Annotated in this window: 99 protein-coding genes, 3 pseudogenes and 1 riboswitch; of the genes and pseudogenes, 46 read left to right on the top strand and 56 right to left on the bottom strand. The window is 58.5% G+C overall.

Annotated features, from left to right (window positions below; translation table 11 throughout):
• Positions 1-218: 218 nt before the first annotated feature.
• The 6 genes from ADB02_RS00580 to ADB02_RS00555 form a co-directional block, all read right to left on the bottom strand.
• Positions 219-1,403, bottom strand: coding sequence for an acyl-CoA dehydrogenase family protein (locus tag ADB02_RS00580; protein WP_016422383.1), 1,185 nt, complete (start codon positions 1,401-1,403; stop codon positions 219-221).
• A gap of 97 nt (positions 1,404-1,500) precedes the next feature.
• On the bottom strand, positions 1,501-2,346 hold the full coding sequence (locus ADB02_RS00575) for a YdcF family protein (RefSeq protein ID WP_049189349.1): 846 nt from the start codon (positions 2,344-2,346) through the stop codon (positions 1,501-1,503).
• Positions 2,346-2,861 carry a para-aminobenzoate synthase gene (locus tag ADB02_RS00570; protein WP_049189348.1) on the bottom strand — a complete coding sequence of 172 codons (516 nt, stop codon included), beginning with the start codon at positions 2,859-2,861 and terminating at the stop codon, positions 2,346-2,348. The genes ADB02_RS00575 and ADB02_RS00570 overlap by 1 nt, the downstream gene beginning before the upstream one ends.
• Before the next feature lie 19 nt (positions 2,862-2,880).
• Entirely contained in the window at positions 2,881-3,651 is a 771-nt protein-coding gene (locus ADB02_RS00565; RefSeq protein WP_049189357.1) for an energy-coupling factor transporter transmembrane component T family protein, read from the bottom strand.
• Between the two features lie 44 nt (positions 3,652-3,695).
• Positions 3,696-5,312, bottom strand: coding sequence for an ABC transporter ATP-binding protein (locus tag ADB02_RS00560; protein WP_049189347.1), 1,617 nt, complete (start codon positions 5,310-5,312; stop codon positions 3,696-3,698).
• 8 nt (positions 5,313-5,320) lie between these two features.
• Complete coding sequence (locus ADB02_RS00555) at positions 5,321-5,929, bottom strand: ECF transporter S component (protein ID WP_049189346.1); 609 nt, start codon at positions 5,927-5,929, stop codon at positions 5,321-5,323.
• A gap of 157 nt (positions 5,930-6,086) precedes the next feature.
• On the opposite strand from ADB02_RS00555, the gene ADB02_RS00550 reads away from it, so the two are divergent.
• Both ADB02_RS00550 and ADB02_RS00545 read left to right on the top strand, forming a co-directional pair.
• Entirely contained in the window at positions 6,087-8,138 is a 2,052-nt protein-coding gene (locus tag ADB02_RS00550) for a hypothetical protein (protein WP_049189345.1), read from the top strand.
• Positions 8,139-8,227: 89 nt separating this feature from the next.
• On the top strand, positions 8,228-8,425 hold the full coding sequence (locus tag ADB02_RS00545) for a hypothetical protein (RefSeq protein ID WP_049172707.1): 198 nt from the start codon (positions 8,228-8,230) through the stop codon (positions 8,423-8,425).
• A 156-nt stretch (positions 8,426-8,581) separates the two neighbouring features.
• On the opposite strand, the gene ADB02_RS00540 is transcribed toward ADB02_RS00545, so the two are convergent.
• From ADB02_RS00540 to ADB02_RS00530, 3 genes are all read right to left on the bottom strand, one after another.
• Complete coding sequence (locus ADB02_RS00540; protein ID WP_049189344.1) at positions 8,582-9,922, bottom strand: alpha-amylase family protein; 1,341 nt, start codon at positions 9,920-9,922, stop codon at positions 8,582-8,584.
• Positions 9,923-9,926: 4 nt separating this feature from the next.
• The gene (locus tag ADB02_RS00535; protein WP_048732929.1) at positions 9,927-11,339 is read right to left on the bottom strand and encodes a M20 metallopeptidase family protein; all 1,413 of its coding nucleotides are present in this window, start codon (positions 11,337-11,339) and stop codon (positions 9,927-9,929) included.
• Positions 11,340-11,474: 135 nt separating this feature from the next.
• Complete coding sequence (locus ADB02_RS00530; protein WP_049189343.1) at positions 11,475-12,857, bottom strand: M18 family aminopeptidase; 1,383 nt, start codon at positions 12,855-12,857, stop codon at positions 11,475-11,477.
• A gap of 264 nt (positions 12,858-13,121) precedes the next feature.
• Here ADB02_RS00530 and ADB02_RS00525 point away from each other — a divergent pair, with 264 nt between their 5' ends.
• Positions 13,122-13,319: a hypothetical protein gene (locus tag ADB02_RS00525; protein WP_048732933.1), complete on the top strand. Its 198-nt coding sequence runs from the start codon at positions 13,122-13,124 to the stop codon at positions 13,317-13,319.
• A gap of 2 nt (positions 13,320-13,321) precedes the next feature.
• On the opposite strand, the gene ADB02_RS00520 is transcribed toward ADB02_RS00525, so the two are convergent.
• From ADB02_RS00520 to thiC, 3 genes are all read right to left on the bottom strand, one after another.
• Positions 13,322-14,665 (bottom strand): glycosyltransferase family 87 protein, encoded by a 1,344-nt coding sequence (locus ADB02_RS00520; RefSeq protein WP_241482350.1) that lies wholly within the window; start codon positions 14,663-14,665, stop codon positions 13,322-13,324.
• A 314-nt stretch (positions 14,666-14,979) separates the two neighbouring features.
• On the bottom strand, positions 14,980-16,164 hold the full coding sequence (locus ADB02_RS00515; protein WP_241482349.1) for an HtaA domain-containing protein: 1,185 nt from the start codon (positions 16,162-16,164) through the stop codon (positions 14,980-14,982).
• Positions 16,165-16,344: 180 nt separating this feature from the next.
• Complete coding sequence (thiC, locus tag ADB02_RS00510; protein ID WP_048732939.1) at positions 16,345-18,051, bottom strand: phosphomethylpyrimidine synthase ThiC; 1,707 nt, start codon at positions 18,049-18,051, stop codon at positions 16,345-16,347.
• Positions 18,050-18,171, bottom strand: a riboswitch (TPP riboswitch). Its footprint overlaps the gene before it by 2 nt.
• Before the next feature lie 384 nt (positions 18,172-18,555).
• Here thiC and ADB02_RS00505 point away from each other — a divergent pair.
• Positions 18,556-19,086 carry a hypothetical protein gene (locus ADB02_RS00505; RefSeq protein WP_241482348.1) on the top strand — a complete coding sequence of 177 codons (531 nt, stop codon included), beginning with the start codon at positions 18,556-18,558 and terminating at the stop codon, positions 19,084-19,086.
• A 490-nt stretch (positions 19,087-19,576) separates the two neighbouring features.
• Here ADB02_RS00505 and ADB02_RS11685 read toward each other — a convergent pair whose 3' ends face one another.
• Positions 19,577-19,744 carry a hypothetical protein gene (locus ADB02_RS11685; protein WP_232250618.1) on the bottom strand — a complete coding sequence of 56 codons (168 nt, stop codon included), beginning with the start codon at positions 19,742-19,744 and terminating at the stop codon, positions 19,577-19,579.
• An 886-nt stretch (positions 19,745-20,630) separates the two neighbouring features.
• On the opposite strand from ADB02_RS11685, the gene ADB02_RS11680 reads away from it, so the two are divergent.
• The 3 genes from ADB02_RS11680 to ADB02_RS00490 all read left to right on the top strand — a co-directional run bounded on the left by ADB02_RS11680 (position 20,631) and on the right by ADB02_RS00490 (position 23,198).
• Entirely contained in the window at positions 20,631-20,930 is a 300-nt protein-coding gene (locus tag ADB02_RS11680; RefSeq protein WP_224784042.1) for a hypothetical protein, read from the top strand.
• 239 nt (positions 20,931-21,169) lie between these two features.
• Positions 21,170-22,666 (top strand): MFS transporter, encoded by a 1,497-nt coding sequence (locus ADB02_RS00495; RefSeq protein WP_049189338.1) that lies wholly within the window; start codon positions 21,170-21,172, stop codon positions 22,664-22,666.
• Positions 22,653-23,198, top strand: coding sequence for a TetR/AcrR family transcriptional regulator (locus ADB02_RS00490; protein WP_049189337.1), 546 nt, complete (start codon positions 22,653-22,655; stop codon positions 23,196-23,198). Before ADB02_RS00495 ends, ADB02_RS00490 begins: the two co-directional genes overlap by 14 nt.
• A gap of 6 nt (positions 23,199-23,204) precedes the next feature.
• On the opposite strand, the gene ADB02_RS00485 is transcribed toward ADB02_RS00490, so the two are convergent.
• On the bottom strand, positions 23,205-24,407 hold the full coding sequence (locus ADB02_RS00485; protein WP_049189336.1) for an alpha/beta hydrolase: 1,203 nt from the start codon (positions 24,405-24,407) through the stop codon (positions 23,205-23,207).
• A 387-nt stretch (positions 24,408-24,794) separates the two neighbouring features.
• On the opposite strand from ADB02_RS00485, the gene ADB02_RS11435 reads away from it, so the two are divergent.
• Positions 24,795-26,384 (top strand): Re/Si-specific NAD(P)(+) transhydrogenase subunit alpha, encoded by a 1,590-nt coding sequence (locus ADB02_RS11435; protein ID WP_049172684.1) that lies wholly within the window; start codon positions 24,795-24,797, stop codon positions 26,382-26,384.
• A gap of 6 nt (positions 26,385-26,390) precedes the next feature.
• Positions 26,391-27,866: an NAD(P)(+) transhydrogenase (Re/Si-specific) subunit beta gene (locus ADB02_RS11430; protein WP_049189335.1), complete on the top strand. Its 1,476-nt coding sequence runs from the start codon at positions 26,391-26,393 to the stop codon at positions 27,864-27,866.
• A gap of 49 nt (positions 27,867-27,915) precedes the next feature.
• On the opposite strand, the gene ADB02_RS00470 is transcribed toward ADB02_RS11430, so the two are convergent.
• The 5 genes from ADB02_RS00470 to ADB02_RS00450 all read right to left on the bottom strand — a co-directional run bounded on the left by ADB02_RS00470 (position 27,916) and on the right by ADB02_RS00450 (position 32,174).
• Positions 27,916-28,383, bottom strand: coding sequence for a GNAT family N-acetyltransferase (locus ADB02_RS00470; RefSeq protein WP_049189334.1), 468 nt, complete (start codon positions 28,381-28,383; stop codon positions 27,916-27,918).
• An 87-nt stretch (positions 28,384-28,470) separates the two neighbouring features.
• Positions 28,471-29,355 carry a biotin-dependent carboxyltransferase family protein gene (locus tag ADB02_RS00465; RefSeq protein ID WP_049172680.1) on the bottom strand — a complete coding sequence of 295 codons (885 nt, stop codon included), beginning with the start codon at positions 29,353-29,355 and terminating at the stop codon, positions 28,471-28,473.
• Positions 29,356-29,373: 18 nt separating this feature from the next.
• On the bottom strand, positions 29,374-30,027 hold the full coding sequence (locus ADB02_RS00460; protein WP_049189333.1) for a 5-oxoprolinase subunit B family protein: 654 nt from the start codon (positions 30,025-30,027) through the stop codon (positions 29,374-29,376).
• A 71-nt stretch (positions 30,028-30,098) separates the two neighbouring features.
• Positions 30,099-30,872: a LamB/YcsF family protein gene (locus ADB02_RS00455; protein ID WP_049172677.1), complete on the bottom strand. Its 774-nt coding sequence runs from the start codon at positions 30,870-30,872 to the stop codon at positions 30,099-30,101.
• 90 nt (positions 30,873-30,962) lie between these two features.
• Positions 30,963-32,174, bottom strand: a complete 1,212-nt coding sequence (locus ADB02_RS00450; RefSeq protein ID WP_049189332.1) for an NRAMP family divalent metal transporter — start codon at positions 32,172-32,174, stop codon at positions 30,963-30,965.
• A gap of 148 nt (positions 32,175-32,322) precedes the next feature.
• On the opposite strand from ADB02_RS00450, the gene ADB02_RS00445 reads away from it, so the two are divergent.
• Both ADB02_RS00445 and ADB02_RS00440 read left to right on the top strand, forming a co-directional pair.
• A complete protein-coding gene (locus ADB02_RS00445) occupies positions 32,323-33,009 on the top strand; it encodes a GntR family transcriptional regulator (RefSeq protein WP_049189356.1) in 687 nt (228 codons plus the stop codon).
• Between the two features lie 30 nt (positions 33,010-33,039).
• Entirely contained in the window at positions 33,040-34,005 is a 966-nt protein-coding gene (locus tag ADB02_RS00440) for a quinone oxidoreductase family protein (protein ID WP_241482347.1), read from the top strand.
• Positions 34,006-34,018: 13 nt separating this feature from the next.
• On the opposite strand, the gene ADB02_RS00435 is transcribed toward ADB02_RS00440, so the two are convergent.
• The 7 genes from ADB02_RS00435 to ADB02_RS00405 form a co-directional block, all read right to left on the bottom strand.
• On the bottom strand, positions 34,019-34,540 hold the full coding sequence (locus ADB02_RS00435) for a hypothetical protein (protein ID WP_049189330.1): 522 nt from the start codon (positions 34,538-34,540) through the stop codon (positions 34,019-34,021).
• On the bottom strand, positions 34,537-34,854 hold the full coding sequence (locus tag ADB02_RS00430; RefSeq protein WP_049189329.1) for a hypothetical protein: 318 nt from the start codon (positions 34,852-34,854) through the stop codon (positions 34,537-34,539). The genes ADB02_RS00435 and ADB02_RS00430 overlap by 4 nt, the downstream gene beginning before the upstream one ends.
• Before the next feature lie 92 nt (positions 34,855-34,946).
• On the bottom strand, positions 34,947-35,639 hold the full coding sequence (locus ADB02_RS00425; protein WP_038628213.1) for a metal-dependent transcriptional regulator: 693 nt from the start codon (positions 35,637-35,639) through the stop codon (positions 34,947-34,949).
• Between the two features lie 3 nt (positions 35,640-35,642).
• Complete coding sequence (locus ADB02_RS00420) at positions 35,643-36,461, bottom strand: metal ABC transporter permease (RefSeq protein ID WP_049189328.1); 819 nt, start codon at positions 36,459-36,461, stop codon at positions 35,643-35,645.
• On the bottom strand, positions 36,454-37,284 hold the full coding sequence (locus ADB02_RS00415; RefSeq protein ID WP_049189327.1) for a metal ABC transporter permease: 831 nt from the start codon (positions 37,282-37,284) through the stop codon (positions 36,454-36,456). The genes ADB02_RS00420 and ADB02_RS00415 overlap by 8 nt, the downstream gene beginning before the upstream one ends.
• A complete protein-coding gene (locus ADB02_RS00410) occupies positions 37,274-37,942 on the bottom strand; it encodes a metal ABC transporter ATP-binding protein (RefSeq protein ID WP_414630083.1) in 669 nt (222 codons plus the stop codon). Before ADB02_RS00410 ends, ADB02_RS00415 begins: the two co-directional genes overlap by 11 nt.
• A gap of 23 nt (positions 37,943-37,965) precedes the next feature.
• The gene (locus ADB02_RS00405; RefSeq protein WP_049189325.1) at positions 37,966-39,096 is read right to left on the bottom strand and encodes a metal ABC transporter substrate-binding protein; all 1,131 of its coding nucleotides are present in this window, start codon (positions 39,094-39,096) and stop codon (positions 37,966-37,968) included.
• Between the two features lie 275 nt (positions 39,097-39,371).
• Between ADB02_RS00405 and arsC the strand changes: the two genes are divergently transcribed.
• The 8 genes from arsC to ADB02_RS00365 all read left to right on the top strand — a co-directional run bounded on the left by arsC (position 39,372) and on the right by ADB02_RS00365 (position 48,537).
• Entirely contained in the window at positions 39,372-39,716 is a 345-nt protein-coding gene (arsC, locus tag ADB02_RS00400; protein ID WP_049189324.1) for an arsenate reductase (glutaredoxin), read from the top strand.
• A gap of 197 nt (positions 39,717-39,913) precedes the next feature.
• Complete coding sequence (locus ADB02_RS00395; protein WP_049189323.1) at positions 39,914-41,311, top strand: MFS transporter; 1,398 nt, start codon at positions 39,914-39,916, stop codon at positions 41,309-41,311.
• A 142-nt stretch (positions 41,312-41,453) separates the two neighbouring features.
• The gene (locus tag ADB02_RS00390; protein ID WP_080969535.1) at positions 41,454-41,621 is read left to right on the top strand and encodes an antitoxin; all 168 of its coding nucleotides are present in this window, start codon (positions 41,454-41,456) and stop codon (positions 41,619-41,621) included.
• Positions 41,622-41,762: 141 nt separating this feature from the next.
• Complete coding sequence (locus ADB02_RS00385; RefSeq protein ID WP_241482345.1) at positions 41,763-42,860, top strand: FecCD family ABC transporter permease; 1,098 nt, start codon at positions 41,763-41,765, stop codon at positions 42,858-42,860.
• The gene (locus ADB02_RS00380; RefSeq protein ID WP_049189321.1) at positions 42,857-43,717 is read left to right on the top strand and encodes an ABC transporter ATP-binding protein; all 861 of its coding nucleotides are present in this window, start codon (positions 42,857-42,859) and stop codon (positions 43,715-43,717) included. The genes ADB02_RS00385 and ADB02_RS00380 overlap by 4 nt, the downstream gene beginning before the upstream one ends.
• Before the next feature lie 112 nt (positions 43,718-43,829).
• Positions 43,830-44,855: an ABC transporter substrate-binding protein gene (locus ADB02_RS00375; protein WP_049189320.1), complete on the top strand. Its 1,026-nt coding sequence runs from the start codon at positions 43,830-43,832 to the stop codon at positions 44,853-44,855.
• Between the two features lie 117 nt (positions 44,856-44,972).
• Positions 44,973-46,709 carry an ABC transporter ATP-binding protein gene (locus ADB02_RS00370; RefSeq protein ID WP_241482344.1) on the top strand — a complete coding sequence of 579 codons (1,737 nt, stop codon included), beginning with the start codon at positions 44,973-44,975 and terminating at the stop codon, positions 46,707-46,709.
• Position 46,710: 1 nt separating this feature from the next.
• A complete protein-coding gene (locus tag ADB02_RS00365) occupies positions 46,711-48,537 on the top strand; it encodes an amino acid ABC transporter ATP-binding/permease protein (RefSeq protein ID WP_049189318.1) in 1,827 nt (608 codons plus the stop codon).
• A gap of 7 nt (positions 48,538-48,544) precedes the next feature.
• Here the strand turns inward: ADB02_RS00365 and ADB02_RS00360 are convergent, their stop codons facing one another.
• The 3 genes from ADB02_RS00360 to ADB02_RS00350 form a co-directional block, all read right to left on the bottom strand.
• Positions 48,545-49,189: a class I SAM-dependent methyltransferase gene (locus tag ADB02_RS00360; RefSeq protein WP_049189317.1), complete on the bottom strand. Its 645-nt coding sequence runs from the start codon at positions 49,187-49,189 to the stop codon at positions 48,545-48,547.
• A 104-nt stretch (positions 49,190-49,293) separates the two neighbouring features.
• Entirely contained in the window at positions 49,294-50,589 is a 1,296-nt protein-coding gene (locus ADB02_RS00355) for an alpha/beta fold hydrolase (protein WP_049189316.1), read from the bottom strand.
• 15 nt (positions 50,590-50,604) lie between these two features.
• The gene (locus ADB02_RS00350; RefSeq protein WP_049189315.1) at positions 50,605-51,699 is read right to left on the bottom strand and encodes a trimeric intracellular cation channel family protein; all 1,095 of its coding nucleotides are present in this window, start codon (positions 51,697-51,699) and stop codon (positions 50,605-50,607) included.
• 57 nt (positions 51,700-51,756) lie between these two features.
• On the opposite strand from ADB02_RS00350, the gene ADB02_RS00345 reads away from it, so the two are divergent.
• On the top strand, positions 51,757-52,353 hold the full coding sequence (locus tag ADB02_RS00345) for an HD domain-containing protein (protein ID WP_049189314.1): 597 nt from the start codon (positions 51,757-51,759) through the stop codon (positions 52,351-52,353).
• 59 nt (positions 52,354-52,412) lie between these two features.
• Positions 52,413-53,447, top strand: coding sequence for an NADP-dependent oxidoreductase (locus ADB02_RS00340; RefSeq protein WP_187400067.1), 1,035 nt, complete (start codon positions 52,413-52,415; stop codon positions 53,445-53,447).
• Positions 53,448-53,451: 4 nt separating this feature from the next.
• On the opposite strand, the gene ADB02_RS00335 is transcribed toward ADB02_RS00340, so the two are convergent.
• Positions 53,452-54,771: an MFS transporter gene (locus tag ADB02_RS00335; protein ID WP_241482342.1), complete on the bottom strand. Its 1,320-nt coding sequence runs from the start codon at positions 54,769-54,771 to the stop codon at positions 53,452-53,454.
• 142 nt (positions 54,772-54,913) lie between these two features.
• Here ADB02_RS00335 and ADB02_RS00330 point away from each other — a divergent pair, with 142 nt between their 5' ends.
• The 4 genes from ADB02_RS00330 to nagB all read left to right on the top strand — a co-directional run bounded on the left by ADB02_RS00330 (position 54,914) and on the right by nagB (position 58,990).
• Positions 54,914-56,707 (top strand): ABC-ATPase domain-containing protein, encoded by a 1,794-nt coding sequence (locus tag ADB02_RS00330; protein WP_049189313.1) that lies wholly within the window; start codon positions 54,914-54,916, stop codon positions 56,705-56,707.
• Between the two features lie 96 nt (positions 56,708-56,803).
• Complete coding sequence (locus ADB02_RS00325; protein ID WP_049189312.1) at positions 56,804-57,592, top strand: MerR family transcriptional regulator; 789 nt, start codon at positions 56,804-56,806, stop codon at positions 57,590-57,592.
• A 201-nt stretch (positions 57,593-57,793) separates the two neighbouring features.
• Positions 57,794-58,105, top strand: coding sequence for a hypothetical protein (locus tag ADB02_RS00320; protein WP_048734989.1), 312 nt, complete (start codon positions 57,794-57,796; stop codon positions 58,103-58,105).
• 99 nt (positions 58,106-58,204) lie between these two features.
• Positions 58,205-58,990, top strand: a complete 786-nt coding sequence (gene nagB / locus ADB02_RS00315; RefSeq protein ID WP_049189311.1) for a glucosamine-6-phosphate deaminase — start codon at positions 58,205-58,207, stop codon at positions 58,988-58,990.
• 64 nt (positions 58,991-59,054) lie between these two features.
• Here the strand turns inward: nagB and ADB02_RS00310 are convergent, their stop codons facing one another.
• Positions 59,055-59,567, bottom strand: coding sequence for a cation transporter (locus ADB02_RS00310; RefSeq protein ID WP_080969532.1), 513 nt, complete (start codon positions 59,565-59,567; stop codon positions 59,055-59,057).
• Here ADB02_RS00310 and ADB02_RS00305 point away from each other — a divergent pair.
• From ADB02_RS00305 to ADB02_RS00295, 3 genes are all read left to right on the top strand, one after another.
• Positions 59,566-60,651, top strand: a complete 1,086-nt coding sequence (locus ADB02_RS00305; protein WP_049189310.1) for a lipoate--protein ligase family protein — start codon at positions 59,566-59,568, stop codon at positions 60,649-60,651. The genes ADB02_RS00310 and ADB02_RS00305 overlap by 2 nt on opposite strands.
• 158 nt (positions 60,652-60,809) lie before the next feature.
• Positions 60,810-62,645, top strand: coding sequence for a BCCT family transporter (locus ADB02_RS00300; protein WP_049189353.1), 1,836 nt, complete (start codon positions 60,810-60,812; stop codon positions 62,643-62,645).
• 187 nt (positions 62,646-62,832) lie between these two features.
• Complete coding sequence (locus ADB02_RS00295; protein WP_241482117.1) at positions 62,833-63,465, top strand: type I restriction-modification system subunit M N-terminal domain-containing protein; 633 nt, start codon at positions 62,833-62,835, stop codon at positions 63,463-63,465.
• 26 nt (positions 63,466-63,491) lie between these two features.
• Here ADB02_RS00295 and ADB02_RS00290 read toward each other — a convergent pair whose 3' ends face one another.
• Complete coding sequence (locus ADB02_RS00290; protein ID WP_049189309.1) at positions 63,492-64,346, bottom strand: hypothetical protein; 855 nt, start codon at positions 64,344-64,346, stop codon at positions 63,492-63,494.
• On the opposite strand from ADB02_RS00290, the gene ADB02_RS00285 reads away from it, so the two are divergent.
• Entirely contained in the window at positions 64,345-64,650 is a 306-nt protein-coding gene (locus tag ADB02_RS00285) for a hypothetical protein (RefSeq protein ID WP_049189308.1), read from the top strand. The two genes, ADB02_RS00290 and ADB02_RS00285, sit on opposite strands and share 2 nt — an antisense overlap.
• Here ADB02_RS00285 and ADB02_RS11640 read toward each other — a convergent pair.
• Both ADB02_RS11640 and ADB02_RS11635 read right to left on the bottom strand, forming a co-directional pair.
• Positions 64,647-65,072: a hypothetical protein gene (locus ADB02_RS11640; protein ID WP_206539820.1), complete on the bottom strand. Its 426-nt coding sequence runs from the start codon at positions 65,070-65,072 to the stop codon at positions 64,647-64,649. The genes ADB02_RS00285 and ADB02_RS11640 overlap by 4 nt on opposite strands.
• A gap of 111 nt (positions 65,073-65,183) precedes the next feature.
• Positions 65,184-65,420: a hypothetical protein gene (locus ADB02_RS11635; RefSeq protein WP_048735000.1), complete on the bottom strand. Its 237-nt coding sequence runs from the start codon at positions 65,418-65,420 to the stop codon at positions 65,184-65,186.
• Positions 65,421-65,476: 56 nt separating this feature from the next.
• Here ADB02_RS11635 and ADB02_RS00275 point away from each other — a divergent pair.
• The 4 genes and pseudogenes from ADB02_RS00275 to ADB02_RS00260 all read left to right on the top strand — a co-directional run bounded on the left by ADB02_RS00275 (position 65,477) and on the right by ADB02_RS00260 (position 71,122).
• A pseudogene (locus tag ADB02_RS00275) lies at positions 65,477-65,874 on the top strand (arsenate reductase ArsC).
• Positions 65,875-65,957: 83 nt separating this feature from the next.
• A complete protein-coding gene (locus tag ADB02_RS00270; RefSeq protein ID WP_049189307.1) occupies positions 65,958-68,504 on the top strand; it encodes an ABC transporter ATP-binding protein/permease in 2,547 nt (848 codons plus the stop codon).
• Positions 68,501-70,234 carry an ABC transporter ATP-binding protein gene (locus ADB02_RS00265; protein ID WP_049189306.1) on the top strand — a complete coding sequence of 578 codons (1,734 nt, stop codon included), beginning with the start codon at positions 68,501-68,503 and terminating at the stop codon, positions 70,232-70,234. The genes ADB02_RS00270 and ADB02_RS00265 overlap by 4 nt, the downstream gene beginning before the upstream one ends.
• Positions 70,235-70,522: 288 nt before the next feature.
• Positions 70,523-71,122, top strand: a complete 600-nt coding sequence (locus tag ADB02_RS00260; RefSeq protein WP_048735009.1) for a hypothetical protein — start codon at positions 70,523-70,525, stop codon at positions 71,120-71,122.
• A 55-nt stretch (positions 71,123-71,177) separates the two neighbouring features.
• Here ADB02_RS00260 and ADB02_RS11630 read toward each other — a convergent pair whose 3' ends face one another.
• Positions 71,178-71,855: a TetR/AcrR family transcriptional regulator gene (locus ADB02_RS11630; RefSeq protein WP_042406082.1), complete on the bottom strand. Its 678-nt coding sequence runs from the start codon at positions 71,853-71,855 to the stop codon at positions 71,178-71,180.
• Between the two features lie 92 nt (positions 71,856-71,947).
• On the opposite strand from ADB02_RS11630, the gene ADB02_RS00250 reads away from it, so the two are divergent.
• Positions 71,948-73,177 carry an MFS transporter gene (locus ADB02_RS00250; RefSeq protein WP_053084351.1) on the top strand — a complete coding sequence of 410 codons (1,230 nt, stop codon included), beginning with the start codon at positions 71,948-71,950 and terminating at the stop codon, positions 73,175-73,177.
• Here ADB02_RS00250 and ADB02_RS00245 read toward each other — a convergent pair whose 3' ends face one another.
• The 8 genes from ADB02_RS00245 to ADB02_RS00210 all read right to left on the bottom strand — a co-directional run bounded on the left by ADB02_RS00245 (position 73,178) and on the right by ADB02_RS00210 (position 80,202).
• Positions 73,178-73,735: a terminase gene (locus tag ADB02_RS00245; protein WP_048735011.1), complete on the bottom strand. Its 558-nt coding sequence runs from the start codon at positions 73,733-73,735 to the stop codon at positions 73,178-73,180.
• A gap of 246 nt (positions 73,736-73,981) precedes the next feature.
• Positions 73,982-74,359: an HNH endonuclease gene (locus tag ADB02_RS00240; protein WP_014320314.1), complete on the bottom strand. Its 378-nt coding sequence runs from the start codon at positions 74,357-74,359 to the stop codon at positions 73,982-73,984.
• A gap of 156 nt (positions 74,360-74,515) precedes the next feature.
• Positions 74,516-74,980: a hypothetical protein gene (locus ADB02_RS00235; RefSeq protein WP_005295537.1), complete on the bottom strand. Its 465-nt coding sequence runs from the start codon at positions 74,978-74,980 to the stop codon at positions 74,516-74,518.
• Positions 74,977-76,338 carry a DEAD/DEAH box helicase gene (locus tag ADB02_RS00230; RefSeq protein ID WP_049189304.1) on the bottom strand — a complete coding sequence of 454 codons (1,362 nt, stop codon included), beginning with the start codon at positions 76,336-76,338 and terminating at the stop codon, positions 74,977-74,979. The genes ADB02_RS00235 and ADB02_RS00230 overlap by 4 nt, the downstream gene beginning before the upstream one ends.
• Entirely contained in the window at positions 76,319-76,597 is a 279-nt protein-coding gene (locus ADB02_RS00225) for a VRR-NUC domain-containing protein (protein WP_048735025.1), read from the bottom strand. Before ADB02_RS00225 ends, ADB02_RS00230 begins: the two co-directional genes overlap by 20 nt.
• 136 nt (positions 76,598-76,733) lie before the next feature.
• Positions 76,734-78,998 (bottom strand): phage/plasmid primase, P4 family, encoded by a 2,265-nt coding sequence (locus ADB02_RS00220; protein ID WP_049189303.1) that lies wholly within the window; start codon positions 78,996-78,998, stop codon positions 76,734-76,736.
• Positions 78,995-79,438 carry a DUF4406 domain-containing protein gene (locus ADB02_RS00215; protein WP_049189302.1) on the bottom strand — a complete coding sequence of 148 codons (444 nt, stop codon included), beginning with the start codon at positions 79,436-79,438 and terminating at the stop codon, positions 78,995-78,997. Before ADB02_RS00215 ends, ADB02_RS00220 begins: the two co-directional genes overlap by 4 nt.
• On the bottom strand, positions 79,435-80,202 hold the full coding sequence (locus tag ADB02_RS00210; protein ID WP_049189301.1) for a phage antirepressor: 768 nt from the start codon (positions 80,200-80,202) through the stop codon (positions 79,435-79,437). The genes ADB02_RS00215 and ADB02_RS00210 overlap by 4 nt, the downstream gene beginning before the upstream one ends.
• Positions 80,203-80,365: 163 nt before the next feature.
• Between ADB02_RS00210 and ADB02_RS00205 the strand changes: the two genes are divergently transcribed.
• The gene (locus ADB02_RS00205) at positions 80,366-81,187 is read left to right on the top strand and encodes a TIGR02391 family protein (RefSeq protein ID WP_049189300.1); all 822 of its coding nucleotides are present in this window, start codon (positions 80,366-80,368) and stop codon (positions 81,185-81,187) included.
• Here the strand turns inward: ADB02_RS00205 and ADB02_RS00200 are convergent.
• The 8 genes from ADB02_RS00200 to ADB02_RS11570 form a co-directional block, all read right to left on the bottom strand.
• Positions 81,172-83,133, bottom strand: coding sequence for a DNA polymerase (locus ADB02_RS00200; RefSeq protein WP_049189299.1), 1,962 nt, complete (start codon positions 83,131-83,133; stop codon positions 81,172-81,174). The two genes, ADB02_RS00205 and ADB02_RS00200, sit on opposite strands and share 16 nt — an antisense overlap.
• A 78-nt stretch (positions 83,134-83,211) precedes the next feature.
• Positions 83,212-83,421 (bottom strand): hypothetical protein, encoded by a 210-nt coding sequence (locus ADB02_RS00195; RefSeq protein WP_049189298.1) that lies wholly within the window; start codon positions 83,419-83,421, stop codon positions 83,212-83,214.
• 17 nt (positions 83,422-83,438) lie between these two features.
• Positions 83,439-83,996, bottom strand: a complete 558-nt coding sequence (locus tag ADB02_RS00190) for a DUF2815 family protein (protein WP_049189297.1) — start codon at positions 83,994-83,996, stop codon at positions 83,439-83,441.
• 25 nt (positions 83,997-84,021) lie between these two features.
• Entirely contained in the window at positions 84,022-85,155 is a 1,134-nt protein-coding gene (locus ADB02_RS00185) for a DUF2800 domain-containing protein (protein ID WP_048735040.1), read from the bottom strand.
• Complete coding sequence (locus ADB02_RS00180) at positions 85,148-85,558, bottom strand: hypothetical protein (protein ID WP_049189296.1); 411 nt, start codon at positions 85,556-85,558, stop codon at positions 85,148-85,150. The genes ADB02_RS00185 and ADB02_RS00180 overlap by 8 nt, the downstream gene beginning before the upstream one ends.
• Complete coding sequence (locus tag ADB02_RS00175; protein ID WP_049189295.1) at positions 85,555-85,797, bottom strand: hypothetical protein; 243 nt, start codon at positions 85,795-85,797, stop codon at positions 85,555-85,557. Before ADB02_RS00175 ends, ADB02_RS00180 begins: the two co-directional genes overlap by 4 nt.
• A 62-nt stretch (positions 85,798-85,859) precedes the next feature.
• Entirely contained in the window at positions 85,860-86,444 is a 585-nt protein-coding gene (locus ADB02_RS00170) for a sigma-70 family RNA polymerase sigma factor (protein ID WP_049189352.1), read from the bottom strand.
• 265 nt (positions 86,445-86,709) lie between these two features.
• Entirely contained in the window at positions 86,710-86,856 is a 147-nt protein-coding gene (locus ADB02_RS11570) for a hypothetical protein (protein WP_165994867.1), read from the bottom strand.
• 254 nt (positions 86,857-87,110) lie between these two features.
• On the opposite strand from ADB02_RS11570, the gene ADB02_RS00165 reads away from it, so the two are divergent.
• The 9 genes and pseudogenes from ADB02_RS00165 to ADB02_RS00130 all read left to right on the top strand — a co-directional run bounded on the left by ADB02_RS00165 (position 87,111) and on the right by ADB02_RS00130 (position 101,607).
• Positions 87,111-88,142: an ABC-three component system protein gene (locus tag ADB02_RS00165; protein ID WP_049189294.1), complete on the top strand. Its 1,032-nt coding sequence runs from the start codon at positions 87,111-87,113 to the stop codon at positions 88,140-88,142.
• 11 nt (positions 88,143-88,153) lie between these two features.
• Positions 88,154-88,561 (top strand): ABC-three component system middle component 2, encoded by a 408-nt coding sequence (locus tag ADB02_RS11090; protein ID WP_152682022.1) that lies wholly within the window; start codon positions 88,154-88,156, stop codon positions 88,559-88,561.
• On the top strand, positions 88,558-90,405 hold the full coding sequence (locus ADB02_RS00155; RefSeq protein WP_049189293.1) for an AAA family ATPase: 1,848 nt from the start codon (positions 88,558-88,560) through the stop codon (positions 90,403-90,405). The genes ADB02_RS11090 and ADB02_RS00155 overlap by 4 nt, the downstream gene beginning before the upstream one ends.
• Positions 90,402-90,641, top strand: a complete 240-nt coding sequence (locus tag ADB02_RS00150) for a helix-turn-helix domain-containing protein (protein WP_049189292.1) — start codon at positions 90,402-90,404, stop codon at positions 90,639-90,641. Before ADB02_RS00155 ends, ADB02_RS00150 begins: the two co-directional genes overlap by 4 nt.
• A 199-nt stretch (positions 90,642-90,840) precedes the next feature.
• A pseudogene (locus ADB02_RS11830) lies at positions 90,841-92,789 on the top strand (DNA methyltransferase).
• Positions 92,789-95,428, top strand: a complete 2,640-nt coding sequence (locus ADB02_RS00140) for a DEAD/DEAH box helicase family protein (RefSeq protein WP_049189291.1) — start codon at positions 92,789-92,791, stop codon at positions 95,426-95,428. The pseudogene ADB02_RS11830 and the gene ADB02_RS00140 overlap by 1 nt, the downstream one beginning before the upstream one ends.
• A 322-nt stretch (positions 95,429-95,750) precedes the next feature.
• Positions 95,751-96,782: pseudogene (locus ADB02_RS00135) on the top strand (HsdM family class I SAM-dependent methyltransferase); the annotation flags it as partial.
• Positions 96,779-97,930: a restriction endonuclease subunit S gene (locus ADB02_RS11175; protein WP_048735070.1), complete on the top strand. Its 1,152-nt coding sequence runs from the start codon at positions 96,779-96,781 to the stop codon at positions 97,928-97,930. The pseudogene ADB02_RS00135 and the gene ADB02_RS11175, both read left to right, overlap by 4 nt.
• Positions 97,931-98,109: 179 nt before the next feature.
• Positions 98,110-101,607 carry a DEAD/DEAH box helicase family protein gene (locus ADB02_RS00130; protein WP_049189290.1) on the top strand — a complete coding sequence of 1,166 codons (3,498 nt, stop codon included), beginning with the start codon at positions 98,110-98,112 and terminating at the stop codon, positions 101,605-101,607.
• Positions 101,608-101,712: 105 nt separating this feature from the next.
• Here ADB02_RS00130 and ADB02_RS00125 read toward each other — a convergent pair whose 3' ends face one another.
• The 5 genes from ADB02_RS00125 to lepA form a co-directional block, all read right to left on the bottom strand.
• Positions 101,713-102,678, bottom strand: a complete 966-nt coding sequence (locus ADB02_RS00125; protein ID WP_049189289.1) for an ADP-ribosylglycohydrolase family protein — start codon at positions 102,676-102,678, stop codon at positions 101,713-101,715.
• Between the two features lie 79 nt (positions 102,679-102,757).
• The gene (locus ADB02_RS00120) at positions 102,758-103,330 is read right to left on the bottom strand and encodes a histidine phosphatase family protein (protein WP_049189288.1); all 573 of its coding nucleotides are present in this window, start codon (positions 103,328-103,330) and stop codon (positions 102,758-102,760) included.
• Between the two features lie 77 nt (positions 103,331-103,407).
• On the bottom strand, positions 103,408-104,991 hold the full coding sequence (locus ADB02_RS00115) for a cation:proton antiporter family protein (RefSeq protein WP_049189287.1): 1,584 nt from the start codon (positions 104,989-104,991) through the stop codon (positions 103,408-103,410).
• A gap of 91 nt (positions 104,992-105,082) precedes the next feature.
• The gene (locus ADB02_RS00110) at positions 105,083-106,099 is read right to left on the bottom strand and encodes an ankyrin repeat domain-containing protein (RefSeq protein ID WP_049189286.1); all 1,017 of its coding nucleotides are present in this window, start codon (positions 106,097-106,099) and stop codon (positions 105,083-105,085) included.
• Positions 106,100-106,111: 12 nt separating this feature from the next.
• Positions 106,112-107,959 carry a translation elongation factor 4 gene (gene lepA / locus ADB02_RS00105; RefSeq protein WP_049189285.1) on the bottom strand — a complete coding sequence of 616 codons (1,848 nt, stop codon included), beginning with the start codon at positions 107,957-107,959 and terminating at the stop codon, positions 106,112-106,114.
• 162 nt (positions 107,960-108,121) lie between these two features.
• Here lepA and ADB02_RS00100 point away from each other — a divergent pair, with 162 nt between their 5' ends.
• Together ADB02_RS00100 and rpsT are read left to right on the top strand one after the other, a co-directional pair.
• Positions 108,122-108,736, top strand: a complete 615-nt coding sequence (locus ADB02_RS00100) for a type II toxin-antitoxin system PemK/MazF family toxin (protein WP_049189284.1) — start codon at positions 108,122-108,124, stop codon at positions 108,734-108,736.
• Between the two features lie 271 nt (positions 108,737-109,007).
• Positions 109,008-109,274, top strand: a complete 267-nt coding sequence (rpsT, locus tag ADB02_RS00095; RefSeq protein WP_016422323.1) for a 30S ribosomal protein S20 — start codon at positions 109,008-109,010, stop codon at positions 109,272-109,274.
• The last annotated feature ends 243 nt before the right edge of the window (positions 109,275-109,517 follow it).

Below are 109,517 nucleotides of genomic sequence, written 5' to 3'. Positions count from 1 at the left end.
TCTGGTGTTATCCATGATGCAATGACCGCCTGACCCTACCAGCCGTTTTTCGGGCCATTTCTGTCATAAACGCAGTCAGTAACTCGCATCGCCCCACCGCCGCCGACCATAAACGCAGTCACTAGCGCGCGTTGGGGTTAAGAGACAAATTCTGAGTGATGTGGCAGCATGAAAAAGCCCCCGCCATTTCAGCGAGGGCTTAGAGTTTGCGCTGGTGATTAGCGCTTCTGTGCGTCTGCGAGGATCTGGCGACCTGCGACCATGCGGCAAATCTGGTTGGTGCCCTCGTAGATCTGGGTGATCTTGGCGTCACGCATCATGCGCTCAACCGGGAAGTCACGGGTGAAGCCGTAACCACCGAGCAGCTGCACGGCATCAGTGGTGACCTGCATAGCAACGTCAGAGGCGAAGGTCTTGGCGTTTGCGGCCATCAGACCCAGGCGAGCGCCGCCCTCAGCAGTGCCACGCTCAGCGTTAGCGGCTGCGGTGTAGACCATGAGACGAGCAGCGTCAATCTTCATACGCATGTCAGCCAGCATGAACTGGGTGTTCTGGAAAGCAGCGATCGGCTTGCCGAACTGCTGACGCTCCTGCACGTAACCAACGGCGTAGTCGTACGCACCCTGCGCGATGCCCAGTGCCTGTGCACCAATAGTCGGGCGAGTGTGGTCCAGGGTCTCCAGGGCAGTCTTGAAACCGGTGCCCTCTTCGCCGATGATGCGGTCAGCCGGGATGCGGCAGTTTTCGAAGTACAGCTCCGCGGTCGGGGAACCCTTGATACCCAGCTTGTGCTCCAGGCCACCGACGCGGAACCCCTCGTCGTCCTTGTGGACCATGAATGCAGAGATGCCGTTGGCACCCTTCTCCGGGTCGGTGACAGCCATGACGGTGTACCAGGTGGAGCGGCCACCGTTAGTGATGAAGCACTTGGAACCGTTGAGGACCCACTCATCGCCCTCTCGGACCGCGCGGGTCTTCATGGAACCGGCATCCGAACCAGCCTCACGCTCAGTCAGTGCGTAGGAAGCCATTTCACCGTTGGCGATGTCCGGCAGAACCTTGCTCTTCAGCTCGTCGGAGCCCTTGAGGATCAAGCCCATGGTGCCCAGCTTGTTCACAGCCGGGATAAGAGAAGCCGAGCCACAGACACGAGCAACTTCCTCAATGACGATGCAGGCCGCAACCGAGTCCGCACCCTGGCCACCGAACTGCTCCGGCACGTGGACGGCGTTGAAGCCAGCCTCGTTGAGAGCCTTCAGGGCCTCCTCCGGGAAACGCTCGTTCTCATCGACGTCCGCTGCGTACGGAGCAATCTGCTTCTCCGCCAGATCACGGATAACGGCGCGGAGCTCCTGGTGCTCCTCTGGCAGCTGGAACAGGTCGAATCCTGGGGTCAAAGCCATGTGGGTGTTCCTCCCGATTTAATGATTCCGATGTCGTGTTCGATATCGCGCTCTACGCAGCACTATCACCGCACGACGTATTTATCTTCGTTCGATACTAGTGGCTAACGCTTCGCTCTACCCGCGAAATTCGTAAAATTCTCGCGTTGCCGCTCGGCGCCCACAGAATAAACTGCGCGAGGAATTCCCGCAGCAGCGATGTCGCCCAGTACCTCAACGGCGTATAGGCGCCGACGACACACCAGGGTTCCAGCCCCCGTTCGCGCATGAGCTTCGCTACCCGTGGCGCATGAAAATCACTGGTCACAACAACCGTTCCAGCGCTCAACGCACCGTCCATGCCGCGCATCAATTCGCACGCATAGTCAATGTTTTCCGACGTATTCGTCGATTGGTCCTCGGGGATCAACTCGATGTCGCCGCGCTTTACGACGTCCCCAGCGTTCGCCTCCAACCACTCCACCATGGCGTCCGCTTCAGAGCAGGTGGCATCTGTCACCGCTTCACTGCCGACCCCACCGGAGCAGATGATTCGCTCGGTACGCTCATCACACGCTGAGACTGCTCGCTGTAATCTTCTGGCCAGCAGGGCCGAGGGCCGATTGTTCTTCAATCCGCATCCCAGTACAACCACGGTGTGTGGCGGCAGAGTTGGTTTTTGGGCTGCACATCGAAGGCGAACGGCCTCGAAAACGATCGCTGCGGCTCCTGGTACTGCGAGGCCGGCGAGCAGGGGCGTCGTCAAGCGATGCGATGCGCGAGCGTAGTAGGCGCGGCAGCTGGCCAGTATCCACGCGGCACCTACTGTGGGAAGAACCCACCTCGGAGGTCTGCGATTGGGCAGGCGTGGTGGTCGTAGCTCCGAATTAGCGGCGACGCCTAGTCCGCCGACGAGGAGCATGGAACCGAAGCCTGCACCGAGGCACGCGAGTGTTTTTCTCATCAGAGCTTCCACGTTAACTGTTCTGGGACGTTGATGGTCCAGTCGACGAGCTGTTGCGGATTGTGCTTGGCCATATGCTGGGATTCCTGCTCGGCCCACATGTCCCAGTGTTCCTCGAAGTGGTCGTCGCGAGCCATGGCGCGGGCAAATCGAGTCTGCGTGTCCAGCTCTACCCAGACTCCCCAGGCGTTGCCGTCGCCGATGGCGCGGGCAGCGGCAAGGTTAGCTTCAGTGACAGCGCCACAGCCTTCGACGATGAGCGAGGAGTCCGGTGGCGTGGGGACCCACTCGGCGAATTCACTGGCGTACCAGTCCCAACGGCGATACCCGCGCTCATCGGCCGGTAGCGCGGGGTTCAAAATGGTCTCCGCGACTTCGGCCGATGCTTTCTGCAGGCCGGACCAGCCCGGATAGACATCCTCCAAGTGGATAACTGGCCAACCGAGGATACTGTGCAACTTTGCCGAAAAGGTGGTTTTGCCACTGCCGGAGCGGCCGTCGATAAGCAGAATCATCGTGATTGAAACGCCTTTGCTACGCCACGCCCAGGAAGCGGAACTCCCCGGCCCACACGGAAATACCGATTGCTGCGACGGCGATGGCAAGGCAGGCGGCCATGGTGGCATAGTCACGCGTGGCCAATGTCGAGGTGTGCCACCACGTACGCTTAATCGGTGCGCCAAAGCCGCGGGCTTCCATGGCCGTAGCCAGTTTGGTTCCGCGGCGCAGCGCAAACACCAGCAGAGCGAACACCTGGGAAATAGTGCGGCGGATTGCGCCGTGGTCACCCAAACCGCGTGCTCGACGGGCTCGGGTCAGCGCCTGCCAATCGCTGATGAATAGGCCGACGAGCCGCAGACTCGCCACCGTTGCCAGCACAAAGCGGCTGGGCAGCTTGAGAATCTGCGCCAGCCCATTGCCCAGATCGGTGGGATCGATATTGGCTGTCAGCACGATAACTGGAGTACCGATAGCCAGCACACGCAACATGATCGCGATGGCCAGAGAAATGGAATTATCCGTCACATGCGCAAGCAGAAAGGAGAAATACTCTTTGCCCTCCGGGTTGCCGTAGAGCGCCATTGAGATTCCTGAGATGGGCGCGGCGATAAGAAGTGGCAGGCTGCGTCCTAGAAAACGACGAAAACCCAAACCCGACAGCGGCACCAAGAAAAGCGTGCAGACAAGCGCAACCACTGCGGAGACCCAGTCGATGGAAATCAGCAGCGGTGTGGTGAGCAAGAATAGGCCCAGTACTCTCGCCACCGGGTTGACCGTCGCGAGGAAAGGCTGCTTACTCGAAATGGCGCTCTGCGTACCTTCAGCCGTACCGGCGGAACCGACTTCAGTCACAATTTCCCTCCTGCTTCGCCCTGGCCGCGCGCACCGCTAGTGCGGCTCGGACCGGCCTGCTCCCCTGAACCACGCTGTCCCGGCGCCGCACGGCCTGACCGCTCCGGATGAAACGAATCCATGTCGATGACGTAGTCCCCCATCGCTTGTACCACCAATGGATCGTGGGTAATCGAGATAACAGTTCGGCCGTCGTCAGCAAGTTGGCGAAGCAAAGTGAGCAGCTCGGTGAATGTCCGGCGGTCTTGGCCGAACGTCGGTTCGTCGAGAAGCACAATATCCGGCGCTGTCGCCAGAATGGTCGCCACCGACAGACGTCGCTTCTCACCGCCCGAGAGTGAGAACGGATTCGCCTTGGTCAGGGCCGTTAGCCGCAGCCGCTCAAGTAATTCCTCGATGCGCTTATCAGCGTTGACACCGACAAGCTTCGGGCCAAGCTGCAACTCTTCCAGCACTGTGCCGGTGACGAATTGGTGCTCGGGGTCTTGGAAGACCGTGCCAATCCGAGTAGCCAACTTCTTCGACGGCCATTTCCACGGCGCACTACCGCTGCCGGCCACTTGGACCGTGCCCGCCATCGGCTCAAGCAGGCCGCCGAGCGTCAGCGCTAACGTGGACTTCCCGCTGCCGTTGTGACCAACGATGCAGGTGGAAGCTTCGGATGGGATAGAAACGGATACTCCGCGAGCAATAGGCTCAACAGTTTCGCTACCCCTGAACCACGACTTCTTCGCGCCATAGCCGATGTCCAGCTCGCGGGTTTCGATCGCGATGTCACCGCTAGGGTGCCCGTCCTGGTCGCAGGTAACTGAACGCGCATCCGGCAGGGCGGGCGGAGCACCCGGAATCCACACCCCAGCATCCGTCAGAGCCTGCCCGTAGTCTTCCAAGACCCGATGCGGTGCACCATCGGCAATCACACCTCCGCGGCCCAGCACGATGATGCGGTCGACCACATCGACCCACGCATCCACTCGATGCTCGACCACAATCAGTGCCGCACCGGTCCTCTCCGCCGCGGTAATCGCAGCATCGCGTAGTACCGGCACACCGGCCGGGTCGATGTTGGCCGTCGGCTCGTCCAAACAAATAACCCGTGCGCCCATTGCCAGCACACCTGCCAATGCGAGGCGCTGCTTCTGCCCACCCGAAAGTCTGTGCGTGGGATGATCCAGCGGCAAATCCAGCCCCACCAAATCCAGGCTGGCGCGCACTCGGTTGCCAATCTCAGCTGGGGCAACGCCCAGGTTTTCCGCACCAAAGGCAACATCGTCGCCAACGCGAGCACTAATCGTCTGCGAGTCAGGGTCTTGCAGCACCAAGCCCACCGAACCCCGTGCGGAAGCAGGAGTACGACCTTCAATCAGGAGCTTTCCGGTGGCTTCGCCATCGGAGTCGTCGCCAAGCACGCCAGCAATAGCGGCGAGCAGCGTCGACTTCCCCATCCCCGACGCGCCGAGCAACAGCACCTTTTCACCGCGCTCGATGTCCAGCGTGATGTCGTTCAGTACCGCAGCTTTGCGCCCCGCGTGCCGATATCCGAACCCCCGCGCGCTCACCGCAGGGACATTTCCGCTTGACGACGGCCCCCGCGTCAACGCCTCATCTGTCATCGATTTTCCTAGACGTCGTCGTGCCGCTCTCGCCCGATGGCAAAACGATCCAGCGCTCCAGTTGCCGCCAGTGCCTTAGCCAGGAAGTAAGCCAGCAGACCGGCGAGGACGGCACCCGACAGCGCCGTGGAGATCAGGTAGATGACGTTGAATTCGAAAGTCTTGGCCAGGTTGCCAGTGAAAAGCTCGAAAGTCCATGCGCCAACACCTGCCATGAGACCGGAGATAACCACGGTGGCCAGGTTGTAGCTCTTATACGCCAGAATGAGGAACACCAGCTCCGCGCCGAGCCCCTGCGCCAAACCTGAGTACAGGGTGGAGATACCCCACTGGTTACCGATCAGTGCTGAAACCGTCGCCGCGATTACCTCGACGAAGATAGCTGCACCCGGCTTGCGAATGATGTACGCGCCGAGCGGACCACCGAGGAACCACATACCAGCGACCAAACCGCCAAGACCAGGAGTAAGCGCGTTGACTGCTTCATAGCCCGCACCGCCGATGATGTTCCAGATAACAAAAATCAGGCCAACGGCCACGCCGATAACAGCTGCAATGATGATGTCAATATTGCGCCACGAGAAGTTAGCGCGCGCTGCACTCGCCGATTGCGTCATCCCACTTGCTCCTATTTTTCTTTAACTCGAGCGGTATTGCTCAAACATTATTGATGTATTCATTAGCGGCGTATGAAGCCTGTGTCGACACGCCCTAAGCACTAACTTTTGCCTACCCTACCGCGCCCAGCAGATGGCCTAGATAACATAAGGAACCATGACTAAAGCCGAGCGGTCATCTACAGGAGATACCCCAACTGCCCAAACCCCTCATACGCCGCCAGTCGGCGATGAGGGGACAGCCGCGGATTCCGCAGTGAAAACTGCCGAGGACCCTGGTGCTGACAACACCGCTGAGCAGGAAAGTTCTCGCCCATACTACATGCCCACATTGACGTGGGGCGAGAGACTTGACCTGTCTGCGAAGCAATGGTGGCCACTCATCGGAGTTGTTATTGCGATACAGCTTGTCGCTCGCATTCTGGTGCTGACTAGCCATGGTTTTTACTGGGATGACTTCATCATTGTTGGCCATCTTTACGACACCCCACTGCTGAGCAAGGACTACCTGCTTCAGGATCACGACGGGCACCTTGCGCCACTGGCTTTCTTGGTGCAAGGCCTCTATCACCTCATCGCGCCGTGGAACTGGTGGCTACCGGCTATCACCATGGCCGTGATGTCGGTAGTGCTGACATATGCCACAGCGAAACTCTTTGAGCTTCTCACCGGCCGTACGCTGGTATCGCTCTTCCTCATCACGGTCGTCGCCTGGACTCCGCTGATGCTTCCGGGAGACACCTGGTGGTCGGCCGCGGCCAATTCCCAGCCGTTCCACCTGGCATTCGTGATCTTCATGATTGTCGCCATTCGCACCACTATGCGTCGTTCCTTCGGCCCCCGCCCGTGGGAAGCCGTAGGCCTGTTCGTGCTGCTGGCAGTGGCGCTGGGATTCTTTGAGAAGTCCCTGGCTATCGCACCGATCTCCATGCTGGTTGTCGTCACTTTGGCTTACATGGAGCGCAGAAATATCCTGCAGGTTCTCCGCCGTGGCCTCGTCATCTGGATCCCATCGATGCTGCTGACCGGCGCCTGGGCACTGTGGTACTACTTCGGCCCCGCCGAAACCACCGGCTTCATTTCCGACAAGCTGCAGCCCGAACTGTTCTTCAACGGCCTCGGCCAGATTTTTGCCGGCATCATCGGCGGTCCAACAAGCTGGGAACGCTGGGCTCCGGGACAGCCGTTTGCCTCCGCTTCGTCTCAGCTGATTACTCTCGGCGGCATTATTCTGTTGATTCTGTCTGCCACCCTCATTGGCCGCGACTACCGTGGCTGGGCTCCGTGGACGCTATCGGTGGCGTACATGTTCACCACCTTGTTCGCCATCACCCTGTTCCGCTCGGGAGAGAACACCTCTGGCGTGCTGGCGCACACTTTGCACTATTACTCTGATGTCGCGCTTGTGATCGCTATCTGTGTCGCGATCTCCCTGGCGGGACTCCCGCCAAAGGACGAGGCGCCGGCTCTGCTACCGGCTCGTACGCACATTCTGATTTGGTCGCTGGGTGTCGCTCTGGCTGTCACCTCCTCGATTTCCGTGGTTACTTACCGCAATGCCTGGTCTGATGACATCGCAATGGAGTGGATTGGCAACACCAAGGCGTCGCTGTCCGCGCTGCGCGAGGAGGCCGACGCCGCTGGCCCCGACAAGGCAATCGACTACAACCTCATTGACCAGCCCGTCCCCTTCGAAGTTCTCGTGCCCGTCGCCGCTCCGATGAACATGTACTCGCAGGTGTTTGATGCGGTCTCCGATCGCCCGCCGTTTGAGCGCGTCACCGGTCACCCGCGCATGTTCAATACAGACGGTTCGCTTATCGACGCCAAGGTCTCCGAGATCACCCGTGTCACTGATGGCCCTGTCGAGCAGTGTGGCCATCGCATCACAGTTGGCGAGGACGGCACTGCGTCGGAGGACATCAAGTTGGAGAACATCATCAAGCTCGGTGACTGGGTGCTTGAGTTCCCGGCCACCGCCTCCGAGAACATGGATGTGCGCCTGTCGCTCCCCAATCCTTTCGAGACTGAAGAGCAAACCCGCGGTGGTTCCACAGTCGTGAAGATGAACAACGATCTGCGACCGCGCTATGTGTACCTCAACGGTGGCGGAAATACTCTCCATGTCGATGTGGAAAAGGCGACTCCGGGGGCAACCCTATGCATCGGCGCGGGGGCGATTGGCCCCTTGGTTCCCGCAAGCCGTTAAGAATCCTCTAAGATATTGCTTTAAGATAATGTGAGAAAAGTTTATTAGCCCCTTGTAGCTATTGTTTTTCCGACAGAGGAGCCACATCCATGCGTAACCGCATCGCCGGCGCTATCGCCGCATCCGCCATTGCCGCAGCAGCCCTGGTCGCTTGCTCTCCCCCGAATCAGGTTGACTCGGACGTGAAGGTCGGCGACCAGGCCAACCCGTCGGAGACCTTCGAGCAGAAGGCCACCACTCCGGCATCCTCCGACGAGATGACCCCTGCTGAGACCGCAGAGATGTAATCACTGCATCTGCGAAAACAGGGGTAGCCAGCAAACATAAACGCAGTCACTACCCCTTGTGCCCACTCATCGATGGGGCACGAAAGAATTACCGCCTGGACATTGTGTCCGGGCGGTTTTGGTTCTCCGAGGGCAGCCTAGAGCCGCCAAGAGAGCCTAGGAAAACTCAAATTCCACGTGGTCACCATCACGGATCACGGCGCTGGTTGCGCCGTTTTCCAGGTTCAGCTCGACAACGAGCGAGGGCATCTCGCCGGAAGCTCCAGTCTCGCCCAAGGCCTCGGCAGCATCGTCCACGAGCGCCGCGTCGGTTGCGGTCACGCGGTAGCGAAGAAAACCATTGCGCAATTCATCAGTCTCCACGCGAGCGGAGTGCAACCATGGGAACCGGCGTCGCACCGCAACGAGCTGCTGGTAAGCGCGGTAGAGGTCCTCACCAAGCGCAGAGAGTTCCTCCGGGCTATCCGGGAACACTGGACGGATCTGGTCGTCACCGCCGATGCGTTCCTCTTTGAGGCCGGTGTAGCCCTGTTCGTCGCCGTAGTAGACCAGCGGCACACCGGCCACGGTAAACAGCACCGTCGCCGCCAGCACGGCCTTGTCGGCCCCTACCTGCGTCGCAATGCGTGAAACATCGTGGTTGCCCACAAACGTCACCGGCACAAAAGACTCCGCGAAGGTGTTATGGCGCTTCAGAGTCCAGTCCAGCTCGAAGAAGTTTTTCTCCTTCAGCGCAGACCAGGTCGCTTTCCACAGCTCGTATTCCGTCACCGAGTCCATGCCGGACACCGACACAATCTCCGTATAGTCACCGTGGATGACCTCGCCGTAGATAAAGGCGTGCGGGTGCTCAGCACGCACTCGCGGCAAAACCTTGTGCCAAAACTGTGGGTCCACTGCGTAGGCCGCATCCAGTCGCCAGCCATCAATCCCCCGCGCCAGCCAGTAATTCATCACGTTGACGACAAAATTAACAGTCGCGTCACTGGTGTGATCGAATTCGACCAAACTCTCATGGCCCTCAAACACCGGCGCGGTCATGTCGCCATCTGAGTGAGTAAACGCAAAGAGCTGTGCTTCTTCAGAGTCAGGGTTTTCCTTCGCGGTCTTCAACGCGGGTGCCTCTGCCCCGATGTGGTTGAAGACGCCGTCGAAAAGCACTTTGATGCCGCGCTCATGGGCAGCTTCGATGACGGCCTTCATGTCCTCTTCGGTGCCCAGGCGCGAGTCGATGCGGTAGTAGTCCTCGGTATCGTAGCCGTGGCTAGTCGACTCGAATACTGGCGCCAGCTGCAGGACGTTGAGCCCGAGCTCCTGGACGTACGGAAGCCAGTCAATCAGTTTGCGAATTCGATTGACCGGCGCGGCGCCTCGATCCTTCTCACGGATGGGCGCTCCCACAAACCCCAGTGGATAGACGTGCCATCCAATCGCCCACTTCGACCACTCAGGTGCGGCAACGAGCGTCTTATCAGGGGCTTTGGGGGTCGTGGACATTGTCCTATGCATCCTCTCTAGGTGCCTGAGGCTGATTGGAATTATCTGATGCCGCCGCCTCAGGACTCGGTGAGGTCTCCCCCGCCGATTCGCTTGACGACGCCCGCGCCTGGCCCGCATGCGACTGCGGCGTGCCAAGGCCTGCCTTCCGCGGCCGTGGAGGCACGGAACCTGCTGCGGGCATGGTCGGAGATGTGGCAGGGCGCTCCGGCGGATGATTCTTCGACGGGTTCAGTGCGTCGAGCGCGATTTGGATTTCCGTGCGCATGCCATTGACCATGGCTCTCTCCACAATTTTAAACTTGGAATTGTGGAGAAAGAAGGGATTACCCGCTTCCGGGCCACCGGTGCCGAGGAACATGTAACAGCCCGGCGCTTCACGAGAAAAATAGGAGAAGTCATCCGAAGGAGCCCACGGATCGGCAGCGAACACCTTGGAGTTGCCAACCGCCTTCGTCGCCGCATGCCAGGCACGATTGACTGCAATGTCGGCGTTGACCACCATCGGGTACGGAATCTGCCAGTCGAAAGTCGCCTGTGCGCCGTGAGCTTGGCAGACGCCGTTGACGACGGCCTCGATACGCTGGCAGACAATCTCCCAGTCGGCCTCATCCACCGAGCGGATGGACACTTCCAGGTTGGCCGTATCCGGGATCACGTTGCCAGCCTCACCTGAATGCAGTGAGCCGACGTTGACGATGTTCATGTGCTTTGGATCCACATCGCGGGAGACAATCGTGTTCAGCATGAGAGTCACCTCGCTGGCGATGAGCACCGGGTCAATCGACAACTGCGGGTTCGAGGAGTGTCCGCCACGGCCACGAATCGCGATGGAGACAATGCCCGACATGGTTGTCACTCGCCCAGCGCAAATCCCTACGTGCCCCACCGGATGCGGCGCGACGTGGAAAGCATAGACCTCATCCAAGTCATCGGCGGCACCCTTGTCGACCAACTCACGCGCGCCGCCCGGCAGCATTTCTTCGGCGTGCTGGAAGATGCACAGCACCTTGCCGTGCAGCTGATCGCGCATTCCAGAGAGCACCTTCGCCGTGCCCAGCAGCATCGCCGTGTGCACATCATGACCACAGGCGTGCATCACACCCGGCGTGCGCGAGGCGTACGGCAGTCCCGTTTCCTCCTGAATCGGCAGGGCGTCAATATCCGCGCGGTAGCCGATCACACGGCCAGTGCTGGGGTCGCCCGCTGTGCCCTCGATGACGCCAATTACGGACGTCGGGGTTAACCGGTACGTCGGGATGTCCCATTGATTGAGCAGATCCTCAATCATGTCCGAGGTCCTGTACTCCCGGAAGCTCAGCTCCGGATTCTGGTGCAGTTGGCGACGCCATGCCACCGCCTCTTCGATAGGTACTTCAAGGCGGTGCGACGGCAGGGTGTCGTTAGCATCAGTCATGGTTCATAGCATGACAGAAAATAGGCTCCACGACGAGCAGCTACGGAAATTCCCTCACCCATTTTCGCTTCACGACGGCCACAGCGCCCCAACATCTCCACTGCTAGAGACGACTTCAGCGCTGCCAGCGAGCTGCTAGTGTCTGGCACCCCAGAAATCCACGGTGAGTTCGGCCAACCACCATGGATCAATCGTGCCGCACATCTCACGCGCCGAGTGCATGGAGACCATCGCAGCTCCGATATCGATGGTGTCGATACCCAGTCGCGTTGCAGTGATCGGGCCGATAGTGGAGCCGCATGGCTTGTGGTTCGCAGAGACAAAATACTGCACCGGCACTTCCTGGCCAATGCGCTTGGAGGTTTCCGCTGCGATTCGGACAACCTCGGCCTGACCAACCGCCGTGGTGGCGTAGCGCTGGTTGGCATTGATCTTTACCACTGGGCCAGCATTGAGTTCCGGCTGGTGCCCCGGCTCGTGTTCGCCTGCATAGTTCGGGTGCACACCGTGTGCGCCGTCGGCCGAGAGACAGATGGAACCGCGGTAGAGCTGCTGGGTGCGTTCCAGGTCAGCGCCTGTGGCCGCTGCGATGCGGGACAGAACGTCGGCAAGCAGTGGCCCTGCAGCGCCCGTAGTGGAGGCGGACCCGACTTCCTCATGATCGAAAGCGACCATGACGGGGATGGTGGTTGACGTGCTCCAGTTTTGGCGGAGCAAGGTCTCGAAGGCGACCAGGGAGGAGTGGACGCTGAGCAGGTTGTCGAGTCGACCTGAAGCCAGGAACTCATCGTGAGCACCGAAGGTGCGCGGCTGCTGGGTGTCGAAGGAAATGAGGTCCCAGGCGACGATGTCGTCGATAGACAGGCTCGCAGCATCGGCGATGACCTGGTGCACATCGGTGCCGAAGGTATCCAGTCCGATGATTGGTGCAGTGTGATTCTGCTTGTGGAGCTTCAATCCCTCTTCATTAACTGCACGATTGAGGTGGATAGCCAACTGCGGGATACGCGCAACCGGGCCAGTGCGAGCAAGGTGCTCATTGCCGCTTTTATCAATTACCCGACCGGCGAACTCAATTTCGCGGTCGGTCCAGCTTCCCAACAACGCGCCGCCGTAGACTTCAACGGCGACCTGCGCATAGCCTGCGGCGGAGGTGCGCGCGTTGGGCTTCACACGAAAACCGGGCGAATCCGTGTGGGAACCCACAATACGGAAACCGGTGAAATCGGCAGCCGGCGTCTCCGGGACGATCCAAGCAACGGCAGCGCCATCGCGACGCAGGACGTAGGCACCGGGTTTACTTGGCCACTGTTCGTGCTCATCGATGACTGTGGCACCGGCTGCACTCAGACGGTCAACGACCTGTTGTGCCGCATGAAATGAGCTTGGCGACGCAGCCACAAAATCAATTAAATCCTCAACGTGACTGAGCGCTGCCGCCGGAACGCTGCGCGATGCCGCTTCCGAGGTATCCGCCGAATCCGGGGACTCAGGGGTGGGTGCCGAAGAAATAGCCATAACCAAACTCCTACTTCACATTTGATTCCGGATTTCATTGTATTGGAGCCCACAACTGACCGTGACCGAGCATTGAGCCGGTCCACAGTGTGATGCAGCTTTCATGTTGGGAACGGTATCCACTTAGTCACTTTTGCCCGTTTTAACTCGATATCGGGCATATTCAGACATATAGTGGCAACCGCATCAAAGAAAACCATTTGAATACAGAACCTCTCAAACCGGAGTCCCGACCGGATTCCGACCACAGAAAGGGTTTATACCGTGAGCCTTGAAAACCTGTTCCCCCGCTCTTTCACTACCAAGCGCGCCTTTTTCTCTCAGCCGCTGCGCGAGGCTCTTACCCGCGACACCAGCAGTGACGCTAACGCAGTCCACTTCGGACACCAGGTTAAGAGCGCCCGAAACGAGATCTACAGCGACATGTCCGCCCGTGACATCGTCTCTATGCTGAGCCGCTAAATCTAGCGCTTCCTCAAGTCGAATAAGACCATTGGCTCTGGCTGAGGAAAATTCAACGTCTCCGCGGCAGCTAATTCACTGCCAAAACCAGCTCCAACCTCGCCTGCATCACCATCGCCGTACCGATGTACCGCAAATGCGTGGCAGCCACCAACAACTAGCATCAATGCCAGCGTCAAGAGCATCGCAGTAATCCCCGAGTACACAAATCCGCCGGTATACGGCGTAGCAGCAATCGGGTTTGTCACAGGGAACGTCAGCAGGACCACTAGCAACGCAATACCGATATACGGCCACTGTCTGGTCAATCGGGTCCGCGCCATGGCGGCCAAACCGAACACAGACGTGACCAGCATCAACATGTAGTGGGTCCAAAGAATCGATGAGAATGTGGCTGCAATAAGCCACGCGCCGGTGATTAGAAACTCAAACCGGTAGACCGGGTTCAACCACGCAACTGCGGTGACCATCAACACCACGCCAAGCGCAATACACAGTGGAATCGTTTTCACGTGACTCGGATAATCACGCACCACTGTTACTAATAAATCAGGATTGCCCAGGTCTGTGGCTAAAGTCGACGCCAACGACTGATTCGCACCACCGACCAAGACCGACGCACCAATGTCGTCGATTCGGTCAATCCAGTCCGAAATAACCGGCATGTCAATGCGGATAAGCATCCAGATCGCCAGTACCGCCGTGGTGGCCAGCGACCAGAGGGCTGCGCGCCGTCGATAAGCGAAAAAGAGCATCACGGCGATAAGCGCATACGGAGTCAATTTAATGGATGCGACGATGCCGAGGACGATGCCCGCGAGCCAAGGACGAGTGCGCGAGGCGGCAAGCCCATAGGCGACGCCCGCGACAATCAGCGGTGTCGTCTGACCAATCCAGAACGAATTAAGAGTGGTCGGCAGGGCGAATACGCATGCGGTAACCAGCGCTGCGATACCCCAGGGCATGGTCGACCGAAACCACAGGTGGTAGGAAGCTGCGACCAGGACCACGACGGCCATTCCGGAAAGAAACAGCAACCAAGCAACCGAGGTTTCAAAGCTCATGACGTGGGATATCGCTCCCAGAGCCTTTGCAAACAAAGGGTTTTGCACAAAGGGATGCGTAAATGGCGCAGACACTTCCTGCGCCAGGCGTGGCCAGACCTCTCCACTCATGGCGGTGAAATCGATTGGATCGGCATCATAGAGATGGGACTCAAGTCCCCTGTCCATCAGTAGCCCGCCCACCCAGAGCGACGCCCAATCGTCCGGCTGGGTGCGGCCATTCCAGGCCAGCAGCGAGGCAAGACCACCGAGCAGCGAGACCAGCATAAGAGGCCAGCTCATCACAGGCGATTGCGTCAGCGCAGGGACCTGATTGGGTTTGCGAACCCATATTTTTCGCGAGGCCCGCGACGGAGACTCCGCAACAGCACGTTGCGACTCCGCAACCTGTGACGATGCCCCATCCTGTGACACCGGTCCTTCTGCCCGACTATGCCGTCCCACGTTCCTCCTCATCGCTGGTAAGCGCCTCTATCTAATGTAGTGATTCCAATACGGCAGTGGTTACAACCCCACAAGAACCCGCAAGGTATGACGGCTTACTTTGAACGAAGTGCCAGGTGGACAACAATTGGCGGCCATGATGACCGGAGGGACTACCGGAACTGCGAGATAGTGCCGATGGTCGTGATCAGCTGATCGCCATCACTGTTGACAACAGCGGCTATGGGCATACGCTCCATCTCATCCGGACCGACATCGTAGCCCTGCGAGACCTCTGCCGTAATAATCTTTCCGGTCGGGCCGTCCTCAATGCGCGGATTACGAACGACCACATGAACCAGACTGAACTTCGCGGTGAAGTGAACTTCTCCGCGGTAGCTCTCCCCTTCGGCATCGCTGTTGTCATTGTCGCGGGTGAATGAGACAACACCGTCCTCAGGCTCTAGAGCACCGTTCTTAGCAGTGACTCCGCCACCCAGTGCGCCGAATACCTTCTCCAGCGCAGATACAGAAATTACTAAATCCTCGCTGGAGGGAGCCGGGGCATTCTTGCCCGGAGCATCCGAATAATTCAACGGAATATAGATTTCCTCGGCCTCATTAATAGAGCCGGCTGCCGGGTAGACGTAAATACCCCAGTTTTCACCAGCTGGGGTCTCTGGCGGGTCAACAACAATGCGGGCTTCAAAACTGCCGTCATCTGTCATCGGGGTAGCCTGACGAGCGATAGAACGCCGCATATCGACGCCCTGGTTCGGTATGGCCTCGAGAGTTCCGGCCGGCGTGACCCAGGCAATGTTGTCGTGTGGATGTTTCCGCGCCGAAGACGGAGCACCTTCACTTGGCTTCCACGAGTCTGGGAACGCACTGTAGAGAACGTAAACACCATTGGGCACACCCGGAGGAATTGGAAGCGGGTAACCACCACGGTTGGCCGACGGATTGAAACCACTGCCGCGAACAATAAGAACATCGCCGCGATGAACCGTGGCACCTTCAGCTGGTGTGCCGTCCTCAAAAGTGACAGTAACTTCCGGGGATTCGACATACTGTGAATCCTGCGGCTGGAAGTTCTCCGCTGGATTAATCACATTGGGAAAATTGTCCGGCACGATTGGCTTCGCAGTTTCAGCCATTGCCGGGGACACAAACGCCGAAAGAACCATGGCGCCGGACAGCGAAACCGCAGTCGCAGCTCTGCGCGCACCCCGCCCCACCGGTCGACGCACGTCTTCTCCAACCGTGGATGATTCAGAGCTGAATGAACGGCGAGTTTCGTGGGCACCCGCAAGATGGCGGTGGGAATGATCGAAAGTCAGGAACTTCAGACTGTGCATACAAGCAATGTACACCCCGCGCATTAGGCTCACCTAACCTAGTTATTAAGGCGCACCTTACCCACCCCCGTTTGAGTCTCAACGCTGGGATTGGAAGAAATAGCTGAGAGCAAAAGAAAGCCGCGGCCAAGCCCAATAGAGCTCGACCGCGGCTTGCTTCAGCAGCTTTGAGGCAACCAATTACTCCGCGGTAATCGGCAGGTAGACGCGACCACCCTGATCAGCGAACTCCTGGGACTTCTCAGCCATGCCGGCCTCGATAGCTTCAACGGAGTCCAGGCCGTGTTCCTTCGCGTAGTCCTGCACATCCTTGGAAATACGCATGGAGCAGAACTTCGGACCGCACATGGAACAGAAATGCGCGGTCTTTGCCGGCTCTGCAGGCAGAGTCTCGTCGTGGTAGTCCAGCGCAGTGTCCGGATCCAAGGCCAGTGCGAACTGGTCATGCCAACGGAACTCGAAGCGGGCCTTCGACAGCGCGTCGTCACGCTCCTGAGCGCGCGGCAGCCCCTTTGCCAGGTCAGCGGCGTGCGCGGAAATCTTGTAAGTAATCACGCCGACCTTGACGTCGTCGCGGTTCGGCAGACCCAGGTGCTCCTTCGGCGTGACGTAGCAAAGCATGGCGGTGCCAGCCTGCGCAATGATTGCCGCGCCGATAGCCGACGTGATGTGGTCATAGCCCGGCGCGATGTCGGTTGCCAGCGGGCCGAGGGTGTAGAACGGAGCTTCCTCACACCACTCCTCTTCCCACTTCACGTTGTCAGCGATCTTGTGCATCGGAACGTGGCCTGGGCCTTCGATCATCACCTGGCAGCCGCGGGACTTGGCGATCCTGGTCAGCTCGCCGAGGGTCCGCAGCTCAGCCAGCTGGGCCTCATCGTTAGCGTCGGCAATGGAGCCCGGACGTAGGCCGTCACCGAGGGAGAACGTGACATCGTACTGTGCCAGAATGTCGCACAGCTCAGCGAAGCGCGTGTAGAGGAAGCTCTCCTGGTGATGCGCGAGGCACCATGCGGCCATAATCGAACCACCGCGGGAGACAATGCCGGTAACGCGGTTGGCGGCCAGTGGCACGTAGCGCAGCAGCACACCCGCGTGAACGGTCATGTAGTCCACGCCCTGTTCACACTGCTCAATAATGGTTTCGCGGTAGATTTCCCAGGTCAGCTTGGCCGGGTCACCCTTGACCTTCTCCAGCGCCTGGTAAATCGGCACCGTACCAACCGGCACCGGGGAGTTACGCAGAATCCACTCGCGGGTTTCGTGAATGTCCTTACCAGTGGACAAATCCATGATGGTGTCCGCGCCCCAACGGGTCGCCCACACCATCTTCTCCACCTCTTCGGAGATGGACGAAGTCACAGCCGAGTTACCAATGTTGGCGTTGATTTTGGTGGCAAAGCGCTTGCCAATAATCATCGGCTCGGTCTCCGGGTGCTTGTGGTTGGCCGGAATCACGGCGCGCCCCGCAGCAACCTCTTCGCGCACAACTTCCGGATCCACATTTTCACGAGCGGCAATGAATGCCATCTCTGGGGTGACAATTCCCGCACGAGCCCATGCCAGCTGCGTCTTGACCTTCGGGGCGTCCTCAGACCCCGCAACCGCCGGCACCGCCGGAGCCTTCGGCCAAGAGTCACGAGTCTTAGCCAACCCCTCCTTCAGATTCAGTTCCGGGTTTTCCTCAGTGTAAATACCCGAGGTGTCGTATGCATCGAAGTGAGTGCCGTCCGTCAGATTGATTCGACGGACTGGAATGCGCAGGTTCGCCTCACCGAAATCGTTGCTAAACGCAACCTCGTCGTAATGCTTGTTGCTGCGGTAAATCGGGCCAGTTGTAACCTCGCCCTCTTTCGGTGGAGCGGATACAGATACACGTGCGGCCATGAAGCAACACATCCCTTTCCTACGCTGGTATTACCCAGATTCAGGTTCGTCCGGTCGACGCTCGATCCCTAGCGTCCTCTCAGTGCCGGAATTTCGGTTGGCACTCCCGTGGTTTTGTAATGCGCCTCATAGTCTAACCAATCGTTCGGATTACTTCGGTCATTACACCCGCGCTGTCCACCAACGCTTAACGACGCCCCGGAGAACGCACCCCAAAGGTGCAGGTGGTGGCTACGCAGAGGCGTCGTTTTGCACGGCGACCGCGTTGTCCACACCCCCTAAAAGTTATCCACAGCCGGTCTATTTTTTCGGCTTCTCAGCAAGCGCAATTGCGACCGCGGTGTTATATCTTTCTCACACAAATTCTTTGGGGAGGGAAAATTGAAAAAGGCGACTACTGCCGCCCTACTGTCAGCACTTCTATGGGGAATAACGGGGACTAGTTGCGCATCGACCGAGGCATCCGGCGAGGACGTTCAACCTGTCGGCGACAATGCGACAACCATGACTACTGACTCGGGCGTGACGTTACCTGCGGGTGTGCTTCCACCCAACAATCCGCCGGAGCCCGGTGATGCTCCACTTGGTCCCGATGGGCACTACAACTACGACGCACCCGAATTCGTCCTGACCAATCCGTGTGACGACCCTGCGATTATGGGGCGTTTAGACAGGCTGGGGTTCCAGGAGCAGACGTACATGGAGGGCCGAATCGAAGGTAATAAACAGATTGGCTGCGTTATCGAATCCGACGCTTCCGGCCTGTTGAGCATCTGGCATGCCGCGGTCGCTCACTCGCAACTCGAGCGCTACAGTGCCGAGCCTTTGGCTCATCACGAAGGAATTTTCAATTGGGTGACATTCACTCAAACAGAACCGCTCGGAAGCTCTGCCTGTATTGCTTCTGTCGAAACAGAACAAGGGGCTCTCGGATTCGTTATCGACACAACCGGACAAGATAGCCCTGACCCACAGCACCGACGATGCGCTCCTGTAAATGAGCTGTTAATTGATTACTTGGGGGAAGAATCATGATGCATGCCGTAATTCCAACAATCGACTCTGCAATTCAGAAGTTCAGTATTACGAATGTTCTAGCAAGCGGTTCCAGATTTATGCAGCCCAACTTGGCCGGCTACTCACAGGTTCCGTCACTCCAGCTGGTGGCGACAGAACACAGTCTCGCAATTTCCGGCAGTTCAGGAAGCTCTGCCGCCGTCGGCTTGTCTCTGGGCAAACAACTCACCTGGGCGCAAACGAATCTCGCTGACTTCCGTCGCGTGATTACTGAACACGAATCCACCATGAATCGGATTCTTCGAAGCATTAACCCGTTCAATGGTGACGGCGCTTCCCTTGCTGAAGTAGCGCGAACAAGCGGTGTATTTCAGCGTCGGCCGATGTTTGAAGCTGGAAGTCTCACTTTCGCGCCAGTCACTCTTTCTGCGGAACTTGGTCTCGATGCGAAGTCCCTACTATCCATGTTTTCCTCGACAAATGACGGTGCCGTAGCCGAGGCAATCGCCTACTGGAACAACTTCGCCGACACTATGACCACGTTGGCCAGCAATCTAACCTCCATCTCATCCGGCTTGGTGTCGAGCAACAGCGGTGCTGTTTTCTCTGCTGCGGATACGACAATGAAAGGTCTGGCCGCACGCGCTACCAGCATCGCCACCGCATCGGAGGTCATGGCCGGGCACCTTGCCGTATTGCCATCTGTGAAAGCGATGGCCGTCAATGCACTATCAGCGATCGAAGCCGAATCCAAGGCACTCCCAAACCCTGGCGCGCAAAAGGCTTTTGAACAGGCCGAGGTAGCAGCCTTTCTCTCTGGTCCGTATACCGCACAGCTACAGACAGCTATTCCCCGAATTCCTAACCTGGTTTCTGCCGATGCGGGAAGTGGTGTGACTGCCGAGGTGTCCGTTGGGGCCACAGTCGCCGGGCGTTCTGGAACTAGCCAGTTCAGCCTTTCGCCTGCGGGGATGACTGGAAGCATGCAGGCCGCCAGCACACCAGTTGGTGCCACCTCAACTGTTCCGGATTCTCCAACACCACAATCCACATCCGCGAGCCCTTCCGCTCCTTCGCACGTGCAACCGAGCACTTCGACTTTGTCGAACCCCACAAATCCGTCTGCTGCCCCTGTGCACCCAGCATCACTTAGCAGCCCAACGAGCTCCACAATCTCGCCAACATCCCCGACCGGTACATCAACCATGGCTCAACCGAGCACGGCGAATCCAGCCATGGTCACCCCTTCGGGAGCGAGCGCCCCACTTCAACGCACATCACCGCAAGGAGTCTCGCCTTACGGAGTTCACGGCAACCGGCCGGCTGGCCCTCTCGGCGCAGGACGCACTGCGGGGCTCACACCAGCGGGCAATATCCCGGCACTGCCGCCTTCTGGAAACGCAAGCCCCCGTCCACCGGCCTCGGGACTTCCGACTTCGAGTCCTGGTCGTATGCCAGCGCCAACAGCGTGGCGCGGGATGGGAACCGGCTTGGGTCCCGGGGTTGCTGGTTCTGCCTTGCCAAACGCCTCGAATAGCCCTTCACAGCGCGGAAGTGGATTGATGAATTCCCTAATCAGCGCACGCAACAGTACTGCTACCGGAGCTACGGGTGCTGCTGGCGGAACCGCGGGCGCCGCTGCTGGAAACCGTGGCGCAGGGTCTTTCGCGGCCACCACTGCGGGCAGCCGTGGCGGACTGCTCCAAAAGGGCTCCGCACCGTCGGCACGCAAACTGACAAACGTGGCCACCATCAGGGATAACGATGCCGGCGCTTTCGAGCAGAACGAATACCAGAAGGAGCTTTTCGGGGATGCGCCAATTACTATCCCGGCGGTGATTGGTCACAACGTCCGATCGTAAAGCTCCGACCGTAAGCCTCCGAGCATAAAGTCAGCGCGCAAAAGCTGATCTTTACCCGCTCGGGCACCACGGGGGGATCGAACGGCGTCCGTGAATTCGTAACTCAACAACGCCTTCAACTTAGACACTTTTTCACCGGCACTTTGGGCGGATTAGCTTACTTTTGTTGAAGTTTTAGACCCAAATCGGCGCGCCTCCAGAAGTTGTAACTAAACCGAACGTTCGTTACAGTTACTGGAATGACAAGTACCGACCACGCCGCTTCCACGGGGGCTAATCCGCCCACTCCAGTCACCCACAGGTGGGTCTTCCTCGCTATCATCAGCGCCGGCCTACTACTCATCGGCATAGATAACTCGGTGCTCTACACTGCCCTGCCAGTTCTGCGCGAGCAGCTCCACACAACCGAACTCGAGGGCCTGTGGATCATCAACGCCTACCCACTGGTGATCTCCGCGCTCCTCCTCGGCACAGGCACTCTGGGCGACCGCATCGGTCACCGCAAGATGTTTCTTGTGGGCCTGACAATCTTTGGCTTCTCTTCCCTGGCCGCGGCCTTTGCGCCGCACGCCTGGGCGCTGGTCATCGCCCGCGGCTGTCTAGGACTGGGCGCCGCGACCATGATGCCAGCAACCCTCGCACTGCTACGTGAGACCTTCCACCACCCTCGTGAACTTGCCACGGCTATTGGCATTTGGTCAGCCACAGCAACACTGGGTGCCGCCGCTGGCCCCGTCGTCGGCGGTTTCCTGTTGGAGCACTTTTGGTGGGGCTCAATCTTCCTTATCAACATCCCTGTCGTAGTTTTCGCAATCATTGGCACGCTGATTTTCGCTCCACCAAATCAGCCCAACCCAGCCAAGCGCTGGGATTTTCTCACCAGCCTCTACGCGATGCTGGCCATGCTGGGCCTGGTTTCGCTTATCAAGGAACTCGCTGGTCATCGCTCCTCCACCGTCATCGTCGCAGCTATCGCCTGTGGGCTAGTGGGCGCGGTACTGTTTCAGCGTCGTCAGGCACGTCTTACCGAACCCCTCATCGACTTTTCGGTCTTCCGTTCGCCGATGTTTTCCGGTGGCGTGCTGGCAGCAGCGCTTGCCATGTTTGTCCTGGCAGGCGCCGAATTGATGACGACGCAGCGCTTCCAGATTTCCGTCGGATACACACCACTCGACGCGGGCTTGCTAGTTGCCACCGCGGCACTGGCATCCTTGCCAGTTGGTGTCATCGGCGGCATGGTGCTCCATCGAGTGGGTTTCCGCACACTCATCACCGGCGGCTTCCTCCTCAACGCCGTCGGACTGACAGGCATGTACTACGGCGTTTCCTCGGGCAATTTCTCAATCATGATCGCGGGATTGATACTGCTCGGCGCGGGCGCAGGTTCTGTGATGTCGGTGTCGTCGACCGCGATTATCGGCTCAGCCCCGAGGCCAAAGGCAGGTATGGCGGCGGCGATGGAATCCGTGTCGTACGAATTCGGCACACTGATCACCGTCGCAATCACAGGCAGTCTCCTGCCTATGTTCTACGCCCTGTTTACGCCTGTCGACGCCAGCATCTCACTCACCGATGCACTTCACACGCCAGCGCTTAACGACGGCGCCCGCGCCGGCCTCGACAGTTCCTACCTGGCCATTTTGATTATCCTGGCTGTCGTTGCTGTCATTGCAGCGATTGCGACTGCGGTGACATTCCGCGGCAACCCGAAGGAGACTGAATATGCGCACGAGTAAGCGCACTGCCATCCTCGACACAATCGTTGAGATTATCGAGACAAGCGGTTTTTCCGAGGTCACCTACGAAAATGTCGCAACTCAATGCGGAATGAGTAAATCAGGGTTGATTTACCACTTCCCCTCCCGTGAAGACATGATCCGCAGCGTCCATGAGCACATGGCGCAGTTATGGGAGGAGGAGCTTATCGAAGCCGCAGGTGGGCCAGCAGAGGAGGTATCCCCCGCCAACCGCCTACGCGCAAACCTCCAGGTCTCGCTGGATACGGCAACGAGGGCCGAGCTACTCATGTCCATCGACTCTGCCGCCGACCCGGAGCTACGCGAGATTTGGACGCGCCTTTTGCGCCGGTGGAATCCGCCGGTAGAACGGATTGCCACCGACCAGGATGCCTGCATGGCCTACGTTGTCCAAATGATTTCCGATGGACTCTGGGCTAACGACTACCTCAACGGCAATCAGCTCACGAAAGCGCAGCGCAAGGCAATCGCCGAGGCCGCGGCAAAGCTAATTCCAGAGTCGATGGAGTAGCCAGCTCTAGACGCCCTTGCGCTGAACGTCCTTGAGCTCGGAGTCAGTGGCCAGGCCATAGTTGGCACCCTCATAGACAGCCTTTGCTCGACTCGTTCCGGCGAGCACATACTCGCTAAAGGACAGCACCATCGAGCCGAGCACATTCTTGGACGGATCATCCAGGTAGGTGCCGTGGTAGGAACCGGTGACTACCGCTTCCCAGGCGGGCCCTGCAGCATCGCGGTAACCACGTCGATCGGCATCAAAAGGAACGATGTCCTCGTGCTCAGCAATGGCCACCAGGCTTGGAATCTCCGGCGGGGTGGAGATCAGCCCAGCGTCGGAAGGCCCTGGGGTGATGGCAACCAGACCACGGGTGACCATATCGATGCCCGCAGCCTGGAAGGCCTTATCCATCCTGTTGTTCAGGAAGATTGCGGAGCCACCACCTGCAGAGTGCCCGACCAGCATCGTCCGGGAGAAATCGATCTTGCCTGCAAGTGGCGTGGACTCGTCCTCATTGGCCGCTGCGGCAACTGAAGCTGCCAGCACCATCTGTGGCGCGAACCAGTTGGTGAAGTTGTAGCCGAGAGCCACGACATATCCGTGGCTTGCATAGAGTCGCGCTTGCGCGTCGTACATACCTGGCTCAGTACCAATGCCAGGGCTCAGAACCATCAGCGGCGCGGACTCCATGGAGTCGATATCCGCCGGGTAAATGAGCTGCGCGCCAACTGGGGAGGCGTTGGCCGATTCCGGCAATACGTCATAGCAGCCGGTGGTGCCGTGGAGACCGTGGAGGTCCCGCAGCACGCGGTTGTAGATGGTGTAGACGACACCATCACATGGCATTGCTTCACGGGTTGCGGCAACTGGGTGGGAGCCCATCGCTCCGAACTCCTTGCGCAGGTGCCCCGCCTCTGGGGCGAACGGCTCGGTGATATGGCCACTTTCACCACCGGAGATGGCGCGGTTCACACCACCCATGACATCCACTAGACCACCGCCAATTTTGTCCACGGTTTCCGAGTTCTGGTAGTCAACAGTGCTTTCACGTGCAGTGATGTCCGGCAGCTGACCAATGCGCGGTGCCGCCTGCGCTGGCACCTGTCCGCCGAGAACCACTCCAGCTGCGAGCGAGAGAGCAACCACCTTCGAGAACGTACGCCCCTGCCCTTGACGGGATACCGACACGGGCTTTCCGGCCGCCCTTAGTGAACCAATCATCGTTTTCCTTAACTCTTGCCAAGAACCTAGGAATACGAATTTACCTAATACGTAAATACATACGTAAAGACAGAAATAGCCTCCCCCATCTTTCACCCCTCAAACAATCATTCAGAGCGCTGAAAATGTTCACTCTCGCCCAAAATTAACACCACCACCCCCATTTCCTACCCCCTTTCCACGAGTGCACAAATTCAGAAAACCCACCTCACCACCGTTACCCACATATTTTTATTACCTTTTTCCACAAACGCCTCCGCTGCCTCCCCACCAGCGCATACCTTATTGACACCAAGGACAAAGTGGCCACGCCCACACTCACTGTTAACCGACAACCGAGTGCGCATGGCCCTTAATAAAACCCCCGAACAGAAAAGAACTCCCACAATGAGAATCGGCATCCCTTTAGAACCCGATCCCCAGCAAACAATTGTGGCTGCGACCCCGGAGACCGTCGGCAAACTCGTCAAGCTTGGCTACGAGGTCGCCGTGCAGGCTGACGCCGGCCTGGCTGCTAAGTTCACCGACGCGGACTACGAATCCGCCGGTGCCACCATTGTCGACGAGTCTGTCTGGCACAGCGATATCGTCGTAACGCTCGACACTCCGCCGGAGCAGTTCCGTGCACTGCTTAACGACGGTGCCATGCTGATTAGCCGACTTGCGCCAGGCCGAAACGAAGAACTGGTCGAAGAGCTCGCGCAACGCAACATCACTGCCCTTGCTATGGATGCAGTTCCCCGCATTTCCAGGGCACAGTCGATGGACGTGCTGTCGTCGATGGCAAACATCGGCGGCTACCGCGCAGTAGTCGAAGCGGCTTCTGCATATGGTCGCCTCTTCACTGGTCAGGTGACTGCTGCAGGCAAGATGCCACCAGCTACCGTTTACGTCATCGGCGCTGGTGTCGGCGGACTTGCGGCGATCGGTACGGCCAACTCGATGGGCGCGATTGTCAAGGCAACAGACCTGCGCCCTGAAGCCGGTGAGCAGGTCGAATCGATGGGTGCAGAGTTCATCCCGATTCCGGCCGCCGCCGAGAAGTCCGAGGATGGCTACGCCAAGGAAATGACCAATGATCAGGCTGCCGCTGCCGCGAAGCTCTACTCCGAGCAGTCCGCGCAGGCTGACATTGTCATTACCACCGCGAATATCCCTGGCCGTCGCTCTCCACTGCTGCTGACTGCTGCCGATGTTGCAGCTATGAAACCAGGCAGCGTCATCGTCGACATGGCTGCCGCCGGTGGCGGCAACTGCGAGATGACCGTTCCAGGCAAGACCATTGTCACTGACAACGGTGTGACCATCATCGGTTACACCGACCTTGCAGGACGTCTGCCCGCGCAGGCATCGTCGCTGTACGGACAGAACATTTTCAACCTGTTCAAGCTGATTACGCCGGAAAAGGATGGCTCTCCGGTTCTCAATCTCGAGGATGAGATTATCCGTGGCATCACGGTAACAAAGGCTCGCCCACAGAATGGCGCCGGCGCTACCGGAGCTGAGATTCTCTGGCCACCACCACCAATCAAGGTCGCTGTCACCCCTGCTGCCCCACTGCAGGAGCAGCAGGCCCACCAGGCCGCATTAGAAGAGAATGCACCGGAGAAGGTTTCCTTCATGGGATCGGGCCTGGGCTCGAAGATTGCTCTGGGCCTGATGGCACTGCTGGCAATTGTGGTTATGCTCAGCGCACCGCACAGCGTGAGCGCCAACTTCATGGTTCTCACCTTGGCTATCGTGCTTGGCTTCTACGTAATCTCCGCGGTCACGCCGCGCCTACACACACCGCTGATGTCTGAGACCAACGCGATTTCCGGCATTGTTCTGGTGGGTGCGATTCTCCAGGTGGGAAGCTCCAACCTGCTGGTTTCAGGTCTCGCGTTCGCGGCCATCGTGGTTAGCTCCATCAATATCTTCGGCGGTTTCGCCGTCACCGACCGCATGCTTGGCATGTTTGTGAAAGAGGAGGCATAAAGTCTAATGGCTAGCATTGATACTGCTTCGCTTCTGGACTGGACCTACCGCCTGTCCAACGTCGGCTACATTGTCGCCGCCGTCCTGTTCCTCGCTGCCCTCTCGGGCCTGTCCAAGCCGGAGACCGCTCGCCGCGGTAACTCCTTCGGTATCGCCGGTATGGCTGTAGCCGTCGTCATTGCCATCTTCCAGGCACTCGTGACCGCAGACACCAAGCCGGATACTCACTTCTCGCCGCTGATTACCCTGATTCTCATCGCTGTCGCTATCGGCATCGGTGGTGTCATCGGTATCAGTCGCGCACGCCGCGTTGCCATGACTGGCATGCCGCAGCTGATTGCACTGTTCAATGGTCTGGTCGGACTCGGCGCTATCTTCATCGGCTTCAACTCCTACATTTTCGCCGAAGATGTAGCCCCCGATGCCCTGAAGTTCCACTTCGGCGAGGTCTACATTGGCGTCTTCATCGGCGCTGTGACCTTCACTGGCTCCATCGTCGCAGGCCTGAAGCTGTCTGAGAAGATCAAGGGCTCGCCACTACTGCTGCCGGGCCGCAACGCTCTGAACATTGCCATTCTGGTAGTCACTCTGGTTCTCCTGGCTGTCTTCATCGCAACCGGCACCGAGGGCGGCGCCATCGCATGGGCATGCATGATTGCAGTCACTGCTTTGGGCCTGTTCTTGGGCTGGCACCTGGTCATCGCCATCGGTGGCGGCGACATGCCGGTTGTCGTGTCCATCATGAACTCGTACTCCGGTTGGGCCGCCGCTTTCACCGGTCTCATGCTTGGCAACCCGCTGCTCATCATCACTGGTGCGCTGGTTGGTTCCTCCGGCGCCTACCTGTCGTACATCATGTGTGAGGCCATGAACCGCTCCTTTGCCAACGTTATTCTGGGTGGCTTTGGCTCCGAGGCTTCGTCGGGAAGCGCCGTGGAAGGCTCCCACACCGAGGTCAGCCACGAGGACACCTCCGAGATTCTGCGTGATGCAGACAAGATCCTCATCGCTCCGGGTTACGGTATGGCTGTGGCACAGGCTCAGTACGCTGTTGCTGACCTAGTCCGTAACCTGCGTGAGGCCGGCAAGGAAGTGGTCTTCGGTATCCACCCAGTCGCTGGCCGCCTGCCGGGTCACATGAACGTGCTGCTGGCTGAGGCCAAGGTTCCCTACGACATCGTGCTGGAGCTGGACGAGGTCAACGATGACTTCGCTGATGTGGATGTCACCCTGGTCATCGGTGCAAATGACACCGTCAACCCGATGGCAGAGCAGCCGGGCTCCCCGATTGCGGGTATGCCGGTGCTGAAGGTGTGGGAATCTGAGCGCGTGATTGTTCTCAAGCGTTCGATGGGTTCGGGTTACTCGGGCGTGCAGAACCCGTTGTTCTTCAACGAAAACACCGACATGCTTATCGGCGATGCGAAGGCCAGCGTCGACTCTCTGAACCGCATCCTGGCGAGTTCGAAGGTCAACGCTTAAAACTTCAGGCAAGCAACGCCGTACTAATCGGAGCCTAGGCGATTAATTCCTAGGCTTCGCCACAGGCTGCATCACGAACCATCGTGATGTGCTCAATGCCGGCTTCCATGAAGGTCTCCCCGATCTCATGGAAGCCGGCTTTTGCGTACACAGCCTTCGCCTGCGTCTGGGCATGCAGAATCAGCCCCTTATCCGGGTGGTCAGCGATGACCTGCTGCAGCAGTTTCGAGGACAACCCCCTACCCCGGCTCGCAGCATCGACGACAACTCGGCCGATGGTGCGCGGGTAGCTCGACGAGTACTCATCGAGCGTGTCAATCACACGCAAGTACGCAATAATCTTGCGGGAGTCATTGTCGTCGCGGATGAAATAGTGCTCTGCGGTATCTTCCAGGTCGCGCCAATCCATTTCCGGCTCTGTACAGGACTGCTCAAGATAAAACACGTCGGTACGCAACGCCGAGATGGCATACGCATCGGTCGCACTGAGTTGAGAAAAGGAGGCGTGTTCAATCATGGTGGCTGATTTTACTGCGAAGAACGGTGTGACGCTCATAGCTGGCAAACGTAGTGGCGCACCATCGCGCAGAATGAAGCCGCAGACCTATACCGCCCGCACCCGGCGGAATTGTACCTTCGCGCCGGGCACCAATTGCCCGGCCCTCGACAATGACGGCTCCGTCAACACACCAATGACCGGATATCCACCCGTCGCCGGATGATCAGGACCGAAAATAATCGGCTGCCCCGATGCGGGCACTTGTATCGCACCGGGGACCATTCCCTCGCTTGCCAACTCATGGGTGACCTGGCGCTCAAGAGTAGTCCCATTCAGCCGAAGTCCGACGCGGTTGGCCTCTTGCGTCACGGTCCATGTCTCGTGAAAGAAATCACTGACGCTTTCCCGCGTAAACCAGTCCGCCCGAGGGCCAGGAACAACATCTAAGCGCGCAGCCTCGCTCGACCAATGAGGCGCGGGATAAATTGCGATTGACGACCCCGTCGAATACTCCGGGTCGCCGACCTGCAAGACCTGACCGGCCTGCAAAGGCGCTGGGCCGAGCTTGCCGAGCGTATCGTATGACCGCGAGCCCAGCACTTCCGCGACATCGATGCCCCCTCGAATCGCGACGTACCCGCGAAGACCTGCATCGAAGGTACCAAGCCGCACAATTGCCTTCGCCCCGACCACAATTCGACTATTCATCGAGGTCTTGATGACCTTGCCATCCTGCTCGACAGTCACCTCACCGTGGGCTCCTGCGAAGGATATGATTGCTCCCTCCGCTACTTGGAACTCCAACCCGCCGACGACGCACTCAAGCACCGCCAGGCTTTCTTCGTTGACAACCATCCGGTTAGCAGCTGCCGCGGACTCGTGGTCGAACGCACCGGAAGTACTCACGCCCAGGCTGCCTTGCCCTGCACGGCCCAAATCCTGAATCGTCGTCAATATGCCGGGTCGAATAATCTCGATAGAATTCTTCATCTCTTCCGCCCCCTTTTTCTACGCCGCACTCACCGTAGAAGTCGCTTCAAATTGCACCTCAACCCCGGGCTCAAGCAGCGCCGGATTAGGCCGATTCAAGTCCCACATCTCCACATCTGTATGTCCCAAGAGCTGCCAGCCACCGGGCGAATCGATGGGATATACACCTGCGAATTGGCCCGCGAGTCCGACGGAGCCCTTGGGAACTCGAGTGCGCGGCGTCGTAAGGCGGGGAATATCAAGCGGCTCTGGCCACCCCTGACCGCTCCCGCGCACCATGTAATAAAAGCCCGGCGCGAATCCACCGAACGCGGCCTTCCAAGGGCGTTCGCAGTGCCAATCGATCAACGCTTGAGGGCTCATCCCAAGGCTTTGTGCCAAGGACTCAAGGTCCGCGCCGTCATAGTGAACGGGAATCGTCATTGTTTTTCGCTTGTCGACGGTCTGCTTCTGCGCATTGTTGCCCCGCAGCGCGGTTTCTACTGCGCCGAGGTAACGACGAGCCGGTCCGCGAAAGCGAAGAAGGAGCGTTTGGGCTGCAGGTACCCTGTCAACGAGTCCCTCAATCTCAGCCGCAGCAGAGTGTGCACGAAGTACCTTCGCCAACGGATTGGCCGATGATGAATAGTCGATAAGCAGCGCATTTGTTCCCATAGGGCGAATCTCGGCCATGGCGGTGCTGATCCTTTCTTTCTTGCGGGGTTGAAAAACTGCGGTTGATAAGACCGGTGTGCGAGTCCGCGCTATACGTGGGCAGCGACGGTGACTCCGGCGTCGACGAGCCCTTGGCGAATCATACGGGAGAGTTCGACCGCACCAGGGGTGTCTCCGTGCAAACAAATAGAGTCAGCCTGCACGGTCAACGGTGAACCGTCGTAGGCGACGATTGGTTCCCCGCTAGCCATTGCAATGACGCGTTTGACGACGGCATCGGGTTCTACAATGACCGACCCCTCGAGTACTCGGGACACCAGAGTTCCATCGGAGTTATAAGCGCGATCTGCAAAAGCTTCCCTAATCACAGGGAGGTCCGCGTCGAGGCTGAGCCGTTCGATGACCGACCCCGGCTGCGCCATAATGGCAAGCTCATCTCCGCAGGTGGAGCGAGCGAGCAGGAGCGCCTCCACCACTGCAGCGGCCTGATTTTCATCCACTGCGATGCGGTTGTAGAGGGCACCGTGGGGCTTGACGTAGGAAACTTCGGTACCCACCGCCCGTGCACATGCCGAAAGTGCACCGATCTGGTAGACGGTTTCGGCCCGCAATTCTCGATGTGCGTAATCCATGCGACGTCGTCCGAACCCGGGGAGATCGCGATAGGCGACGTGCGCGCCGATGCGAATTCCGCGCGCAGCAGCTGCCTCACAGGTCTCCATCATGACGCTAGCGTCACCCGCGTGATACCCGCAGGCAATATTGGCACTGGTCACAATGTTCAGCAGAGCGATATCATCACCCATCTTCCACGAGCCGAACGCTTCCCCAAGGTCAGAGTTGAGATCGATAGTGGCGCCCATAAACGTCACCGCTCCTTCCAAGTAATAATGCTGGTCTTTGTACCGTTGTTATGTTGGTTCTCATCTGAGCTGTGCGAGAAACCGGGGGGATTAGCCGAGCATTTCAAACACACCGCCGAATGAGCGCCACGCCAAGAACCAGGCGACTGCGACACCCAAGATTCCGATAGCCGCCAACCACTTCGGGTACTTGTAACCATTCATGAGGTCCGCGCGGAACAGCGCGATGTAAATCAGCACAGTAACGCCAATTGGAAGAACCAAACCATTGAAGGCTCCGGCGAAAACCAACAGCGTCGCTGGAGCCGTACCGATGGCACCGAAGAGCAGCGTGGAGATTGCAATTAGGACAATGGTGATCGTGTTTTGAGTCTTGGCTCCAGCACCCGAGGAACGAGTCAGAAATGTTGCTGAGGTGTAGCTGGCACCCACAATCGACGAGATTCCCGCAGCCCACAGGACAACGCCAAAGAAGCGCATACCCCAATCTCCTGCCGCAGCTTGGAATGCCTCTGCAGCGGGGTTTCCATCCGTATTGAGGACCACGCCACCCGCAACCACTCCCAAGACAGCTAGGAAAAGGAGGAAACGCATGATGGCTGTGACGATGATGCTCGTAACAGATGAGCGAGTGGTCTGTGCGAGGTTCTCTACACCGCCGGCGCCAGCATCAAGCATGCGGTGAGCGCCAGCGTAAGTAATGTACCCGCCAACAGTGCCACCGACGAGCGTGATGATTGCCAACAAGTCAATCGTGTCGGGCATGACCGTGTTCTTCAGTGCTTCCCCTACTGGCGGGTTAGAACTGAACGCCACAATTCCAGTGACCAGAATCATCACGACACCGAGCACAACGAGTGCCTTGTCCAGCGCCATACCCGCCCGCCGGGAGAGGAAGAAGCCAATGGCGAGGATTGCAGTAACAATGCCGCCAATTTTTGCGTCCACGCCCAACATCGCGTTCGCACCAAGTCCAGCACCGCCGACGTTGCCAATATTGAAGACCACACCACCGATGACAATGAGAATTGACATTAACCAGCCCAGCCCCGGAAGCACGGCGTTGCCGAGCTCCTGCGCGCGGCGTCCAGAGACAGCAATCACTCGCCACACGTTGAGCTGAATCGCGATATCAAGAAGCACCGAGATCACAATGGCAAAGGCGAAAGCCGCGCCAAGCTTGGCCGTAAAGGTTGCGGTCTGGGTGAGGAAGCCCGGCCCGATAGCACTGGTCGCCATCAGGAATACGGCGCCGAGGAGTGCCGTTCGCCGCGCCTTATGGGCAGATGTTGAAGCGTCCATAGCGTAAGGCCTTTCCCTACAAGTCTGACGATTTCCACGTTGAAGGATTCCTACGTTGAAGATCGCCTGCACAGAGATTGTTGAACAATGTCTCGTATGTTAATTGGTGATGGCCGCCACACAAAAGTGCTTTAGTAGTCTGTATTACATGACTACCCCCGGAAGCATCCTCGACGATCAGCCCCACACGTCCTCTGGGGAAAAACAACAAGACGTTTCAGTAGCGGATGTCACCGCAACTGTCCTGCGCCGAGAGATTCTCGCCGGAAAGCACTACAGTGGCGAGCAGCTCCGTGAAACCCAACTTGCTGCGCGACTGCAGGTCAGTCGCAACACCATCCGACAGGTCTACCGCAAGCTGGAATCTGAGGGGCTACTTACTCACATCCCTCATCACGGCGTGTTTATCGCTTCCTTCGACAAACAACGCATCCGCGAACTGTATGCCTTTCGCCATGTCGTCGAATGCGGAACACTGCGATCGCTAAGCAAGAGCCAGGCAAAGCTCCTCGGCGAAGAGATTCTTTCTATTTGTGGTTCACAGTCATCATTGAACCTTCCCGAACGGAATAATGCCTTTCACCTCGCCATCGTCAGAGCTTCCGGGTCCCCCGACCTGTTAGCCACCGCCGAATCAATTCAGGCCCAACTCCGTCTTTGCTTCCTCTCCTACCCCCAAAGCATCGAACTCCATGCCCGATACGCCGATCGCCACATCAGTATCGCCAAAGTTCTCATCGAGGACACCCCAAACCACGCCGCCGACCTCCTCAGCGCCTACCTCAATGAGTCGTTCAGTGCCGTCACCGCTGCCCTCCCGCTTGCCGACCGTTGATAATTAGCTGCTAGGACTACAGTGATGGACATGGCAGCAAATTCAGGCAACGCATACGCAATGATCATCAATCGCTTTGGCGACCCCGATGAGTTCACGCAGGTTTCCCGCACCCCTGCGGAGCCCGGTCCCGGCGAAATCCTGGTCAAAACCACAGCCATCGGCGCGAATCCGCTGGATTACAAGATGCGCGATGGCTCTTCCGGTCTGTGCGCAAAGTTCACCCCTCCGGCCGTCCTCGGACGCGAAGCCGCGGGCGAAGTCGTTGCCGTCGGCGAAGGTGTGGACAACTTCCACCCCGGCGACCGAGTCTTCGGCATGCGCGGCTTCGATGACTTCCGCGGCACCTACGCAACACACAACGTCTTCCCCGCCGACGGTGTGGTTCGAACACCCGATTCGCTTGACGACGTAACCGCTGCGGGCCTTGCCCTAGTGGGAATCACGGCGACCGTGGCTGTCGATCAGCTAGCAAAGGTGAAAGGCGGTGACACTGTACTCATTCATGGTGCCGGTGGTGGCGTGGGCCAGCTGATGACGCAGCTGGCGGTTGCCCGTGGCGCAACTGTGTTGGCGAGTGCGTCGTCACGCCATCATGAAAAACTAGTGGGCTTTGGCGCGCAGCATATTGATTACACAGCGGAAGATGTATTCGAGGCTGTGCGCCGGCGGTTCCCCGAGGGCGTAGATGTTGTGCTCGATGGCGTGTATTTCGACACTTTCCTGCCCTCACTGGATGTGTTGGCATCGGATGGCCGGATTGTGGCGCTGCCTTCGCTGGCCGACCTGACACCGGCGAGGGAACGTGGCATTGAAGCACACATTCCGGCTATTTCGAATGACACGACTATTTATGCCGACCTGGCCGACCGCGTGGTTGCCGGTGAGATTTCACTTCCTATCGGCCTGACTAAAAACCTCACCGAGGTCGCGGAGGTCCACCGAGTATTGGAAGACGGACACGCTGACGGCAAGATTGTGATAACCGTCGACTAATTCAAGTGCGTTACTACAGCTCGCGACGAGCGTTCTGATATGTCCTCGTCAGCGAGCACCAGAGCTCGTCGGCATCAGAGATGGCTTCCACTAGCTCCCGGTTAGTCATAGTTTCGCGCTGCTCGCGCAGTCGGTTGTTTAGCTTTCGAGCACGAGAGAGCTCACCGCGTAGTTCGATGAGCTCCGGCGTAGCCTCTCCGGAGGCAAATACATCTTTGTAGATGGTGCCGACACCCATTGTGGTGTTCACGTTGTCCCAGGCAGAGAGGATTGCGGTGAGCTGGTACTCGGTGTCCATGGCAATCTGTTGCAGCTCAGCGTGATTACGCTCGGCGAGCTCGTGCGCCTCAGCGCTGCGGCGCACACCGACCCACGCCTGGTATGCAATGAGAATCGCAAGCACCAAGCCCGCAACTGGCAATGCATATTGCAGAATCCACAGCGTGACACCGAAGAGCTGAACAATCAGGCCGAAGAAGAAAAATACGACAATGACCGTCGCGCACCCGTTGTCGGAGCCTGAGCGTTTACTCATCGCGGCGTCACCTCCGCCGCAGCATTCAAAATCGCATCGGCCCCCAGGTGGCTGGCGTAGCCAAGTCCGATGGCTGCTGCCAAAAGGAGTATTGCCAGCAACGTATAGACGATTGCCTCTTTGACGGTGCTAGTGACCGCAATGCGCTGCTCTTCGTAGTCCAGCAGTGCCCGCATATCTTTGGTCGAGGCATTCAAGCGGCGTTCGAGATTAGCCATGTGTTCCTGCTGCTCAGCAGGCGAGATAGCGATGGCATTGAGTGGCACATCAACGGTCTCGACACTGGCATATGCCTGCCGACGAGCACTCTTCACGCTGTCGAACGAAACTGACGGTGCGGGTGGCACTTTAGTTGGCCCAGTGAGATTCCGCGACACCTTATAGTAAGAGCGCGCTGCGGCCCTCGTCAGTTCGTTGTTGGAGTCGCCTTGATTGCCCATAGTGCCGAGTCTGCCACATGAATTTTCTTTGGCTCGGTATCGTCCACCTCATCGAGGATGGCAAAGACATGCATGCCTGCATATGGTGCGGCTTCGGCTCGGAGCACGGTTCCCGGGCCTACCCCTGATGTCGCCAAATAGCGCAGTAGTTCAGGGTCGGAGTCGTTAATGCGATCGACTACCACCATCGCGCCGGCTTCGATATCCGTCAGGTCGGTGCGCACTGCGCTGGCGATGGTACCGCTTGCGCTGGGAATTGGATCACCATGCGGATCGCGCTCAGGGAATCCCAGCATTGCATCAATGCGACTAATGAAATCATCCGAGACCGCATGTTCAAGCTTTTCGGCTTCCTCGTGAACCTCATCCCAGGTGTATCCCAGAGTCGAGACCAAGAAGCTTTCAATCAGCCGGTGGCGCCGCACCATGATTAGCGCAATATCCCGCCCACGGTCCGACAGGCTAATGCCCCGATACGGCTCGTGGTTGACAAGGCCACGTGCAGCTAGCTTCTTCACGGCCTCGCTGGCGGTGGGCTTCTTTTCACCCATCCGCTCAGCGACATCGCCAAGTGCCACTTTTTCACCGGTGCGCTCGTGCAAATCCCAAATGACCTTGAGGTAGTCCTGGGTCTTTGCTGGTAAATCCTCCACGTGCATTCTTTAGACTTTAGCGTTATTGCGTGTTGCCGCAATCTTGAGGGGGACATAGAAACAGCCGGCGCACACGCCAATGCAGCCGCCAACTGACAGATTCGCCGCCACCGCAATGAATAGCCCCACCAGGCCAATCGCGATACCCATCAATGGCGCCAACACGAATAGCAAACGGGTATCGTTCACTACCCCAACGAGCGCAGCTGCCGGGGCAGCTAGCAGCGCGATGGATAGAATCGTGCCGACAGCCGGAATCAGCGCCACCAGAGTCAGAACGATTAGCCCGCTGATGACCAGCTGTGCTTTTCTCCTCGAATGCGCGACTCCGAAAGACTCCGGGTCGAAGGTGAAGTAAATCAGCTGACGCCACCGAGCAAGCAGCACCAACGCCACCAGCAGCAAGAGGCCACCCGACAGCGCAATATCAATCTTGTTCACGTTGAGTACGCTGCCGACCAGGAAACTCTCAACCTTCACCGGCAACGGGGCGAACCACTTGTTCAGGAAGTAGCCCAGTGCGAACCCAAATGTCAGCACAATTCCCGCCGCCGAGGACGTTGTTCCCACCTTTGACAGACCAAACAGTGCCCCAATCGGAATACACATCAGAAATGCTCCGATAAAGAGGAACACCGAAATCCACGAGTGGCTCAGGCCGAGCGCTGCCGCAATAACAACGCCCACAACCGCGCCGGGAAAAGTCGCATGTGTAATCGCTTCTGCGAAGAACACTTGTTTTCCCAGCACCGCGAGCACCCCAACTACTCCAGCCAGGGCTCCTACCAGTATCAGTTCGATAATTGGCAAAATCAGGATGCTAGACACGGTCTCCTCCCAGCACGACGCGCAGCCCCAGTGCCATGAAATACAGTCCCACCGAGGTCAGCGCGACGACTGCCTGAGGCGACACCGGCCCCAAAGGCACCAGTGCCAAACCAACGATTCCGCTGAGGCAGCCCACTGCAATCGCAATCGGCACCATCACATGAACTCGGCGAGTCAGCAGTCTCGCCGCCGCTCCCGGCACGACCAGATATCCGACTACCAGCAGCACGCCCACAGCGCTTGCCGACGACACCACGACCGCAGCAATCGCCGCGTTAATGGTGAGGTCGATGCCCCACACATTGACGCCTGCGGCTTTGGCACCGAAGCGATCAAAGGCAACAAACACCTGCCGGCGCCAGGTCACTGCGATAAGAACCAAGGCGATGGCACAGACAATCAGGGCGCTGGTGAGACGGGAGTCAGTGACTTCCAGCAGTCGCCCGAACATGAGCGCTTCCAGCTGTCCTGACTGGTCACCTTTCTTCAGCGAGAGAATCACACCGATGGAAAAGAAGCTGGTCAGTACAACTGCCACTCCGGCTTCCGACATGTGCGAGCGCGATACCAAGGTCAGTGCTACTGCCACTACCACCGCACATGCTGCAGCCACCGGGATAATCATGTCGATGCCGCCGAATACGGCACCGGCCACAATTCCGGGAAAAATCGAATGCACCATGGCCTCGGCATTGAACTCGAGGCCACGCAGGTTCACGATGACACCGACCAGGCCAGAGACCGCCCCGAGGGCAATCAGCAGCACTAGTGGCCTGAACATGAAAGGCGCTACCCCAAGCTCATTCGCAAGCTCAGTCCACATAGGCTGGCACCAACTTCGAGGTCGCACCAAAAGCTGGCTGCTCTGCCACGATTAATGTGTTTTCGCAGGTGTCCTCGGCAAGCACGAGATCATGGGTGGCCGCGATAATTGCCGTGCCTTTTTCCTTCAGTTCGTTGAGGAGATTCAGCAGCATCGCCCGATTTTCAGTGTCGAGGCCGTTGAACGGCTCGTCGAGAAGCACGAGTTGCGGACGTGCGACGATGGCACGCGCCAACAGAACGCGTTGCTGCTGACCACCGGAGAGGTTGCCGAAACGTTCACTGGTGCGGTCGGCAAGCCCGACTTTGGCTAGCGCTGCGTGGATGCGTTCTTTGCGGTGTCCAAGCGGTTGGAAGGGGCGCAGTTCGTGCAGCACCCCCATGGCGACGACATCGAAAGCCGTGACCGGAAAAGTGCGATCGAGGTCTGCCGACTGCGGGACGTAGGACACAATCTTCGCGTTGTTGTGCATCTCACCAGCGAGAAGACGAGTCCCACCCAGGATTCCGCGCAGCACGGTCGTTTTTCCAGAGCCATTGGCGCCGATGAGTGCAAGCCCGGTACCCGGCGCGACGCTGGCGGTGATGCGGTTGACGATGGGTACCGCCGTGTAGCCGAATGAGGCATCGCGGAGCGTGACTATGGGCTCGGCAGACATGGGGTTAGCTAAGCGGTTACGGCTCACTTGATGCCCTCTGGTAGCGGCGCGACAGTTCCGTCCCATGCCGTCACAACCTGAGTGACGTTGTGGATGATGGAACCGATGTAGGTCTCGCCATCACTGCCAGCCGGACCAAGGGAGTCGCCGTAGAGTGCGTCCTCACCAACGATGGCCTTGACACCTGCGGCCTTGGCGATCGCCTCAATTGATTTCGAGTTGTTCGAGTTCTCCGCAAACAGCGCGGTTGCACCCGAGTCCTTCACGGTCTTTGCCGCCTCGGCGATATGCGCGGCCGTGGCATCCTGCTGCTCGTTGAAATCAGACAGCGCTGCGCCGATGAAGTTGATATTGAACTCGTGGGAGAAGTATCCAAAGGCATCGTGGCTGGTAAACAGCACAGGGTCCGACACGGTGGCGATGGACTTATTTGCCCACTCATCCAGCTGATTCAGCTTGTCCTGGTAGGCCGCAACGTGGTCGGCGATGGTGGACTTCAGCTCATTGTCGCCACGTTCCTCAGCGACCTGTTCCAGGGCGTAGCCGATATTGGCAACCTGGATCTTGGCGTTCTTCGGCGAGGTCCATACATGCGGATCGAAGCGGAATTCCGCCTCCTCACCGGGTTCTTCCGGCGGGAATGGCCATGGGGCGACATCAATCTTTTCCACCCCTCGGTCAATGGTGTAGTTACCATTCTTCGCCTTCTCTGGTGGCAGCGGCTTGGTTTTGTCCATATCCTTGGCTGCCTTCATGGCATCTACGTCACCTGCAGTGAGAACGCCACTGGTTACTGCCATCGTTCCGGAAAAGCCCGAGGACTCAATCGCCTGGTCCAGGAAGTGCTCCAAATCGACTCCGTTGACGAACAAAAGATCGGCGTTACCAGTCTTGGTCAGCTGCTCATGGGTCATTTCCAACTCATGAGCCGTTGCATTCGGCGCCAACAGGCAGGTCAAATCAACTTCATCGATGTCCAGCTGCTTCACGTAATCACAAATCTGCGTCGTGGAAGCCACGACGTTGATTGGGTTCTCGCCGCTGGCTCCCTCACTGCCATCGCCACACGCTGCAAGGCCAGCGCCCGCTAGCAAGATCGAAAGGCCCGCACACATGGACTTAGCTGATCGCGAAAGTTTTCCGGAAATTGTCATGTTGGTGTCCGCTCTTGATTGTTTGTTATTGCTTTACGACGGCTACGCTGACCGGCCGCTTCAGTAAATCTGGTCACCTTAGGGGCGGTTGGAGCGCACTTCGCCGTTCATCTATCACGTGTGAGAGTAAACCTAACGACAACTATTTTCAACCTAGTGAACTTAAGTGTTTTCGGTATGACATTTTTTAAGGATAAACATTGAACAAACCCTATCCGCAGGCCGTCACGCCACAGCGCCAACCTTCACGCCACAACATCAGCCATGATGGAGACATGGAAGCGAAGATTTACCACAACCCCCGCTGCTCAAAGTCCCGCCAAGCTCTCGCCGTACTACGCGAGGCCGGAATCGAGCCGGAAATCATCAAGTACCTAGACACTCCTCCAACCAAGACCGAGCTGCGCTCGCTAATCGAGGCGGCCGGCCTGAGCGTCATCGATGCCGTGCGCACCAAGGAAGCAGAGTTCAAGGAACTGGGACTCTCCAAGGACTCCAGCGACGAGGAACTGCTGGACGCAATGGTCACACACCCACGCCTGATTGAGCGCCCGTTTGTCGTCACCAATAAGGGGGTAAGGATGGCTCGCCCCACCGAGGCCATTAATGACATTCTCTAGGCAGTGACAAGCATTAATTGCTTTTACGCCAACCCCTCTCAAAGACCTCCAAGGCCGGGAGGTTAATGCCCCGTTAATAGCGACTGAAGTCTCTGTAAACTCAGCGCTGAAACGATAAAGCTCCCCGCCTGCTGCCCTAACCACCCGCACAGGTTGCATTAGAGGCAACGGCGGCCTTCAGCGAAAGGACTGTCATTATGAGCAGTCAGAGGCTCGGCTGGCTCAGCGCACCCGGCCCAGCAGCTCCCCTCCCCGAGGAAAAAATTGCCCCGACCTACCGAACCTGGCGATTCAACGTGTTCATGGGCATCTTCATCGGCTACGCGGGCTTCTACCTCATCAGAAATAACATCCCCCTGGTGTCCGCCGTACTGGAAAAGCACGACCTACTTGGCGCAGCCGGAATCGGCATCGTAGCCAATGCAGTTCTGTTCTCCTACGGCCTATCCAAATTCTTCATGGCCATGCTCTCCGACAGAGCCAATGCCAGGTACTTCCTCCCGCTTGGCCTAGCACTGTCCGCGGTCGTAAACCTCTTTGTTGCGTTCGTCCCAGCCATCAGCGCCTCTGTTGCAATATTCGCGACAGTCATGTTCATCAATGGTTGGTTCCAAGGCATGGGCTGGCCGCCCTCTGGACGAGTTGTCGTCCACTGGTTCTCGACATCCGAGCGTGGCACTTTGATGTCGATCTGGAACACTGCCCACAATGTCGGCGCCGCCGTCGGCGGTGCTCTGGCAGCCTGGGGCTTGCATTCGTTCGCCACTTCCGACGCCGACTGGACTCCCGCATTCTGGCTACCGGCAATTGTCGCGCTCGTGATTGCCGCCATCGCATTCCTGCTGATTCGAGATAACCCGCAATCCATGGGTCTGCCTCCGGTAGAGGAATACCGGAACGACCCGGACAAGGTCGAAGGAACTAATGACGAGGCACAAGAACCCTGGTTCACAATCGTCAAGAACCATGTTCTTACCAATCCGGTTATCGTCATGCTGGCGCTGGCCAATGTGTTCGTCTACGCACTCCGTTACGGAGTTCTTAACTGGATTCCGATTTACTTGACAAACGAATTGCACAAGACCAACGTCACGGGCGGAATCATCGGATTCATGCTCTACGAGGGCGCAGCAATTGTGGGCACCCTGCTGTGCGGATGGGTCTCCGACAAGGTCTTCAAGGGTTGGCGCTCAGGCGCCGGCATGCTCTTCCTGGTCGGCACCGGCATCACCATTTTCGCGTACTGGCAGCTACCCGCTACGGCACCATTGTGGATGTTCTACGTGCTCATCTCTCTGATCGGCGCACTCATTTACGGTCCAATCATGCTCATCGGACTGCAGGCCATCGACCTCTCGCCTAAGTATGTTGCGGGAACCGCAGCTGGTTTCACTGGATTGTTTGGATACCTTCTCGGCGCAACACTCGCCTCGACTGGTGTCGGCCTCTTGATTGACTTCGCAGGCTGGAATGTTACATTCGCAACCCTCATTGGCGTTGTCGCTATAGCGTTTGTCCTCATGATGTTCGTCGGCAAGTACGAGCGCGATGTCATGCACAAGGCAGATGAAGCCCGCACCAAAACAGCTCAATAACTGTCGGCCACGGTGTAGCTAGTCGAATCTCAACTTCACTCCGTGGGGCCAATACGGTCGCAAGGTCGCCAATTCATCGGTACACTCTATGTCACAAACGAAAAAACGCGAGTAGACATTACGAATGGAAGGAGACTTCACCATGGGACTTATGGACAAGGCCAAGGAAGCACTGAGCAACGAAGAGAACACCGATAAGGTTCTGGACAAGGCTGAGCAGCTGGGCAAGGAGAAGCTCGGCGAGGACAAGGCCGACCAGATCAAGAAGGCTCGCGACATGGCAGACGAGCGCCTGGGCGACGAGAAGTAAGCTACAGAGCTTTTCACCCCGCATTAGCACCCCACTTTCACAGGGGAGCTGGTGCGGGGTTTTGCTGTCCTTAGGAGATCCCACAGGACCGCTGACACGCCTTTATTGACAATTATTTTCACATTGTCCATCATTAGCCACGTGAAAACTATTGTCGATAGAGCTTCTCTTCCGCGTACTCGAAACCAAAAACTTCGAGCCCGGCTCTTCGGCTTTCTGTTTTTCCTGGCCGTCCCCGCCACAATCCTCTTGGCGATCTCCATCGGCCCCGCGGGAACAGGTTTCAGCAACGGCATCGTCGCGCTGCTCACCCCGCTTATCAATACGCTTTCCGACGACCTCCCGGCTCTCAACCACCTTCTGCCAGAGATATCCCCCGCCACGCAATCACTTGTCTGGAGCATCCGGCTGCCCCGTGTCCTCCTTGCGGGACTGGTCGGTGCCTCGCTCGCTGTCGCAGGTGCAACCATGCAGGCAGTTTTTCGCAATCCGCTGGCCGAACCCGGTGTTACCGGTGTCTCCTCCGGTGCAGCAGTGGTAGCCGTCATTCTCATCGTCACTGGCGTGGCCGCGAAAGCACCGTGGGTTCTTTCGGCTGGCGCATTCATAGGCGCGTTGCTGGCTGTCATATTTGTCCAGATCGTCGCCGGTCTCAATGGCGGCAGTGGAGCCACCCTGTTGCTCGTCGGTATTGCACTCAACGCGTTCCTCGGCGCAGTCATCTCCGCCACCATCGCGAACGCGCCACACAGTGATGACGCTCAACAGGCCATGTTCTGGCTCAACGGCGATTTAACTGCTGCCAATTGGCAAGACATTGCGCTGGCAGTCGGGCCTATTATTTTTGGCACGGCCATCTTGATGATGCTCATTCCCGAACTCAACCTGCTCCTCCTCGGCGAAGAACAGGCCGCTGCCACTGGTATGCGCACAGTCTGGATCCGGCAACTGCTACTCGCCCTGGCTGCTTTAGTCACGGCAGCGGGCGTCGCTGTCACTGGCGTTATTTCCTTTGTTGGATTGGTCGTCCCGCACCTGATTCGCCTTGCCATCGGCCCCGATCACCGCAGCCTGCTGCCCATTTCTATGTGCCTCGGCGCAGTGTTTCTCATTCTCGCCGACCTCGTCGCCCGCAGTCTCTTTTCCCCAGTTGCACTGCAAACTGGCACAGTCACCGCGTTCCTTGGCGCACCTGCGCTACTCGCGTTGATTCTTCGGCAAGGTGGTCGCCAACCATGAGTCAGCAGACACAAAACCTCACCGACCACGTCACTAAGCCAGACACCGACAGCACCGCGCTGCTGCGGGCTACCGACCTCAGTGTCGGTTACCGCAATCGGACCGTCGTAAGTGGCGTGAACCTTGCTATTCGCCCCGGCGAAGTCCACGGCATCATCGGCTCCAACGGTACCGGAAAATCCTCCTTGCTCCGTGCTATGGCTGGCATTGTGACACCGAGTTCGGGGCAGGTTGAGCTCCTCGGCGCGCCGCTGACGAAGCTTCGTGCCCACGAACGCGCCACTCGATTGGCGTACCTGCCGCAGCACACACCGGCCGATGCTGCTATTGACGTTCGAACTGTCGTGGCACTCGGCAGGTACGCGCACCACCGTCGGCGTGACCGTTTCCGCAGCTCACTAAACTCCACGGACCACGACATCGTCGCCTACGCGCTCGACCGCGTTGGTGTCACCGCACTCGCCGACCGCCCTATCACGGCTCTGTCCGGCGGGCAGCGGCAATTGGTGTTCATCGCAAAGCTATTGGCACAACAGGCCAAGGTCATGCTTTTCGACGAACCCACTGCGGCCTTGGACATCGGGTTTCAGCTGGAAATCCTCGAGCTGCTCGGCGAGCTAGCCGACGAAGGCCACGGTATCGGAGTTGTTCTTCATGACCTCAACCTCGCGGCCCGCAGCTGTCACCGGCTCAGTGTGATTCACAACGGCGGATTGGAAGTCACTGGTTCCGCCGAAGCGGTGCTAACACCTCCCCGAATAGATGCGATTTATCGCATCTCCAGTGCTGTCGATACCGATCCACATACCGGTTCGGTGCGAGTGACGGCGTTGGCTCGGGCTCGCCCGGCTGACTGATTGCGGCTAACTGATTCAGAGTGTCTGATTCGGGCTGACTGATTCCAGCTAGCGAAAATGCAACCGAAAACTTTCCCAACAATCAAAACTCAACAAGCAAGGAAGTACTTTCATGTTTTCACCAACTTCTCCTATCTCTGCCTTGAAGCGAAACTCTAAAAAGGCCTTCACTCTGCCATTGATTGCAGCGCTTCCACTCGCTGCGATGGTCGCCTGTTCCTCTTCGGAGGAGGCGTCGCAGCAGCCGTCGTCAAGCGAAACTGCGACAAACAAGCAGGCGCAGTGGCCGCGGACTGTGACAGTCGGCGACCATGACGTTACGGTGCAGAGTCAGCCGAAGCGCATCGTTGCACTGTCGACCGAAGTTGCGGATCTGGCGCTGGAACTGGTTGGGCCAGAGCGTGTCGTCGCGGTGACGAAGAACGCGCTCGATGAGACCTCTGGTAATCAGGTTGAGCTGGCGCGTAAGGTGCCTAATGCAATTGCCAACTCCACGAAGCCGGATCCGGAGCAGATTCTGTCCTATGAGCCAGACATGGTGTTGATGACTAGCCGCCATGATCAGGAGCAGTCGGCAAGCAAGCTGCTGGGCGCCAGCGATGTTCCGACCGCTGCGTTTTCCAGCAGTGAATTCGCTTCGCCGAAGGCGCTGGCAGAATCGGTGACCACGCTCGGCAAGTTGCTCGGAGCCGAGGATAAGGCGGCCGAAATGGTTGCCAAGATTGAATCGGAAACCGAAGAGATTCTCTCGGGAATTGATTCCACAACTAAGCCAAAAACGCTGGTCCTGTTTGCCCGCGGTGGTCAGAAGATGATTATGGGAATGCAGTCGGCGACGACGAATCTCGTTGAGCTGGCCGGTGGCGAGCCGATTTCGCCAAAGGGCAAGCGCCCGGGTGCCGTTCCCGCTGATCCGGAGACAATTGTGCAGCTCAATCCGGATGTCATTTTGATTCAGGATTTCCACGGACAGGGCAAGGCTCCATTCCAGGAGTTGCTGGATAATCCGGCGCTTGCCGACGTCGCTGCGGTCAAGAATGATCGAGTGCAACTGATCGATGCGAAGACGACCTCTGGCACCGCCGGTATGCACATACCCGATGGACTGCGTGAGATCGCTGACGCGCTGGCTAAATAGAAAATAGGTTTTCACGTCGCTATGTGGATTCATGAAGCACTGACTTCGCCTCCCCGCGGAATGCACTGGGTTTTGTTATCCAGCTGGGGGCGTAGCTTTTTCTTCGCTCTCAGTGCTGTGTCTCTTGGACACGCGCTCGATGCTCTCAGCAGTTTGCACGGCGGTATCACAGACACCAGTGGCGGCAATTGGTTTGGGGATTGGGGGCTTTATGAATCTTTGGCCGCTGCAATTGTGGCGGTCATTCTGGGAAGCCTCTGTGCTTATGTCACCGAGGCCCTGCCACCACGGCTAGCTGGTGAGCAGGAAAAGCTGTGGCGCTGGCATGTGGTTGGCAGTGTGCTGAAGCCGGAGTTTTCTGCTCCTGAACAGGCCCCGAAGCGCTCGCATGGAAAAGGGCACGGTGGCGGGAAATCCGGTCACGCAGACCGAAGCGCCGCCAACACTGGCGAAGGCCTACTCTTCGATGCCGCGACCACAAGCGTCGAACAGACCGCGAATTACCGAGCGACATTTCTCGCTCCCACGTTGGCCTCGTTTAGTGCTCCACTGATCATTTTGGTGGTCTGGGCTTTGTGGGTGGATACGAAGACCGCCTTGTGGCTGGCACTATTTTTCATTTCCACGCCGTTGATCATTATTGGTGCTGGAAAAATCCTGCGGAAATCCAATGCGACGTATCGCCGAAAGCAAGCGAAGGCCACACATGCGTATTTGGAAATGCTCGAAGGGCTGGGCACATTCAAAGTTCTTGGAGCAATTGACCGGGTCATGGCACGTTTTGCCAGCCAAACTCGCACTGCAATGGCTGAGCTCACTGCCCTGCTCGCCCGCAATCAGCTGATGATTATTGTCAACGATGCGGTTTTTGGCATTGCAATGTCGACTACAGCAATCGGCCTTGTCCTGCTGCGTTTACAGGCCGGCGCAATCAGTGTCGGCACGGCTCTCGCAGGTGTTTTTCTATCCGTTCTGCTCTACGAGCCCGTTAATCGTGTCGGCCGAACCTTCTACATCGGACTCGGTGGACGCACCCATCGAAATGGAATTGTGGAGATGTTCGGTGAACCTCCAGCTGAAGCGTCCACAGCCGCGACAGCGCATTCCACCGATGCCTCCGCGCCGCAGGCACCGCACTTACAGCACGCACCGGAGATTTCCCTCCGCGATGTGACCGTTGACATCGGCGAAAAGCGCATTCTCTCCGATATCAACCTGACAATTCCAGCCGGCAGCAGAGTCGGCATCGTTGGCCCCAGCGGTTCCGGAAAAAGCACACTCCTGCGTGTACTCGCAGGCCTGCAGCCGCATTCCGGGGAAGTCTCCCTCGACGGCCACGCGCTTTCAACCCCGGAGTTGCTCGCCAACTCGCTACTCATCTCCCAGCAACCAGCCATTTTCGGCACCACCGTCGCGGACAATCTTCGCATCGCATGCCCGGACGCAACGGCCGTCGATATGCGAAAAGCACTTCGCGACGTGCACTTACTCACCGAAATCGAACAGCGCCCTGGTGGTCTCGATTCGGAGGTCGGCGATCAGGGCAATTGGCTCTCGGGCGGGCAACGACGCCGCCTAGCCATTGCGCGTGGTCTGCTCGGTACTGCTCCGATTGTGCTTCTCGACGAGCCGACAGCGGACATCGATCGTCGGACGGAAGGTCTCATCAAGGAGTCCTTGACCCGCCTCGCTGAAGGCCGAACAAGCATCATGGTCGCTCACCGAATGGAGGCACTATCGGACGTTGACCTGGTCATTGTCGTCGCTGAAGGCCGGATTGTGGCTACGGGCAAACCCGACGAATTGAGCACAAGCAATGAGTATTACGCACGGGCGCTGACAGAGGAGAGCTGACATGAACAACATCATCTGGTTGCTGCGCTTTTCCGCACAGGCTCGCGGAGCGCTCAGCGCATCTATCCTCGCACGCGTGGTTGGGCACATTCTGGGCGCATTGATGCTGGCCGTGCCTGCCTGGGCAATTGCCACAATTGCGCTGTCGAGGTGGGACGCAACCGACTCGTCGCAAAACATGGGCATGCAGTGGACGTGGGCGGTCATTGGTGTGGTTGCGGGGCTAGCGCTGCTGAAAGCAATTCTGCGGTATGTCGAGCAGTACCTCGGACATTTGGCGGCATTTCGGCTGCTCGGCGAGCTGCGACTGTGGATCGTCGAGCGTCTTATCCCGCAAGCGCCCGCGGTAACCGATGGGCTGGGTACCGCCCGGATCCACACGATTGCGATTCGTGATGTTGACCGTGTGGAAGTCTTCTTCGCGCACACAATTGCGCCCGCGGTGACGGCCGTATTAATTCCTCTGCTGGCGATCGTGACAGCGGCATTGACTGCCGGAGCACTGCCTGCGATTGCCCTGGTGCTGACCTTCGCGGTTGGCTTTGTGATTGCGCTCGCAGGCTCTAAGAAGGCGACGACGGAGGCCTCCGCAACGAACTCCACACGCACGGAGATTGCGCAGTATATCGCCGATACACTGCGACTTCGGGAGGAAATCCTCATCTACGGCGCAGCCGAGCAGCGGCTGCGGGGACTGCGCGAGCTCGACGAGCAGCTCACCCAGAAGATGCGTGCAGGCGGCAAGCGGGCTGGACTGCGCTCTGGTGCGACTGGGCTTCGGATTTGGGGCGGCAGCATCGCTGTCTTTTGTGCTGGTATCCCGGCTCTTTCCGCCGATTACCGAATGCTCCCTGCCGTTTTGGTGGCGACGTCCCTGGTGGCGGGAACAGCTGCATCGATGGATTCGATCGAGCGCCTGGCATCTTCTCTGCCAGCGGGACTCAATGCAGTCACTCGGATCAGGGAGCTGGCCGCGCAGCCGCCGACTGTGGAAGAGCCGAAGCAGCCGGAGTCGCTGGACCTGCACCACGCGCAGACCGCGAGGGCCAACTCCGGCGACTCAGTCCCTGCCCTCGAACTGAGCGATGTCAGCTACCGCTACCCTGGCGCCGATAACCCTGCACTGACCAAGATCAATCTGCGCATTGCCTCAGGCCAGTTCATCGGTGTGGTCGGCCCAACTGGTTCGGGCAAGTCCACACTCTCCCGGCTAATCCAGCGGCATGTCGATCCGGATGTCGGCGAGGTCATCATCAATGGCCACAATGCCCGTGACCTCGGCTCAACCAATGTCTGCCGAACGGTTGTTGTCGCAGATCAGAATCCCTTTCTCATGGAGGCCACCATCGCTGAGAATCTATGTCTCGGCGCGCCTGATGGCTGCGAGGTTCCCGAATCACTGATGCACTGGGCGCTCGAACTCGCCGCCATCAACCCTGCTGAGATGCCGCTGGACAGGCCCATTGGCCGCCGCGCGCAGCGGCTCAGCGGTGGTCAGCGTCAACGTCTGGCGCTGGCCCGCACCTACTTACGCGCGGTACTAGCCGACGGCACTAAGCCCAATGACCTCGCTGCACACCTCGCCGGAAAGATTGTTATTTTCGACGAAGCCACCAGCCACCAGGATCCACTGACGCAGGCTCGTATCGTAGACAATGCCCGCGCATGTGGAGCGACCTGCATCTTTATTGCGCACCGACTTCAGACACTGGCCGAGGCCGATGACATCCTGGTCATCGAAAACGGCCAGCTCATCGAACGCGGCACGTATGACAACCTCCTCAACGCAGACGGCGCATTTGCTCGACTTGCGCGCGCCGAGGTCTAGGCTCCTTCTAGCTCTCCGCGCAGGTCTTCCGCAGCACCACCACGGTGTCGACAACGTTCTTGCCATCGATTTGCTTGACGACGTCACGCTGCGCCACCACCGCTTCGAGACTCTGCGGCTCGTGCGCAAAGAAATCAGTGACCTCATCCGCGCTGTAGAGCAGCTCGGGGTCTCCCGGGCCGTGGACTTCGTTGTCCGGGTGGTGTGAGACTGAGACAAAGTAGCCACCCGGAGTGAGAGCCTCAGCGACGGCTCGCCAGAGGTTCTCCCTGTCCCTGCGCGGCAGGTGAACAAATGCGGCGACTACCAGCTCAAAGCGTCCTGCTTCCGGCTGCCAGTCTGTTAAGTCTTGCTGGACCAGGTTCGCAGAGAGCCCTTCAGCTGCCAACGCGGCTCCAGTGTGTTCGAGCCCGACGCTGGAGAAATCCATGCCGGTGACATCCCAGCCCTGGCTGGCTAACCACACCGTGTGACGGCCACGGCCACAGCCTAGGTCGAGCGCACGTGAGGGGTCGGAGAAACCTTTCCGGATTACCTCAACATGCTGCGCGATTGTCGGATTCGGTTCGCCGCCAAAGAAAGAGGGCGAACCGTCATTTGCGGCCTCGCGATCTGCGGTGAATTTCCCATCCCAGAACTCTGCTGTCGACATGCTCACCAGGATAGACGGCACCGAGAGGCAATGCTGGACTACATGAGGTTCTGCGGAGGTTTGAAGTTCTACGGGGAGAGAATCTCCACCGGCAAACTGGCATCCTAGTGATCCTCGACGAGCTCGCGGAGCCGGGCAAAGATTGCCGCACCACCGTGGCGAATGCCGTCATGCTGGAATGCATTGGTCACATGTGGCCGCAGGTCCCGGTAGCAGTTGGCTGTCTCCATGGAGTACTCGAACGGCACGAAAATATCGTCGAGATAAACCGCGGCTGCCGAGGTCGGGGCGTCGGCAAGCAAGCGTGCGGAATCATACGGCGAGCTTTCCCAGGTGTGCTGCGCAAATGCTTCCGCCTTTTCCTTGAAAGGAACGAGCGCGGGGTCCTCGTCGAATTGCCAGGGGAAAACGTGCTCACCGGTGAGATAAAACGGCTCGTCTCCTGCAGGATTGGCCTTTTCTTCAAAACCTGGAATTTCCTCGCGAATACGGTACGCTGCCCAATTAGTTGTGGGCTGGTTCCCGACGCCACCATAAATGGATTCGTGAATCGCGGCATATAACGGGCCATCGGCGAAACTCACGCGGGATCCTACATCGGCCAGAAAATCGGTGCGCAATTGCTTTTCGCCATTGCGAATGTGGAATGGCTCTTCCAACAAATACGCCAGATTGTGGAATCCATCTCCGCGGCCTAATTCAATTCCGATGGTGCGGAATCGGCGAGAACTCAGTCGCTCACCGGTGGGGAGAGTTTCTGCAGATTGCTCGAGGTGCGCGCAGATTTCTCGAATTCGGTTTTCGGCCCACGGATACTCGCGATAAAAACGCTCGTGACGGGTGCGCAGCTTCGCATACGTCGTGCGATAAAGGTCGTCAGCACCACGGTCCAGAACAGGTAAACCGCCTGTGAGATAAGCGTGCTCCACGGATTCCGGATAGCGGCTGAGATACGAAGTAATACAAAACCCGCCAAAGGACTGGCCATACAGCGACCATTTGGCAATGCCCAAATGCTTTCGCAATGCCTCCGCGTCTTCGACGATGTATTCCTGACGCAATTGTGCAAGCCGCTCGGCCGGAATATCCGCAATATTGGCCGCATCAATTCGATGCGAGCGTCCTGTTCCACGTTGATCCAGCAGGATGACGCGGAGTTCCTTCAGCGCCTCACCGATTACTCCGCTGGCACCTACCGGACGCGGTGCCGGAAATCCCGGGCCGCCCTGCAAATAGACAATTGCCGGCGCATCCTCATTTCCTGGCGCATAGATTTCCCTGGCGAAAAGCTCAAATGTCGCGGCATTCGCAGCTTCGGTAAAAGGATCCCAGGGCACCTCAACGGTGTGTTCCTTAATAATGTGCCCAAAATGCCTGCTTGCAGTACTCGTCGATGCCATGTCTCTACCGCTCCTCTAATCCCGCTGCTCGTATTTCTTCATCAGCTTTGCGACGAGTAAATCGGTCGCCTCATCGTCAGCAAGAATTTGATCCAACATCTCCCGGTATTCCCGCTGCCGCAGTGCCGTATCTTCTCCGTAGTCATCATAGGAATCACCGGATAGGTCCACACCGAAATCGGATTCGTCGCTGTCATCCTGCACTGTCTCCTGCTGTGCCGTCGGCATGTGCAGATCCGCTGGAAAGTCCGCATTGAACTCCTCCAGGAATTCCTCCGCGCTGGCCTCAGCGTCGGAACGAGACACTCCCCTATCAACCTCAGCCTGAATGCGACGCTGCAGCGCCTTTTCCATCTGACGGTGACGCCAGCTGCGGAGGCGTGCGGGCTCGAAACGTCGACCAACCTCCCGACTCTTGCCCTCTGCTCGACGTGCGAGGACCGCAATCTGCGCCGCGGTATCGTTCAGTGGCGCCCACTCCGAGTGTGCCGACACTCGCCAATTACCCCAGTACCCCAGCAGCGAAAGCAGGATGCTGACGATAGGACCAATGACCATAGATACGGCCATAAATCCCCAATGGTGGCCTCCGATGACAATGACCGCACAAGCCACGGCGGGGATGACCGTGGGCTGGTTGCCGCCGAAAACAGCGGGTACCCGCCCGGTCACAATGTCACGGATCATGGAACCACCAGTGGCAGTGAAAACGCCCATCATGATGCACGGCAGAATAGGCAAGCCATAAGTGACACCTTTGACCGTGCCTGTGGCAGCCCAGAGCCCCGAGACCACAGCGTCACCGTGGACCTGAACGTATTCCCAGGTCTTTCCTTTGAAATAGAAGAATCGCGCGATGAGCGCACCAGTGAACGCCAGAATTAGATACTCCGGCTGACTCATTGCAGCGACGGTGCCCTGGTTAATCAGAACATCGCGAATCATGCCGCCGCCCAGTGCGGAGAACAGCGCAATAAAGAAGAACCCGATGATGTCGTAGCCTCGTTGCCGGGCGATGGTGCCACCGATGATGCCCATGAGCAGGACACCACTGACATCGGACCACCGGTACATCGACTCGATGAGCGGATCTACTTCTGCGACGTTCATGATGTTCAAGCTTAGACGCTGCTATTTTTCAAGCATCAACGAAAGGTCGGGATACCCATGGAAAACGCTGACACCTTTGCTTCGGCACGCCCTAGCGACAGGCTCATGCGCGGCATCGCAACTGCTTCCCGCGCACACGATGGGCACTACCGAAAGGGCTCTGGCCTTCCCTATATCAGCCATCCGATGTCAGTGATGTTGATTGCGGCGAGCGTGACTAACGACGAAGACGTGCTGTTGGCAGCCCTCTTCCACGACATTTTGGAAGACGTGCCGGAAAACTACTCACGTGCCGAGATGGAAGATGAGTTCGGGCCTCGCGTGGTTGAGATCGTCGAGGGCGTCACCAAAGACTCTTCCCTGCCCTCGTGGCAGGAGCGTGCCGATGCCTACCTGGAGCAGCTTTCTCATGGCAGCGAGGAGTCCCTCATCGTGGCCGCTGCGGATAAGTTCCACAATCTCAGCCAGACTCTGGAGGATTTAGACCGCGATGGTCACGCTCTGTGGGACCGCTTTCGGTCTACTCCGAGCCAGCAACTGTGGTGGTACACAAGCGTCCGCAACGTGATTGCCGAACGACTGCCCGACATGCCTTTGCTAGCGGACCTGAGCGTTCTTATTGAGCGCCTCGATTCCTGGGTACAAGAGGCGTAACCTGCGAGTCAACAATTAAACCGACAATTAATCCAGGAATACACGACAGGAGAATAATAGTGACTTCGGTTAATGCTTCGTCCACAGCCGAACTGCCCACCACCACTCAGCAATGGGTTTTAGCGTCTCGTCCGTCCGGCCTGCCAACTGACGAGAATTTCCGCCTCGAGACCGTCGATTTGCCTGAGCTTAACGACGGCGACATTTTGGTAGCCAACTCGGTCGCTACCGTTGATCCCTATATGCGCGGCCGCATGAACGACACCAAGTCGTACATCCCACCATTCCAGCTCGACCAGCCAATGACTGGCGGTGCTGTAGGCACCGTCCTTGCGTCCAAGTCGGATAAGTTCCAGGTTGGCGACGCTGTCCGCCACTCTTACGGCTGGCAGACCAACGCTGTTATTGCCGATTCCGAAGCAACTCCGGTTGACCTCAACGTTGCTCCAGCTGCTGCCTACCTGGGCATCCTTGGTCTTACTGGCCTTACTGCTTACGTTGGTCTGAGTGCCGTCGGAGAGATGAAGGAAGGCGACGTCGTCTTTATCTCTGGCGCTGCTGGCGCAGTTGGCTCGGCTGCTGGTCAGTTCGCCAAGCAGATGGGCGCTTCCCGCGTCATTGGCTCCGCCGGCTCGGACGAGAAGGTTAAGCGCCTGCTCGAACTCGGCTTTGATGCCGCTTTTAACTACAACGACGGCCCGGTTGCAGAGCAGCTAGCAAAGGCGGCACCAGAGGGCATTGACTTCTACTTCGACAACGTTGGTGGAGACCACCTGGAGGCAGCCATCGGCGCGATGCGCACCTTTGGCCGTGTCGCTATGTGTGGCGCAATCTCCCAGTACAACAACACCGGAGCTCCGACCGGACCACGCAACCTAGCTCTGGCCATTGGCAAGTGCATTACGTTGCGCGGCTTCGTATTGGGCAAGTACCTGCACCTGGCAGGTGAATTCCAGGAGCGAATGGCTCCGCTGGTCGTCAGCGGTAAGGTCGCTTACGATGTCACCACTCGCCACGGTATCGAGAACATGCCAGCTGCATTCCTCGAGCTGTTTAGCGGAGGCAACACCGGCAAGATGGTCGTAGAGTTCTAACGAACTAAAGAACTGCCCTGCGCGGAGCCGAGACTTCCTTCAGCCTGCTGGACATAGCGACACCAACCAGTCCCATCAGCGCCAGGAAGATTAGAGCCGCCGCAGGGCCGAAGCTAGCGATAACACCCGACAGCGCACCGACGATGAGCAGGGCAACACCCATGATGGTGTTGGCCGCTCCGACGTACTCGGTGCGCTTGTCGCCTTCTGCCATGTCAACAACATAGGTCGAACGAGCCACACGAACACCGGCGTGAACGACGGACATTGCGAAGAAACCGAGTGGGAAAATCCAGGCATTGGCGCTGGTGGAAAGCCAGTGCGCACTTGCGACCAGCAGGAAAAGCACGATCGAGCCGACGAGCGAAGAGTAGGTCAGGACCTTCTTTGAGGATTTATCCGACCAGATTCCGGCGACTTTTCCACCAATCAGAGAAGCGAAACCCGCAGCGAGCATGAAGATGCCGACGTTTGCGTTCACTCCCCCGCCGCTACCGTCTGAAGCTTCCAGATCAGCACCCACCTGCGCACTCAAGGTCACGATGAACGACGTAGATAGTGCTGTGACCAGCAACAAGCTACGGACAATCACGAAGTCACGGAAGTTCTTATCCTCCGCAAATAGCCGCCAGGTGTCCTGCCACCAGGTTTTATTCGGCTCTTCCTTGTCATCTTCATTGGTGGGCTCGACAATTCCGCGGAAAATCAAAACCGCTGCCACCCATGACAGAGCTGCAGCAAAGATGAGCCCCGCCACGATCGGTTTGGTGACGTTATCGCGGATGATCCACAACACCGCACCAACAATAATTGCGGCGACACCGCCCAACATCGCAGCTCGGCCGCTGATCTGCCCGCGCTGCCCCTTCGGAATCGTGCGTCCTTGAACATCCTTGGAGGCCATCGAGCACAGTGCTCGGGCCGTCGCAAAGCCTGCAAGTGCGAGGATTACAGCAACACCGAGCGCGGTACCTTCCAGGAACAACGCCGCCAGACCAATCAGCGCTGCAGCGACCGCTTGCCCCAACGCCCCGGCAATCCAGACGGTCGTGCGGCGCGGGCGAGATTTCACCCACGGTGTCAGCGCAGCCTGCGGCAGCATAGAGCCGGACTCACGCACTGGCACAAGCATGGCGATGAAGAAGCCCGGCGCGCCAGCCGAATGCAGCAACCATGGCAACAACGTCTTTGCCGCGACGATTTGATCGCCAATATTCTGCAGGCCGTGCGCCCAAACATAGCGCTTGGCGTTGGTGCTGGCGTGTTTTTGCACCGACTCTGGGTTGTCCCCTACAGGTTTGTCAGCTACCGAGCTATCCGTCATACCTTTCACGCTACCTGTCCGCAGCAACGGCGCTGACGCACGCGACTGTCTGCTCAGGCCAGTCGAAGCACGAAACGCGCTTGCCCCTTCTGCCATTACACTCGCGGGAAGAACATCTAACATCTTCAACGAAAGTAGAAATATGCCCGCTGACCTTTATCGACGTCTCTCCAACCTCGATGGCAAGAGCTACGGTGCATACAAATCTCTTCGTGGCTCCCACGAGCTGCCAGACCTGGACGCGACGCTATTTATCGACAAGGTTCAATCCGACCCCTACGCCCCGGCATCGCGGGCACGCGTCCACATTCCGCTGTCCGTACTGGACTATCGCGGCGCCTCCCGGTCACAGCCCGGTAGGTTCAGCACGGCGGAGCTCGATTTGTTGAACCGCCGCCTCGTGCGCGCTTTGAAGAAGTATGGTCGCGGACTATTCATTGATTCTCCAGGTCAGCAGGTCTTGCGCCGAGCAGCTGTCGCTGAGCTCCGTGCGGATGCGCACGACGTCGATAAGCATGACGATGCCCTCCAGATCAGCCTGGAAATCCAACTGCCCGCCCGCGGCCGGCGCATCCTCGGGCGTGAGGCAGCGCGCTTGATCTGTGAGGATTTGTTGGACGCGCTTGACGACGCCATCGTGAACGCACCCATCGATGCGCTCGAGGCAGCCGCGGAATTGGAGTATGACCAGTGCTTTTTACGCCGTGCGGTCGCGGACGCGGACCTGATTGGGTTTGTGGCAGACGGGTCCGTGTTGCCTCGTCAGGCGGGCAATAGCCAGCTGCCGAAGCCCGGCGCGACTGCGTTTATCTCGCCGGAATCGTTGCAGCACAGTTTTCAGCTACCTTCGGGGAAAACGGTGCACGGCATGGGCATTCCACGAGGCGTGACGTTGATTGTCGGCGGCGGTTATCACGGTAAGTCCACATTGTTGTCCTCCCTGGTCACGGGCGTTTATAACCATGTCGCTGGCGATGGACGCGAGTTTGTGGTCGCCGATGAGACTGCGGTTGCGCTGCGTGCCGAGGACGGCCGGGCCATCACTGGTGTGGATATCTCACCGTTTATCAACGGTCTTCCCTCCGGTGATGACACGACCCGGTTTTCCACGGCGAACGCATCGGGGTCGACCTCCCAAGCTGCGGGTCTGATGGAGGCGCTGGGTTCCGGTGCGCGAGTGCTGCTCATCGATGAGGACACCTCCGCGACCAACTTCATGATTCGCGATGAGCGCATGCGCCGACTCATCCCCGATGACCGGGAGCCGATTACTCCACTGGTCGCACGGGTCCGCGAGCTCTGGGAGAACCACGGGATCTCCACGGTCATCGTCGCGGGTGGTTCTGGTGCGTTCATCGATGTCGCGGACACTGTCATCGCTATGGATGCGTACACGCCTTACGACGTCACCGAGCGCGCCCGTGAGCTGTGCGAATCGGCTACTCCGGCTGAGCCATCGCTTGCTTTTGCGCAGATCGGTGAGCGTTTTCTACAGGCTGACTTCCCTGCCGATGGGGGCCGTGGTGGACATGGTGGTCGCGGTGGTCACGGGGATGGTGGTCGCGGTGGGCGCGGTGGTCGTGGCAGTCGCGGCGGGCGCGGTAGCGGCGCGAAACCGCCTAAGCCACCGCGTGCTCGTTGCCTCGAACTGATTCAGGTGGGCAAGGACAATCTTGACCTGCGCGCTGTCGGCCAATTGATGGATTCCTCCCAAACAGAAGCCATTGCCCGGATTCTGGGCGCCGTCGTAAAGCAGCTCGATGGACGTACTGACCTCACCGAGCTAATTCAGCGTGAGTACTACAACTTTTGTCATTCGCTCTTCGACGCGGCAGCTGCGTCTACCAATTCTGGTCATCTGGCGGAGCCTCGTTTCCAGGAGGTTGTGGCGGCAATCAACAGGCTTCGGCTCTTGCGGTCGGGCCCCGCAGATTGACAGTCGCGGGAACGGCACACCTACGGCTGCCGCAACTAACTTCTTCGACGGATTTCGGCGTCGGGTCTTGACCTTGACGCGACGTCAAACAGAAAGATGATTCCCGTGAGCAACAACGACAACGAGTACACCATCGGCGAGGCAGCCGAGCTCCTGGGCGTTACCACGCGCACGCTGCGACATTGGGATGCCATCGGGCTGCTCAGCCCGCAGTATCGCACGTGGTCCGACTACCGCCTCTACACCGATGAGGACATCGACACCGCGCTGGAGATCCTGGTCTATCGCGCCGCTGGTGTGCCGTTGAAGACTATCGAGGAGTTCATCCACGGCGATTCCTCCCCGAAAAGTCGGAAAGATCGTTTGCTCGCACAGCGAACTGTTCTCACCGAGAAGATCGCTGACCTGCACCACATGGTGCAGTCTCTGGACAAACTGATTGAGGAAGGACACACAATGGAAGCAAAGACGAAGGCAGAGCTCTTGGGCCGCGATTGGCAGAATCTAGAAGCCGAAGCTGAGGAACGCTGGGGCGACACCACCGAGTGGGAGCAATCCCAGCAGGCTCAGGAAAAGATGGACGACAGCGACTGGGCCGCTCTTGAGGCAGAGGCTAAGGATTTTGCCGATGCGCTTGCCGACGCTGCTGAGCGACACGTGGAGCCAGGTTCCGAAGAGGCGGCCGAGCTAGTTGACCGTCACTTGGCCTCTATTACCCGCTTCTACGAGGCCGGTCGAGAAAAGCAGATTCTGCTGGCTCGCATGTACGTCGCTGATTCCCGGTTTGACCGGTATTACCGCGGCAATGCTGGCTACCTGCTGGAATTAATCGAAGCTCAGGCCCGTAAGGAAGGTATTGACCCGGCAAGTGCCGAGTGGCGGTAGTTGACAGCGAGCACTGTTGTAGCCCCGGAACTCTCGGCCAACGGCTGCTGGTATGAACTTCCCAGCACCATTCGCTGACAATTGTTTATTGATAGTCTTCACCCTGTAATATTTATGTCAGACCTGTTCTTGACATTCATATTTATGATGATGTCTTCCCCCATGGCACCGTTAAATCCCTAATTTGGGAAGGAATTAATCATGAAGTTCACCCGATCCGTCGCCGCTGTCACCATTGGCGCCGCTACTGTGTTTGGCGCTGTTGCTGCCTCTCCTGCTATCGCACAGGCGATCAGCTGCCCCTTTGCTCCGGTGCACAAGTATGAGGCACACCGTTTCTCCGGTTCTTCAACTTCGGCAGATGCTTTCAAGGTTTGGTTTAACGGTGGTGTCTACATTGAGCCAATCGTCGAAACGCTGGATTTGGTTGATCTTCAGGTTAACGAGACCCAGGTTGCTTACGCCGGCGACATCATCTACAAGGATGAGAACGGTAACTTCTGGGTGAAGTAACTCAGTACGACTAAACACTCAGGGCAACGGCACCTACGGCCTTGCCCTGAGCGTTTTTCATTTTCTGCCGCGCGTTAGCTTTTTCTGGAGTGTTCCACCATGGAAATCATCATCGTCGATTCTGAGGCTGAAGTCGCGAACATCGCTTCGGACTACCTCGCGTGCTACGCCAACAAAGGTGGAAACCTCGGTGTAGCAACAGGATCGACCCCGCTTGCGACGTATCGGGAACTGATTCGTCGCCATCGGGCTGGTGAAGTCACCTTCAAGGACTGCAGCTTCTTCGCACTCGACGAGTATGTGGGCCTGCCCATCGAGCATGAGCAGAGCTACTACCACGTGATTCACAATGAGTTTTCAGATCACGTGGATGTTGACCCGGCGCGTGTCCATATTCCCGATGGCCTCGCGGACGACATCGGCGCAGCCTGCGAGGACTACGAACGCAAGATTATCGAGGCCGGTGGCATTGACATTCAGTTGCTGGGCATCGGCACCAATGGGCATGTCGGGTTTAACGAGCCCTCCAGCTCTTTTAGTTCTCTGACCCGCATTAAGACGCTGCACCCGCAGACCGTGCTGGATAACGCCCGGTTCTTCGACTCCGCGGACGACGTGCCGTACCACGTGGTCACCCAGGGGCTTGGCACTATTTCACGTGCGGGCCATCTCCTGTTACTGGCCACCGGCACCGCAAAGGCGCATGCTATTGCCGCCTCCATCGAGGGCCCGCTGAGCGCCTCGATGCCCGCGTCTGTATTGCAATTGCACCCACGGGCCACGGTTGTCATTGACCAGGCCGCAGCCAGTGAGCTGAAGAACAAGGAATACTACGAGTTCACCTACTCCCATAAGCCGCAGTGGCAGAAGGATATGTGGAAGTAGGCCCCAGCCTCCCTTCCCTCCCCGACCTCGCTATTCCCCAGCCCACGCACACGACTAGCCAGCGCTAGTCGTCGTCATCATCATCCATCTCCAGCTCGGGGTCTTCGGCACGCGCCTGCTCGTAGACCTCCTTTGCGGCCGTGAGGTTAATGACGCCGATGACAAGTCCCACGACAATGTCCGGCCATGCGCTGAACCAGAAAATGGTGACCACTCCGGCGGCGAGGATGAGCAGGTTCGCCAGGACGTCGTTACGCGCCGCCAACCACGCGCCGCGCATGAGCGCACTGTCGGCTTTGCGCAGGTTTATCAGCAAAATCGCGCAGACCAGGTTGATGACCATCGCGATAATTGCCGTCACCGACAGCGTTAGTGGCTCTGGCGGCTCACCGCTCATCATCTTCCAAATGGCGGTACCGAACGCCGCGATCGCCGGAATCAGGATCAGCCCGGCAAGGCCGAAGCTCGCTTTACGACGGCTCGCCAGCGACCACCCCAATGCGGTGAGAACCAGCAGGTTGATGAGGTAAACACGGAGGACATCGTAACGCCCGGCGCGAGTACCATCGAAACCCATGACCCCCGCACAGAAATTTCACTCAGAAATGAAGGTTCCCGGCGGCAAATTGGTTGTTGCCGACTGTGAGACCACAGGTGACACGATTTCGTCGATAAGCATTTCGGGCGATTTTTTCCTCGAACCCGATGAAGCCTACGACATTATTAATGACGCTCTCCTCGGTGCGCCTGCCGGGGACAATACGGAACGCCTACAGGCTCGCCTCGATGCGGCGCTAAAGGATTTTGAGGATCAGTCTGGCCGCGAGGTGCGACTGCACGGTTTTGATACCCACATCATTGCGCAAGTCGTTCGCCGCGCACTGACACAGGCTGTCGACTTCACAGATCTGGAGTGGGAGGTGTTGCAGCCGGGTGTCCTGCCGACGGTGATGAATGTTGCGCTCGACGAAATCCTTCTTGATCAAGTCAATTCCGGGCAGCGTGGCCCGACTCTGCGTTTCTGGGATTGGGATGATCGTGCCACCGTTATCGGTTCATATCAGTCTTATGTCAACGAACTCGAGCCCGAGGGCGTAGAGAAGCACGATGTGCAAGTGGTGCGTCGTCTCTCCGGCGGTGGCGCGATGTTCATGGAGGGCGGCAACTGCGTCACCTACTCGCTCTATGTGCCAGAGAAGCTGGTTGCTGGTCTTAGCTACGTCGAATCCTATGAATTCCTCGACCGCTGGGTCATCGCTGCACTCGCGCAGCTCGGCGTCAATGCGTGGTACGTCCCCATCAATGACATCACCTCCGATGGCGGCAAGATTGGTGGTGCCGCACAGAAGCGCCGTGGTTCGACAGTGCTCCACCACGTCACCATGAGTTATGACATCGATGCCGACAAAATGATGGAAGTCCTGCGCATTGGCAAGGCCAAGATTGCCGATAAGGGGCTACGTAGTGCGAAGAAGCGCGTCGACCCGCTCCGTCGCCAGACCGGTGCCAGCCGCGCGGAAGTCATCGACACGATGAAGCAGACATTCATCAACCGCTACGGTGCCGCCGAGGCATCGCTTTCCGACGAGGACTTCGCTGCGGCGCAGCACCTTATTGACACCAAATACGGCACGGAGGGCTGGACTCACCGAGTCCCCTAAACGTCGCACTGCTTACTTTTATACGACAGCTGGTCGGGAAAAGGAGTTAACTAAAGGAGACAAGTAAACAAAGGAGAGTCGACGTGAGCGGCGAAAAGAAACAGCGTCAAAAGAAAAATCTAAGCCCTCTTGATGAGACCCTGGATAAAGCTCGCGGTATGCGTGCCAAGCGCGCCATCGGCCTCTATCCTGCGAATATGCACCCAGGTCTGGTGCCGGGTTTCAGTGTTGAAGAACTGAAATACAAATTCGGTCTGGACCGGCTGGTTTTCGGCGTCAACGCGGTGCTGATTATCGCCTTTGTCATTTGGGGTGTCACCAGCCCTGAAACAGTTTCCTCGGTTTCTTCGGCCGCTCTGTCCTGGGGCCTGGAAAACTTCGGCTGGCTGTTCAACGTCATTTTGGTTGCCTGCATCATTGTGATGCTGGGTGTGGCGATGTCCCGCTATGGCAATATCAAGCTGGGCAAGGACGACGAGGAACCTGAATACTCCCGTTTTTCCTGGGTAGCAATGATGTTCGCTGCCGGTATCGGTGTCGGTATCTTCTTCTTCGGCCCCTCTGAACCGCTGGAGTTCTACCACTCGCCTCCGCCGCTGACGGTTGAGCCCCACACTGAAGAGGCGCTGCACCGAGCAGTTGCCCAGGCCGATTTCCACTGGGGATTCTCACCGTGGGCACTGTATGCGCTGGTGGGTGGCGCTTTAGCGTATTCGACCTACCGACGCGGTCGCGCCAGCTTAATTTCCTCGCTATTCGCGCCAATTTTGAAACGCACTGATGGCCCCATCGGTCGCACTATCGACATTCTGGCGATTGTGGCTACACTGTTTGGTACTGCCGCCTCGCTGGGTATTGCCACACTGCAGATTGGCGAGGGTATTTCAACGCTTTCGGGTTTCACACCGTCAATGGCCGTGCTGCTGCTGATTATTTTGGTGCTGAGCGTTGGCTTTATTATCTCGGCGGTCTCTGGTGTGTCGAAGGGTATTCGACTCTTGTCGAATACCAACATCATGCTGACCTTCTTGGCTATCTTCTTCGTCTTCATCACTGGTCCAACGCTGTTTTTGATCAACCTTCTGCCATCTAGCATTTTGACCTACCTGGACAACTTCCTGGATATGTCTTCGCGTTCGCTGTCGTGGGGTCAAGAAACACTGGACTTTCAAGCCGCGTGGACCGTGTTCTACTGGGCCTGGTGGATTGCCTGGGCTCCCTTTGTAGGTATGTTCATTGCCCGCATTTCCCGTGGCCGCACGATTCGTGAGTTCATTTTGGTCACCATCATCGTGCCGACGTTTGTGTTGATGCTCGCATTCGCTGTCTTTGGTGGCACCGCTATGGACTTCGCTCGCAACAATGTCCCCGGATTTGACGGCTCGGCTTCTGCCCAGCAGGTGCTTTACAACCTGATCGGCGAGCTGCCGTTTAGTGGTGTGGTCTCTGCCCTGGTGGTTGTGATTCTGGCTATCTTCTTCATTACCTCTGCTGACTCGGCATCTGTGGTGATGGGCACGATGGCTTCCAAGGGCGATCCGGAACCGAATAAGCTGGTCGTAGTCTTCTTTGGTGTTCTCATGATGGGCATCGCCGTGGTCATGCTTCTCACCGGCGGCGAAGACGCACTGTCTGGCCTGCAGTCACTGACCATTCTGACGGCAATGCCATTCGTGCTGATCATCATTGCGTTGCTCGTATCCTTCGTTAAGGATCTCACGACTGACCCGCAAGCTATCCGCACTACCTTCGCCAAGACCGCTGTCCGCGATGCCGTCATCCGCGGCCTGGAAGAGTACGGCAATGACTTCGAGCTCGCTGTCGAGCGTGCCGACGAGGGCCAAGGTGTCGGCTCCGTTGCCGGTGTGGAAACCGGCATGGAGCAGCTGACCGAGTGGTACCAGCAGACCAACGAGATGGCTGAGACCACTGAAACCGAAGTGTCCACCTCCGACGGCACAGGCGAGGAAGACACCACAGAGAGAAAGAGCTAGCTGTCTGCCCGGCGAGGCGTTTTTAACTTCCCACTTAACTTCCCACTCGACATAACACTCTGGGAAGTTAGTGGGAAGCTTGTGGGAAGCTCAACAGCGCGGTGTCCCCACCCCACTCGCACACCTGGTCGAGCCACGCGATAGCCAATGAGTTTCGGGGTCCGCCCCTGCCGATACACTTGGCTCCATGATTACTGGTGCTTTGAAAAATGATGTCGACCGCATCTGGGACGTGTTCTGGACCGGCGGCATCACTAATCCAATGAACGTGATTGAGCAGTTCACGTACTTACTTTTTCTCCGCCTCTTGGATGAGCAGCAAAATAGCATTGACCAGCAGCGCTCACTGGGAGTAACAGTACCGGAGTCCCGCGATATTTTTGGCCCGGACCAGCAGCACTTGCGCTGGCGGGACCTCCTCGCCGTCACTGACCCAACCCAGGTCAAGAATCTTATGGCGGACGAGGTCTTCCCCTTCCTCCGCAATCTAGGTGCGGATACAAAGGGCACTACTGGCAAAGGTGTGATGGCGCAGCACATGCGCTCTGCCAACTTCGGCATTGAAAACCCAAACACCTTAAAGTCTGTGATGACGCTGATCAACAAACTGGATCTGCGCAACAAGGACTTCATGGGTGATTTGTACGAGTACATGCTCTCTAAGCTGAGCGTGTCCGGCACCAATGGTCAGTTCCGTACGTCTCAGCTCATTATCGACTTGATGGTGGAACTGATGCGCCCCTCCCCCAGCGAGCGCATCATCGAAACTTTCATGCCACGACGGATACAAACGCGCGCGAACTACGATTTAGCCGCTTGACTGGTTCACCGACGTAACCTCGCGCTTCATTGGACGTCGAAAGTCTTCGACTGTTTTTCATTATCTTCGACCCAGTGAACGGTTAGCTTTGTGCCTGCGGTGCCCATCGAATACGAGACTGGCACTTTCCAGATGACCCCAGGTTCCAGCGTGATTGGCTGATCATCCACAAGGAGTCTCATAAGGCCCGATGCGGCTTGGCCTTCGAAGGTCACCGCTTCAGCAGCGAGATCACCAGTATTGGTAACCTCAAACCAGTGTTTCGTTTCGTATTTGATCTTGCCGCGCTTGTCAATTTCCTTTTCGTGTCGCTCGCTCTTTGACTCGACGCGGAAGCGGACGTCGAGCGGCTCATGGCGCACCCCGACCACGGAGAGATCGATTTTGACTAGGTCATGCTCGACGGCAGCCCAGACTTGGTTCTCCAGTTGGCGGATGTCATCGAATTCTCCGAGCAGTCCCCGCTCCTTGATTTCATTCTTGAAATTTCGGAGACCCTCGAGTTGCGCAGTATCGACGTCATGAGGCAGTGGGGCTCTTGAGAAAAACAGGTGTACCGGTTTCCCGCTGTTTACTGCTCGCTCAATCTCTTCAACTGTTCCCGACACTGCATCTGGTGTTGGTGAGCCGAGTCGGCTGCCGAAGAGCGCGACCACGATGTCGGCTCCGTCGACTCCCTGGGTGTTGATGATCTCCTGAGAGTGACCTCCGAGCAGCGGTACAGAATTGGTCTCCCACCGCCACGGCAGTAAGACTACATTCCGAGTCGTCGCGTGGAGTCGATTCCATGAGTGCAGAGCGCCCTCGACTGCATCTCGGGCATCGGGTACGTCGGATGGGGAGGCGACGAGAACGCGCAGAACGGTTGCCGGAAAGCGCATGACTTTATTCTACGTGTCTAACTGCCCGGGTGACGAGAGGAGAGTCCTAGGACCACTAGGAACTGGTTGCGATTGTCTGTTCGCTGCCGTCGCGGCGCAGGCCCTGTCGCGCGCGGCCAAGGCGGGCGATACCTCTCCCGGGGCCGTGACGGCGGCGATCAAGACGACGGCCGAGTGGCTACACAATACGCCGGCGATCGCGCGCGATTCCTATATCAATCCGCGGGTGATCGAGCTGTTTGAAAAGGGCACGGTCATCTCGGGTAAGGCGACCGACGCGAAGGTGCGGGCCCTGCTGACCTAGGCTTCGTCGCTCTCCGGCCACGTGATGGGCGTGGGCGACACATCGCGGGCGGCGAAGCGCTCCGAGCCGATTCCGGCGGCGACGACGAGCACGATGCCAAGGACCTGGATTGGCAGCGGTACTTGGGCGAGGACGATCGCGCCGATAGGCACGCTGATCGCGGGCTCCAGCACATGAGGGTGCCGAAGGCGGCCGGGGCCATGGCACGCAGCGCGACGATTTCGAAGGCGAGAGGGATGACCGGCATCAGGAGTGCGAGCCCGAGCGCCGTGGCGATGACCGGCAGGGACAGATACGGCAGCGCCTCGGGTAGCCCGATGGGCGCGTAGGCGATGGCGACGATCGGGATGGTGTAGGCGAGGGCGCTGATGCCGGAAAACCGATCGCCGACGCGTTGGGTTAAGACGATATACAGCGCCCACCCGAGCCCGGAGCCGAGGGCGAACAGGATGCCGACGACGTCGACGTTACCGATCCAGGGCCGGGTCAGTAAGACGACGCCGATCATGGCGAGGGCGGTGACGAGACCGGCGTCACGCCAGGTCATACCGCGCAGGCGTCATACCGCGCAGGCGCAGGCGCGCGATTGCCAGGATGAGGACGGCGCCGGCGGCCACGCGCAGCCAGGCAGCCCCGCGCGGCCCGACGTCGTTGATCAAGCCAACGGCGAAGGCTCCCGAGAGTTGGACCGAAAGCATGGCAAGGACGGCGAGTAGCCAGGGCGGCACCTCGGCCGCCCGGGCTTGCTGCTTGTCGCGCCATAGGCTCACCCTTCCAGGCTAAACCTTGCCTTGGCCATTGCCCACGCCTGCGGTTCAATGGGGCTATGACCCGACCCACGATCATGTTTGTGTGCGTTCACAATGCAGGCCGCTCCCAGATGGCGGCGGCTTTTGCCAAGACGCTGTCCGGCGGACGCATTGAGGTCCGCTCCGCGGGCTCCGCCCCCGTTGATTCGATCAACCCCGTGGTACGAGAGGCGATGGCGGAGGTCGGGATCGATCTGGCCGCGGCGCGCCCGAGGGTGCTGGTGGCTGAGGACGTGCAATCCTCCGACGTCGTCATCACGATGGGCTGCGGCGATGCGTGTCCGTTTTTCCCGGCACGCGCTATGAGGATTGGCAGCTGGCCGATCCGGCTGGGCAGGACCTTGCCACCGTGCGCGTGATCCGCGACGAGATTCAGGCTCGGGTGCGCGAGCTGGTGGCGAGCCTGCAGCCCTAGGTGCCGCGCCGACGCATTTGACCCCGCCCTCGACTTAGGTTAGGGTCACCTTAATTTGTGGCGCGGCGCAGGAGGGAATGCACATGGCGAAACGGGGTTTTGAGGGCGTGCTGACGCGCGGATTTGGAGCGCGCGACCACAGCGCAACAGTCACGGCCGTGACCTACCTCGCCCCGCATTTCGTGCGAATCCACCTGGTGAGTGCAAGTCTGCTTGCCGAGGTCGTTCTCGCGCCCACGGCCTGGCTGCGGTTCTGGTTCCCCGATCCGGACGGCAGCGACCAGGAACATCAGCGCGGCTACACCATCGTCGAGGCCGACCCGGATACCGGTGAGTTCGCGATCGACGTGGTGCTGCACGAACCTGCCGGGCCGGCCTCCAGCTGGGCAAGCCAGGCACAGCCGGGCGATACCATCGCGGTCACTACGCTCGGCTCGACGGGTTTCGTCCTGCCCGAGGAACTACCCGACGGATACCTCGTCATTGGTGATGCCGCGTCGCTGCCCGCCATCAATTCAATCCTCGAGGTGCTTCCATCCGAGCTGCCGGTCGAACTGTACCTGGAAGAGCACACGCTCGATGACCACATGCTGGAAATCCGCACGCATCCGCGCGCGCGAGTGCATTGGGTGCCGCGCGTCGATGAGGCGAGCCTGGCGGCGGGACTGGCTGCGCGGGACTGGTCGAACTGGAGCGCGTGGGTGGCGTGTGAGTCCGACAGCTTGAAATATGTGCGTCGCCGCCTGATGAACGATTTTGGCTTCCCGAAGTCCGAAATCCAAGCCCGCGCCTACTGGTGTTATGGGCGGGCATTCGGCAAAAAACGCCCCAAGGATCTGCCCGAGGCTGCCGCCGAGCAGGTACCTGCGGCCGGCGAGGCTTCGCCTATCAGCGGGACGTGGCGGGCTGAGGCCGGTCGGCGCCTGCTCGCCCCGCTGCGCACAACCTTCATCCTGGCGGCGATCGTGCAAGCGCTGGCCACACTCGCGCAGCTGGCCCCCTACGTCCTGCTCGTCGAACTCGCCCGGCTGCTGCTCGTCGGCGCCGGCACCGACGCGCTCATCCGCCTGGGCTGGTGGGCCGGCCTGGTCCTTATCGCGGGCGCGCTACTCACGACCGGGCTGATGACCTGGCTGCACATCGTCGATGCGCGCGTCAGTCAGGACCTGCGCACCCGACTGCTGATGACGCTCGGACGCGTGCCCCTCGGGTTTTTCGATACCCGCAGCGCGGCGCACATCAAGCAGCTGGTGCACGATGATCCGCTGGCGATGCACTACCTCATCACGCATGCGGTGCCCGATGCGGTCGGCGCCATCGTCGCGCCTGTGGCCGTCTTGGGCTACCTGTTCGTGATCGACTGGCGGGTGGCGCTCACCCTGCTGCTGCCGGTGCTCGCCTACCTGATCGGCATGTACATCATGATGACGCAGTCGGGCCCGCGCGTAGTGCAGGCGCCGCAGTGGCGCCAGCAGATGGCCAGCGCTGCTGACGCCTACCTGCAGGGGCAGGCCGTCGTGCGCGTCTTCGGGGGTGCAGCCGCCGCGCCCTTCACCCGGAGCCTGCGAGACTACCTCGATTTCCTGCGATCCTGGCAGCAGCCGCTCAGCGGCCGCAAAACCTTCATCGATCTGGTCACGCGCCCCGCGACGTTCCTGTTCCTCAGCTGCGTGGTGGGCACCGCGCTCATCACCGCGGGCATGATGGATCCGATCTCGCTGCTGCCCTTCCTCTTTCTTGGCACGACGTTCGGTGCGCGGCTACTGGGCGTCGGCTACGGTCTGCAGGCGCTGCGCGACGGTATGCTCGCGGCACGCCGGATCCAGGTCATGCTCGACCAGGAGCAGCTGTCCACGCTGCCTGAGGTCGAGCATGCGGCGAGCGCGCCGAGGCCCGCTGGTCTCGTCGAGTTCGATGATGTGAGCTTTGGCTACGACGCGTCTACCCCCGTGCTGTCGGGCGTCTCGCTGCGCCTGGCGCCCGGTACCATCACTGCGCTCGTGGGCCCGTCCGGTGCGGGTAAATCCACCCTGGCGAGCCTGCTTGCCCGGTTCTACGACGTGACCGACGGCGCAATCCGCATCGGCGGCCACGATCTTCGTACGCTCGAGGCATCACAGCTGTATTCGCGGGTTGGCTTCGTCTTCCAGAATCCGCAACTGGTGCGCGCCAGCGCCCACGAGAACATCGCGCTCGCTCGCCCGGATGCCAGTCGGCACGAGGTGGAGCAGGCTGCCCGCGCCGCTCACATTCACGAGCGCATCCTCGCCCTACCGGACGGCTATGACACGATCCTGGGCGCTGACATCGCCCTATCCGGCGGTGAACGCCAGCGCATCACCATCGCCCGTGCGCTGCTGGCCGACTGCCCAATCCTCGTGCTGGACGAGGCGACGGCATTTTCCGACCCCGAATCCGAATACCTCGTCCAGCAGGCGGTCAGCCGCCTGACCGCCGGACGCACCGTGCTGCTCATCGCTCACCGCCTGCACACCATCACTGGCGTCGATACCATCGTTGTGCTCGATGGCGGCCAGATCATCGAGCAGGGTCGGCACGAGGAACTGCTCGCACGCGGCGGTCGCTACGCCGAACTCTGGGCAGCCGCCGAGACGAAGGCCACCTCATGATCCGCACGCTCATTAACCTGCTGCCACCGGCCCAGCGCCGCCATATCACCCCCTACCTGGCGCTCACGGCGCTAAGTATCGCGCTACGCGCCGCAGCGGCGCTCGCCCTCATTCCGCTCATCTCGGCCCTGTTCAGCTCGCAGCCGGGTGATGCCTGGCGCCCTCTGGCCATGATCGCGATCGCTACGGCGCTTGGCTGGGGGTGCGATAGCGCCGCGGCCCGCCACGCCTACGCTGTTGGCTTCGTGCTGCTGGATCACGCTCAGCACACCGTCGCCGAGCGCATCACCACCATCCGATTGCAGTGGCTGACCGGCGATAACCTGGCCACCACGCGTCAGGCGGTCGCTGCCACCGGTCCCGAACTCGTCGGGTTGATCGCCTACCTGGTGACGCCGCTGCTGAACGCCCTTATTCTTCCGGCCGCGACCGGCATCGGCCTGCTGTGGTTTTCTCCGACGCTCGGCGCTGCAGCGCTGGCGTTCCTGCCGCTGCTGCTTGGCGCCCTCGTCCTCTCGATGCGCCTGGCGCGCAGCGCCGACGCCGCCGCGGATCGCGCCCACGCCCAGCTGTCCGAGCGCCTCCTGGAGTTCGCCCGCACCCAGCAGGCGTTGCGCTCCGCCCGCCGCGTCGATACCGAGAGCAGCCATGTCGGCCAGGCACTTGCCGCGCGCACTCATGCGATGAGTCGACTGCTCGCCTACCGCGCGCCCGAACAGCTGGTTTTCACTCTGCTGACCCAGCTCGCCCTCATTGCGCTCAGCGCCCTCGCGGTCAGCCGCGCCGTCACCGGCGAGGTTTCCCCCGCCGCCGCGATCGCGCTCATCGTCGTCATCGTCCGCTTCTTGGAGCCCCTGGCGCTCGTGGCCGATATCACCGCCGGCTTGCAACTGACCACGAACGCACTGCGCACCATCCACACCGTGCTTGCCGCACCGCGCGAGCACCCCGGAACCGCGACACCAACCCTCTCAACCGCTCCCCAGATCGAGGTCGCCGACGTCACCTTCGGTTATGACGCCACGCGCGAGCGCCCCGTGCTTGACGGCCTGAACCTCACCTTCCAGCCGGGCACCACAACCGCGATCGTCGGGCCTTCTGGCTCGGGCAAATCCACCCTGCTGTTCCTGCTGGCCGGGCTCCACCAGCCCACCTCCGGAAGCATCCGTATCCAGGGCACGGACCTCGCCGAGCTCACTCCCGCCGCCCGCCGCGCCCTCATCGCCGTCATCTTCCAAGACCCGTACCTGTTTGACGGCACACTGCTGGACAACATCTCCATCGGTAATCCCCACGCCACCGGCGAGCAGATCGAGCGCGCCACCGCACTCGCGCGCGTGGATGCCGTTGCCGCGCAACTCACCGACGGCATGGCCACAATGGTCGGCGACGGTGGCACGCTGCTATCGGGCGGGCAGCGCCAGCGCGTCTCGATCGCCCGCGCCCTGCTCAGCTGCGCCCCCGTGCTGCTAGTCGATGAGGCCACCAGCGCGCTCGATACCGAAAACGAACGCGCCGTCGCCGCTGCCCTGAGCTCGGAGACCACGCCCCGCACCCGCATCATCGTCGCGCACCGCCTGTCCTCCATCCGCCAGGCCGACCGCGTCATCTTCTTCGATGCCGGCCGCGTCATCGAGGACGGCAGCATCGAGGACCTGCTCGCCCTTGATGGCCGCTTCGCCGCATACTGGCGCCAGCAGCAGGCCGCCAGCGCTTGGCGCGTGCGCTAGTGCTCCCGCCAAGCCCTACGGTAGATTCAACGCCCTAGCCTACGTGACCCAGCTCACCGCCGGGTTGAAAGGATGGCATCAAGAAACGCTGTGCAGCAATGGCTCTGGTTTTTGCAGCTACGCTCGCCGGTTGTGGCGACGAGACCGCACCTGAGAGTTCGGCCTCGCCTGCCACGAGATCACCCCCCGACCACCTCAGCTCCTTCCATCAGCGCAAAGCTCAGCGTTGACAGCACGGATAAGCCCCTGACATCTGCCGCGTGCGCCACGATCGACGGGGAATCAACGATGTCATTCGAAACACCGGATCAGCCGCAGTCGTTGCTCACCGTCAAGGTTGCCGATGGCGCCGTCAAGGATGTGATATGGCAAGCCGGCAACACCCTGCACTCCTGGGGAGGCGACTACTTTGGACGTGACCCGCTCGTGAGTGTTGACGCAGACCGCTGGCGGATCGAGGCCTCCGTGCGTGAAATCAGCGGCGACGGTGCGGCCGAACTCAAGGCTATGGAAATCCAAGCGGAGATCGACTGCACGTCTGACGAGAGCCATCATCGCGACGACCCGTATCAGTCGGTAGCCAACGGCCAGTACGCACCGAGCCCTGAGCGCAAAGCTCAGCTCGAGCCACTCGATGCTCTATTCGCCAAGACTCAAAGCGAGGTGATAATCGACGGGCAGGCAGCGACCGTCACGAAAACGTCATGTGACCCCAGCTTCGTCGCTAAAACCAATGTGAGGGCCGATCTTGAGATCGGCGGAGAATCAGCATCCCTATCGTGGGACTTCACCGATCCCGCCGTGCCAAAAGCCGTGGAGTTGCGTCTAACGGGCAACCAGCTTGGCTGGCAGCACGAAAAAACGTCCTACCCGCATTTTGAGCCTTAACCCGCGCCAGCTGTGCGGGCGCTCACTAAGACGATGATTGAGAAGTGGGTCAGAGTTAAGGCAGCAGGGTGTGTTCGATGCCGTCTAGGATCACATCGATGACGAGGTCGTAGTATTCCTCGGACATCGCTTCTTCTTCATCAAGGTGTGAGAGAGGCTCCAGGTAAGAGTTGACAATACTGGTCAGTCCAACAGATTGAGCCATCATAGGCTCAAGCCTGACAAGCATTTCGTGCAGGTTGTGGTGAGGTTGGATTTGATTGGATGCGCGCAGGTTTCTCGCTCCGATCGTGTGGATGATCGAGTTCGCGATAATTGTGTAGGCCACAGGCGAATTGTCACCAAACCCAGCTTCTTGTAGTTTGGCCCAGGCTCCATCGATCATCGGCAAAAACTGTTCAGTGAACTTGCCCCGCGCGAACCTGTCGGTAATCCCTGGATATGCTAACAATGCGGGGCGTAGATTGTGAGCCATAGCTCGAAACCAGGCTTTCCATTCAAGGTCCGGGTCGGGAACTTCAATCCCGACACATACCCGGTCTACAACAGCATCACAAATGGCTTCCTTGTTTGGAAAATAATGATAAATCACTGAGGGAACCACGCCCAGTTCACGGGCAATGTCCCGTACTGACCATCCCTCAACGCCACTGATCGCGCTTAACTGTACAGCTTGTTTGACAATCAGCTCGCGTGATAGCCCAGCCCTTCGCCCCGTTAGCACAGTGTTCATAAGGTGACCCTTAACTTATTCCTTGACCCTTACTAGAACACCATTCTACAATATCCCTAAGTGAAACAGTGTTCTAGTAATGGAGTGTAGTGATGCCTGACCCTCGTAGTAATAAGCCGACACAGAGTTCTATTGATCCAGGAGCGCAAGCGAACCTGGTAGTGGGAATCGTTTTTCTCGCCTTTATGGGGCAAATGATTCTCAATCCGATCATCGCGCCACTGTCACGACAGATGGGATTGCGGGAATGGCATATTGGCGCCACTATCTCTTTGGCAGCGATTGTACTAGCGAGCTTGAGTGCTTATTGGGGGCGAGCTTCCCAACGTGTCGGCGCTAAAGGTGTACTCGCTGCCGGGCTTGTGATCGCGATCATCGCTTTGAGCGCCTTCGGTATTGTCTCCTACCTGGGGATGAACCAGGTAGTTGGCGGTGTCGGACTAGTTTTTGGTGTTGTGATCACTCGTGGTTTGCTCTATGGCGGAGGGATTTCAGCGATCGCCCCGACCGCGCAAGCCCACCTGGTCACGCATGCTGCCAGCGAGAACGGGCGGGTAAAAGCACTGGGCATGATTGGAGCGGCTCAAGGGATGGCCTCCATTGTTGGAGGTGTTACTGGAGGTGTGTTAGCCGCTGCTGGTGGCCTGCTCTTGCCCTTGGTGGTCATGCCCGTTGTGATGGTGATTGGTCTGGTTGTTCTCTTGGTGAGTTTCGCACCTCAAAGCCAAGGGCAACTTTTTGCAAAGCCTCAACGGATTCGCTTCACTGATCCGCGTGTAGCTCCCTGGCTAGCAACTGGTCTGGTGATGTTTCTTGTGTTTTCTTCTGTTGCTACGATTTTTGGATTCACTGTTCAAGACCGCTTCGCCCTGTCGGCAACTGCGACCGCAGGTATTTCCGCGATTTACCTGACCATCATGGGCGTGACCATGATCATTGCCCAAGCGGTGATTGCTCCAAAGACAGGGTGGGGAGCAGCGAAGCTTTTACGTACTGGTCTGACCATTACACTAGTTGCAACTGTGCTCATTTGGCCTACCTCCTCGCACGCTTTACTGGTTGTCGGGTGTATCGTGCTGGGGGTAGGTATGGGACTGGCGATGCCCGGGTACAACACTGGCCCAACCTTGAAGATGAGTGCAGATGAGCAAGGCGCAGTGGCTGGCATCATTAACGCTAATAATGGGTTGGCGTACGCGATTGCCCCGCTGGCTTCGACCGCCCTTTACGGGTGGAACCCGCTGGCACCCTTCGCCGTCTGTATCGCCTTGATTGCAGTGGTCGTCATCTACGCCCACACCGCACCCGCACTACGCCAATAACTATGAGCGTGCCTGAAGTAGCCGTTCCATCACGTTATCCGCAGGAGTCGGCCCCGAGTAGTCCACCAGCGAGTTGGCTTTGACCACATCGAAAATCTCGTACCAGAGCGTATTCGCCTGCTTGCTAAACGACTGAGACATGGCCACGAATGGGGACGCGATAGCCGCCCCCGTGGTCGGATGCTTACCCAACAGGGCAAAATCGGAGATTGCTTCTTCGCATTGAATGAACCGAGCAAAATTCTGCGCATAAGCCTCAATCAACCGTGGAGCTACGAGTTTTTCGCAGCCGCGCTCCTTGAGCCAGTTCCAGGTATCGCGGTAGATTACGTCAGCACCCAAAGGGTTACCATCACGCTGCACAGCCGCCAAATAAGCCGAAGGTTCTGGCATTACGCTACCTTCAAGATCCCCGCCCGCTTCCAGATCTGGTGGGTCGAGCGACGCGATGTGGAGGACGCGTGCGTCTTTGCCTTCGGTGATCTTCTCAAACGCAGGTGTGGGCTTCGCACCTGAGCCTGCTCTGCGTCCGCCGCGCAGTGTTCCGTCTTTCGCCATGAAATCTCGCCTCCTTCCAGGCGGTTAGCCCGGTGATGGAGGGCTTGGGGGTTAATACCCTGTTTGATTCGGTCGTTTTGTGTACGGTTGGCCCCGCCCGCTGAGGAGCAGCCCAGCTGTGGAGATCCGCTCGCCCCCACCCCCTCGGCAAGCGCGCCACGTCGCCTCGTGCCGGGCGAACGGGGTCGAGGTTGGCACAGGTGAGGGTCGGCAGGGAGGCCGCGACAGGCGGGCACACAGCCCTTTTTAGTAGCTGTAGACCCGAGGGGCTTGCCGCCACCGGTCGCCATCGAGCGCGGACTGGCGCGAGTGGCACGGCTTGCACAGACTGCGCAGGTTCGACTCGTCGTGGGTGCCGCCGTGGTCGAGCGGGATCACGTGGTGGACCTCAGCCACGGGCGTGTACCGGCCACGGGCCAGGCAGTCCTCGCACAACGGGTGGGCTTCGACGTAGGCCGCGCGGATCTTTCGCCACCGGTGGTCGTAGCGTCGGTTGATCTTCGGGTCGCGCTGGTAGGTCCGGTAGCGGGTGTCCTCGGCGCGGGCGTGCTCGGGGCAGAACCGCGTCTCGGTCAGCTCGGGGCAGCCGGGCTGGGAGCACGGGCGCTTGGGTTTGAAAGGCATCCGTCTCACCGCCCCTTGTCGTTCATGGCAACGACCCCCAGACGAACCGTGATGATTCGTCTGGGGGTCGGGACCTACTTTTCAACCACTTACAGCATGCGACAGGCACACCCTGAAAGTCATCCCCTCTTTGCGACACTCATGCGCGCCAATGCTTCAGTCTCTGCCGAACAAGAGACGCGCGAAGCGGGCAAGGGCGCGCTGCTTCTTGGCGAAGGCAGTCTTGCGTTCGACGTAGAAGTGTTCGGCGACTTTGACGGCGGCGTCCTCGGCGGAGAGGTCGTCGAGGAAGAAGACCTCGAGGACCAGCCGGTCATCGTCGCTGAGGCTTTCCCAGGCCGGGTTGAACCAATCCATGTAGGCCTGCGCTTTTTGGTTGCGGGCTTTGAGCGCGTCGAGGTTGTCGAGGATCGAGCAGACTCTCGCTTCACCGGCGTGCGGGTTGTTGCCCCGTGGCAGGCCGTCGAATCGGGGTGAGCCGATTGAGGTCAGTGAGGCTTTGAGCTCGTTGGCGTACCCGTCGCCTTGCTGGAGAATGACAGCTTGGGTTGCGTAGTCCTGGAGGACGCCGATGGCGGCTTTGCGGTAGTCGAAGTAGTCCCAGATGGGGTGGTCGTTCATGAGCGTGCCTGCTTTCCCAGAGTGTCGGCGACCGCATTGATCAACGCAGCCTGTGTCATGTCTTTGTTGTCCAGCGCGGCCAGTACCGCCTCATCGAGGGTGTGGTCTGCGGCCAGGTGGGTGATCGTCACCGGCTCGGACTGGCCTTGCCGATACAGGCGCGCATTCGTTTGTTGGTAAAGCTCGAGGCTCCAGGTCAGGGAGAACCAGACGAGCAGGTTGCCACCGGCTTGGAGGTTCAGTCCGTGCCCGGCTGAGGCCGGGTGGATCAGCGCGAGCGGAATCTGACGGGCATTCCACGCCTCGATGTCGCTACTGGTTTTCAGTTCGCGAGCCTGTGGGAATCGTTCGGTGATTCGTTGCAGGTCGTGTCGGTACCAGTACGCCACCAGCAGGGGCTGACCGTTGGCGGCCTCCACGAGGTCTTCGAGCGCGTCGAGTTTGCGGTCGTGCACCACTACGGTGTTGCCTTCTTCGTCGTAGATCGCGCCGGAGGCCAGCTGTAGCAGCTTGCCTGACAGTGCTGCGGCGTTCGCGGCGTCGATGACCTGCCCGTCGAGGTCGAGCACCATCTCATCTCGCAACCGCTCGTAGGCTTTGAGCTCCTTCGGTTCGAGGTCGACGAGCGTCGTGGTGACCGTCAGCTCGGGCAGGCGCAGGTAGTCGGTGGTGCGCATCGACAAGGTGATGTCGCTGATCGCCTCGTAGATCTCGTCCTCGGCACCGGGTGCGGGCTTGTAGGTGAAGATCTGCTGGCCGTTTCGCCGATCGGGTACGAACCAGCGGTTGCGGTAGTGGGTGATGAACCTGCCGAGGCGCTGGCCCTCATCAAGGAGACGGAACTGCGCCCACAGGTCCATCAGCCCGTTGGCTGCTGGCGTGCCGGTCAGTCCCACGATCCGGGTGAGACGTGGCCGCACGGCGGCGAGTGCTTTGAACCGTTGCGCCCGGTGGTTCTTAAACGAGCTCAGCTCGTCGATGACGACCATGTCGAACGGCCAGGCTTTGCCGAGGTGGCGCACCAGCCAGGGCACGTTTTCGCGGTTGATGACGGTCACCATCGCCTCGGCGGCAAGCGCGTCCACCCGCTGGGTTTTCGACCCCACGGCCACGGCAATGGTGAGTCCTGCCAGGTGGTCCCATTTGGTGGCCTCGGCGGGCCAGGTGTCGCGGGCGACTCGCAGGGGTGCGACGATGAGGACGCGGCGGGCCTGGAAGGAGTCCAGCAGCAGGTTCCAGATTGCCGTCAAGGTGATCACCGTTTTGCCCAGGCCCATCCCGAGCAGGATCGCGGCCTGCGGGTGGTCTTCAACGAAGGCGGTGGCCAGTTGTTGGTAGTCATGCGGCTCGTAGCGCATCAGCCACCTCCTTTGCGCCTTTGATGCTGTCGACGATGATCACGTCCATGCCGTGGTCTGTGAGTTGCTGGATGCGGCGGCGTTGGATGGGGCGTGGGAGGCGTCCGGGTGCTTTGAGTTCGACGAAGATGACGCGTCCGTGATGGATGCAGATGCGGTCTGGGACCCCTGCGGTGCCGGGGCTGGTGAATTTCCAGCACAGGCCACCGATCGCCTCAACGGCTTTTTTCAAGTGTTGTTCGATTGCTTGCTCGTTCATGGTTCATGTCCTCTCGTGTGAGAGGCCCATGACGACCTATGACGATGCGATATGGACTTTTCCTAAGGGCTATATTTTCTGCCCTATAGCAAACTCACATATGGGTCGTCATAGGTCGTCATAAGGCCCGTCTGAATTAGTTGTCGAACTCGTTCTTCAAGGCCAAACCGTGGACGAACATGCCGTGCATCGTCCTTTTACGTGTGAAGCCGTGGTGTTCGACGGTGGCGTTGAAATCGACCATGGGACGCGCCCACCCGGAGGTCGACATCGCCCACGCCCGATAGGCCTGATACAGATCCCCGGCCCGTTCCGACAGCCCCGGGTCAAGGTCGCAGTTGGCGTCAAGGAACTGAGCGAACCAGTTGTTCTCTTCCCGATACGCCGCCGATGCCTCCACCACTCGGGCAGGAGCCTTGAGGTGGTAGTCCTCGGCGTGGATGAGGCGCGCGCCCTCCATAATCCAGGCCAGGATCGACCCGCCTGCCTGCGTGTAGAGGTAGTCGGCATAGTTCTTGATGTCGGATGTGCCTTCGATCTTCGCTTCGAAGGGGATGACGATGAGCCTGCGCCAGATGCCCGCATCCATCGCACCCACCCTGGGCAGATGGTTCGTGTAGAGAATCAAGGTGTGCGAGGGGGTGAAAGCAAACGGTGCCTTGTACTTCTTCTCCGCGTAAATCTGATCGGTGGAGGCCAGCTGCTTGACCACCGAGGTGGACATGCGCACGCCCTCTTCGGATTCGGCAGAGATGATGAGGCGTTTGCCTTTGGCCTCAGCCAGCTCAGGCTTGACGTTGCGCATCCCACCGATCGTGAGCACATCAGCACTCATGTTGCCTGCATACGTGCCTAAGACTCTGGCGATGGTGTTCCAGAACGTCGATTTGCCGTTGCGACCATCTCCGTAAGCGATGACGAGGGCTTCGACGAAGACTTGCCCGATCGCAGCAAGGCCGACGATGCGCTGCACGTAGGCGATGAGCTCGGCATCGCCTTGGAAGAACACCTCGAGGGCTTCCTGCCACAGGTGCGCGCCGTCGGTGCCCGGGTCGAGGCTGGTCTGCTTGGTCACCAGATCCGCCGGATCATGGTCGTGGCGCGACATGGTCCCGTGGCGCAGATCGTAGGTGCCTGATGGGGTGTTGAGCAGATACGGGTCGGCATCGAGCTGCTCAGGGGTGGTCAGCAGCATGGGGCGGGCTTCTTTCAGGCAGTTGGTGATCCCGCGTGATTCTCGGCGTTTGAGCGCGTAGGCCGCATAGGTTTTCGCGTCCTCGAACGCGGCGAACGCCTCCTGTTGGGCGGCGTTGAACATGGCCTGGGCTTTCGCCTTCGACATCGACGCCAACAACATGGCAGCCCCCGTGGCGGCGAGCTGGTCTTTGGCGTCTTCGAGCAGCTCGTGGGCCTCGGCCAGTTGGCGTTCGGTGAGCTCCTGGGCGACGGCTTGGGCAGCGGGAGCGGATTCGTACCAGACACCGTCGTAATAGACGAGCCAGTCGGTGGCCTCCGAGTAGCGCAGCGAGTCCGGGTACGCCTTGGATAGGGCGTGGGCTTGGCCGACGTCGCTGTAATCGGCGGGGCGTACCGAATCCAGGCTCGCCTCAAAATCCTCTGGTCGCACATACCCGGGCTGGTTCTCGACCGTCTTGGCGAACCGGGTGGCCGACCGCCAGATCGACTCCACCTCCGCCTCGGGCAGCGGCGGGTTGCAGCGAGCAGCCTTGCGGTCAAACAAGTCGCGTGCCTCATCGGTCGTGCCGAGGCGAATCAGCAGCCTGCCAGCAAACCTCGACAACGTCGCATTCCGGGAGCCTTCCTCGATCGCCTTGGTGCCCTCATCCCACTGGGCGAACACGTCCTCATCGACCGTGTCGGCAAGCCAGGTGTCGATGGTGCGCTTACCCTCGACCACGGTGACACTCGGATTAGTGTGGCCGTAGATGAAACGGCCAGCGTCGATCGCGTTAGGGTCGAAGAACTCGAACCGGGCGGCGAGCTGCTTCTTGAGCCCCGCGTAGGCCTCAGCATCAGTTACGGGGTCTATCGGGAAGTAGACGTGGAAGCGGGGTCTTGCCGACTGGGCTCCTTTCGCCCGCTGGTGGTTGCGGGAGGTGGCGGTCATCAACGCCACACCCTCCAGCCTCTTAATCAGCGATTCCGGGGTGACCCATTCGGCCTGCTCCTCGGTGTGGGAGTTGTCGACGTCCATGACCAGGCAGTTCGAGGTCACGAAACTGCCAGCCGACCGCCTGCCACCCACGTACTCGGCAACCACATGATCCAACCTGGCGACCGCCTCCAGGTCGGCTGCCGTGGTCACGGTGTGCGGGTTCGGGTAGTGTGCGTTGTTTTGCTGGCCTGCCACCTGCGCGGTGAACATCGTCATCGCCTTCATAGGGTGACCTCCTGAAAGTCGGCGTCGAGATAGGTGATCGGCAGTTCGAGGTGGTGGGCCCATTCGATCTCGGAGCGCATCCCGGTCGAGACACGGGCCGTGTAGACCCAGATCGCCTCGCACTTGCTCAGAAGAATTCGGTTGAAAAACATCGCCAACTCGCGCTCGCTCGCGTCGGTGTCGTCCATGAATTGCGGAAACAACAGGTGCGGCGCGAGCGGGATCTTGTGCCGTGACACCGCGTGAGCACACAACGCGCGAGCCAGCTCCACGTTGTTCTCGACGTCACCGGCGTACGGGGAGCAGATGTAGACCAAAGGCCGGTATCCGTACTCGGCGCGCTGGAGACTCTTCAGCGCCTTGTACGCAGTGGGATCTGGGTAGCCCTCCGTGTTGTGGGGCGAGAAACCCAGGTCGATGTTGACAGCAGTCGTCGTCATGCCGCACCGCCGTCCTGCTCGATGACCGGCAGCAGGCCGAACCGGTTCTTCAACAGGTCATAGACGAACAAGCGACCCTTCTGGGTCCAGTACATGTGCGTGCGGGTCTTACCCTCGTCGTACTCGTGGGTCTTGGACTGCGTGTAGCCCTGCTCGGCAAAGGGGGCGTAGAGGAACCAGCGGCCGGACTGCCTGAACTGCACCCCGGCGTCGTGCAGCAGCAAGTTCAGCTTCTTCGCCGACAAGCCATAGTCCTTGGCGATCTCGGTGATGGTCAGTAGCGAGTCCGACTGGAGCACGACATCGTAGTAGGAGACCTTCGGGGCGGCCTCAAGCAGGGCCTGCTCGGCTGCCAGCCGCTTGGCCCGCTCGGAGCGAAGCTGGACGATGGCGTGCTCGAGGAACTCGTCGTTGTCCAACAGTTCGTCGATAGCGTAGACGCCATGGCGGCGGATGGTGGGAAGGACCTCGTCGACAACCCAGGCTTCGAAGTCCTGGGCTGCGGGGAGCTTGGAGGAGAAGATGAGCCGGTACAGGTCACCTTCGGTGATGAACCGGGCTTCTTGAGTGCGACCGAGCGCATCCGTGATGGGGTGGTGAAACGCCACCCCACGTCCATGCTGCTTGATGGCGTTAACTGGATCCTTGTACCCCAAGGCGGTGGCCACATCGCGGCCACAGAAATACACCTTGTCCTCATGCTCGACAGTTCGGATCATTCCAAAGGCATCGTTGGTGAATACCTGAAGATCTCTCGTAGCCATGTCTGGCTCCTTCTAAGAGCCAGGATTGACGTGAATTCCAGCAAGCCACGGGTGCGGCCGCGTCGGGCTCTCACGCATACGCCCCTGAGCGCGCAAGAATCCGGACACCCGGGTCTTGCTGAAATACTCAGGCCACTCGCTCACATGAGAAGCTGGAGCGGTGATGCAGTCCGATTCTTTCTCCCAACGCTCGACTATCCGCAGTATTGCGAATGTCCTGGCAAGTACCGATTTGCCGGGCCTAAGCGGAAGCCAAATCGACGAGCTTCTCCTCGACATTGGTGCGCCACCGCGTGTTGCCGGGAGTAAGCGAGAAGGACTGTTTGGCGCGCTTACGGAAGGAATGTCCGCAGCGCAAGCAGGTCAACTCACTCGTGAGTTCATAACGACTGCGATGAGCCCGGCACGGCATACCACCGATCGTCAGCGTTGGAATGATTTGCGCCGCTTGCTCAACAAGGTGCTGGCGACCGAAGGATGGCATATCGACGATGCTGGCGAGTTGACCCAACTCGCTGAGGCGGCACGCACATTCGATGATATCGAGCGTCTTACCAGCTCTCTCGTGGAGGAACTTCAGCGGCGCGGTACCCACGAACGCCTAATGGAGTATTGCAGCCAAGAACTGATCGCGGAGTCTCTGTTCCACGCGATATCCGAGGCAGCCAAGTCGATCCCCGACCGCATCTGTATCCTTACTAGCTTGACCGACGATGGTCAGGAGTTGTTCGACGCAGCTTTGGGAACAAACAATTCTGCCCCTAAGCTCGTGATTAATAACTTTTCCACGGAGTCGGAAAAATCAGAGCACAAGGGTTTTAAGAACCTGCTTATAGGGATCCACGGGCACTATCGCAATCCCCGCGCTCACAAAACCCGACTAGGTAGTGAGGAAGGTAAACATGACTTCCTCGATGCCTTCAGCTTGTTCTCCTATGTCCATCGTCGCCTCGATTCCGCCCAGCAATATCAGTCCTTCATGTAGAAATCACACACGTACCCGTCTGCCGCTAGCGGCAACCCCGCTGCCCAGTCAGGCGTAATGGCCATCAGTTTGCAGATCTCGTCCACGGTGGCCGTGGCGGTCTCCACCACGATCTCGTCGTGGACGTGCATGACGATCCTGTGCCCAGCGCGATCGACCTGGTGCATGCCGAAAGTGAGCAGGTCTCGGGCGACGGCTTGGACGATGTTCTCGGTGAGTTTCCCACCGTAGGTTTCCAACTGGCCCCACTTTCGACCCGTCGTGATGCCCTCGTGCGTGATGGCAGTGCCACCGAACCTGTTCTCACCCAGCTTGGGTTTGACGTAGGCCAGGCGGCGTCCGGAGGGCAGGCGAATGAACATGATCCCGGATTCCACGGTGAAGGTCAGCGCACCAACACTTGTCGGCAGGCGGGTAGAGATGGCCTCGATGGCGGCGGCGTTGATGTCGGCCCACAGCTGCACGACGTTCGGGTTGGCTGCCCGCCACGCGTCGACCAGCGGCTGGAGCTCGGACTCGGCGAGCCCCATCCGCAGCGCCCCCATGGCTTTCAGGGCACCGACGCCGCCTTGATAGCCACAGGCGAGCACTGCGATCTTGCCCTTCTGACGCAGCTCGGCGTTGGCTCCGTGCTTGTCGACGGGGACCCCGAACATGCGGCTCGCGGTCTCGCAGTACAAATCCTTCCCGTCACGGAAGGCCTCAAGCGTGGTGGCCTCGCCTGCAAGCCACGCGATGACCCGCGCCTCGATCGCGGAGAAGTCGGCCACCACGAACCGGTGCCCGTCGGCGGGGATGAACGCCGTGCGGATGAGCTGCGAGAGGGTGTCGGGAACGGAGTCGTAGAGCAGCTCGACCGCATCATAGTTTCCGGTCCTCACGAGGCTTCTGGCCTCACTGAGGTCTGGTAGGTAGTTGCGGGGCAGGTTTTGGACTTGGACGAGGCGGCCAGCGAAACGCCCGGTGCGCCCTGCCCCGTAGAACTGGAGGAATCCCCGTCCGCGCCCATCACGACCTGCCACGTGCTGCATGGCCTCGTACTTCTTCACCGACGACTTCGCAAGCTCACCGCGCAGCAGGAGGACCTCACGCACCTGGCCGGTAGCGGTGTCGAGCGCGGCGGCGACTTCGTCTTTCGTCAGTGACTGCAGGGGCGTGCCGTGATCGGCAAGCCACTCCTTGAGCTGGATCGGCGAGTTCGGGTTCTCCAGTCCAGTGAGTTCCTGGGCGCGGGTCAGTGTGGCGGCGCGGTGCTGCCGGTCGCACGCCACAGCGTTGTCCACGAGCACCCGGTCGAGCCGAATGCCGGTGTCGTTGACGTTCTGGTCCAGGGCGTAGGTGTCCCACTCGGCTTCGGGCATCGGGAAACCGGCGAGCCGGTCGTGGATGGCCAACTCCACCTCGACGTCGCGCCGGTTGTAGGAGATGAACTGCTCCCACCCGTCCGGGTCGGATGCGGGTGGATTGCGCATCCCGCCCTGGTTGAAGACGCTGGGTGTGGCCGGGGTACAGAACTGGCGGATGAGTTTCTTACCTGCACTGTCTTTGCGCACCGGCAGGTCAAGGACGGTGGCGACCTGATCCAGGCTCATCGGCAGGCCGAGGTAGGCGGACCAGACCATGGTGCAGCGCCACTGCGCTGGGTCCAGAAAGTTACGACCGGCGATGAGATCTGGGTGGTGTCGGGCCAGCCAAGCAGATAAGCACACACGCTCGAAGGCAGCATTGAACGCCCACTTTGTCACGCCCGGATCAACCAGCGCCTCTGCAACCTCGGCAGGTAGCTGCTCACTCGAGGCCACATCAACGACCTTAACGGGATTGCCGTCGATGGAGTAGCCAAACAGGAGAACGTCGAAGTCTGGGTGTTCGGCATAAGGGTAGACCCCAGATTTGGTGAGGTTGACGGGCGAAAATGTTTCAAGATCAACGAAAAGCTCATGCACGGTATCGGCTCCACAATGCGGTAAGGGCCGGGAGACCACACACGTGTGGTGCGTGGTCTCCCGGCCAGGGGGTGATGGTTACTGTTCAGCAGGCGTGGGATACTGCTCGCGCTGCGCTTCGGCATCTGCCATGAGCTGGGTGACGCACTGGCGCTCTTTGCGGATCGCGCGGTTTTCAAGCCACGAGGCCAGCCATGCCCCGAGCAGGTGACCTACGATGGAACCGATCGCCCAGGCAACAATCAGAGTCGTTCCGGCCCACAGCGCTGCTGAATAACACTCGTTCATGATGTTTCTCCGTTCTCCTAGTTGAGGAAGTCATCCGACGCGGTGGTCAAGCCTCCGAAGTCGGCCTCGGCGCTGATGCGGTTGCCGCCGAGCGGTTCGCCATCTCGCAGCTTCTGGATGTTGCCCAGCCCGCAGGCGATACCCCGGTTGCCGTTCGTGTTGAACGCGTAGAAGCTGATGCTCACCCGTGCGTAGCAGCCCGAGTAGACCTCGGTTGCGTCCAGGATGGGTTGAAGGTCGGTGCCCACGACCTGTGGCGGGGTGGTCGAGTTGGCGTTGACGAACATCGCGTTCGCATACGCCGCATCGTCACGATCGATGTCACCATCGCGCAGCGGGAGCTTCAAGGCGGCCTTGTTCGGGCGCTTGCCACCGAACTTGCCAATCCCGGCATCGATTGCCGCGTCGATGGCGCGTTCGATCTTGGCCAGGGTCTCGGTGTCGGACTTCGGGATGATCAGCGACACGGAGTACTTGGGCTTGCCGCCCTGGATGGACTTCGCCTCGAAAATGTTGGCGTAGGACAGGCGAACCTCGCCGGTGACCACACGGGTCGGATTCGTGGTTGCAGACATCTTGTCTTACCTTCTTTCTTGTTCGTTACTTGATTGCAGTGAATTCATCTGTTGCTGACTGGATTTCCAGTGCGGGTCTCTTGTCGGATTCGGGCACGAGCGTGGGCTTACCGGCGGGTTTGACCACGAGGCCCCCGAGGAGATCGGAAAACCGCTTCTTGCCCAGTTGCCTCTCCAGCGCGGTGATGGTCTTGAGCTTGCGATCCCACACGTCGACACCGGCTGCCTCAGCCGTCTGAGCGACAGCGGACTCGTCGGAGTATTTGCGGATCGAGCGGCCTTCGACGAGCTTGAACCCGAGCCAGTTCTTGCCCTGGTTCACCGCCAGCGACAGCGCGTGCGCTTCCACATCGGCAGCCCAGGCCTTCAGATCCGGAAGCTGGGCCAGCACCTGTGCGATCTCGGCATCGGTGAGCTCGGCAGGTGGTGCGAACTCATGTTTGGCAAGCGCAAGGTTCGCCTCAGCACGCGTCCGGCAGGTAGGTGAGAGTTTGCAGAACCGGCACCACTCACCGGGAGCGAACTCGCCATCACCGCTGGCAGCCAGCGCGGCACGAGGCTTCACCACCTGTTCCGCCCACGCCTCCAGCTCAAACACCGGGATCGTCCACGTCGAGACGTTCGAGCGCCTGGGCTGGAAGATCGTCACCGCCACCTCGGTGATGTCGTAAAGCGACCCGAACGCATTCAACGCTCCGAGCGCATACAACATGAGCTGCGGGTTGTGCTCGGCTTCGACCATGACACCCTGGCCGTACTTCAAATCGATGATCTGAAGCGTGGGCTCAGCGATGATCACGCAGTCGCCAGTGCCGAACCCACCCGGCACCACGTGGGAGAAGTCCAGGCGCTGCTCGATGAGCACTTGCGGATCAGCACACGCCTGCCGCACATCACGCAGCCGCTCCTGGACGAAGGCCACGTAGTCATCCGTCAGGGCATCCATCTGCTCGTCATGCCAGCTCGAGACAGGCTTCGTGGTCGGCGCGTCATGCAGGGCGCGGCGCAGCTTCCACTCCGCAAGCGCATGCGCGGCGGTTCCCTGCTCGGCAGCCTGCGAGGTGGACTCCGGCAGCCCGGCCTCCAGCGTTGCCGACGGCGGGCAGGCCAACCAGCGGTGCGCTCCCGAGGCGCTGAGCAGTGCGTGCTGGTCAGGCATCAGCAATCGCTTCCGCTTGCTCCAGCAGCTGCCCGTACTTGGACGGGTCAACCTCGGAGAGCTTGTTTGCGCCAGCTGCCTGGATGAGCTCACGCACCTGCGCGGTGTGGCCTGCCTGTGACAGGCGCGCCAGAACCGTGCGGACCTGCTCCAACGACACCTGCACAACCTCCGGGACCGGGGCCAGGGCTGGCGGCTGGTGGGCCGCGTCGTACTCTTCGGCTGCAGCTTCCAGTGCTGGCTGGGCGAGCTGGGCTGCGGCGATCGGGCGAGCCCCCGACATCCCGGGGTGATCCTCGAACGATTCCCACGCGGCTTCTTCGATCGCGGAGGCCAGCATCGTGACCCCCTCCGCGATCCGGTTCAGCGCCGGGATGTAGCGGTTCGCTTCGGTGACGTTCACGCGGCATCACCACCGCTCTGGGTAACCCCGACGGCACGGGCCAGTGCCATGAGGTCGTCGTCTGGGCGGATGATTTCTACTGAGCGGACCTGGTTGCCCGGCACGAGTACGGTGAGCTGTTGGGGGTTGCCGAGCAGCTTGCGGGCGATCCTGCTTCGGATACTGACCTTGCGGGTAGAGACCTCAGCGTCAGGTTCGGGCTGGTCAGTCAACGTGACCTTGAGACGATGCTTCGACATCGTTTCCTCCTTGTGAATCAGATGAGCGTCGGATTGTGCTGGCCTTCATGCGGGCCGGGCACTCATACGCCCCCGACGGGAGCCAGATCCGGACATTCCTGCTCGATGAATTCGCGAAGCTTCTTCAGTGCTCTCTTAACCGAGCGCCCGATGCTGTTCGCTCGCTTGGCCAAATCGGCTTCGCCTGCACCGGGCAACTCCTCACGCGCGATCTCGACGAAGGAGAGCCCTTCAAACACGTGCAGTCGGATATGCTCGGCCTGCTTGACGCTGACCTGAGACAGCAGCCAATCGACAACCAACTCCCCGTCGACCTGGTCTTCATGAACCGAGACGTTCAGATACTGGGGTCCGTCATGGACCTCGACCTCCCAGTCGCTGTAGGACAGGTCGCCACGATTTCGAGCGTTCTCAACGGCACGAAAACTGCGGTAGGCAGCGCGCAGATATGCGACTTTCCACTCCGGCACGTACGTCGGGTCGTAGAGCAAGGCGAGAACCTCATCGGCACTGAGGCCAAGTTCTTCGTCTCCAACGGGTGGGTCGACGAGCTCGATCCACGCATAGTTCTGGATGCCGTCCTTCGAGATGGACGAAGGCACGTAGATCTGGGTGCACACCTGGCCGCCCAACCTCTTGGTCCGGATGGAGTAAGGGGCATGGTGTGGTTTGTGAGGACGGTGGGACACCGTGGTCTCCGTTTCTCCACCAGCTGGGTGGATTGCGGAGACAGAGCTGCGTCGGCTTGTTGTTTCAGGAGGTCATCGGGCACAAAGAAGGCGGGCACCTACCTGGAAGCCAGCAGGGAGCTGACAGCCCAGGCAGGTACCCGCCGGGCCCGACGAGTTGTCTCCTGAAATGAAAGGTTGAAAAGTGAGGTCCTCAGTTAGCTACGCTGCGGACCAGATGCGACTACTTCCGCCGCTTCGGGCGCGCCTGCGCAAGCGCGGACGCTGCGACCGACTTGGTCCGAGCGCTGCTACGCCCGTCGCGAAGTACGGCTGACGCCTGCCTGGCGACGGCTCGCGACGTCTGCTTGATGTTGCGTGCTTTACTCATCGCTGTCCTCCTTCCTCTGGTCCGCTTTGGACGCGGCAGTTGCCGCGCCCAGATGAGCAAGGAGTGCTCACGAACGTGAACTTTCTGACCACGATCGCGAGCAGAAGCGGTAGGATGAGTTTGTCGCTCCGTCCGTCCGGATCTAGCTCTCGCTCACTGATTTCCACGCTAGAGAGAAGGGCCTTTTTCACCCGAGGCGAGATGAGGCGAGATGAGGCAAGGTAGTGACAAGATCCGCAGGTAGGAGGTGCCTGATGGCAGAGAAGCCCAAGGACACGTACGCTCTGGGGCCTTATCTTCAGCTGCTTTATCGACACCTGCCCGGCATGGCAAAGACCAAGCAAGGGTTCGTTAAGGACTTTTTTGACATCATCTTGGACACCTACCAGTTGGAGGAATTCGAATCCGCGAATGAGGCGCAACGCCCAATTGGTGCGACCGCGATTCAAGCGGGGGTCTGGAAAGGCGTCAACGAAACTGATCTGAATAAGATCTTCAATGGCAAGCGGCGTCTGCCCGCCTGGAAAGCGCGTAGCTTTGCCGCTCACATAGATCAGTCGGCACTCGAAGAACTATTAAGTCAGCTCAGTATTGATGCCCTGGAAGACTTCCAGCGTGCCCTCGCGGAATTCGGAATCACAATTGCAGCTCTAGAAGAATTGTCTGCGGCATTGACCCGGTGGCTGCAAGCCATCTTGGACGCCAACAGCCAAGGCAAAGACATCCTTGCCGATAACATCCCCGTCGCCCCCATCATTGAGCTCTTCGAGGGCATCGAGCTGTCGAAAGGGCGGATCGAGGGTCAGAAACTCATGCTCGGACGGAGCCAGGTGCGGTGGCCTGATGCCCCGAAGCCACCGGAAGCACCTGACGCAGACATTGAAGGCCGTTATATCCGTCAGCTTTGTCTTGCCTTCGGCAGCTTCGATCAAGCCAACTATGCCCAAGACACTGACCTTCCCGAGTGCCATGAACGTGAATACCAAGAGCAGCGCGGTTACTTCTGGGATGCGCAAGGGCTCAGTCGTAATCTTCGCGACGTTCTGGAAGACCAGGGCGTATTTGACCAGCTCAAGGATGATCTTTACGACGGGGTGATTGACACCTGTCGCGATGATCATCCAAATGGGCTGAAGCGCATGCGAGCCACGCTTACCGCTTCTACTCGAACACAGTTGACAGCTTCAGTGATCACCCAATTCCCGACGTTGATACAAAACAGGCATCGCAAGGGCATGTGCCATGTCTTAACCAACGAGGGGCGCATGATGTGGGTGGATGAGTAATGTGCGCAGGCTTGTTTAACAGCTCCTCAGAGACATCAGCGCGTTTACTCATGGCGTTGCCCATCATCGACCGACCAGCGAGCCTCGATGAGATCACGGCGATCGATCTGGTTGCTACGTACATGCAGTTCTTTGGGTACGGAGACCGGAACATCCACGGCGACAACGAGTTCGCACTCGCTGAGTACGACGCACGCCGCGCAAGGGTCGAAGCAGGGCTCAAACGTCTCGTCCGGTCGGGGTACGCACTATCGAACAAACAGGCAACATCGTTCACTGCCGCCGAGTCGGCGACCGATCAGCAAACTCTGCTCGATGGGAGTTTTGCTGACGAGTACAGGACCGCAGTCAAGACGCTCGTCGAACAACAACTCATCGGTGTGCTTGTCCAGCGCACGACACAAGGGGCAGCGCAATGACTCCCAAGTTCTGGATCAAACAAGTCGCAGGCACCCGAGACGACGGTACAGCCTCAACGGTCGATTTCCAGCCAGGGCTGAACACCGTCATCGGGCCTTCCAACACTGGCAAAACAAGGATCTTCAAAACCATCGGTTGGGTGTTCGGCGATAATGAGAGCCTGCCGTTTACCCGGAAGACCGGGTATACACGTGCGCACGTCACGATCGTGACACCAGACGGTGAAGTCACATTCCACCGGGACTCTGAACGTGGCAAGCCGATCGAGGTTGAGTCCACTGACCCTCGAATCGAGAGTGCGACCTACCACCTGAGCCGGAAATCTAAGCGTCCGATAAACAACGTCATGATGACACTGCTCGGAATCGACCCGTCACGCCAAGTCATCAAGAACGAGGCATTCCAGAAGCAGCCACTGACATGGGATTCACTAGACCACATCATCTTGGTGAACGAACGCCAGATTGACCGTGAAGAACCGTCGATGCTGATGCCTCGGAACCTCTCTGTGTTCTCCAAAACGGCGGCCCTGAGCACATTGCTGGTACTTATCCAAGATGCGAATCTAGACGAATTCGAGGATCACGAGACCTCCGCCCAACGCAGTGCCCGTAGGCGCGCAGTCGAACGCTTCATCTACAGCAAACTCGATCAGCTTGAAACACGCATTCAACAAGCCCAACAGATACTTGAGCAGGCTGCACAGCAGGGGCATACGCTCGATGCCTTTGCTGCCAAACTGCGTTCCGACCTCAACGAGATCATGTCAGCGCGCGAACGGGTATTGGCCAAGGATGCCCTGGTCACGCAGCAACTCAACGAAGTAGATCAGCAACTACCTGAACTGGAAGTTCTCGCCGCCCAGCGAGGCAAGTTGGTCACTCAGTACCAGGCTGATCTGGATCGACTCGAGTTCCAGCTGAAGGCAGCTGCGCTACATGTCGCGGAATCCGACGAACACACCTGCGCATTCTGTGGAAATCACTACAACGCCGATATCGATGACCATGTTGACACCACGGCCCTCAGTCAAGCCCATGAGCGTATCGCGCAGCTGGCCCAAGGTGCGCATAGAAACCAAGAACAGCTTCACCAGGTGCTTGGCGAGCTCCGAAACCGACGAGCTAACCTGCAGCAACAGCGTGCATCTCTTCATGATCAGCTCACGCAGCAAATTGAGCCAGCGCGGTTTCAGCTCGAGCAAACACTCTCTAACTTGAAAGCGGCCCAGGAGGCTCAAGTGCTTCACGAGCAGCTGTTGGAGCAGCGCAATCGCTTGGAAGCGGACCTGGATGAGATGGAAATTCCCGCAGAGGCGACTGAGAAGTTCAAACCACTCGACCTGTTCGAACCGAACTTCTTCTACAGCATGCGCAAGATCATGACCGACATTCTGCGGACTGCGCACTTTGTGGGAGCAGACAGGGTCTCCTTCGACAAAGAAACCGTGGACATCGAGGTTGCCGGTTACCCGAAAAAAGATGAGCAAGGCAAGGGATATTCAGCCTATTTCAACACGGTACTCATGCTGGCCTTCCACAAGTATCTACGGGAACGGCGCTCACCGCACTACCCAGGAGTCCTGGTCATCGACTCTCCACTTAAAGGTTTTGACCAAGGACGTGCAGAAGCGGCAGAATCCATGCGCGAGGGACTCTTCACCTATCTGACGCAAGAGGCTGCACACCAGCAAATCATCATCCTGGAGAACACCGACAAAGTTCCCGGGGTTGACCGCTCCCTTATGGGAAATCTCATTGAGTTCACCAAAAACACCGAAAACGGCCGTTACGGCTACCTGAAAGACGTCATAGACGTTGCAGAAGAGGAAGATTCCGAATGACGACACCAGCGGTCAGTTACAAACCTCTCTGGAAAACCCTCATCGACAAAGACATGACAAAACAAGACCTACGCAAAGCAACCGGCCTCTCAAGCGCCACTATCGCCAAGATGGGACGCGACGAGACAGTGACAACACAAGTGCTCGCACGAATATGCGGAGCGCTGGACTGCCAAATGGCAGACATCGTCGAGGTTTTGCCCGCTGACAAAGAGAAAGGAGAAGAAGACACATGAGCCAACATGTTGCATACCGCCGAGAAAGCCTGCTGGCAAATTGCGTGGCCATCTCAGATTCGAATAATAGTCGCTTCGATCGCCGGTCCAGATACAACGAGGCATTCACTGCGATGTCTCACGCAAACCAATCTTTTCCCTCAACACGAAACAACCAGCGGCGAACCACGTCCGAAACCATCAAGAAAGAGGTGGAACAATGAAGTTCCTACAAGAACTCGAAGTTGTGCTCAAGAGCGATGAGCGCTTCGTTTCACAGGACGGCCAACTACTCAAACCACGGGTTCGCGACGCTGTTTCGCAGCTAGATGCCAAGCTAATCCGCAGCCTAGTGGCATCCCCTCTCCTTAAAGAGCATTTCTTCAAAAACGTCGATGGCATCACCATTTTCGACCAAGAGAAATTCATGTGGGTGGTCAGCTCAAAGGAGTTCCTGCCTGACAGCTACACGGCCTACCGAAACAAAATCGGCCTCTCAGTCAACGAGCACGATCTCCTGACCTCATCGAATGAAGTATCACTCGTCTGGCCGTACAAGGACTGCGTACTCGAAGGCGGTCAAGACAAAGAAGACGAGCGCCGTGACGAGGTTTTCTACAACGAAACTCTCGCTCCAGACGAGGTGGCCAGGCTCCTCGCACCGAAAGCTTTCTGTAATGCGACTCGATATACAGCAGAAGGGGAGGAACGCCTGACAGAGTTTGATGAGAACGAAAACCTCCTCATCAAAGGTAACAACCTGCTCGCACTGAGCTCGCTGCTAGAGCGATACGAAGGCCAGGTTAAGTGTATCTACATCGATCCGCCGTATAACACCGGATCTGACAGCTTTGGTTACAACGACCGGTTTAGTCGCTCCTCATGGCTTGTCTTTATGAAAAATAGGCTGGAGCTTGCCAGAAAGCTTCTATCTCAAGACGGTGTCAACTTATTCAGTGCAGCTTTCACCAGTACCCTTATCTGCGCGTAGTCGCTGACGAGATATTCTCTGAGCAGTGCCACCAGTTTGACATGAATACGCTAGTTCGGCATCCCGATAGAAGCCTGACTGGGGATAAGAGATTCAATGACGTTGTCGAGTACACCCTGATCTATTCCAAGTCACCATCATTTGAAGTTCCAAAGAGAGAGATTAAGAAGACTACTGATGATTATCAGTACGATTTCGAGTTCCTCGGTGAACCCAATGATCAACTCACGCTGGCCGGAAAATCAGTCAAGGTCTATCTTCCGGATCGAGTGCAGAAAACAAGATCAGTCGGCCATGCGGGCGGGCTTAAATCCATGTCTATTCGTGGGAGCATCCGCGAAAAGAATTCAAGTGGGAGATTTTATGTCGCACACCTTGAACCATTTATTGATAAATACCCGAAGGGAACTGTATTCGCGGTACCTAACATGGGTGATGACGGCCGCGACTTCAGAATCTTTGAGCTCCCTCAGGGGAACAATAAGAATGGCTTCTACTACCCGGGTCAACCGCTAAGCAGCGACGTGACGCTAAAGCCGTACCCCAATTTCGTTGATTTCGTGAAGGAATACAACATTGTGAATAGTGAAGGTGGCGTTTCGTTCAGGAATGGAAAGAAGCCTGAAGCATATATCCAGTTTTACCTCGAGATGTTTTCTCAGCCGGGTCATCTCGTTATGGATTTTCACCTTGGCTCTGGAACGACAGCTGCGGTCGCGCACAAACTGGGGCGTCGTTACATTGGCGTTGAACAGATGGAGTATATCCAGACTATTACGGTCCCTCGGTTACGCGCGGTTATCGATGGAGAGCAGAGCGGAGTTTCAAAAGCTCACAACTGGAAAGGTGGCGGCTCGTTCGTTTATGTGGAACTGGCCGAACAGGGCGAAGAGCTTATGAGACGACTGGAGGATGCCCATGGAACTGCTGACGTAGCGGCAGTGCTGGATCGTGCAACCGAGCGTGGTTTGCTTCGCCCTTCCGTATTGCCGAGTGAACTGAAAGGTACGGCTACAGATTTTGAATCGCTCACGGTTGAGAGGCAAAAGCAGATCGTAGCAGAGTTGATCGATAAGAATCGTTTGTACATCAATGCGTCTGATGTTGACGACGAAGAATTAGGCCTTTCAGAGGGTGACATTGCGTTCACGAAGTCCTTCTACAAGAAGGGCGAATAATGAGCGTCCCCAGTACCCAAGACATGTTTCTGTTCCAGCAACTCGATCTCTTTTATGACTTCGGGGCGCGACATGAGCTACCCACACACATCGAGCAGAATCTCGCCCCTCACATCGAGCTGCGTGAATACCAAGCGCATGCGTTCTCAAATACGCTCGAGTACTTGAGTAATGATAAGTTGTCGAAGAACCGCCAGACTCATCTCCTCTATCACATGGCGACGGGTTCAGGTAAGACCGTCATGATGGCTGGCCTTATCTTGCATTACTACTCGCTTGGTTACCGTAATTTCATGTTCTTCGTGAACCAAACGAACATTATCGAGAAGACCAAAGCCAACTTCTTGGACTCGGCTTCAGCGAAGTATCTCTTCGCGGAGTCAATCGAGATTGACGGTATGCGGGTGCCTATCAATGAGGTCAGCAACTTTGCTGCGGCCGACCCGAACGCAATCAACCTCTGCTTTTCCACGACTCAGAAGCTGCACATAGATTTCCTTGACCCGAAGGAAGATGCGCTCACAACCAATGACTTCGAGGATGCTCCCGTGGTGATGATTTCGGACGAGTCGCACCACGTGAATACGCGGACCAAGAGGGCAACGAAGGCTGAGGACGAGGAAGATCGCTCGTGGGAGTACACGGTCAGCTCAGCGTTCCTGGGCAATCGGGACAATGTGTTGTTGGAGTTTACTGCGACTGTCGATCTGCGCGACCGTAACATCCTGCAGAAGTACAAAGACAAGATCGTCTTCGACTACCCGCTGGCGCGTTTCCGTGAGTCCGGGTTCACCAAAGACTTTCAGAACTTCCAGTCTGTCCTTGATCCATGGAGTAGAACTCTTCAAGCAATTGTCTTGTCGGAGTATCGTCGCGCGCTGTTTGCCGACGGTGGCGTCTTCTCGAAGCCCGTGGTGCTATTGAAGTCGCAAAGGATCGATGACTCTAAAGCGTTTTACAACGAGTTTTTCCAGCGACTCCAACGACTCACCGAGAACGAGATCCTCGAGATGGCCACCGGCGGTCTGATGAAAGAGGTGATTAGCTACTTCCAAGCGAAGGACCCGAGCTTGCGCTCCCTGCGATCGAGTATTCAGCAGGGGTTCGGCGAAGAGAACGCCATCATCATGAACGGCTCCACAGACAACTCAACGGAGAAGCAACTGGCAGTGAACTCGCTCGAAGATCACTCCAACCCGTATCGAATTATCTTCACAGTCGACATGCTCAACGAAGGCTGGGATGTTCTCAACCTCTACGACATTGTGCGTCTCTACGAAACACGGCAGGGAGGCAAAGCAGGAAAACCCGGCGCGTACACGATCAAGGAAGCGCAACTGATCGGACGCGGAGCCCGCTACTTCCCGTTTATGCTCGAGAATGAGTCCATCGAACGTGATCCAGAGGACAGGTTCGTCCGGAAGTACGATCAGGATCTTGATAGCCCGAACCGACTCCTTGAAACCCTGCTCTACCACTCCAAGCAAGACTCGAAGTACATCACCGAGCTTCGCCTCGCGTTACGTGAAACAGGTTTGCTGCCCGACGAAGTCACCGAAGTTACCTACGAACTCAAACCGGAGTTCAAACAGACGGACTTCTACCACGAAGCGATGGTGTTCAGTAACCACCGCGAGGAAGTCTCCCGCGAAGAGGTCACCCAGCTGGATAACCGGGTGAAGTCTGCGATCTATCAGCTCGACGTCCGCCACGCACCTTCCCAGCTCGTGAGCCTCTTCGAGACTGACAGCGAGGAAACAGATGCGCCCAAGAGCCCGAAGGCTCATACGATCCGCCGAAAGATCAGCGAGATACCGTTGAACGTGGCCTTGGGATCGTTGGCAAGTTACGACGCACTGCGTTTCGAGGTGCTTAAGCACTATTTCCCTCATCTGAACTCGGCCCGTGAGTTCATCACGTCTAGCGACTACCTAGGCGACACTGAGATCACCTTCCAAAGCGACACGGAAGACCTCACCGCGACCGATCTGCGGGCGGGCCTGGACAAGGTGTTCCTAGCCGTCGCCAGCTACTTGGCAGGCATCAAGGTCACCTACCGAGGCACGCACCAGTTCGAAGCCAAACGATTGAACGAAGTGCTACGCAACAAGCGCCTACAGATCGCGAATCCGGTCGAAGGTGGGATCGGCTCCAGCCAGATTAGCGATCCCGATTCCAGCCGTCGCGTAGACCTTGAGAACGCTGAATGGTATGTCTACAACGACAACTACGGCACTAGCGAAGAGAAGTCCTTCGTCAAATACTTCTCAACCGTTGTCGACGACCTCAAGCAGCGATACGACGAGGTCTATCTGGTGCGCAACGAAAGGCTCGCACCGCTGGCCATCTACTCGTTCGAAACCGGCGAGCGATTCGAGCCCGACTTCCTCCTCTTCTTGCGCAAGAAGGGACAGCCCTACAAACAGCAACAGCTCTACGTGGAACCGAAGGGCACGCACCTGCTCGAAACTGACAAGTGGAAGGAGGACTTCTTACTCGCCATCGAGCAAAACGCAATCCCGCACACCGTCTATGTCGACAATACCGATTACCGCATCATCGGGCTGCCGTTCTACAACCAGGAGAACCGTATGACGGAGTTCCGGGACGCGCTTAAGACCGCGACAGGTACCTGTTAGATGGGGCTGTTGTAAGCGCGCCACTCTGATCTTTACCACGTCCTCGCGCTGTTCCCTTCTCTCGAGCTCCTCCGGGAAGGAACAGCGCGACGTCTACGCTGGTTGTTTCCGTTGCTACGATCACCTGCTCAGCAATTGCTGCGCGCGAAATCCTGACTGGTTCACTCCGGTTCAGAGGTGAACCTGCCCCTTGCGAGGTGACCCTCTCGCTAGCATGGCAACCCAGTTCTCGATCTGCTTATCCGGCACAAAATTGCTGGTCATAGCGGATAGCGGCGCTTGACTGTGGTGACCCCTCAAAAGAGGTTCTTGTATCCATCGTGACCGGTTGTGCGACCCCGCCTGCGGTACTGCGGGCTTCCTGGTCAACGCATCCGAGTGGATTCGCGATCACCATAGCGACGAGTTGATGAAAAAGTCGGTCCGTGACAACTTCGAGGCGCACGGCCTTACCGGCTACGACTTTGACTCCACCATGGTGCGGATTTCTGCGATGAACATGTTCATGCATGGCTTTAACAGCCCGAACATTGCCTACCGAGATTCCCTGGGCACTATCCCCGACGAAGACAAGGAAAGCTTCGACCTCATCCTCGCCAATCCGCCATTCGCGGGCAGTGTGGATGAAAGCAACCTGGATAAAGAACTCACCTCCCTTGGCAAGACCAAGAAGACAGAGTTGTTGTTCATCAACCGTTTCCTGTCGCTGCTCAGGATCGGTGGTCGCGCCGCCGTCATCGTTCCCGAGGGCGTTCTCTTCGGTTCGACGAAGGCACACAAGGCGATTCGTAAAGAGCTGGTAGAAAACCAGAAGCTCGACGCAATCATCAAGCTGCCGTCGGGTGCGTTCAAGCCGTACACGGGTGTGTCCACCGCAATTCTGTGCTTCACGCGCACCGACTCGAAGGCGAACGACGACGTCTGGTTCTACGAAGTGCTTGCCGACGGTCGCTCGTTGGACGACAAGCGCACCGAGCTGCTGCCGCTGAATTTGTTGGGACCTGTGCCCAAGGATCGCCTGCCTAAGGATGATGATCCAACCGACCGACCGGAGCCGGTCAAGCTGACTGCGGAGCAGCATGAGAAGAACAACCTTCCCGATGTTGTGGCCCGCTTTGCTCTTCGAGAGACTTCCGAGCGCGAGCGTGCCCGCACCGAGCAGAGCTTCTGCGTGCCGGTAGCTGAGATTGCGGACAATGACTACGACCTGTCAATGAACCGCTACAAGGAAATCGTTTTCGAGGATGTTGAGACCCGCGATCCGCTAGAAATCATCGCTGAAATTGAAGCGCTTGATGTCGAAATTGCGGCTGGCATGAAGGAACTCAAGGACCTTCTGGGAGGTGCGAAATGAGCCAGTGGCCAATGGTGAAGTTGGGGGATGTAGTTTCACTCCGCGGTGAGTCAATTGTTGATTTTTCTTCAGTTAACGAGTTTCCGTTTATCGGGCTAGAACACATGGCTGAAGGCGGCGGGGTTGCTGCATCATCCAGTGTTGAAGATTTTAATCCAAAATCGGCAAAGTCCCTCTATAGAAAGGGAGACCTGTTATTCGGTCGCTTACGCCCAAACCTCAGGAAAGTGGCTCTAGCAGACACAGACGGTATTTGCTCTACCGATATTACAGTTTTAACTCCTAAACAGGATATCGATCACAGATACCTATATTTCGCACTACTTTCCCACCACTTCTATTGCCAGGTCAAAAACAATGTAAATGGAATCAATCTGCCTCGAATAAATGCGAAGCGTCTCCTTAAGTTAACAATTCCCCTCCCTCCCCTCGAGGAGCAGCGGAGAATCTCTAAGGTTCTTGCTAAATCCACAAAATCGATTGAAAGAGAGCGAATTACTATTGATCGATTGAAAGAGACCCTCAACGCAGTATTTAATCAACGCTTCGGTAGCCCATATCAAAACCAAAAACACCTCCCTATCCTTAAATTGTCTGAACTTGCAGTCGTCAAAACTGGCAATACGCCGCCTAGGAGAGTAACCGAAAATTATGGAAGTTATATTCCATGGGCAAAATCTGACAATCTAGGAGATTGGGGAATCACCACCCCAGAGGAATCCTTAAGCGAACAGGGCGCTCAAAAAGGAAGAATAGCCGAACCTGGAAGTATTTTAGTGACTTGTATTGCCGGAAGCATAAATAGCATCGGGAAAAGTTCACTCATAGAACAAGACGTTGCATTTAACCAACAAATTAACTCCCTGACACCCAAACCGGAGATATCCAGTAGTGCTTTTTTATTCGCAGCTTTAAATTCATATCCCGAGTTAGTGCGTGATAAATCTACTGGAGGGGTAAAGGGAATTGTAAAAAAGAGCGCATTTGAAGATATAGCACTTCCTGTTCCCCCTATGCACGAACAGCACTGGTTTTCCCAATTCTTCGAGAACTTAAAAACTATTGTTCGTTTGCAAAGTAGAAAACTCGCACTTCTCGAAGAACTCCACCAGTCCCTCGCAACCCGAGCATTCGCAGGACAGCTCTAAAGTCTCGGAATCATAGAAACGCTGATGCCGGTCTCTCAACGAACCTGCGCTTTGCGCGTTCTAGTGATTGGCTGACGCTTACCTCGATATACTCGACTCATCGCATAAACGCTGTTGAATGCACGAACTACAGCACCCAGCCACGCACCGACCCCAATCAGCAACCTTCGGAGGAACACATGGCAGCACCTCGAACCAACTTCGGATTCGTCGGGGCTGCCTTCCCCTCACTCCTGGCTGACTGCCGAAATGCTGAAGCCGCAGCCCTCTCCAATCCCAGGGCTTCCGCTTTCCAGTCTCGGTTTGTCGCCGAGCGACTGACTTTCCACATCTGCAAGTTTCTCGGGCTGGAAACTGAAGGGTACTCATTCGCTGAACTCACAGGTCGGCCGCAATTCCGCCAGTTCGTGCCGCAGGTCATTCAAGGGAAAATCACTGCGGTCCGCAAGATCGGCAACATCGCCGCACACGGGGCCGCATTCTTTGACCCACAACTAGCGGTCCGCTCCATCGCGCAATTGTATGACCTCCTGGTGTGGGCTACCGCTAACACCTCAGACAAGGGAAAAACAGCGCTGCCGAGCGCACCATTTAATCCGGAATTCCTCAAGGAGGCTCCGAAACAGCCGTCGGCAAGCAAAGCCCAATTGGAAGAGCTGCAGCGCCGACTCGACGCCAGCAAGCGCGACGCACTGCTACTGAGCGAAGAACGCGAAGAGCTGCACCGACAGCGGGAAGAACACCTGCGTCAACAAGAACTGTTTCGGAAGAAAGCGGCTCAGGACGCTGAGGCGCAAGAGCAGCTCCGCCAAGAGCTGGAAGCACTGCGCAAGCAGCTGGAAGAGAAGACTCGTGAAGAACTGGTCGCCGCACAAGCAGATGCGGGGACAGTGGATACCAGCGATCTCTACGCCATCAGCGAGGAAGACACCCGCCGCGATATCATCGACCCCATGCTTGCGGAAGCAGGGTTTACCACTGCCGCTGGCAACCTCGTTACCGAGTTCCTTTTGCCCTCTGGGGCACGCGCGGACTACGTGCTGCTGGGAGCAGACGGCAAGCCGCTGGCTGTCGTTGAGGCGAAGAAAACCGCCGCGTCAATCATCGCTGGGCGTGAGCAGGCCCGCGAATACGCCGACGAGATTGAACAGCACTACGGTCGCCGCCCGGTGATTTACTACACCAACGGCTACGAAGTTCACCTGTGGGACGATGCCGCGGGGCTTCCGGAGGTTGGTGGCTATCAGCCGCGCGCCGTGGAAGGGTATGCGACCGCGGATGAGCTGTACTTGATGATCTCCAAGCGCTCGCAGCGACAGGCGCTATCGGAAATCCCAGTTGACAGTGACATTGCTGGCCGTCTCTACCAAGAGCAGATGATCCGCGCCGTCACCGAGCACTACGGGCAAGGACACCGTCGTGCACTGCTGGTGATGGCAACAGGCACGGGTAAGACGCGCGTGTCCATTGCCCTAGTCAAACTGCTGCAGCAGGCCGGTTGGGTGAAGAACGTTCTGTTCCTGGCCGACCGCACAGCGTTGGTGCGGCAGGCTGCGAAGAACTTCCAGGCTCACTACGAAGAAGCAGGCATCGTCAACCTGCTGGAAAACCCCAACGGCATCGGGTCAGTGTACGTGTCCACCTACCAGACCATGGTCGGGCTTATGGGCACACAGTTCGACCCGTACGCCTTCGACCTCATCGTCGTCGATGAAGCACACCGAAGTGTGTATCGGCGCTACCGCCGAATCTTCGACTACTTTGACTCGCTGCTCCTCGGCCTCACCGCCACCCCGCGCGACGAGGTCGACCGCAACACCTATTCCCTCTTCCAACTTCCCAAGGGCACACCAACCGGCGAATACGGCCTGGAAGAAGCCACCGCCGCCGGTTATCTCGTTCCCTACAAGGTGTTTTCCACCAGCTCTGTCATCCTGAGCGACGGCATCATCTACGACGAACTCAGCGAAGAAGAGAAGATTGAGTGGGATAACAAGGACTGGGGTACCGACGAAGACGGCGCCAAGCTGGCCGCACCCGAAGGTGCTACCGCATCAGAGATCAACTCCAAGCTGATTAACCAAGACACCATTGACCAGGTCATTACCCAAGTGCTGGCCAACGGCATCAAAGTCGCTGGCGCCGACCGCATTGGTAAGACCATCTTCTTCGCACGCAGCCAAGCCCATGCGGAAAAGATTGGCGAGCGCCTGCAGGTGGCTAATCCGACGCTGCGCACCGAGGTCATTACCCATGAATCCTCCCGCTCAAACCAGCTGATTGAATCCTTCGAATCCAGCAAACCCGGCAGCATCGACATTGCGGTGAGTGTGGACATGCTGGATACCGGTATTGATGTTCCGGCTGTCGTCAACCTGGTGTTCTTCAAGCCCGTCCATTCCAAGACCAAGTTCTGGCAGATGATTGGCCGCGGTACTCGTACCTGCAAGAACCTTTTTGGTGAAGGCATGGATAAGACGGAGTTCTATGTCTTCGACTACTGCGATAACTTCCACCGTTTTAGCGCAGAGGCTTCGTCGGAAAGCACTGACGGTTCAGCACAAAGGTCACTGCAGGAACGACTATTCCTCGCCCGCCTTCGCCTGATTGACCTGCTGGGGCACTCGAATACCAACGCTGACCTGGCGGATTCGGTGAAGACGCACCTGCGTAATCAGCTCTCGCAGGTTCCAGTCAACAGTCCGCTGGTCGGCCCGAAGACGCGACCGTATCTGGAAAAATACCTGCGCCCGGACTCGTGGAAACAGTTGAATGCGGCAGATATTGCGGAACTCGAAGACTATCTGGCAGACCTGCCGTTTGCATCTGCAGCGGACGAGGAATTTGCGAAGCGCTTCGATCTGCTGATTTTGAAGATGCAGGAAGCTGTCGCCGAGGGATTGGAATCGGTTGATGGGACTGTACCGGATGCACCCCGCAGTCGTGTCATGCGGCTGGCGGAGAACCTGCTGACCAAACTCAATGTTCCAGAGATTGCAGCACAAGCTGAGTTGCTGGAAAATGCGGCATCTGAGTCGTGGTGGGAAGGCATCAGCCTGGAGGAGCTAGAACTACTGCGCCGTGGCATGCGTTCTCTGGTGCGACATGTCGACCGTGGCAGGCGCAATGTCGTAATCACCGACATTGAAGACGAGTTTGGCGAATTACAGGAAGTGGAATTACCTGCCTCCGCAGCATCGTTTGCCGTCACCGAAAGCAGCATTGAGCAGAAGATTCACGAACTTCTGGAAGAACATGGTGACTCCCTTGTGCTGCAGAAGCTACACAAGGCGATTCCGCTGACACCAGTAGATGTGGAGTCATTGGAGCAGCTCGTCGCTGAAGCCGGAATTGGCGATGTCGAAGAGCTGCAGCACCGACTCGGCATGTCGCTCAGCCGCTTCGTGCGCACGGTAATCGGTCTTGAGGAAGGCGCTGCCCGTGCGGCTTTCGCGGACCTGATTGACGGTGCGAATTTGAACTCGGTGCAGCTGGAGTTTATGAACCGAGTGATTACAGGCCTGGTTCAAAATGGCATTGTCACCGTGTCCGACCTGTTCAATGCGCCCTACAACGACTACGGCTCCCCTGTCGAAGTCTTTGACGGCAGCATGGCCGCGGTCATTGACCTGAAGAACCGGTTGGAGAAAATTGAGCGCAGCGCGGACGCTGTTTAGTGTCAGCGGGGCCAGTGTGAGCCCGGCGCGGCGCGCTGCGTGAGTACTGCGTGAGCCGGGCCGGGGCAGGCGTGGAGCAGGCACGGCGCGGTGGCTAGCTCCCGATTAGCTCGTGATGCCTGCCAGTTTCTCCGCCAAGTCCGCAACATCGTTTGGGTGATACTCCGCGGGCCGGTTTCGCTTCGGCGAGCAGGAATCAATGACATCCCGCCACCGCTGCGGAATGGCGGAGGCCCCAAAGACGCCACCGAGAAAAGCACCAACAATGGCCGCGTTAGTGTCGGTGTCGCCGCCACGGCCAATGACTCGGACCAGAGAGTCCTCAAAGGTCGTGGATTTTTCTTCTACCCGGCGCAGTTCTTCATGCAGTGCCCACAGCGCAAAGCGCAGCCATCCCTGATGCACAGAAAAATCCGGCTCGCCGCTGTCCAACATGACCCCACTGGCCTGCCACTCGGCCTCCCACTGCACGCACTGCGAGGCCAACCACTCCGTCAACGCGCTCACGCCAATGCCGCGGCGCGGCTGGTGGAGGCCGCCGCTGATGACGTCGGCAAGCGCGGATGCGTAACGTGAATTGGCGTCGATGCACGACGGGTGCGGATGAGTGATTGCGGCGTCCTTGCGTGCGAGTTCACCAGCGCGTGCGGGATTGCGCCAGTATGCGATAGCCAGCGGTGAGATGCGCATAAGCGCACCGTTGGCCTGGGAGTTCGGGTTCGGCGCGCGCCGGAGCAACGCCGCTGTGGTGGCCTCCCCCATATCGAAGGCATCGGAATTCGCCCAGCGCACATAGGACTCACGGACATCGGCGGCATCATAGCCTTCGCAGCGCACGAGTGAGCGCGCCAGCGCCAGCGCCATTTCGGAGTCATCGGTTGGCTGGCCGGCGGCGATATTGTGGGTGCCGCCATCGGCAAGCTCGCGAACACCGTGTGGGTAGCGCTGTGCGATGTCTTCGGCACTGCGAAACTCCACCAGCGCCCCGAGATTATCGCCGATGACCTGGCCATAGAGAACGCCGCGAGCACGGTCGACTACACGGGCGAAAGCATCGGAATTGTGATTCACGGGGTGTCTCCTACAAAGCTTGAATGGCGGCGGCTTGAATAGCGTCGGCGAATTCACTGAGGCACCGGCCACAACGCCGCTACAGCCCCCGCGAGAGGTTCCAGCGCAGAACCGCAGGCCGGTCATGGTAGCGACCAAGCACTGACAGGGACGCAGTATTCAATGGGAAGGACTGGCCAAGTTCAATGGGCAGTTCCAACCAGGCCGTAGTGAGCGCACGCAGCGAGTGACCGTGTGCGAACAAAATCGCCTTGTCTTCACCCGATTCACGAACCCTTTTGACCACGCGCTCAACGCGCTCACGGACTTCCTCCGCGGTTTCGCCATTGGGCACACCGTGAGTCCAAATCTGCCAGTCGGGAACAGTCTTCTGCACTTCCTTCGAGGTAATCCCCTCGTAGTCGCCGTAGAACCATTCCGCGAGATCCTCTTCGACTTCGAAGTCGTGGAATCCTGCCAATCGAGCGGTCTCTTGGGCACGCTGGCGGGGTGATGCCAGCACTAGCCCAAAGTCCTTCGGATCCAGCCAGCCGTTGAGGGCCTTGGCTTCTTCCCTACCGTTGTCAGTCAGAGGAAGATCAGTTACCGATGTGTGCTGCCCAGTGCGCGACCACTCAGTTTCGCCGTGCCGCACGAGATATAAATCAGTCATAGTTCCAGCTTAGGCTTATCTGAAAGTGCGGTTAGCCGCGGCAGCCCTGCTAGCCCATCACGGGGTCACGGATCCGACTACGAACGCTGCTGAAGTGTTTCCACTGCGCGGTCGGCAAGCTCCTCGCCAGCACCGTCATAAAGGTAGACGGCCATGTCGGCACCAACGTTGAGAAGCTGATCCTTAAACCTCTGCACCTTAGTGGTGGTAGCAACCACGGCTTCGGTGTCCTGCTTACGGATGTTCTGAATCATCGCGTAGGTCTCAGCGTGCTCAGACAGCGCCAACACGTACAGCGCTGGTTTCTTCTCCAACTCGATGTGGTGCCACAGCTCTGGGTCTGTCACATCACCCGGGATAACCTGGTAGCCCTGCTCACGCAGCTCTTCGATGCGATCCTCATCGAAGTCAACGCCAAAGACGTTCATGCCGTACTCATTAACCAACCTGCCGTAGACACCGACGCCGACGCGCCCCATACCCATGATGAGGGCATCAGCGTTATCAATAATGACCGTTGCCTCTTCTGGGACCAGGCGGTCCTCTGGGGTTTCTGGGACGAACTTCTGCAGGAAGCTGACCAGCTTGTCCTCATGCGGGACCATCAGCGAGCTGGCAATGAAGCTACCCGCCACGGCGACTGCCATAATCGAGGTCCACTCATCGGGCAGAATGTCCTGTTGCGTCGCCGCAGCCATGACAATGAGGCCGAACTCCGAGTAGTTACTCAACGTCAGACCCGCCAACGCACTAGTGCGCAGGGACAGTCCGGTGCGCTTGAGAATCCCGATGAAGATAGTGACCTTGAACACCAGGAACAGGACCATAATCGCGGCGATAACGTAGCCGCCAGCACTTGGCAGACCACCGAGGCCAATTTCGATAAAGAACGCGACCAGCAGCAGCTCACGGATACTAATCAGAGCTTCCGACAGACGGTCAGAAATCGGGTGCGAGGACAGCAGAATACCGGCAACCAAGGACCCCAGCGAGCCGGACAGCCCTGCCAGCTCGAAAGCCGAGTAAGCGGCCACAGCAATACCAATGCCGGTGAGAACCAGCAGCTCAGTGCGGAACATGCGGTTGGGAAGACGCGCCGCCAGCGGACGGATGAAGAACAACAGTGGTAGAGCCAGCGCCCACAGCTCCGGGGTCTTACCCGACGATGCCACCAGCACACCGACCGCAATGATGTCCTGCAGAATGAGCACACCAATCGCGATGCGTCCGATGGCCGAAGCACCGCGGTTCTGCTCCTCCAAGTGGCTCATCACAAACACCGTCGACGAGAAGGAAGTCGCGATGCCGATGTAAATCAACGCAGTCACCGACAGCCCCGTGAGTTCACGCAGCGGCAAGAAACTGGCGATACCAAACAGCACGGCAAAAACCACCGTGTTTAAAAATGCGTGACCCAACCCTGAAAAGACCACTCGCGGCGCCACGATATCCTTGGGATTCAGCTTCAGACCGATTGTGAAGAGCAAGGTGGTAACACCGAGCTCGGCCAGCGAATCAATAAACGGGATTTCCTCAAGTCCCATTGCATGAACGGCAAAACCGGCCCCAAGGAAACCAATCAGCGGCGGCAGCCGAAGCAACGAAGCACCGAGCCCGCCGATAATCGAAAACAGTATTGCTGTTAGGTATACGGATTCCACTCATCAAAGATAACGTCTGACACAACTGATAAATGCAGAGGTTGGCCATTAACCGTTCTTTGCCACCCGACTGGGGCTAGCGTCTTGGGAGCTAGCGTCGGTACGGAACCTCGCCCAATGCAATCGGCTGCGGGTGCTCTGCCACCCACGCGACCGCCGCTGCCGTCAACGCATCAATGTCCGCCTCACCAGCTTTGCGCTGCTTTACGACGGCCATTGCATCCTCGGCAGCCCCAACCGTCTCCAGCCAAAAGTCGGTCATCGCGACAAAGTCTTCGTCCCAGTTGACGTAGCCCATCTCCAGGGCCTCGTACCCGAGCCGGCCCACGATGCGAATAACCTCGCCCTGCACAGTCGCGGCTGCGCCACCACCCGGCACCAGGTAGTTCCAGAGGTATCGGAACTGACCGTTGGTCGACTTGCCTGCGGGGACAATGATGTCGCTGTGGCCATCGTGAGGTGTAATCACGTCCGGACGTTCCGCACCGATGCGCTCGTAGAGGCGATCCATAACTGGCTGGTACTTGTCGCGTTGCTTCTCTGACATGCGGTTGTAGCGGCGACCGAACTTGGTGAACTCTTCGCGCACTTCGTCGTCGATTTCCGAACCAGCGTCCAGAAGCACCTCGATGCTGTCTAGGACTCGACTGAGGGAATCGGTATCGGCAGCAGCAACCGCCTCTTTGAATGCGGTTCGCCCGTGACCGAGCCGGTTCTCGCGGTGAAGGTCAGCGCCATTTTCCAGCAGAAGCGCAATGGCCTTGGGCTGATGGCTCTTCGCAGCCATGAAAAGCGGCGGATGGGTGCCCGCTTCGATGTCTGCACCGCAGTCGAGCAGGAGCTTCATCTTGTCGATGTCGCCCCGGCTTGCGTGCTCTGCCAGGGCGGTTTTACCGAAGCGGTTCTCGGTGTTGACGTCGAGCCCCTGATCAACGAGCCAGCGCATGAGCTCCGGAGAGGTGCCACGGAGCGCCAGTGCAGTGTCCTTGCTGTATCCGAAAACTGCGTTGAGTGCGCAAGTGTCATAAACCGCTTTCAGCGCATCCATGTCACCGGCTTCGAGCAGCTCTTCGAAGTTCTCGACCAGTTTCTTCCGCTTCCGTGGCATGCAGTTTCCCCTTTACTTACCGCCCTCGTCGGTGGACAGCGCAGCCACGAATGCCTCCTGCGGCACCGAAACCGAACCGATGTTCTTCATACGCTTCTTACCGGCCTTCTGCTTCTCCAGCAGCTTGCGCTTACGGGAGATGTCACCGCCGTAACACTTAGCAAGGACGTCCTTGCGCAGTGCACGAATGTTCTCGCGGGCAATAATCTTCGAACCGATTGCGGCCTGAACCGGGACCTCGAACTGCTGGCGAGGAATCAGCTCGCGCAGCTTCTTGGTCATCTTGTTGCCGTACCACTGCGCATTGTCGCGGTGGACGATAGCGGAGAAAGCATCGACGGCCTCTCCCTGCAGCAGGATGTCAACCTTGACCAGATCCGCAAGCTGCTCGCCGGCATCTTCGTAGTTCAGCGAGGCATAACCCCTGGTACGGGACTTCAGCATGTCGAAGAAGTCGAAGATGATCTCGCCCAGTGGCATCTTGTAGCGCAGCTCCACGCGGTCTTCCGACAGGTAGTCCATACCGCCCATCTCGCCGCGCTTCTGCTGACACAGCTCCATGGTGGGGCCAACGAATTCACTCGGCACAACGATGGTGCACTTGACCATCGGCTCGTAAATTTCGCGGAGCTTGCCCTCCGGCCAGTCGCTCGGATTGTGAACAGTGACCTCGGTGCCGTCCTCAATGACAACGCGGTAGACAACGTTCGGAGCCGTCGAAATCAAATCCAGGTCGAACTCGCGCTCCAGTCGGGCACGGGTAATCTCCATGTGCAGCAAGCCCAAGAAGCCACCGCGGAAACCAAACCCGAGAGCCACCGAGGTCTCCGGTTCGAATGTCAACGAAGCGTCGTTAAGCTGGAGCTTTTCCAACGCATCGCGCAGGTCAGGATAGTCGGCCTGAGAAATTGGGAACAGCCCGGAGTAGACCATTGGCTTGGGCTCTTCGTAGCCTTCCAGCGGCTCCTCAGCCGGTGTGGCGTTCAGCGTGACGGTGTCACCGACCTTGGACTGACGGACATCCTTCACACCGGTGATGAGATAACCGACCTCGCCGACGCCAAGCCCCTTACACTTCTTCGGTTGCGGCGAAACAATGCCAATTTCCAGCAGCTCGTGCTTAGTGCCAGTGGACATCATCTGAATGACTTCACGCGGCTTGAGCTGACCATCAACAACACGGATGTAGGTGACCACACCGCGGTAGGTGTCGTAGACCGAGTCAAAAATCAGCGCACGGGCAGGTGCCTCCGGGTCGCCGACCGGTGCCGGGACGAGCTCACAGACTCGGTCGAGCATCTCCTCAACGCCCTCACCAGTCTTACCCGAAACACGCATGACATCTTCCGGTTCACAGCCGATGATGTGCGCAATTTCCTCCGCGTATTTATCCGGATCCGCGGCTGGAAGGTCAATCTTGTTCAGTACCGGGATGATTTCCAGGTCATTTTCCATGGCCAGGTACAGGTTGGCCAGTGTCTGCGCTTCGATGCCTTGAGCAGCGTCGACCAGCAGAATTGCGCCTTCACACGCCTCCAGCGCACGCGAGACTTCGTAGGTGAAGTCAACGTGACCCGGCGTATCAATCAGGTGCAGGACGATTTCTTCGCCTGCGTGCTTACCTGTGCGCGGAACCCACGGCAGGCGCACGTTCTGAGCCTTAATGGTAATGCCTCGTTCGCGCTCAATATCCATGTTGTCGAGGTACTGATCGCGCATGTCGCGCGCCTCGACAACACCCGAGAGCTGCAGAATTCGGTCCGCCAGGGTGGACTTACCGTGGTCAATGTGCGCAATGATGCAGAAATTTCGAATCCGTGAAGGGTCCGTAAAAGTCTGCTCCGCAAAATTCTTGGTCACGTTGGGTCTACTCCGAAAAATAAAGACGTTATGGGCATTGGGGCGCGGCGTTGGCCGACCCATATGCGCCGGCCTCGAAAACCGACCAGCCGGGCTTAAATACAATCACGCACAATCTTACCTATCGATTCCCTCCGCACTAAACCTCTAGACTTAGATTCCATGAGCTCCACTTCGTCCACCGATCAAAATGAACGCGAAAGCTGGCCACGCCGCCTGCGTAATCGCATCAGCGCGCGTCTTTTCGCCGGTACCGAGTGGTTCCGCGGCCCCGACACACTCGACGAGGCGCTGTTTAAGCTCAACATGCAGCTAGGCCTCGCCCAGGACACCTCGCTTTCCGACGAGTCCAAGGAGGCTCTACTTCGACTGCGAGATTCGGTGACCATCGCGCGCCCAACCGCGGAGCTGGCTCGCACAATCGTCTACAGCCCCGACATGGATGGCCAGGCCGACCCCGGCGAAGTGGTGTGGATTCCGCTGCAACTCGAAGGTGAAAATGCCGCTTTGCGTGAGCGCGCTGTGGTCGTGGTTGGTCGCCACGACCAGTATCTTCTGGGCATGCTGATCTCCACACGCACCGAGCACAGTGAGCACCCGGAGTGGCTGTTTATCGGCAGCGGGTTCTGGAATGAAGACCCCAAGCCATCGTGGGTTCGCATGGACCGTATCTTGCTCATTCCAGAATCGGGTATTCGCCGCGCAGGCGCAATGATGCCCCGCAGGCGCTTCGAGCTCATCGCCGCCCGGTTGCGCGGTGACTATGGCTGGAATTAGCCGCAGCTGGAACTAGGCAGCGGCTGGTATTAGGCAGCGCTGTTTGCTAAGATTCTGCAAGTTGTTTACCGTTGCGTTCCTTTGCGGCGAGCGCGGGCAGGACCTTGGGTTCGCGTTTTCATCGTCGCATAAGCGCAGTGGGTGGTTTTAACTCGCTGGTTAATTAGTTTGACCAGCAGAGGTTCGACCCGAAATCTGCACTGTGATCAGGACTTTTCTTGGTGGCGGACGGTAACAATTCCAACTACTACGGATACAAGAGGTATTCACGATGGCAAACATCAAGTCCCAGATCAAGCGCAACAAGACCAACGAGAAGGCTCGCCTGCGTAACCAGGCTATCCGCTCTGCAGTCCGCACCGAGATCCGCAAGTTCCAGGCTGCTGTTGAGGCTGGCGACAAGGCTGCTGCTGAGGCTCAGCTGCGCGTTGCTTCCCGCAAGCTGGACAAGGCTGTCACCAAGGGCGTCTTCCACCGCAACACCGCGGCTAACAAGAAGTCCGGTATGGCTAAGGCTTTCAACAAGCTGGAGGGCTAATTCCCCTTTCGGCGCTGTGCCGTTCTTGTGGCGCTTGTGCCGTGAAATTAACCGCTTCCTGCTATTTTCCGATTTCATTTCGGATGTGGCGGGAGGCGGTTTTTATTATTTAACCCCAACGCGAGTTAGTGGCTGCGTTTATGGCCGGCGGCGGTGGGGCGATGCGAGTTACTGACTACGTTTATGACAAAAATGGCCTGAAAAATGGCTTGAAAGTGTCATAAACTCACACAGTTTCACATT

The sequence above is a fragment of the Corynebacterium sp. 212_CJEI genome, assembly GCF_001055915.1.
Lineage (GTDB): Bacteria > Actinomycetota > Actinomycetes > Mycobacteriales > Mycobacteriaceae > Corynebacterium > Corynebacterium jeikeium_D.
The sequence above is the reverse complement of the archived record's forward strand: the minus strand, read 5'-3'. Positions and strand labels throughout refer to the sequence as shown.

Excerpts from the sequence above, each read along its gene's own strand:
- ADB02_RS00575 (WP_049189349.1), bottom strand. The coding sequence starts at position 2,346 with ATGAGAAAAACACTCGCGTGCCTCGGTGCAGGCTTCGGTTCCATGCTC.
- ADB02_RS00470 (WP_049189334.1), bottom strand. The coding sequence starts at position 28,383 with ATGATTGAACACGCCTCCTTTTCTCAACTCAGTGCGACCGATGCGTAT.
- ADB02_RS00260 (WP_048735009.1), top strand. The coding sequence starts at position 70,523 with ATGTCATTCGAAACACCGGATCAGCCGCAGTCGTTGCTCACCGTCAAG.
- ADB02_RS00570 (WP_049189348.1), bottom strand. The coding sequence starts at position 2,861 with ATGATTCTGCTTATCGACGGCCGCTCCGGCAGTGGCAAAACCACCTTT.
- ADB02_RS00225 (WP_048735025.1), bottom strand. The coding sequence starts at position 76,597 with ATGAACGAGCAAGCAATCGAACAACACTTGAAAAAAGCCGTTGAGGCG.
- ADB02_RS00330 (WP_049189313.1), top strand. The coding sequence starts at position 54,914 with ATGCCCGCTGACCTTTATCGACGTCTCTCCAACCTCGATGGCAAGAGC.
- nagB (WP_049189311.1), top strand. The coding sequence starts at position 58,205 with ATGGAAATCATCATCGTCGATTCTGAGGCTGAAGTCGCGAACATCGCT.
- ADB02_RS00365 (WP_049189318.1), top strand. The coding sequence starts at position 46,711 with ATGAACAACATCATCTGGTTGCTGCGCTTTTCCGCACAGGCTCGCGGA.
- ADB02_RS00290 (WP_049189309.1), bottom strand. The coding sequence starts at position 64,346 with ATGCGCTTTCCGGCAACCGTTCTGCGCGTTCTCGTCGCCTCCCCATCC.
- ADB02_RS11630 (WP_042406082.1), bottom strand. The coding sequence starts at position 71,855 with ATGAACACTGTGCTAACGGGGCGAAGGGCTGGGCTATCACGCGAGCTG.
- ADB02_RS00435 (WP_049189330.1), bottom strand. The coding sequence starts at position 34,540 with ATGAGTAAACGCTCAGGCTCCGACAACGGGTGCGCGACGGTCATTGTC.
- ADB02_RS00130 (WP_049189290.1), top strand. The coding sequence starts at position 98,110 with ATGGCAGCACCTCGAACCAACTTCGGATTCGTCGGGGCTGCCTTCCCC.
- ADB02_RS00410 (WP_414630083.1), bottom strand. The coding sequence starts at position 37,942 with ATGTCTGCCGAGCCCATAGTCACGCTCCGCGATGCCTCATTCGGCTAC.
- ADB02_RS00515 (WP_241482349.1), bottom strand. The coding sequence starts at position 16,164 with ATGCACAGTCTGAAGTTCCTGACTTTCGATCATTCCCACCGCCATCTT.
- ADB02_RS00155 (WP_049189293.1), top strand. The coding sequence starts at position 88,558 with ATGACTCCCAAGTTCTGGATCAAACAAGTCGCAGGCACCCGAGACGAC.
- ADB02_RS00530 (WP_049189343.1), bottom strand. The coding sequence starts at position 12,857 with ATGGCTATTTCTTCGGCACCCACCCCTGAGTCCCCGGATTCGGCGGAT.
- ADB02_RS11570 (WP_165994867.1), bottom strand. The coding sequence starts at position 86,856 with ATGAGTAAAGCACGCAACATCAAGCAGACGTCGCGAGCCGTCGCCAGG.
- ADB02_RS00310 (WP_080969532.1), bottom strand. The coding sequence starts at position 59,567 with ATGGGTTTCGATGGTACTCGCGCCGGGCGTTACGATGTCCTCCGTGTT.
- ADB02_RS00425 (WP_038628213.1), bottom strand. The coding sequence starts at position 35,639 with ATGCACGTGGAGGATTTACCAGCAAAGACCCAGGACTACCTCAAGGTC.
- rpsT (WP_016422323.1), top strand. The coding sequence starts at position 109,008 with ATGGCAAACATCAAGTCCCAGATCAAGCGCAACAAGACCAACGAGAAG.
- ADB02_RS00405 (WP_049189325.1), bottom strand. The coding sequence starts at position 39,096 with ATGACAATTTCCGGAAAACTTTCGCGATCAGCTAAGTCCATGTGTGCG.
- ADB02_RS00220 (WP_049189303.1), bottom strand. The coding sequence starts at position 78,998 with ATGAAGGCGATGACGATGTTCACCGCGCAGGTGGCAGGCCAGCAAAAC.
- ADB02_RS00555 (WP_049189346.1), bottom strand. The coding sequence starts at position 5,929 with ATGACGCAATCGGCGAGTGCAGCGCGCGCTAACTTCTCGTGGCGCAAT.
- ADB02_RS00230 (WP_049189304.1), bottom strand. The coding sequence starts at position 76,338 with ATGCGCTACGAGCCGCATGACTACCAACAACTGGCCACCGCCTTCGTT.
- ADB02_RS00395 (WP_049189323.1), top strand. The coding sequence starts at position 39,914 with ATGAGCAGTCAGAGGCTCGGCTGGCTCAGCGCACCCGGCCCAGCAGCT.
- arsC (WP_049189324.1), top strand. The coding sequence starts at position 39,372 with ATGGAAGCGAAGATTTACCACAACCCCCGCTGCTCAAAGTCCCGCCAA.
- ADB02_RS00375 (WP_049189320.1), top strand. The coding sequence starts at position 43,830 with ATGTTTTCACCAACTTCTCCTATCTCTGCCTTGAAGCGAAACTCTAAA.
- ADB02_RS11685 (WP_232250618.1), bottom strand. The coding sequence starts at position 19,744 with ATGACCTCCGATGCGGTGGCGATGCTGGTAGCGCGTGCGGCCAGACCT.
- ADB02_RS00300 (WP_049189353.1), top strand. The coding sequence starts at position 60,810 with ATGCGTGCCAAGCGCGCCATCGGCCTCTATCCTGCGAATATGCACCCA.
- ADB02_RS00295 (WP_241482117.1), top strand. The coding sequence starts at position 62,833 with ATGATTACTGGTGCTTTGAAAAATGATGTCGACCGCATCTGGGACGTG.
- ADB02_RS00580 (WP_016422383.1), bottom strand. The coding sequence starts at position 1,403 with ATGGCTTTGACCCCAGGATTCGACCTGTTCCAGCTGCCAGAGGAGCAC.
- ADB02_RS00205 (WP_049189300.1), top strand. The coding sequence starts at position 80,366 with ATGCAGTCCGATTCTTTCTCCCAACGCTCGACTATCCGCAGTATTGCG.
- ADB02_RS00120 (WP_049189288.1), bottom strand. The coding sequence starts at position 103,330 with ATGACTGATTTATATCTCGTGCGGCACGGCGAAACTGAGTGGTCGCGC.
- ADB02_RS11175 (WP_048735070.1), top strand. The coding sequence starts at position 96,779 with ATGAGCCAGTGGCCAATGGTGAAGTTGGGGGATGTAGTTTCACTCCGC.
- ADB02_RS00240 (WP_014320314.1), bottom strand. The coding sequence starts at position 74,359 with ATGCCTTTCAAACCCAAGCGCCCGTGCTCCCAGCCCGGCTGCCCCGAG.
- ADB02_RS00455 (WP_049172677.1), bottom strand. The coding sequence starts at position 30,872 with ATGGGCGCCACTATCGATCTCAACTCTGACCTTGGGGAAGCGTTCGGC.
- ADB02_RS00440 (WP_241482347.1), top strand. The coding sequence starts at position 33,040 with ATGGCAGCAAATTCAGGCAACGCATACGCAATGATCATCAATCGCTTT.
- ADB02_RS11435 (WP_049172684.1), top strand. The coding sequence starts at position 24,795 with ATGAGAATCGGCATCCCTTTAGAACCCGATCCCCAGCAAACAATTGTG.
- ADB02_RS00140 (WP_049189291.1), top strand. The coding sequence starts at position 92,789 with ATGAGCGTCCCCAGTACCCAAGACATGTTTCTGTTCCAGCAACTCGAT.
- ADB02_RS00465 (WP_049172680.1), bottom strand. The coding sequence starts at position 29,355 with ATGAAGAATTCTATCGAGATTATTCGACCCGGCATATTGACGACGATT.
- ADB02_RS00335 (WP_241482342.1), bottom strand. The coding sequence starts at position 54,771 with ATGACGGATAGCTCGGTAGCTGACAAACCTGTAGGGGACAACCCAGAG.
- ADB02_RS00450 (WP_049189332.1), bottom strand. The coding sequence starts at position 32,174 with ATGGACGCTTCAACATCTGCCCATAAGGCGCGGCGAACGGCACTCCTC.
- ADB02_RS00150 (WP_049189292.1), top strand. The coding sequence starts at position 90,402 with ATGACGACACCAGCGGTCAGTTACAAACCTCTCTGGAAAACCCTCATC.
- ADB02_RS00360 (WP_049189317.1), bottom strand. The coding sequence starts at position 49,189 with ATGTCGACAGCAGAGTTCTGGGATGGGAAATTCACCGCAGATCGCGAG.
- ADB02_RS00345 (WP_049189314.1), top strand. The coding sequence starts at position 51,757 with ATGGAAAACGCTGACACCTTTGCTTCGGCACGCCCTAGCGACAGGCTC.
- ADB02_RS00265 (WP_049189306.1), top strand. The coding sequence starts at position 68,501 with ATGATCCGCACGCTCATTAACCTGCTGCCACCGGCCCAGCGCCGCCAT.
- ADB02_RS00190 (WP_049189297.1), bottom strand. The coding sequence starts at position 83,996 with ATGTCTGCAACCACGAATCCGACCCGTGTGGTCACCGGCGAGGTTCGC.
- ADB02_RS00490 (WP_049189337.1), top strand. The coding sequence starts at position 22,653 with ATGCGCACGAGTAAGCGCACTGCCATCCTCGACACAATCGTTGAGATT.
- ADB02_RS00415 (WP_049189327.1), bottom strand. The coding sequence starts at position 37,284 with ATGTGGACTGAGCTTGCGAATGAGCTTGGGGTAGCGCCTTTCATGTTC.
- ADB02_RS00250 (WP_053084351.1), top strand. The coding sequence starts at position 71,948 with ATGCCTGACCCTCGTAGTAATAAGCCGACACAGAGTTCTATTGATCCA.
- ADB02_RS00540 (WP_049189344.1), bottom strand. The coding sequence starts at position 9,922 with ATGTCCACGACCCCCAAAGCCCCTGATAAGACGCTCGTTGCCGCACCT.
- ADB02_RS00380 (WP_049189321.1), top strand. The coding sequence starts at position 42,857 with ATGAGTCAGCAGACACAAAACCTCACCGACCACGTCACTAAGCCAGAC.
- ADB02_RS00305 (WP_049189310.1), top strand. The coding sequence starts at position 59,566 with ATGACCCCCGCACAGAAATTTCACTCAGAAATGAAGGTTCCCGGCGGC.
- ADB02_RS00390 (WP_080969535.1), top strand. The coding sequence starts at position 41,454 with ATGGGACTTATGGACAAGGCCAAGGAAGCACTGAGCAACGAAGAGAAC.
- ADB02_RS11430 (WP_049189335.1), top strand. The coding sequence starts at position 26,391 with ATGGCTAGCATTGATACTGCTTCGCTTCTGGACTGGACCTACCGCCTG.
- ADB02_RS00245 (WP_048735011.1), bottom strand. The coding sequence starts at position 73,735 with ATGGCGAAAGACGGAACACTGCGCGGCGGACGCAGAGCAGGCTCAGGT.
- ADB02_RS00520 (WP_241482350.1), bottom strand. The coding sequence starts at position 14,665 with ATGAGCTGGCCTCTTATGCTGGTCTCGCTGCTCGGTGGTCTTGCCTCG.
- ADB02_RS00495 (WP_049189338.1), top strand. The coding sequence starts at position 21,170 with ATGACAAGTACCGACCACGCCGCTTCCACGGGGGCTAATCCGCCCACT.
- ADB02_RS00355 (WP_049189316.1), bottom strand. The coding sequence starts at position 50,589 with ATGGCATCGACGAGTACTGCAAGCAGGCATTTTGGGCACATTATTAAG.
- ADB02_RS00195 (WP_049189298.1), bottom strand. The coding sequence starts at position 83,421 with ATGAACGAGTGTTATTCAGCAGCGCTGTGGGCCGGAACGACTCTGATT.
- ADB02_RS00270 (WP_049189307.1), top strand. The coding sequence starts at position 65,958 with ATGGCGAAACGGGGTTTTGAGGGCGTGCTGACGCGCGGATTTGGAGCG.
- ADB02_RS00560 (WP_049189347.1), bottom strand. The coding sequence starts at position 5,312 with ATGACAGATGAGGCGTTGACGCGGGGGCCGTCGTCAAGCGGAAATGTC.
- ADB02_RS00550 (WP_049189345.1), top strand. The coding sequence starts at position 6,087 with ATGACTAAAGCCGAGCGGTCATCTACAGGAGATACCCCAACTGCCCAA.
- ADB02_RS00210 (WP_049189301.1), bottom strand. The coding sequence starts at position 80,202 with ATGGCTACGAGAGATCTTCAGGTATTCACCAACGATGCCTTTGGAATG.
- ADB02_RS00505 (WP_241482348.1), top strand. The coding sequence starts at position 18,556 with ATGACTACTGACTCGGGCGTGACGTTACCTGCGGGTGTGCTTCCACCC.
- ADB02_RS00285 (WP_049189308.1), top strand. The coding sequence starts at position 64,345 with ATGACTTTATTCTACGTGTCTAACTGCCCGGGTGACGAGAGGAGAGTC.
- ADB02_RS00100 (WP_049189284.1), top strand. The coding sequence starts at position 108,122 with ATGAGCTCCACTTCGTCCACCGATCAAAATGAACGCGAAAGCTGGCCA.
- ADB02_RS00185 (WP_048735040.1), bottom strand. The coding sequence starts at position 85,155 with ATGCCTGACCAGCACGCACTGCTCAGCGCCTCGGGAGCGCACCGCTGG.
- ADB02_RS00460 (WP_049189333.1), bottom strand. The coding sequence starts at position 30,027 with ATGGCCGAGATTCGCCCTATGGGAACAAATGCGCTGCTTATCGACTAT.
- ADB02_RS00325 (WP_049189312.1), top strand. The coding sequence starts at position 56,804 with ATGATTCCCGTGAGCAACAACGACAACGAGTACACCATCGGCGAGGCA.
- ADB02_RS00235 (WP_005295537.1), bottom strand. The coding sequence starts at position 74,980 with ATGAACGACCACCCCATCTGGGACTACTTCGACTACCGCAAAGCCGCC.
- ADB02_RS00320 (WP_048734989.1), top strand. The coding sequence starts at position 57,794 with ATGAAGTTCACCCGATCCGTCGCCGCTGTCACCATTGGCGCCGCTACT.
- ADB02_RS11680 (WP_224784042.1), top strand. The coding sequence starts at position 20,631 with ATGAATTCCCTAATCAGCGCACGCAACAGTACTGCTACCGGAGCTACG.
- ADB02_RS00545 (WP_049172707.1), top strand. The coding sequence starts at position 8,228 with ATGCGTAACCGCATCGCCGGCGCTATCGCCGCATCCGCCATTGCCGCA.
- ADB02_RS00110 (WP_049189286.1), bottom strand. The coding sequence starts at position 106,099 with ATGCCACGGAAGCGGAAGAAACTGGTCGAGAACTTCGAAGAGCTGCTC.
- ADB02_RS00175 (WP_049189295.1), bottom strand. The coding sequence starts at position 85,797 with ATGTCGAAGCATCGTCTCAAGGTCACGTTGACTGACCAGCCCGAACCT.
- ADB02_RS00165 (WP_049189294.1), top strand. The coding sequence starts at position 87,111 with ATGGCAGAGAAGCCCAAGGACACGTACGCTCTGGGGCCTTATCTTCAG.
- ADB02_RS00215 (WP_049189302.1), bottom strand. The coding sequence starts at position 79,438 with ATGACGACGACTGCTGTCAACATCGACCTGGGTTTCTCGCCCCACAAC.
- thiC (WP_048732939.1), bottom strand. The coding sequence starts at position 18,051 with ATGGCCGCACGTGTATCTGTATCCGCTCCACCGAAAGAGGGCGAGGTT.
- ADB02_RS00350 (WP_049189315.1), bottom strand. The coding sequence starts at position 51,699 with ATGAACGTCGCAGAAGTAGATCCGCTCATCGAGTCGATGTACCGGTGG.
- ADB02_RS00485 (WP_049189336.1), bottom strand. The coding sequence starts at position 24,407 with ATGATTGGTTCACTAAGGGCGGCCGGAAAGCCCGTGTCGGTATCCCGT.
- ADB02_RS00535 (WP_048732929.1), bottom strand. The coding sequence starts at position 11,339 with ATGACTGATGCTAACGACACCCTGCCGTCGCACCGCCTTGAAGTACCT.
- ADB02_RS00445 (WP_049189356.1), top strand. The coding sequence starts at position 32,323 with ATGACTACCCCCGGAAGCATCCTCGACGATCAGCCCCACACGTCCTCT.